The following is a 115,343-nucleotide window of genomic DNA, read 5'->3' as shown; positions in this document are numbered from 1 at the left end:
CATCCCTCCCCCATGCGTTATCAAGCATATAAGTGGTTCTTCGTTTATCCCACTTCCATCGAAAGGAAACCGTCATGCCTGAATTCGCCAATCCCTTTGCCGGCAATGCCTGCAACCGCCTGTTGACCAAGCAGGAACTGATCCGCTCCATCCGTTACATGGTCGCCGCCGAATACGAAGCGGTGCAGCTTTACATGCAATTGGCCGAGTCGACGGACGACAAGCTGGCCATCGAGGTCCTTAAAGATATCGCCGATGAGGAGCGGATACATGCCGGGGAGTTTTTACGTTTGCTTAAACATCTGGCTCCGGATGAAGAAGAGCTTTATGAGGAAGGATCGGAAGAGGTTGAGGAGATAATGGAGAAGATGGGACTCAAGTGATCTTGCCATCCTTGCGCCCGGCTCGGCGCTGCGCACCGCCGAGGGCTTCAAAACCCGAAATGATATCGAACAGCTCTTCGGTGATCACTGTCTGCCGCAGCGTGTGGTAACGGGATTGCAGGTCGGCCTGGAGTTCATCGATGTTTTTTTCGGCACGTTGCATGGCCGCCAGCCGGGCGGCATTTTCCGCTGCGAGGGAGGTTGCAAAACCGCGAAACAGAGTAACGAAAAGGTATTCGCTGATGAGGGCGGGAAAAGTCTGCTCCCAGCCTGCGGCGATCATCGGCAGACAGCGCCCGGGCCACTTTTGCCCTGCCATGTGCCGAAACCAGTGTTCATCGGGGGGGAGCAGCAACACGCACTGTTGCTCGTAGCCGGTTCCGGCCGAGGGCCGATTGTGAAACAGCAGCAAGCGGCACTGGCCTTGGCTGCGGCGCTTCTCGAAGCGGATCAGCACTTCCTGCACGGTGGCGGTGATGCCCTGCACCGAAGTGGGCAGGGCGAAGAATTCTCCGATCTTGCCGAAACGCTCTTCCACCCCGCCAGCGACCTTTTCACCCGCCACCCAGCACTCCGGTGAACCCTTGATTTCGGCGTCGCGCTGCAGCCAGCCGGCTGCAAATTCCAGCATGGCTTCGTTGAACCGGCCGGCCATGCCCTGGTCGGATCCGAGAATCAGGGCCACCGTGTCTCCGCTCGATGCGCTGCGTCCGGCCAGGGGGTGATCCCGCAGTACGGCGCGCAGTCCCAACTCCACAGCTTCATAATAACTGTCGAGAGCGCGTACGGCATCCTCGTATTGGCGGATGCTTACCGCCGCCAGGGCCTTCATGGTACGTACCACCATGTGCAGATCCGCTGCACTTTTTATTTTACGTTGCATCTCCTGCAGCGCCGGCATGACCTTCCTCCCCGAGCTTGATAAACGGTCGCGTAACGCGCTTGGCGACCGTATGCATGACATCCAGATCCTCCTGCGACAGGGTCTTGCCCTGTAGAATCTTATCGACGATTTCAGGTATTTCGCTCACCGCGGCACAGATCGCCTGTTCCGCTGCGGGCAGGGCCTCTTCATCCACGGTATCGAACACGCCGCTGTTCAGGCTATGCAGCACCAGCACCTGTTGAGGTGCGGTGCGCGGACTGGATTGCGTCTGTTTGAGAATGGCCCGAACCCTGCGGCCGCGGTGCAGAACCTGGCGGGTCTCTTCATCGAGACGCGTACCGAAGCGCGCAAAAGCCTCGAGTTCTTCGAACTGGGCATAGGTCAGGCGCAGATCCCCTGCCACGGCCCGATACGCCGCCAACTGGGTCTTGCCGCCGACACGGGAAACGGATTTTCCGACATCGACCGATGGCAGCAATCCCTTCTGAAAAAGCTCCGGAGACAGATAGATCTGTCCGTCGGTAATCGATATCAGGTTGGTCGGGATGTAGGCCGAGAGATTCTGGGCCTCGGTTTCGATGATGGGCAGAGCGGTCAGGCTGCCGCCGCCACGCGGTTCGTTGAGATGCGTGGCCCGCTCCAGCAGCCGCGAGTGGACATAGAAGATGTCGCCGGGGAAAGCCTCGCGCCCCGGCGGACGGCGCAACAGCAGGGAGATCTCGCGATAGGCCCGGGCATGGCGCGTCAGGTCGTCGTACACGATCAGGACATCGCGGCCATGTTCCATAAAATGCTCAGCCATGCTGGTCGCGGCATACGGGGCAATGTACTGCAGGCCCGGCGGTGCATCGCCTTCGGCGACCACCACAATGGTATAATCGAGGGCCCCGCAATTGCGCAACTCGGTGACGACCCCGGCCACACTGGCCGCGCGCTGTCCGATGGCGCAATAGATGCACACCACATCCTGATCCCGCTGGTTGATAATGGCATCGATCGCAATGGCGGTCTTGCCGGTCTGCCGGTCGCCCAAGATAAGTTCGCGCTGTCCGCGGCCGATGGGAATCAGGGCATCGATGACCTTGATGCCGGTCATCAACGGTTGGGTAACCGGCAGGCGGTCCATGATGGGCGGTGCGGGGCGTTCCACCGGAAGCTGCCTCTGGAAGGCCACGGGTTTGCCGCCGTCCAGACAGCGCCCGACCGGATTCACCACCCGTCCGATCAGCCCGTCACCGACCGGTACATCCAGGACCCGACCGGTACGTCGCACCTCGTCTCCGGCCTGCAGGTGCGTATAATCGCCAAACAGCACAACCCCCACCTGGTCTTCATCGGCATCCAGCGCCAGGCCGAGCAGGCCGCCGGGAAACGCCAGCAATTCCTCGCAGCGCACCCCGGGCAGTCCGCCAACTCGCGCGATCCCCTTGCCGATATACTCCACCCATCCCACATGCTGCACCGCCAACACAGGCGAGAAATTTTCCAGTGCCGAATCGAGGGTATCGAAAGCCTCTTTGAGTACCTGTGTTGCGGATGGAAGTGTGTCTTTCATGGGCTTCCCTCGGAAACGGTTGCGGCCTGAGCATCGTAGAGTGTGGCGACATCCCGTTCCAATTGTTCAAAGTAACTGTCAACGCCCCAGGACAGTTTCAACCCGCCAACCGTTAATTCGATGCCGAGGGGCATGTCGGCCCGGTCCTGGTACTGCATGTCGATTTCCTCACCCAATGCCTGCCGCACCCCTTGGGTCAGGCGGTCACGCAGCTCCGGCGGTAGGGTAAAAGGACTGCGCACCAAGACGCCGCGCTCAGAGGCTGCAAGGGCGACCTGTTGCTGCTCATTGCGGTCGAGCTGCGCCAAACGCTCGTTGAAACGCTCCACCATCAGCTGTTCCAGTTCGATATTGGCCAGATCGCCGAGGGATTTACGGGCGATATTCAGCATCTCGCTGCCCACCCGTTTTTTAAGCTCGGTGAAAAAAGAGGACCGTTCGTCCCGGATGGACGCCGCCCAGGCACTCTGTATTTCGGCCGCTTCCTGTCTGGCCGCGGCGAGCAACTTGTGGCGTTGGTCTTCGATTTCCTCTTCCACCTGGCGCAACTTGACCCCCCGCGCCTCCTCCAACTCCTGCAACAGGCTGCGGTAGTTCTCTTCGAGCTGCTGTGCTTCGAGCCTCTTGTTTTCGGCCTCGGCAAAGCAACTGGCCAGGCGCTCTTCGCGACGATCCATGGCGCGCAGAACAGGGCCGTATAAAAACCGCTTGAGCAAAGCCACCAGAATCAGGAAATTGATCGCTTGAGCAGATACGGTGAACCAATCGATGAGCACGGGTCAGCCCCCTTCTCCCGCTCTGACCAGGAAAAAACGCCAGAACGGATTGGCGAAAATCAGAATCATGGAGACCACGAAACAGTAAATCGCCGTGGATTCGACCATGGCCAGCCCGACAAACAAGGTGCGGGTAATGGTGTTGGCTTCATCCGGTTGCTGTGCCAGAGCCGCCAACGCCTGAGCCAGGGCGCGCCCTTCACCGAGGGCCGGGCCGATGGCGCCGATGCCTATACAGAGCCCCGCCGACAAGATCGATGCGACGGCGACCCATGCCAGATAATCCATATAAAAAGCTCCTTTCTTGACGTGCAAGCTATTCAGGTTCAGGGAAATTTTCACCATTAACCTTGGGTATTGGAACTTGGGCCCTGGACTTCGGCCTTCGCTTCTCGCTGTTGCTCCATCTGTGCTGCCGCGGCAATATAGACCGCCGCCAGCACCGCAAAGATGTAAGCCTGGATAACTCCGGTGATGAGGCCGAGAAGCTGCATCAACACCGGAAAGAAAAGGGGCGCAATGGACAACAGAATACCGGCGATCATGCTGCCGCTCATGACATTGCCGAACAGACGCACCGCCAGGGCCAGAGTGCGGGAAACTTCGCCCATGACGTTAAACGGCAGCATAAACACCGATGGTTTGATGTACATCCGCAGGTAGCCGCTCAACCCGCGTCGTTGTATGCCCCACAGCGGCACAGACAGGAACACGCAGACGGCCAGTGCGGTGGTGGTTGACAGCGATCCGGTGGGTGCCACGTAACCGGGAATCACCGACAGGATGTTGGAGAACAGCACGAACAGAAACAGGCTGCCGAGAAACGGCAGGAATTCACGGGGCGGCGCCAGACCCATATCGTGAATCTGTTCTTCCATGCCGGAAACCAGTACCTCGAGAAGATTCTGCCAACGGGACAGGCTGCCCCCGTCGGAAAGCTTGCGGGTTACCGACCAGGCGCCCAGAACCAACAGCAGCATGTTGAGCCAGGTGATGGCGATGGTGGCATTGATTTTGAAATCATGCCATTGCCAATAGATGAAGATGTCGGGTGTGATTTCCATAGCTACGCTCCCCGCCCATATCGCGATCGAAGCCAACCCAGTCGCGCGATGAGAAATCCGCCCATGGCTGTCAGCATGACCAGCGCTCCCCAATCGGACAGGAGATAGAAAACACCCAGCACCACCAGCAGTCGAATCAGGAAGCTGGCTGTCAGCAACAGTCGTGGCGAAGCGCAGCGCTTCAGGGATTTCACCGTCAGGTAGAGTCCGCCGAAATATCCCGCCCCCAACAACAGCCCCGTGAGCAGCGCCAGGGCCATGCGACCGAGTTCAGTCGGTATCATGTAAATCCTCCTTCGGCGGTTCGTGGCGCTGCGTCTCGATCTCCTTGCGCTCGCGGCTGATCCAGAACCAGGCATTGACGCAACCGAGACCGACGCCAATGACCAACAGCATCAGCGTCCAGGAATAGGGGCCGGCATGCCGGGCGTCTATCCATACGCCAAGGGCGGTAAGCGCCACGGCCGGGATGGCGACCGACCAGCCGACCAGGCCGAACATGCCGAGGCCGAACCAGGCGTTGCGGTCACGTTGTCCAATGGCCCGCAGTTTGCGCTCCTGCTTGGCGGCCAGCAAACGGCGCAGATCCTCGCGCGATTGTTGTCCGGAGCGTCGGGGTTTGTCTTTATCTTCGGTCATGATAGCTCCATAAAGCGCCGTAAAAAGTCGGATTCCAGACGCGCCACGGCACTGCGAACCACCCGTTCCTGCTCATCCAGGGCCTTGAAGCGCAGCTGTACGACTTCGAGCAAATCCTCCAGCTCCCCGGCTGCAACGGCATTGCGCACCGACACCGACACCAGCGTCTCGCGTTTCACCAGCAAACCACGATCGAGGGCGATGTAGTGCCCTTGGCCCTCTGCCGTTTCGTAATAGAACAGGCCCGGCACCACCGCCGATACCAGATCGACGTGCCGTGGCCGCAGGCAGAACGAACCGTTCAAACCTTCGGCCACCACTTTGGTTACGGGGCAATCGAGGATCCGCTCCGCCGGCGTCTGGACCCTTAGCCTCATGGCGGCTCCTCTCCATGTCCAGCCGTTTCCTCCTCGCGCAACCGCTGGCGTGCTTCTTCAAGGCCGCCGATCATGTAGAGGATTTTTTCCGGGGCTTCGGAAAATTCGTCGTTGAGAATAGCCTCACAGCCATTTAGCGCCGCATCGAGGGCCACCGTGCGACCCTGCATGCCGGTAAACTGTTGGGTGGTGTGAAAAGGCTGGGTCAAAAAACGCTCCAGGCGTCTTGCCCGGAAGACAATGCGCCGATCTTCCCGCGACAGTTCCTCCAGCCCGAGCATGGCGATAATGTCCTTAAGCTCTTCGTAGGTTGCCAGGGTGCGGCGGATCTCCTGCGCCAGACGGTAATGGCGTTCGCCGACAATGCGGGGATTGAGTATGTTGGAGGTTGACGCCAGGGGATCGATGGCCGGATAGAGCCCCTCGCTGGCGCGCCGGCGCGACAGCACGATGGAAGCCGACAGGTGCGAGAAGGTGTGTACCGCTGCCGGGTCGGTAAAATCATCGGCCGGTACATACACGGCTTGAATCGAGGTGATCGCGGCGTGCCGGGTACTTGAAATCCGCTCCTGCAATTCGGCCAGCTCGGTGCCCATTGTCGGTTGATAGCCGAGTCGTGACGGCATCAGACCCAACAGGCCGGAGATTTCCATGCCGGCCTGGATAAAGCGAAAGATATTGTCGATCAACAACAGTACATCGCGACCCTGGTCGTCACGGAAATATTCCGCCATGGTCAAGGCGGTCAGGCCCACCCGGAACCGCGCTCCGGGCGGTTCGTTCATCTGGCCGAACACCATCACCGTATTGTCGAGTACCCCGGCCTCCCGCATCTCACGGAATAATTCCTCTCCTTCGCGGCAGCGTTCGCCGATGCCGCAAAACAGGGACACCCCTTCGTGCTGTCCGACCATGTTGTGGATCAGTTCGGTAATCAGCACGGTCTTGCCGACCCCGGCGCCACCGAAAAGACCGGCTTTGCCGCCCCGTTCCAGCGGTGCCAGCACATCGATGGCCTTGATGCCGGTGATGAACATTTCGGTTTTGGACGACCGTTCCGTCAGGCCGGCCGGCTTGGTCAGAACCGAGCGCCAACGACACCCGTCGGGCGGCTCACGCCTGTCGATGGGCTGACCGAAGACATTGAACACCCGCCCCAGGATTGCCTGCCCGACCGGTGCCTGCAGGGGCGCCCCACTGTCCTTGATGGTATCTCCGCAAGCCAGCCCCTGGGTCGGTGTCAAGGCATTGCCGCGCACATGGCCGCCGTCGAGATGCAGCATGACCTCCACCACGATCTCGTCCTGTGCTCCGGCCAGCAGCAGGGAGTGCAGCGCCGGCATCTCCCCATCAAAGCGGGCGTCGACAATGCCGCCGCGCACTGCCACCACGGTTCCTGAACGATCAGCCTGTCGTTTCATAAACGGTTTCCCCGGTAGATTGAAACATAAGAGAATTCTACCAGACTTTTGCCGGTCGTCTCGCTCTCTTCGTCAAACCGATCATCGGTGGTTTTAAATGGGTGGCAAACCAACGGGTAAATGCTAGAATTATCTCATTCAAAATCCGGAACACTCTGACTTTTGAGGTGTTGCATGAAACGTCTGTTGATTTGTTGTGCAGTTTTATGGGGCTTTGCCATGCCTGCGCCCCTTTGGGCCGAATCGACCCCGGTCGACGTGGCGGCTGAAGATCCGGCACTGTTGCCCGGAGTCGCGGAGGTTTATCCGCGTCTGACAAAACTGACGGAAGACCGTGCCGCGCTTGAAACCCGCCTCGGTCAACTGACCGGCCTGGCGTCCTCCAATCAGGCGCTTGCCGAGCTGAGACTCTGGCAGGACAATTGGTCGAAGCGTCAGGCGGCGCTGGGGTATCCTCAGGAATGGCCTCTGGATCAGTTGCTTCAGGCGCGGACCACCCTGCTGGCGCACAAGGATAAAACGGCGCAGCTGCTCGATGAAATTTTCAAACGCCTGACCGAAATTGAGGGTCTGCGGAAAACCTGGCAGGACGAGGAAAGTTTCTGGCGCCAATGGCAGGCGGCATTGCCGACGGACAGCCCCCTGGCGCCACCCGAAGTTTTTAAACAGGCCCGGCAAATGATCGAGCAAGCTCTTGACCTGCTGGATCGTAGCGATCCCCAATTGGTTGCCTTGCAACAGGAAGTCAGCAGCCTGCAGAGTCCTCTCTCGGAACAGATCGGGCAGATCGAACAAATCCTCGCTTCGCGCAAAGGGCAATTGCTGGCAAGAAATCAACCGTCCTTTTTCAATGCCGAGTTTTACCGGCAGCTCGATCCCGGCCTGTTTGCATCCGTTGGTGCCACTTTTACCCGAATGAATTTATTCAACAGCTTGTTCTGGAGCAACCACGCTGGCCTAGTCGTGTTGCATGTTTTACTGATTTTTATCCTGGCCGGGCTGATACGTTCGCGGGGCAAGCGCTGCGAAGAAAAATCCGTGCGTCATTTTTCTTTGTGTCATCCTTTGTCTACCGGTGTGTTTATTTCGACCGTCGTGCTGGGCCCCCTCTACAGGCATGCCCCTTCCGGGATAGTGGTGCTGCTTACCGCTGTGGGTGTGCTGTCGGCGTTACCACTGATCGTGGGGCTTTTTTCTCAACCGCTGCAGCGCCGGGTTATACGGTTGCTGGCTTATGTCTACATCCTGTCCCTGGCGGTACAATCGCTGGCCTTGCCCGCACCTTTTTATTCTCTGTATCTGGCTGGATTAGGCTTGGCCGGCCTGGTTTTGCTGCGCTGGGCCATGGTGCATTCGCTGCGTACTGAACCCTACCCGCAGCGTTTCTTCAGGCGCCTGTTGATGGCGGGCATGGCCCTGTTCGGCGGCATTTTCATCGCCCAGGCAGGAGGGTATGGGAACCTGGCCGAACATCTTCTGCACGCCGGTCTCAAAACCGTTTTCGTCGGTTTGCTCACAGCCCTGGTTTTGCATCTGCTGCACACCGGAATGCTGACACTGGCGAAACTCGATGTCTTTCACAGGCAGCGGTTTTTCCTGCGGCATGGTCAGGAGTTGCAAAAACGCATCTGGCATCTGGTGCCGATCGTTGTCATCACCTATGCCGCCCTTTACCTGATGGTGGTATGGCGCCTGTTCGACAGTGTGGGCGAAGCCTGGCATGCGATCGTATCGGCCGGAGTCGCCTTCGGCGACAAAACCGTTTCCGTGCAGATGCTGCTGATTGGTCTGGCGGCCCTGTATCTCACTTTTCTGGTATCCTGGTTGTTGCGCAGCTTGCTGGAAGAAGAGGTGTTTCCGCGTCGGCAGATGGATCGCGGTGTACGGGATTCCATCAACAAACTGCTGCACTATGCGATTCTGGCTTTCGGTGTCCTGATGGCGCTGAGCCTGGCCGGCATCGAGCTGAAAAACTTCGCGGTACTGGCCGGCGCCCTCGGTATCGGTATCGGTTTCGGACTTCAGAATATCGTCAATAACTTTGTCAGCGGTCTGATACTGCTGTTCGAACGCCCGATAAAAATTGGCGACATGATTGTTCTGGACAACGAATGGGGCACGGTCCGCAAAATCGGCTTGCGTTCCACCACCGTCGAAACCTTCGATCAATCCGAAGTCATCGTGCCGAACTCCAACCTTGTCTCCGAAAAGGTTACCAACTGGACTCTTTCCAGTGAACAGAGCCGCATCGTGGTACCGGTCGGCGTGGCCTACGGCAGCAATTTGGAAAAGGTTTTACGCATCCTCCACGAAGCGGCCAAGGCACATCCCAAAGTGCTGGATACACCGCCGGCATCCGCCATCTTTACCGCCTTTGGAGACAGTTCCCTCGATTTCGAGCTGCGCGTATGGGCCACATCTGTTTCTGAACGCCTGATTATCAAAAATGATCTGCTGTTATACATTGACCGCCGCTTTCGCGAAGAAGACGTTGAAATTCCCTTCCCGCAGCGCGATCTTCATCTGCGTTCGGTGGACGATCATATCCTTGGGAAATGGGATCCGTCCGCCATCGGCAAGCCCCCGGTGCAATAACTTGAGCCGCTAGGGCAAACATGTTATTTTGAAAACAATTAACTTCCGGAAGGGGTTGCCCGGCCCAGGTTGAACCCCGGATGCCTTTCAGATTAAAGAGGATGATCTGCCTCACGCCCGGAACCTCGAAGGACCGGGAAATCCGACAGGGGCCTGGGCAAATGAAACAGTCTCCCCGAGAGCGTATCTTTATGAGGAGGCTGAACTGCTCGATCCGCACGCGCCAACATGCTCATTGTCTTCAGGGCGGGGCCTTTGCATGGAGCCACACCATGAGACAGACTGCGGCTTTCCCAAGGGTGAAAGTCATGGCTGGCCGAAGAAAAGAACCGCTTCCATGTGACAACTGCTAAATCAGGAGGAAACCCGTATGGACAACAGCACGCGCGCCATGATCCTCGGTACCGGCCGCTCTATTCCCGAGAAAATCCTGACCAATGCCGACCTGGAAAAGATGGTCGATACCAACGACGCATGGATTGTTGAACGCTCCGGCATCCGTACCCGACATATTGTCGAACCGGGGACGCCCCTTTCGTCTCTGGCCGCCGCTGCCGGTAAGCAAGCCATTGAAGATGCCGGTCTGGCCGTCACCGATATCGACCTGATCATTCTCGCCACGGTCACCGGCGATATGAAGTTCCCTGCCACGGCCTGTTTCGTGCAGACTCTGCTCGGCGCGGAGAATGCAGCAGCCTTTGATATCAGCGCCGCATGCTCCGGGTTTCTTTACGGCATGCAACTGGCGGATAGCCTGATCCGTACCGGAACCCATCGAAACATCCTGCTCATCGGCGGCGAGGTTCTTACTTCCATGGTCAACTGGGAAGATCGCAATACCTGCGTACTGTTCGGCGACGGCGCGGGAGCCGTGGTGCTGGGGCCTTCGCAGCAGGATCGCGGCATTCTCACCACCCAGATCGGTGCCGACGGCAATCACAGCAAGCTGCTCTACAATCCGGGCTGCGGTTCCATCAACCCGCCCACTCCCGAAAATGCGCGCGACAAGCTGCATACCCTGCGCATGGAAGGGCGCGAAGTCTTTCGGCATGCGGTGGTGTGCATGAGCCGCTCCATGAAAAAATCGCTTAAAGCTGCGGGGGTGGCTATTGAGGATCTGGACCTGGTCATTTCCCATCAGGCCAACCTGCGCATCATTGAAGCTCTGGCCAAACGCCTGAAACTGACCGAAGGGCAGGGCTATGTAAATGTCGATCGCTACGGCAATACCTCCGCCGCTTCCATTCCCATCGCTTTGGACGAAGCGCGCCGCAACGGACGTATCGGTGAGGGCGACATGGTCGGGCTTGTCACCTTCGGCGCCGGTTTCACCTGGGGATCCAGCATCGTTCGGCTGTAAGTTTTTTGCTCAACCCGGCCTTGCGGCATGGGTCTTTTTCGATCATACAAAAAAACCGGGAGCGTAAAACGCTCCCGGTTTTTTATAGGACATCAGGCGACTGTCAGAACGGCAAAGCCTTGCCCGCCAGCAGCATAAAAGCCGGATAATAGAGACCGATCGCAGCCCAGATGATCAGGGACCAGGCCAGCAGTTTGGCGGAGAATTTGCCGTAAGCGTTGAGCCAGACCTCAAGGGTGAGAATCGTGTAGCCGGCGCAGGCAAAGGCAAAGTAGCCGCTGCCTTTGACCGTGTAGAACATGATCATGTAGATAAAGGATATGATGGCAACGGTCAGGCTGACGTTACCGACGGAAGCCATGCTTTCCAAACCGGCAAGCAGGGCAAAGGCGACAACGCAGTACAGCAAGCCGTGAGCAAACAGCAGGCCCGCGGTAAAAGCATCGCCCTGGATACAAAGTACAAAAGCGCTGACAACAACACAGGCCCCTACAAATGCCGTAATGGCGCCGGTTCCTTTGGCTTCACCGTAGCCGAGAAACAACAGGGCCACCGGTACCCACATCAGTGAAATAGCAATCAGAATGGCAAGGGTCATCGTGTACTCCTCCTTTGAAGTGTAAAAATCCTCTTTTAGCCAGCTCGGGTCTTGCGAAAATGTCTGCAGCCGACAGTTGCCCGGTAGCGTGTCGCGCCACACCCTGCGAAACGCCCGATTGCGAAACCGCACAAGTCTTCAAGATCGCTTCTTCCGTTACCGTCTTCCCGATGCAGCGGGAACAGCCGTCGGCAAACGAAATAGATGCTCCTGCCCTGAGCGCAGCGAAACATGTGGATGCGGCCTCGTTCGGCGGCAGACGCCATGACAATGATTTTTTTCTCTGAATCAGGCAAAAAGGCCGATACAACACCTTTTTTAAATTATGCATAGCGTAAGGTGCCAGGATTGTTCGTCAATCTCCTTCCATAGATGGTCTTGCAAAGAAGTAGGGCATGGTCAATCTTGAAAAATAAACCAACGTTTTAATTTAACGCAAAATTGATGCCATAAATGAGTGGCCGCGGGAGGTCGGACAAGGTGCGAAAATGCGTTTCTTGCGGTTTGTTCCGCGGTTTTTTTCTTTTAGGGTTCCGAGCCATAGTGTGGCTCGCGGCGCTATCTTGGCACATAGTGTCACTTAGTGTGTCGCAAAAAAAGGGGGGGCGATGCTAGGCGGCAAGGAGTGATGTTGTCTTTTTGCTTGCAGCCCGATACATAATAGCACAGTGTTCCGTTTTGTCTCGTCAGGGCCGGTTATGCTACGATTTTTCTTTCCAGTATCCGCTGGCGTGCATGCCGACGGTACGTCAGGCAAGCATGGCTAAAACAGTTCGGTGCTGCCATCCGCTAAAAACCCGGTTCAATTGTTTGTTACGTGCTGTCGGTGTTCTATGCGGGCGTTCGTTTTTGCATGGGCACTACGGTGCAGAGCCTGAATCGGAGCAGCGGTGCAAAGGCTTAACGCCATAGACCCGCCAAGTCTTGCCGACAGACACGGGTCTGAGGTTCGCCACTTGGTTTTGCCGTGTTTCTCAGGATCGAAACGTTTCGTTGAAGAGGGGGACTTCGCTTTACAATGCGGTTCGAAGCATTGCTATTTCGCATTGGCCTTGATACGAGGCTATGTTATAGTTGCTGTACTTGAGATGCCCCCGAGAGAGGATGGTTTTCCACATGAAAAAATGCCTTTGGATGCTGTTGCCGGCTGCGGTTATTTGTGGTTGCGCCATGATGGGCGCATGGAAAGCTATTCCCCCTCCGGGAGGTTGCGATCAATGCCACAGCGTTAAAATCAGCGCCAACTGGGCAGTCCGAGGCACCGCCGTTACCCTGGCCGACGAATCCGGCCGCGAACCCTGGCTGAAAGAGACTTCGGTACTGCCTCCCGATATAGCTCCCATTCAACAGCAAAAAGTCGAGGGAGAACCCTGCTTCCGTTGCCACAAAGGCCCCAGTCGGGCCCATGCGGAACGTCTGGGCCGTTACCATCACTGACCCGCGCCTTTGGGGACCCTGGCTACTCAAGTCAGGGTTCTTTCGTTTCAAAAGTATCCCAGTCAGTTACCGGCCAGGGAGGGACGCGCCATGTTCCGCCATACCAAAATCATTGCCACTATCGGCCCGGCCTGCGACTCGCGCGAAGGCATCGAGCGGTTACTGTTGGCGGGCGCCAATCTTTTTCGCTTGAATTTTTCCCATGGCGACCAGCAGCACAAAGCCGGGATCGTCGAGTCCATTCGCGAATTGGCCAGGCAGCATCGGGTTCCGGTGGCGATTCTCGGTGACCTGCAGGGGCCTAAAATTCGCGTTGGATGCCTCACAAACGGTGCCGTGCAACTGGACACCGGCGGCACCGTAACGTTGACATCCGAAGCGATCGAAGGCGATGCGACGCGCATCCCCGTGAGTTATGCCAAGCTGGCCGAAGACGTCGCCGTGGGTGATCGAATCCTGCTCGACGACGGACTGTTGGAACTCGAGGTCCTGACCAGGGAAGCACAGGCCGTGCATTGCCGCGTTGTGACAGGCGGTACCCTCAAAGACCGCAAGGGCGTCAATCTGCCCGGCGCGGCCCTGTCGGTGCCTTCATTGACCGAAAAAGACCTGGAAGATGCCGGCTTTGCCGTGCGTCAGGGGTTGGATTATCTGGCGCTGTCGTTTGTGCGGCGGGCCGACGACGTAAGGCAACTTAAAGCCTTGCTGCAGAAGCACAACAGCAACATCCCGGTCATTGCCAAAATTGAAAAGCCCCAGGCCGTGGAGAATTTCGACGCCATCCTGGAGGAGTCCGACGCCATCATGGTGGCGCGGGGGGATCTGGGCGTGGAAATCAGCCCGGAAAGGGTGCCGCTGATCCAGAAAAACATTATCCGACGTTGTCATGAGGCCGGCAAACCGGTGATAACCGCCACCCAGATGCTGGAAAGCATGATTCACAACCCGCGTCCCACACGGGCTGAAACCTCCGATGTCGCCAACGCCATTCTCGACGGCACCGATGCCGTTATGCTGTCGGGAGAAACCGCGGCCGGCAGGTTTCCGGTGGAAGCGGTTGAACTGATGGATCGGGTGGCACGCAGCGTGGAAGGCGACGCCTTGCTCAAGCGGCAACTGTTTTACAGTTTTCCCGCCCATCAGCAAGGGCCGCGAAAACTATCCGATGCCATCGGCGAAGCCGCCTGCCGGACGGCTGTGCATATTGGCGCGACCGCCATCCTGGCGTTTACCCAGACCGGTTCGACGGCGGCACTGGTGTCGCGTTTTCGGCCGGAAATCCCCATTTATGCCGTGACGCCCTCGCGTGAAGTAAGGCGCCGGCTGGCTCTTTTTTCCGGAGTGCAGTCGATTCAGGTCGACTTTGCCGGCGATACGGAGGCGCAGATCCATTCCGTGGAGGAGGCAGTGCTGGCTGCAGGGGTTCTGCAAAAAGGGGATATCGTTGTCATTACCATGGGCAGTCCGGTGGCTGCCTACGGCACCACCAACCTGATGAAAGTGCACCGTCTGGGCACCGGCAGGTTTTACGAGATCAATTGATCGCCGCACAGCGGCGATCCTGAACAGTTCTGTTAATGAATAAGGGATACATCCATGAGTAAAAAAGCAGTCGTTCTTTACAGCGGTGGCCTCGATTCGACCACCTGTCTGGCCGAAGCCCGGGCCGCCGGTTTTACGCCTTATGCCCTGAGCTTCCATTACGGTCAACGCCATACGGTGGAACTGGAAAAGGCGCGGCTCTACGCGCCGCAGGTCGGGGCTGCCGATCACATGGTTATCGATTTCGATCTGCGCCGCATCGGCGGCAGCGCCCTGACCTCCGATGAGGAAGTACCCAAGGGTCGTGAAATCGACGATGCCATCCCGGTGACCTATGTGCCTGCCCGCAATACCATCTTTCTGTCCTTTGCCCTGGGCTGGGCGGAGGTGCTGGGCTCCTTCGACATTTTCATCGGCGTCAATGCCCTCGACTATTCCGGCTACCCGGACTGTCGTCCGGAGTTCATCAGCGCCTTCGAACAATTGGCCAATCTCGCTACCAAGGCCGGCGTCGAGGGGCAGGGACAATACCGGGTGCATGCGCCGCTTTTGCATCTGACCAAGGCGCAGATCATCAAACGCGGCCTGGAGTTGGGCGTCGATTACTCCCTGACCCATTCGTGTTACGATCCCACTCCGGAAGGGCTGGCCTGCGGCCTTTGCGATTCGTGCCAGTTGCGTCTCAAAGGTTTTGCCGAAGCCGGTATCTCCGATCCCGCCGCTTACGCCAGGGAGGTGCAGCGATGAACCGCATGCGCGATATGCAGATGGAGCGAGATACCCGAAACATCGCCATCGACAAAGTCGGGGTCAAGGATATCCGCTATCCCATCGTGGTCATGGATAAAAACAAGGACCAGCAGCACACCGTGGCCCGCATCAACATGTATGTCGATCTGCCCCATCACTTCAAGGGCACCCACATGAGCCGCTTCGTCGAGATCCTCAACCAGTATCGCGGCGAAATCACCATGCGCAACATGGGCGAACTGCTGCAGGAAATGAAAAACCGCCTGGATGCGTCCTGTGCCCATCTGAAAATGGATTTTCCCTATTTCATCGAAAAACAGGCGCCGGTCTCCAAGGCGCGCAGCCTTATGGAGTATCGCTGCCGCTTGCGTGGCACCCTCGACAAGCAAAAGGATTTCGTGTTGGGAGTGGAAGTGCCGCTGACCGCCCTGTGCCCCTGCTCGCGAGAAATCAGCGAGCGCGGCGCCCACAATCAGCGCAGCGCGGTGAAGGTGGAAGTGCGCATGAGTAAATTCATCTGGATCGAGGATCTCATCAGCTGGATCGAAGAATGCGGCAGTGCGCCGGTTTACGCATTGCTCAAACGGGAGGATGAAAAGGCCGTAACCGAACAGGCTTACGACAATCCCATGTTTGTCGAAGACATCGTGCGGGCCGTTACCCTCAAACTCAAATCGGCTCCCGAAATCACCTGGTTTCGGGTCGAATGCGAAAATTTCGAGTCGATCCACAACCATTCGGCCTATGCCATGGTCGAGTTTCCGCCACGGACCGAAGACGCAGAGCCAGCCCCTGCGCCATGACCAACGCATCGGTCCTGGGGATTTTTGCCAAACAACCGCAGCCCGGCCGGGTCAAAACCCGGCTGTGCCCGCCGTTGACCTTGGACCAGGCCGCTGAACTGTACCGTTGCTGTCTGAAGGAAACCGTTCATCTGGCAACCCGGGGCGACTGGAGCACGGTGCTGTTTTTTCAGGGGCAACGCCGCTTTTTCAAGGATACGTTCGCCGATGTGCCGCTGGCGGAACAGATCGGTGCCGATCTTGGCGAACGGCTGGCACAGGCGTTCGCTTCCCGCTTTGCCGGCGGCGCGCAGCAGGTTGTGATCATCGGTTCCGACAGCCCCGATCTGCCTGTTTCGCTCATCCGGCAGGCTTTTGCGGGATTGACGCATCACGATGCGGTTCTGGCGCCGGCAGACGACGGCGGCTATGTCCTTGTCGGCTTGCGGCGACCGGTGCCGGGGCTGTTTGAGCGAATTCCCTGGAGCACCGGAGAAGTCCTGGCGGCTACCCGCAAGCGCATGGTCGAGTTGCAGCTGTCCTGCCTTGAGCTTTCCGGGTGGTACGACGTGGATGATGTCGTCAGCCTGCGACAACTCGTGCGGCGCTCTCCCCAAAGTGTCACGGCCCGTCTGGCGGCTCAACTGCTAGGCGATCCGCATCGCTAGCAGCCCGTACCGGGTTCCTGGCCGGGCACGATTTCGGCATCCAGAGCTACCACCTTGTAATCCGCCCCTGCGAGGGCAGCCAGAATTTCCCGCACATGTTCCGAACCGCGCGTTTCCAGCTCCAAGTTGACCTCGGCCCGGCCCAGGGGAATGCCGAGGCGATGGCGGTCGTGACTGACATGGTAGATATTCGCACGGCATTCGCCCAACAACAATGCCAGCCGTCCCAATGCACCTGGGGCATCGTTGAGTTCAATCCGGATCTTGAGATAGCGACCGGCCGCCACCAGGCCGCGATCGACCACCTGGGCGATGGTCTGTACATCGATGTTGCCCCCGGACAACAGACAGACCGTGCGGCCGCGCGCCAGCGGCCGGGCCGCGTGCAGCAAGGCGGCCAGTCCCACGGCACCGGCACCCTCCACCACCAGTCGGGTTTTTTCCATCAGCGCCACAATGGCCTGGGCGATCTGTTCTTCGTTGACCGTCACAAGTTCATCGACCAATGCCTCGATAACCGGAAAGGTCTGCTCGCCGATGCGCTTGAGCGCAATACCGTCGGCCAGGGAGTGGGCTCCGGACAGACCGACAATGTGGCCCTGGCGGCGTGATAACAAGGCGGCTGGCGCTGCTGCGGCCTCCACCCCGATGACCCGCACGGTGGGCCGCAGCGCTTTAATGGCGGTCGCCACCTCCGAAATCAGACCGCCGCCGCCGACGGGTGCCAATAGGGTGTCGACATCGGGCAGGTCTTCGATAATCTCCAGACCGATGGTCCCTTGTCCCGCCATGATCAGAGGATGGTCAAAAGGCGGTACATAAAGCAGGTCGTGGGTGTGTTGCAGACGTAGCGCTTCCTCCTGGGCATCGTCGAATACCGTGCCGTGCAATACCACCTCGGCACCGTATCCACGCGTGGCCTGCATCTTGGCCAACGGGGTGTTTTCCGGCATTACCACCGTGGCGGCCACTCCGAGTCGGGCCGCGGAAAGAGCCACCCCTTGTGCATGGTTGCCGGCCGAAGCGGTGACCACCCCTGCGGCAAGACGCTGCGCCGGTTGGCGGGCCATGAAATGAAAGGCGCCACGCACCTTGAACGACCCGGATCTTTGCAGGTTTTCACACTTGAAATAGAGCGGCAAGCCGATCTGTTCGGAAAAAAAGTGGGAGTGGATCAGTTCCGTGCGACGAAACTGTCCTTGCAGCGCATCCGCCGCGGCCCTTATCTGCGTCAGTGAAAGCATGGCATCCTCCTTGCTTGAAAAATCGGAGGGTTGATGAGGATGTGTCGCCGATCTGGTGGCTTCAACACGCATTTTCATGAACGGTTCGAGTTAAGCATACCTTCCCTGAAGGATGCTACAAGTCCGCGGATATGCACACCGGGCATTGCGGTGATGCCAGTTGACTTGGTTGAGAGGTTCAGGAATAATCTACGCGTTTGCGGCGTGGTCTGTGCCGCAACATCATTCAGATTTCTTCCCCACGCATGGAGGTAACGTCTTGGAGCTGATTTCCGATGCCGGACTGGTGGTCAAACTGGTTCTGTTGATACTGATCGGTTTTTCTCTGCTTTCCTGGGCTATCATTTTTTTGAAGTTCCGGGTTATCTATCGCGCCATCAGTGATTCGCAGCGGTTTCAACAATTTTTCTGGAACAAACGGCACATCGATGCCATTGCCCAGAAACTGAGAGATTTCCCCCACGCGCCGACCGCATCCCTGTTCCGGGACGGCTATCAGGAAATGAAACGCAATCAGCGGGATAACGGCACGGATGAACCGACCTTGTTCAGTGCCGACATGGGCCAGGCGGACAACGTCGCCCGTGCCCTGCGACGCGCCACCAATCAGGAAACGCAGCGTCTGGAGCGCTATCTGCCGTTTCTTGCCACGACCGGCTCGACGGCACCCTTTATCGGTCTGTTCGGTACCGTATGGGGGATCATGGACTCGTTTCATGGCATCGGCAAAACCGGCAGCGCTTCGCTGGCGGTTGTCGCTCCGGGGATATCCGAAGCCCTGGTCGCCACTGCCATCGGTCTGGTGGCCGCCATCCCCGCCGTGGTTGCCTACAACCACTTTGTCAGTAAGGTTAATGTGCTGACCGGCGATATGGACAGTTTCAGCCAGGAGTTCCTCAACATCGTCGATCGCATGCTGCGAAGGAGCTGACATGGAAGTAGGCCAGCGCAACGGATCCTCCCGCTCCACCTTGTCGCAAATCAACGTCACGCCGTTGGTCGACGTCATGCTGGTGCTGCTGATCATCTTTATGGTCACCGCGCCGATGCTCGAACAGGGCGTGGAGGTCAACCTGCCGGAAGTGGCCGATGCCCCCGGGCTGGCGGCCGGCAAAGAACCTCTGGTGGTCACCGTCGAGAAAAACGGCGCCATTTCCATCGGCAAAACCCGTATTCCGGAGGCCTCGAAACTCATGCCGGTGCTTCGGCAGGTCATGGAAACACGCAAGGAAAAGGAAGTGTTTCTGCAGGCCGACCGCGATGTGCCTTATGGCAGGGTCGTGGAAGTTATGGCCGCCATCAAGGGAGCCGGCATCGAAAAACTGGGAATGGTTTCGCAACCGCCGGAACCGCCCAAACACCGTTGATCGTTTATCTTCATCCCCCACGCCGCAAAGGCCCATACGACCGTGACGACACCACCTGTTCCTCCGCGCAATGAACCGAGTCTGTTTTGGCTGCTGGCCCTCTCTCTGGCCCTGCATGCGGTGGTGTTCGTGTTGTTTTCCGGGGTGTTTTTTGCCTCCCGGCGCATCGAGCCGCGGCCGGTATATTACGTGGACCTGAGCAAAATGCCGGTCCTCAACCCCCAGGCCGGACGCCCGGACGGCGGCCCGGCTCCCAAGGTTAAAAAGACCTCCAGACCCAAGGCAACCAAGCCCAAACCTGCGGCGGCAGCCCCTAAAGCGAAGGCCAAACCCGCGCCACCTAAAAAAACCGCTGTCGCGAGCAAACCGGCCCCCACCAAGCCGGTTGCTTCAAAAACAAGCACCCCATCGGCGAAGGCCCGCACCAGTCCAGCGCCCAAGGCCACTGCGCCGTCGCACAATTATCAGAGTGTTCGGCAGAAACTCGCCGCCATGCGCGAAAAGCAGCAGCGAGAGCAGGAGCTGGCCGCTCTCAAAAACAAGATTGCCGCGCTTTCGGGAGATAACGCCGGCACCTCGGGCGGTACCGGTTCCGGCGCTCCCCTGGGCATGCCGGACGGCAGCGGCGATGAAATCGGTGTCGATCTGCAGACCTGGATGCAGGCCTATTTAAAGCAAAACTGGACTCTGTCCAAATACCAGGTCACCCGCCGCGACTTGACCGCCACCGTTCACCTGGCCTTCAACGCCGAGGGCAGCCTGACCAGTTACCGAATCGTCAAACCCTCCGGCGATGCGACCTTTGACGATTCGGTCAAAAAAGCCGTACTCAAAGCCAGGGCCCTGCCTCGCAAACCCGGCAGGACGCTGCAACTCGATGTCGTCTTCAACCTCAAAGACCTTATGGATTAAAACTATGCGCCGTTTCGTGACCCTGCTTATCGCCCTGCTCTGCCTGTCGGCGACTGCCGTCCAGGCCCAGGTTGAAATTCGCGCTCCTGGCCAACAGACCATTGCCGTGGCCAACACCCAACTTGTCCCCCTGTCCGGAACGCCGCTACCCGCCATAGCCGCGGAGTTGCACGATGTCATGGCTGCCGACCTGGAGCTGTCCGGCCTGTTTCGCCAGCTCGACCCGGCGGCGTTTCTGGATGATGCGCGGCGTCCCGGTCTGACCAGTTCTCGGGTCGATTTCAATCAGTGGGCCCTTCTGGGTGCCGAAATTCTTATCAAGGGCGGTTACCAACTGCAAGGGGAACGGCTGCTGGTCGATTTTCGTCTGTACGATGTCGTTCACAGGCGGTTGTTGACCGGTCGCCGCTATGCGGGACTTCGACGCGATGTGCGTACCATGGCGCATAAATTCGCTGATCAGGTGTTGAAGAGCGTCACCGGCCGGGAAGGTCCGTTCAGTTCCCGTATCGCTTATATCGACAACCGCACCGGGCACAAGGAGCTGTATCTGATGGATACCGACGGCGCCAATGCCCTGCGCCTTACCGATCACCGCTCCATTGTTCTCAATCCCGATTTTTCGCCCAACGGACGCGAGGTCATTTACACCTCGTACCGGCGCGGCAATCCCGATCTCTACCGGAAACAGTTGAGCACCGGGCAGGAAGCCCGCCTGGCTTTTAAAAAAGGCCTGAATATAGCAGCGCGCTTTCGGCCTGACGGTCGGGAAATTGCGCTCACCCAGTCGGCCACCGGCAATCCCGAACTGATGCTGCTCGGCACCGACGGCAGTCGCCGCCGCCGTCTTACCAGTCATTGGGGTATCGATGTCGATCCGAGCTGGAGCCCGGCCGGCGACCGGCTGGCTTTTGTCTCCGACCGGCAGGGCAATCCGCATATTTTCGTCATGGACCTGCTCGGCGGCCAGACCGCGCGACTTACCGCTAACGGTAAATACAACGCCACTCCGGCCTGGAGTCCCGACGGCAAGCGTATTGCCTTTACCCGCCTGGAAAAGGGCGTGTTTGATATCTATACCGTTCGACCCGACGGTACGGACGAACGCCGCCTGACTTTCGGTCCCGGCAATAAAGAGCACCCCCGCTGGAGCCCGGACAGCCGCTTCCTGGTCTATTCTTCCGATCAGGACGGCCGTAAGGGCATTTACATCATGCGGGCCGATGGCACCGGCATACGCCGCATCTCGGCCGGTGGCGGACAGTGCCAACACCCGGCATGGTCCGGTCAGCGGTGAGACGTTTATTCCCCCTGTTTTTTTGATAAACACTCACGTATAATGAGCGTTGCTTCAGTTTACCCGCTCAGTTTGAATTACACGCTTTTTGTATTTTCGGGATGGCCCCGAAGTTGTTGTTTGTCTTCAACCCCATTTTATCTATCAGGTAAAGGAGTAAAACCATGAAACGCGGAGGTATTCGGATTTCCATGCAGGTGCTGTTGATGATGATTCTTACGGCCATGCTGGCGGTAGGCTGTGCCAAAAAACCGGCCCCTGTACCTGTCACCACCGATGATCAGGCGGCAGCGCAACAGGCTGTCCAAGGTGTTGAAGAGATGGGCGCGGGAGAGACGGGCATTGGCGAAAGCATGATTGGCGAAGAGAGCATGGACGACAGCATGTCGATGCCGCAAACGGTTGCTTCTCTGGAACGCATCTACTTCAATTTTGACCGTTATGACCTGAGCCCCGAGGCGCAGGCCATTCTTATCAACAATGCGGAATATCTCAAAGCCAACCCCGATCAGAAGGTCCGCATCGAAGGTTACTGCGATGAGCGCGGTTCGGATGAATATAACCTGGCTCTTGGGGAGCGTCGCGCCCTGGCTGCCCAGAAGTATCTTGAATCCCTCGGTGTTGCCGGCGATCGCCTGAGTGTGATCTCCTATGGTGAGGAAATGCCTCTCGATCCGGCACAGAACGAAGATGCCTACGCCATGAACCGGCGTGCGGAATTCAAATCCATGCCCTGATTACAGGTTGGGTATTTTCGCGAAACCGATGTATCCAAGGCGGATCGGCTCTACCGATCCGCCGCCCTCAACACAATGAGGACCGATTGTCATGAAAAGCTTAAGAATCCTGATGTTGTGCGCCGCCACGCTGGCCTTGCTTGCCGGCTGTATCCCTTCTCAGCAGGAACTGGCCATGAGCCGCGACCTTGAAGAGATGAAACGCCGGCTGGCCGCCACCGAAAGGGAACTCGCGACCCAACAGACCGACCGGCTCGGCCAGACACGCCAGCGCCTGGATGATCTGACGCAACAACAGGCCAAAACGCAGGCGGATCTGGATAACCTGCGCCTGGAACTGCAAAGCATCCATGGCCGTTTCGCCGATCTTGACCAACAGCGTAATGAGCTTCAGGAGGAACTGGCCCTGGTTCGTGACGATCTGGGGCTGCGCATCAGCGCCCTTGAAGAAAATCCGTCTTCCGCTACCGGCAACACGGCCCCGGTGGTTCAACTGCCGAAGGCCGGCGCCGCCCAGCCCGAGACCGTTTATCTGCAAGCCGTCGATGCGATCCGCAAACAGAAGCACTATGCCGAGGGTCGCAAGCAGTTGGAAGAATTTCTGCAGAAAAACCCCGGCCACTCGCTGGCACCGAACGCCGCTTACTGGATCGGCGAATCCTATGCAGGGGAAAAAGAATACGAGAAGGCCATCCTGCAGTTTGAAGACGTCATTCAGAAATACGGCGATCATCCCAAGGCGGCAGCCGCCTATCTCAAGCAGGGGTTGACCTTCGATCAACTCGGAGACCGCCAAAGTGCCCGCGCCATTCTTGAAAAACTGGTCAAGAGTTTCCCCCTGTCCGGGGAAGCCGGTATTGCCAAAGAACGTCTCAAAGCCTGGGGCAAATAATAAAGACCCAAAAAAAGGGGCGGCCTGAAAAGGTCGCCCCTTTTTTAATCTCCCCCCCTGAATGGTCAGGCCATGGTTTCATACCAGCCGGAGTGTTGCGGCAGGAAAACATTGTCGATAATATGGATCACCCCGTTACTGCATTGGATATCCGCTTTAACGATGTGCGCGTTGTCGATCATGATATCGTTTTCGTCCAGATAGATGGAAAGGCTTTTGCCCAGTTCCGTGACCATGGAGTCAAGGTTTGTGACGTCCATTTCCTTTTCAGTATATTTCTCCGCGACCAGGTGGTAGTTGAGGATATCCGCCAGTTTGCCGGCATCGGCCAGCACCTGATCGATGTTGAGGCGCGCAAAAGCCTCATCGTTAGGTGCGAAGAAGGTATAACTACCGGGTTGCCCCAATCTCTCAACGACCCCTGTGACAATCCCCAAAGCCTTGTTCAAGGTCTTCAGTGATGGATCTGCAGCGATGGCTTCCATGATCGTCGGCATGGCAAACTCCTTTTCTCGGCCCCTGATGGAAAGAACCGTGCATGGTATTGACATTAGCGGCCCGTTTTCATCTCGGATCGTATCGGGTTGGAGCCGCAAAGTTTGAACCTTACCTGGCCATTGTAACTGATTTACCCCCCTTGACAACCTGCGCCTTGACCTCGTATGCGGCGGCAAAGCCTTTTCTCCTTAAGCTCATGCCGTCGTATGCTCCCGAAAAGTTGCGTTTAAACCCATCCTCTGGAATAAAGCTCTCAAGCAGAAGGCTTTCTTGACATTGGCAGCCGTTTGTACTAGTTTCCGTATACGAATGGAACGACATTCATTCGTAACACTATCTTGAAGTGCGCTCCAGGTTACATCGACCTGATAGCGAAAAAAGGGAATGCCGTGCAAATCGGCAACGGACCCGCCGCTGTAACCGACGACGAACGTCACTGAAAACCAATGCAGCATCGCGCTGTGTGAAGGTGTGACAAGTAGGTTTGAGTCGGAAGTCAGAAGACCTGCTTCAAGATTTTATATAGGGACCGGTTTCGGGGCTGAACCGTTTCCAGGGCGCAGTGCGTCCAATTTTCTTTGGGATAAAACGGGATCCCGGAGAACCTGTATCAGGTTCTCCGGGATTTTTTTATGTCGGGTGCCGGCCCCTGCCCGATGCTATTTGTTGAATTGTCGAAAGGAGGGATTCATGCTCGGCAATTATTTTTCACGAGGGGCAGTCCTGTTATGTCTGGGGGCCTGTTTATTGCCGGCTCCGTTGCGAGCCGAGGCGCACCGCACCCTGGATGCGGTGGTGGTTACGGGTACCCGGTTTCCTGTCACGGAAAGCGCGAGCCACCGTCTGGTCACGGTGGTTACAGCCGAGGATATGCAGGCGCGCGGTGCGCAAAATCTTTACGAGGGGCTGAGCAAAGCGGGTGGCCTGGCATTCAAAACCCAGGGTCCCCTGGGCCTCAGCAACGGCGGCATGACCAGCGACCTGAGCATTCGCGGCCTGCCGGGGGGGGAGCTGGTCCTGGTTAACGGCATGCCCATTCAGGGTGCCGGAGGCGCGTCCTACGATCTCGATACCATTCCCATCGAGCAGATCGACCGGGTTGAGATTCTTAAAGGAGCCGCCTCGACCCTTTACGGTGCCGATGCCATGACCGGGGTCATCAACATCATCACCAAACAGCCGGAAGAGGTCGCTCTGACCAGCATGCGCGCGGAGCTCGGCGAATACGGTTATCGGAATTACAGCGTCGGAATCAGTCGCGCCAATCTGACCGCCGGTATGACTTACCAGCATCTCAACGATCTGCACAAAATCTATCAGAAGACTTACCTGAACCCCACCTCCAGAAGCACCCCTGCGCACTACGACGTCGGCAATACGGACCGTTACGGGTTTAACCTGAGCTTCAGTCCGCTGCAGGACCTGACCTTTGATCTGCTTGCCAGCTATTATCGCAGCGGTTGGCAAAAAGTTTACGACGCGGGCGGCAAAAGCGGCATTGCGGGAAAACTAGAGAACCAGTTCACCCAGCAAAAATACAAACTCTTCACCGATGTGCGCTACGAGAAAGACCGCTATCGCCTGAAGGGATTCTTTTCCCTGGGGACCACCAATGTCGACTACGATGTCTACGGTGGTAAAAAGGTCACGGATGGCTCCAAAGACTCCTGGAACAAGGAGTACAACGCCGGACTGTCGGGCGACTATCGCTTCGAACTGCCGGAAGACATCGCCCTGACGACGGGTGCGGAATATATCTATCGGGCAGCCAATTACCGCTACAAGTACAAGGAACATCACCGCCACGATGCCGCGGCCTTTGTCGAGGCGGAGAAAACCTTTTTTGAGCGTTTGACACTGACGCTGGGCATGCGCGAACAATTCATTCTCCCCGAAAAGGAAGGGGAGGAATATAACCGCTGGCTGCCGGCTGCCGGACTGAGTTTCCAATTGACCGAAACGACCCGGTTGTTCGCCAATTTCAGCACGGCGTTCCGGGCACCGACCTTCAATCAGATGTTCAACGACTCGTCCCGGCTGGTCGGCAATCCGGATCTGCGTCCCGAAAAAGGCAAAACCTACGAGGCCGGGGTCAAGTTCACCGGCAGAGGCCTGAAAGTTCGCCTGGCCGGGTTCTATATGGATTACGAGGATAAAATCGACACCGGCTATATCGACGGAGTCGATGACAAGACCTACTTTAACGCAGGCGATTACGAAAGTATCGGTGTGGAATGGCAAGCTGACTGGCGGCCGTTTGTCGGCAGTAGGGGACCATGGCATACCCTGGCCCTGCGCTGTTCGGGATATTGGGCCGACCCGTCCGCCGAGGATCCGGACGGTCAGGAGTATCGGCCGGGGCCGAAGTTCCAATCCAGCCTGGGAGCTTCCTGGCAATGGCACAAGTTCGATGTGGAATTGAGCGGAACCATTCTTGCGGGGCGGGAGGACTATCTGGATGATGCCTATACCATGGATATCAGTGCCGGGTACCGTTTGCCCGTGGGCCGGGTTTACGTGACCGTCACCAATCTGCTGGATGAAGAAGTGGTGAGTGCCGGCAATCAGGATCCGGAAAGCAGCTACCAGTACGAATACTACGAAATGCCGCGTTTGGCGCTTATCGGGTACGAAGTTACCTTCTAACCGAGGCTTTACAAAAAACAGGCCGCTGCCCTTGACGGGTAGCGGCCTGTTTTTTTCGCCTTCCCATGAGCCGTCCGGTGCGGTTCATCGAAACAGCTCGGGACGGCGGTCGTCCAGAAAAAACGTTCGCCCTTGTGCACGCGTGCGGTTCACTCCATCGAGATCGAGATCCCAAAACAGTAACCCTTCACCCGGTTCGGTGCGTTGGGCAAGCAAGGTGCCGGTGCGATAGTCCCACACCCCCAGACCGCCACTGCAATCGCTGCTTTTGAGTTTTTGAACATGATTGCAGGCGGCAACATACATGGTGTTGTCATAGGCGCGGGCTCCCATATAGCGCTGCCACAATTGCATGCGATCGGGACCGGCATGGGGAGCAGCATGGGGTGCCAGCAGCAGTTGCGCTCCCTGCACCGCATAAGCAGTGGCCAGCTCGGGAAAATGCAGATCGTAACACAGCCCTATGGCGAATGTTATCGGCATTCCCGCGCGGCTTCTGGTCGTAAAGACGGGCAATGCATCACCGGCGCAAAATACCTCGCGTTCGCGACGGCCAAGGTGGGTTTTGCGATAACGTTCTATCGAACCGTCGGCTGAAGCGACCAACTGGGTGATGTAACACGCTGACCCGGATTTTTCGATCAGACCGGCCGACACCACCATGCGATGCTTTCGGGCCAATGCCGCCAGGTGGCAAGAAGCCCGTCCCGGCACCACTTCGGCAAGCTCGCCAATCCCGCTGCGGGTGTAGCCGCAAATGGCCAATTCCGGAAAGCAGACCATCTCGGCGCCTTGCCGCGCCGCCTGTTCGGTCCAGCGGGCGATCCCTTCCAGATTACGGGTGCAATCGCCGATCTCCGATACCGACTGCACCAGTGCCAGACGAAAAGCCCCCAGATCCGATAAACCGTTTTCTGTCATATGTTCTCCTCTGCTGGACAGGGTATCCGATTATATCCGGCACAGAGATAGATACAACAGGCTTATCGGGGCGCGACGACAATGATGGTGTTTGTTGGTGGACCGATGGGGGCTGGCCGGAGGGTTCTCCTTAAGTTAATTTGCATCCGGAAACTCAGGATGCACACTGCGTAGTTTTCATAAGGGAAACGAGTGATTTTTCCCAAGGTCAAGAAAATCGAGCACTTGCGCGGAGGCGTAGTTTTTACGCCGCACAAGCAAGTGGGAAGATTGACGCAGAGATTGGGGAAAAGGACCGTTTTCGGATGAAAACAAAGTTAATTTGCCCTTCCGAGTCGCTGCAATGGGTGGGTTGGCTGAGGTTTTTTCTTTTTTAGCGAATTTTTTTCTTCCATCGACGGCAGGTGCAGTGCAAAATGGTTCGCTGCAACCTGATCCTGTCCTTTTATGAATTTTGGGCGAGGGAAAATCCTCTTTCCCGGAGACATGTACCCGGCCTGTCATTCGCTGATTTAACTGGCTGCCAACAGTTAATCACTTGAAACGGGACCGTCCCCGAAATTCCTTCGGCCATTCAACCGGCTGCCAACGGTTGATACGCTAAAGTTTCCCGCACGCAAGCTTCCTAATGTACTAATTCCAATAGTTTTCGACCTAAACATTAACCGCTTTAAAAGTTAATCGCAAGTGGCTTGCAAGTCACTGTTTATAGGAGTTTTTTTTTGATGAAATCCCTTCGCAATCGTATTTTGTTCCCTGTGATCGGTTTTATTATACTCGGCATGGCCCTATCCGCGGTCCTCTCCACCCGAACCACATCCCATATTGTCCAGAACATCATCACCGACCAGCTGGAAACCCTCACCCGGAATCTGTCCGCGCAAATATCGGCCTGGATCCAGGACCTGCGCGGTGATCTCAAAACACAGTGCCGACAGGAAATATTCACCAAAATACTGTCGCAGGAAACACCCCGTGCGGAAGAGCTCGAAAAAGCCAATAAACTCATGCAGGAGTTTATGAAGACCTACGATATTTACGATTCCATTACACTTATCGACAGAACCGGAAAGGTTGTGGCCCATCCCAATCCGGAGGTGATCGGGCTTGACCTGTCGACCCGTTCCTATTTCAAGTTGGGGATGCAGGGCCAAAACAACATCAGCAATGTCATCAAAAGTAAAGTCACCGGACGGCCGATTTTCACCATAGCGGAGCCCATGAAGCTGCATGGAGAGGTGATCGGTGTTCTGACGTCATGCATCGAGCTTAGCAAGTTTACGGAACAGTTCATTGTGCCGATCAAAATCGGCAGCGACGGTTACGCCTTCATGACCGACAAGACGGGCATGATCTGCAGCCATCCGGATACGGATGTCATCCTGCAAACCAACATCAGTGCTTTTGACTGGGGTAAGCAGTTGATGAGCCGGAAAAATGGCATCGAGACCTACACCTTTGAGGGGATTGAAAAAATCGTCAGTTTCCGTACCGAGCCGACCACCGGTTGGTTCGTTGCCGCCGGAGCGGATACCGAGGATATTTTCAGCGTGATCGACAGTCTGATCATGCGCAATGGCATCATCGGCATTATCGTTGTGCTGGTGCTGGCCGTTATGGTCATTTTGATTGTCAGGCCGATTACCAATATCCTCGGCAAGGGTGTCGCATTCGCCCAGGATATCAAGAACGGTGATCTCTCCGGTCGCTTGCACTTTAGCCGCCGAGACGAGCTGGGACTGCTCGCCGAGGCCCTTGACACCATGGCCGACAGCCTCCAGCAAAGAGCCGCATTGGCCGAAGCGATTGCTGACGGCGACCTGACCCGGGATGTGGTCTTGACCTCGGAACATGATGTGCTCGGCCGGGCCTTGCGCAACATGACCGATCGCCTCAATGACATCCTTAGGCAAATCGACAGCGCCAGCGAGCAAATCGATTCCGGTTCCGGCCAAGTCGCAGATTCCGCCCAGGCGCTGTCTCAGGGAGCTACCCAGCAGGCGGCTGCCATCGAGGAAATCGGTGCCAGCCTGGGCGAACTGTCCGGCCGCACCCATGAGAATGCGGAGAATGCGCAGACAGCCAACAGCCTGGCCAATACGGCGAGAAGAGCAGCGCATGGCGGCAGTGAACAAATGCAGCAGATGGTTGCCGCGATGCAGGAAATCAGCGAATCGGGCCAAAATATCAGCAAGATTATCAAAACCATCGACGAAATCGCCTTTCAGACCAATCTGTTGGCACTGAATGCAGCAGTCGAAGCGGCGCGAGCCGGACAACATGGCAAGGGCTTTGCCGTAGTCGCCGAGGAAGTCCGTAACCTGGCCGCGCGTAGCGCCGATGCCGCCAGGGAAACGGCCGAGTTGATCGAAGGCAGTGTCAAAAAAGGAGAAAACGGCACCGATATTGCCAACCGTACCGCCGCAGCTCTGGAAGAGATTGTGGTCGGTATCGGCAAAACCGCCGATTTGGTGGGAGAAATTGCCGCATCCTCCAAAGAACAGTCGGACGGTCTCGCCCAGGTCAACGACGGCATCAATCAAATTGACGCCGTCACTCAGAGCAATACCGCCGGCGCCGAAGAAAGCGCAGCGGCAGCCGAGGAGTTATCCAGTCAATCGGCCTACATGCGTCAGTTGTTAAGTCAGTTTCGTTTGCGTGGTCATGCTGCAAAACCCCCAGCACCCGGTTATGCTCAACAGCCGTCAATCTCTGCTCCCAAGGCGGCCCAAACGCTGAAAGCCGAAACGGCGGGACAAAACAGCTCGATACCGCAAATCGCTCTCGATGATGCGGACTTCGGCAAATACTGAAGTTAACCGGATCACACACTTGTAAAACAGACGGAGGCTGCCCTGTTTGAGGCAGCCTTCGTCCGTTTTAACAGGGAAAATCTCCCCCTTATCGTATCTCGGGAACATCAAATCAGGCGGTTGTTTCCAAAATCGGCACGCCCGCAAATTATGGAGCCAACCGAACACAGTGCCGCAGCCGCACGCAACCGAAGCATGAAAGGTGCGGACAGCCGGACGTATTCGATGCCGGGATGTTCCGTACCCGGGAGCTTGAGAAAACACCATCCGGGATTAAACTGAAAGAAGGTAACACCGTGCAAGGGGACAGGCTCCGCTTATCCGGAGGATAAGGGCCGGGGCGTTGTCACGAAACGAACCGATAGACGCAGAGAGCGGGGTAAGGGGCCGTTTCCGGGAGAAACTAACCGGCTTAGGGAGGGTTAGTGGCCATGAACGATGACGAACGTATCCGAAAATTGATCGAAGGCGCACTTGCCAACGATATCCGTATCAAACTGCCCGAAAGCCATTTACGCATCAGCTACCATGATGGCACGGCAACGCTTGCCGGAACCATCGATACCATCGCGGGCAAACGCCTGGCCAAACGCCTGGCCGAACAGGTGCCGGGGGTGCGGCAGGCATACGACCTGTTGGATGTCGCCATTGCCCACAGGATGGGGCACAAGGAAATCACACAACACATCCGCCATGCGTTTATCCAGGAGCGCAACATCGATGAGGAACATATCGATATCGAGACCGATATCGATGGGCACGTGACCTTGCGGGGGCGGGTTCATTCCATGGTGCAGCACCGACTTTGCGAAGTTATGAGTTGGTGGGTGCCGGGGGTCAGGAACGTGCTCAACATGATAACGATCGTACCGCCGGAAGAGGACAATGACGAGGAGCTCAAGGATAACCTCCTGGTCATCCTCGAAAAAGATCCGTTGGTCGATCCCAAGCATTTTCAGGTTCAGGTAAGCGATGGCATGGTGACATTGCGCGGCCGGGCCAATTCCGATATCGAAAAAGCGGCGGCAGAAAACGACTGCTGGTTCACCCCCGGTGTCGTTGACGTCAATAATCTTCTTGCTGTCGGCTAACCTCCGGCGGATCGGGCATTGTGCCTGGCTGTTGGCAAGGCTTGTCTCTTTTAGAGATATGCTGAGCTAAAAACGGAAATACAAAAGGCTGCCTTTTCGGGCAGCCTTTTGTTTTACACATTGCGAGACGCGGCTCAGGGCTGGGCCATGGTTCGTTGCCACTTATCGGTAAAGTTGTCTTTGATCCAGTGGCCGTCAAGCCATTCGCGGGGGTTGACCTGGAGGCCGGACAGGACGATGCCGAAATGCAGATGGTCGCCGCCGGCCATGCCGGTGGCACCTGTGCGGCCGATGATCTGCCCTTTGCTGAGCTGATCACCGACGGCCACGTCGATGCTGCTCAGGTGGGAGTAAAGGCTCTGCAGGCCGAGGCCGTGATCGATGATGATGCACTGGCCGTAGATGCCGAAATCCTCTGCCATGATAACCGTGCCGCTGTTGCTGGCCGGTACCGGAGATGCCGCCAGAGAAGCCAGGTCCAGGCCCAGGTGGGTCTGATGGTCGACTTTTTTGCCGTTGAACATGTAATCGCGCTTATCGTTGAAGTCCGCGCGGGGAGCCGCATTGGGCAGCCGCAAAAAGGCGCCCTGCCACAGGGGGCGATCGGCGGTTTTCGCGGCCAGGTCATTCAGCTTGGCAACGTTTTTGGCCCGCAGTTCGTTGTTGACCCGCAGAAAGAGTTGCAAGGGGTCGGTCACCGTCGGGAAATAATGCTGAAAATCGGGCATTTTGTTGTCCAGAAACCGCTGGCTGATATTGATCCTGTCGCTTCGCCCCGGGCGGGGAATGGAGTGATAGTAAAAACCGCCTGTGCGCTGGTTGCCCGCCTGGTCCTCCACGATCACGCGCGGTGAAAAGGCACTGCGCCGGATATTGTGCGGCCAGGCGAACAGGCAGGCGTAGACGCCGTTATCCTGCCGGTAAGCCGGGAAAAAACGATCCGCCACCTGGACCCCGGCATATTTGACATCTTCGTTGACCCGGAACATGGTCAGACCGACTCCCCCTTCGTAAACGTTGTGGGCGGTGGTCAAAACCGAAATCACCGGCGGTTTGGTATCGTATTCAAAAGTAAAATTCTGCTCCCCTTTATTCGCCAGGGTGGCGTAATCGCTGGTCTTGACGGTGAGTTGCAGCGTGTCGTTTTTGAGAGACAGTTTTTCCAGGGCCAAGGGAATCTCTGCCTGCTTTATGCCGCGCTGGAAGGTTTTGTTGAGCAACTCGGTGACTTTGCCCTCCTGGGAAACACTGACGACAACGGATTTCAGGCCGGTGTCGGAATCCTGCAGGTGCAGCACCGGCGGTTTCCGGGTCGATACGGCACCGCTGGCGGGAGACAGGGTGATCTGCGGGGGTGCGTTATCGCGCAGGAAAAGATAGCCGATGGCGGCGCCGACAATGAGCAGTAAAACGATCATGATGGCATGGTTTTTCACTGTGAATATACCTCGCAAAGTGTTTCTTGAAGTCAAAAGAATCGAAGAGGCGCGCCGGCCTCTTCATGTGTGGGGAGCCCGGGAGGTGCCGGTCAGCGTGCCGCGGTGCGATACCAGAGTGCCGCCGTCAATCCCCATACCGCGTAAACCAGCAGTACCAACAGCGGAGTCAGCGCACCGTACCCGAATCCGAACAACCCCCGGCCCGCCATGGGCATCTGGTGTAACAGCATGAAGGCCGACGGAGCAAGACTCCATAGCAGGCCTCGGGTGGCCGGGCGACCGGGCAGCAGGGGCAAGGTGAACAACAGCCCCCACAGCCCGCCGATCACCAGGCGGGGATAAAGCCATGCAAGGGACAGGCCGGGATGAAGACCGATGCCCATCCAGGCAATGACGCCGTCACGTCCCAGCTCCCAGAACAGCAGACTGGAGAGCAGGCCACCGATCGCTCCACCGGTAAAAGCGGCACTCAGATTGCGTAACATAGATCCTCCTCAGGACAGCCCTTTTCACGCAAAGGCTTTTACTCCCAGCGCCCGCGGCGCTTGTGCAGAGAAATAACTTCCACATGTCCGCTTTCGTTGATCAGCGACGTCGACAGCCAACTGACGGTGCTGATGATCAGGGACCCGAGCACCGCCCACCAGAACCCGCGAACCTGCAGGCCGCCGATAACGCCAGATGCCATCATCAGCATCAGGGCATTGATGACAAAAGTGAACAGCCCAAGGGTAAGAATATTCAGCGGCAGGGTGACCAGCAGCAGAATGGGGCGAAACAGCGCATTGAGAATGCCGAGGGCTGCGGCGGCGAAAAAGGCGGAAAAGGGTCCGCCCACGGTGATGCCCGGCAGCAGGTAAGCGGCAAGCAGAATGGCAAGGGTCAGCACACACCAGCGGATCAGCAGGCCTCGCATCGGTACCTCCGGCGAAGATGGTGTTCACAAGTAAGCCCTGGACGGCGGAGGCCGCGGGCAGACGACACCACCAAGGATAGCGTAAATTACCTCCGGATAAAAGGGGGTAGGATCAGCTGCGCCGCGGATGATTTAACAGCAGGCGCAGTACCATCCGGAGAATTGCGGCAGAAAGACGTTGTCGATGACATGGATAATGCCGTTGCTGCAGCGGATGTCGGTTCGGGTCAGGGCCGCATTGTCGATACGCAATTCCCCGGCCTCCAAATGGGCGGTCAGGTGTTTGCCGTTGCGGGTATAGATGTTCTCCTCGGCTTCAAGGCCCTCGAAGGGATGCTCGCCATCGACCAGGTGGTAGGTGAGGATATCGGTCAGTTTCGATCGGTCGAGCTGTATTTCCTCAAGGTTGATGCGCGTGAAGGCCTGGTTGTCGGGTGCGAACAGGGTGATTTTTTCAGCGTTGGCCAAAACCTCCAGCAGGCTGACTTTGTTCAGGGCATGCAGCAGCGTTTCGAAAGCCGGATCTTCTCTGAGGGTGGTCAGGATGCTTTTCATGACGGTCTCCTGATGGGGGAAGGGGGTAAATATAACCTCGATAGACTTAATTGTATCATGCCGGGTCTCAGGGTGCAGCCGATGTGCAACCTGCGTCGGCCGGCCAAGGTGTGGGGAGTTGGAGGACTTTTTAGAGGCGGTCAGCATGAGAGAGGTTGCGCAAAACGGGGGGTCAAAAGTCCAACATGGCCTTTATATCGGCAAAAGCGTTGTTTGCCAATTGATCTTTTTCTTCCTCGGTGGTTGCTGTCGGTGCGTCGCTGGCGGCTGAATGCAGAACCTCGTCGGGAATCTCTTCGAGAAAACAGCTGGGTGAACGGAGTTGCATGACGCCGAATTTTTTCCTGCGGGCGGCTCCAAGCAGTGTCAGTTTTTTCTGCGCTCGGGTGATGCCGACATAGCAGAGACGGCGTTCCTCTTCGATATTGGAGTTTGCGCCCTTCGATTTTTTGTGCGGCAATAGCTCATCCTCCATGCCGACCAGAAACACGCAGGGAAATTCGAGCCCCTTGCTGGAGTGCAGACTCATCAGCACGACGGCGTCGCGCTGCAGTTTGGCATCTTTGTCCTGACGCGGCGGTTCGTCCCGGTCGAGCAGCGATACCTTGTCGAGGAACCCTTCCAGGGTCGGCTGCACTTCGCGCTGTTCGTAAGAAGCCATGGCGTTGATGACCTCGGCGACGTTGGCCATGCGTCGCCGCGCCTTGTCCGGATCCTGGGCGGTGCGCAACAAATCGTCTTCAAACCGCAGTTCCTGGAGTAATTCGCGGCCCGTATCGCTGAGCTGGCCGACACGGAACCGGCGCCGGAAGTTCTGCATCAGGTCCACGAAGGTTGCGATGGATTCCATAACCTTGTCGCCCAGCCCTTCGACCTCTGCGGGGTTTTTCAGAACCTGCCACAGCGGAATATCATGCTCGGCGGAAAAACGGATCAGGCGGTCGGCACTGGTGTCGCCGATACCGCGCTTGGGCGTGTTGAGGATGCGCAGCAGATTGACTTCGTCACGGGGGTTGAGCAGCACCCGGAAATAGGCCAGCACATCCTTGACCTCCTTGCGATCGAAAAATTGCTGGCCGCCGATGAGTACATAGGGCACGTCCTGGTAGCGCAGCTGTTCTTCAAAAGCGCGCGATTGAACGTTGGTACGGAACAGAATGGCAAAGTCGCGGTAACTCAGTCGGGCCTTGAATCGTTCGGCCATGATGCGTTCCACGACGACCCTGGCTTCGTCCTCGTCATCCTCGCACAGCAGATAGTCGATTTTGTCGCCCGGTCCGTCGGCGGTCCATAAGGCCTTGATCTTGCGCTTGAGATTGTTACGGATCACCGCGTTGGCTGCGGTCAGGATATTGCCGGTGGAACGGTAGTTCTGTTCCAGGCGAATCACCATAGTGCCGGGAAAATCTTTTTCGAAATCGAGGATATTGCCCAGATCGGCGCCTCGCCAGCCGTAGATGGACTGGTCGTCGTCCCCGACCACGCAGAGGTTACGGTGTCCTTCAGCTAACAGCCGCAGGAGTCGGTACTGGGCGGCATTGGTGTCCTGGTATTCGTCGACCATCAGGTAGCGGAAGCGCTGGCGGTATTTTTCCAGGACCGCCGGTTTGTCCTGCAGAAGACGTACCGTCAGCATGATCAGGTCATCGAAATCGACGGCGTTGAAGGCTTTTAAAGCACGTTGGTAACGGGGATAGATGGTGGCGACCACCGGCCCGTATTCATCGCCGTGAGTTGGGGCAAAGCGGTCGGGCGGGATCAGACGGTTCTTGGCGTCGGAGATAAGCCATAGCACCCGGTCGGCGTCGAACTTGCGCAGCCCGGTATTGACCTCCTGCAACAGGTCGCGAATCAGACGCAGTTGGTCGGCGCCGCCATAAATGGAAAAGTTTTTTTTATAGCCGAGCTGTTCGATATCCTCTTTGAGAATGCGAACGCACAGGGCATGGAAGGTGCTGATAACCATGCCTTTGGCCTGTTTGCGGCCGACGATGCCTTCCACCCGTTCACGCATTTCCCGGGCCGCTTTATTGGTGAAGGTGACGGCGAGAATGGCTTGCGAAGGTACGCCCCGGTCCTGCAGCAGAAAGGCAATGCGGCTGGTGATGACGCGGGTTTTGCCCGAGCCGGCACCGGCCAGCAACAGCAACGGGCCTTCCGTATGCCGTACCGCAGCACGTTGTTGTTCATTCAGAGCAGATAGATCCATAGGGCCTGGCCGATGCGGGGTGTTGTGTCTGGAAGTAAGGGTGGCGCGTAACGCAGGAGTCTGTTGGACTATACTGGCCGACGCGAAAGTTTGGATGTTTGAGAACAGATTTTAGCTCATTTGAAGGTTCATAGTTGTAACTATGGGCCGAAAAGGAGCTGAAATATGGGCCAAACAGCCGAATTTGCAGCCGGAGCATGGATAGTTCTACAGCCTCCTAGCGAAACAGCGCGGAACATAGCACAGCTTGCGGTGCGCGGCAAGAGCCGCTTGAGCGGCAACCTCGCTCCTTTGACGGTCAGGGAGCAAAGGGTCGTCAAGGAGTGGGGCGGTGTGTGCGTTTACACAGTTGGGCATTGTGGTTAGGCGCATGTTTTCCGGCACTTAAGCGCCTTGCTTTTCATGAGGATTTTCGCTATGGTGCGCGACAAGCTTGAGACAGCTGTCTTTCCCTTCACATATCGGTGTCCATATGTTTAAAACAGTCGTTGTCCTTTTCAGCCTGCTTTGGGCTTCCCTGCTGTTGGTATCCTGGAGTGGTGGCGAACAGGTCAAACCACCGACTCAGGCCGTCGTCGCGACCCAGGTGGATTTCTAGCTGCTGTCGATTTCTCAAGGTGGGTCGTTTCCGGACGCGGCCTCTCCTCTTGCTGTTTTTTCGCGATCTTTCCTTTTTCGCCTTCTCTACCCTTTTATTTCGCCCCCGCCCGAAATCCCTGACAGGTGCCGCGTCGATACAATTCATTGTCGATGGCGTTGAGCACTTCCCATTTTTTCAGAGACCACAACGGTGCCAGTAACTTATCCCGCGGTCCATCCCCCGTCAGACGGTGGATCAGGGCCGATGCCGGCAGGCGTTCGATGACATCGGCCACCAGCGACACGTATTCGTCCTGCTCCAGTATGTTGATGTCACCTTGCTGGTACAATTCCCCCAGGCGGGTGCCGCGCAGAACATGCAGCAGGTGCAGCTTGATGCCGTCAACCTGCAGCCGGGCCATCTCCTCAGCCGTGGCCAGCATGTCCTCGCGGGTTTCTCCCGGCAATCCCAGAATAACGTGCACACAGACCCTCAGCCCCCTGGCTTTGGCAGCGGTATAGGCCTCCAGGAAACAGGCGTAATCGTGGCCGCGACGGAGAAAATCCAGACTGCGGTCGTGGCTGCTCTGCAGACCCAGTTCCAGCCAGAAATAGGTGCGGCGGTGATATTCCTCCAGCAAATCCAGAACGGCCGGCGGGCAACAATCCGGACGGGTGCCGACGGTCAGGCCCACCACGCCGGATACGCCCAAGGCTTCATCGTACAGGCTGCGCAGGCGTTCAGGGGGAGCGAACGTGTTGGAGAAGGGCTGGAAGTAGGCCAGAAAGTGCTTGGCCTTGTATTTGCGGACCATGATCTCCTTGCCCCGCTCAAGCTGCTCGGCGACAGCAAGTCCGCGGTGAATGCCAAACGAGCCGGAGCCGTCCGGATCGCAGAACAGGCAGCCGGGCTGGTCACGGGTGGCACCACGGTTGGGACAGGAAAATCCCGCATCGATGGATATTTTGTGGACGCGTCCGCCGAAGCGTTGTTTCAGGTGTTGGGAAAAAACAAGATACGGTTTCTTTTGCATGTAGCGACTATGCCATCAGACGGCATAGAGGGCAAGCAGTTTAAGCTTGTTGTCCGGATCAACGGGCTGCAATTGAAATAGCCCATTGTCCTGATATACTCCTCTCGGTCTTAATGTTAAGCACGACGCGTTCGGAGATGCCTGCGGACGACGTCGGTTTTTGTTCAGAGAGTCGCCAAGGGAGGTCTATGTGACGCGTTTATTGGTGGTTGATGACGAACAGGACATCCGCTACCTGTTCCAATGCGAACTGGAGGAGGAAGGTTACCATGTCGATGCGGCCGGCTCGGCAGCTGAGGCAGAGCGTTTTTTGCGAGAGAACCGTTACGATCTGGTGGTTCTCGACATTCAGATCGGCGGCGACAACGGTTTGGCGATGTTGCAGGATATTATCGGCAGGCAGAAGGATCTGCCGGTCATTTTATGTACGGCCTTCAGTTGCTACAAAGAGGATTTTTCCTCCTGGCTGGCTGATGGTTATGTGGTGAAAAGTTCGGATCTGTCCGAGCTTAAAAGTGAAATTCAGCGGGTTTTGACCAAAAAAGGGAAATTACCCAGCAGCGGGAGGCCAAACTGATGAAAGCCGTAATCATGGCAGGTGGGTTCGGAACCCGCATGCAACCTTTGACAATCAATTTACCCAAACCGATGGTACCGCTGGTCAACCAGCCCATCATGAGCCATATCATCGACCTTTTGAAAGCGCATGGTATTTCGGATGTGATCATGCTGTTGTTCCACCAACCCGAGATCATCAAGAACTACTTCGGCGACGGTAGCGAATTGGGGGTTCGCATTACCTATGTCACCCCGCTGGAGGATTTCGGTACCGCCGGTGCCGTCAAGGCGGCGGCTCCCTACCTGGATGAACGGTTTCTGGTTATCAGTGGCGATCTGCTGACCGATTTCGACCTGGGCGCGGTACTGTCCTTTCATGAGGAAAAGCAGGCTCTGGCCACCATTACCCTGACCTCCGTCGAGGATCCCCTGCAGTTCGGCGTGGTGATCACCGATCAGCAGGGCGCGATTACCAAATTTCTGGAGAAACCGGGCTGGGGCGAGGTCTTTTCGGACACCATCAATACCGGCATCTATGTACTCGAACCCGAAGTACTGGAGATGATTCCCGAGGAAACCAACCGCGACTGGTCCAAGGATATCTTCCCGCGTATGCTGGAGGAAGGTCGGCCCCTGTACGGCTGTCTTCAGCAGGGCTATTGGGCCGATATCGGCAATACCGATGCCTACCTGGAAACCTGTCGGGACCTGTGGCACGGCAAGGTTGCAGCTTCCTTGCCCGAGCCGACGTTGTCCGACGGTTCGCGCCAGATTTATCTGGGAACCGATACCCTGGTGGCCGAAGCCGACCTGTCTCTGCTCGAAGGAATGGTGGTCATCGGCGACAACAGCCAGGTACTGGGGCGTGCCCAGCTCAAGAACTGCATTGTCGGACGCAACTGCGTCATCGAAGACGAAGTGGAACTGGAAGATACCATTTTGTGGGACAACGTTTATGTCAAACGGGGCTGTCGGCTGTTTGGCACGGTGGCGGGGCATCGTACCCGCCTGGGCCGCGGGGTGGTCGCGGAGGAAAACACCGTCATCGGCGATGAGACCAATGTCGGGGATGAGGTGTATCTGCGCAAGGACGTTAAAATATGGCCGCGCAAATCCATCGAAAGTGGTTCCATTGTAAGCACCAATCTCATCTGGGGGGACAAGTGGCGCAAAAGTCTGTTCGAGGGCGCTTCGGTCAGGGGGTTGAGCAACGTGGAGCTGTCCCCGGAATTCTGCGCCAAGCTTGGTGCGGCCTACGGTTCGGTGTTGCCGCGCGACAGTTATGTGATCACCAGTCGCGACGGGCAACGCTCATCGCGCATGCTTAAGCGCGCTTTCCTCGGCGGATTGCTGTCCACCGGGGTCAATGTGCGGGATATCAAGCAGATGCCCCTGCCGGTGATGAGCTACAAACTCGGTACGTTTGGCGAAGTCGGCGGGGTGCATTTCCACCAATTCCGCGACGATCCGGCCGCCACCGAGATTCAGTTCTATGATGCCGAGGGTTTCGAAATTTCTTCCGGAACCGCCAAGTCCATTGAACGCATATTTTTCAAGGAAAACTTCCGCCGCGTGCATTACGCCGAACCCGGGGAAATCCGCGAATTGCCGCAATTGAATGCCTTCTACCGGGAAGGGTTTCAGCGCGCTCTGGATGCCCAATTGTTGCGATCCTTCGCACCCAAGGTTGTCATCGACCTCAATCACTCGCCCGCCGGCGAATTGCTGCCCGGATTACTCAGCGATCTGGGTTGCGAGGTTGTCGCCCTCAATTCCCATGTTGAGGCAGGGCGCAGTGCCGTGACGCCGGAGCAGACCAGCCGAGCTATGGAGCAGTTGGCCCGCATTACCGGCACCCTGGAGGCAACGGCAGGTTTCTGGCTCGATCCCTCCGGAGAGCAATTGCGCATCATCGACGAGAGCGGTGTTCTGCTTTCGGAGACCGAAGCTCTGGGGGTGGTGGTGTCTCTGGTAAGCCGGTGCGAAAGTACCGGAAACCTGGTGTTGCCGGTTTCGGCGCCGATGGCCATGGAGCGCATTGCCCAGGACGGGGGACTCACTACCCGGGCGGTCAAGAACGATGCCCGCGCTCTGCTCGAAGCGGTTGCGGAACGCGGCGGGCTTCTGACCGCCACCATGGATGGGCGTTTTGCCCTGCCGGTTTTTCAGGGGCATTTCGACGGTATGTTCGCCGCTGCGAAAATTCTTGAGATGCTTGGGCGTACCGGCATGTCTCTGGGAGCTATGCGTCGGACCCTGCCTGCCAGGGCTTATCGCCATACCCAGGTCCCCTGCAGCCGGCAACTCAAGGGCGGCCTGATGCGCAAGATGAGTGAACATTCGGTTAATCTCGATGCCTCTTTCATAGATGGGGTGAAGGTTCGTTTTGACGATGACTGGGTACTGGTGTTGCCCGACCAGTACCGTCCGGTGATGCATATCGTGGCCGATTCCCCCGATGCCCAGCGTGCGGAAAGTCTGCTGGTTTCCTACCAGGGCAAAGTCGAGACCTGGAAAAAAGAACTGACGAATTCCCAAGCGAGGTAGAAGCTCCTGTCCATCAAGTCCAAGCCACCCTTGAATGTTGCCCTGATCTGGCATATGCATCAGCCCGACTATCGGGATCCCCTGCAGGATGAGGTTCTGTTGCCGTGGGCCTTTCTGCATGCGGTCAAAGATTACGGGGATATGCTGCAAACCGCTGTTGATCTGGGGATTCGCGTTACCTTCAATCTGGTACCCACCCTGGTGGAACAATTGCAGGGGTACGCCCGCGGTGCATTACACGACCGCTGGCTCGATCTTGCCAGTCGCGATCCGCAAGGTTTTGGCGATGGCGAACGGGCTTTTCTGGTGGAGGCGTTTTTCTCCGTAAATGCCGAGCGGCATATCCAGCCTTACAGCCGCTATCGTGAACTTCTGGCGTTGCGCGACCAGGGTGGGGTACTGGCCTGGCAGAACTTTTCCGTTCAGGATCTGCGGGATCTGCAGGTATGGTTTCTGCTGGCATGGGCAGGGCATTACCTGCGCCAGGAGCCGGGGGTGGTGACGGAGTTGCTCGCCAAGGGGCGACTTTTTGAGGAGCGTGACAAACAGCGTCTGATGCAACGCTATCAGCAGGTTGTGGCGGGGGTTCTGGACCGTTTCCGGCATGCCGAGGCCGAGGCCGGCATCGAATTGTCGGTGACTCCCTACGCGCATCCCATCTTGCCCCTGTTGTGCGATACCAGCGAGGCGCTGCGTGCCTGCAGCGAAGCTGTGCTGCCGGCGACCCCCTTTCGTTTTCCCGAGGATGCCCGGCGCCAGGTGTGCTTGGGGCTACGCTGTGCCACGGATTGTTTCGGCTCCAGGTCGCGCGGTGTCTGGCCGGCCGAGGGGGGATTGAGCGAAGCCGCCGTGCGCATTCTGGCTGAAGAAGGCGCACTCTGGGCAGCCAGCGACGAGACTTTGCTGGACAGATCCCTGCCCGATGGTTTGAAGGATCGCCGCCAGCTCTATCGCCCTTATCATCTGGAAGGATTGCCGTTGTTGTTCCGGGACCGGGAGCTGTCGGATCGCATCGGTTTTGTTTATGCCACCTGGCCAGCCAGCGATGCGGCGGCTGATCTGCTTGGTCGCCTGCGGGCTTTGGCCGAGTTGGTACCGGGGGGATTGGTGACATTGATTCTGGACGGGGAGAATTGCTGGGAGCGCTACGAGGATAACGGCTATCCGTTTTTGCGAGCCTTTTACCAGGGGCTGAGTGACGATCCCGGGTTGCGGGCGGTCACCGTCGGCGAGGCCCTGGCGACGCAGCATGCAGAGCCGTTGAAACGTCTGGCTCCGGGATCCTGGATTAACGGCGACTTCGACATCTGGATCGGGCATCCGGAGGAAAATCGGGCCTGGGAGTGGCTGGGGGAAGCGCGCCGTTCCCTGCAGGAAGTTGACGACGATTTGCAGGCTGCGGCTCTGCCGCATCTTTTGCGTGCAGAGGGCAGCGATTGGTTCTGGTGGTTCGGCGAACATCATCGGACCGACCAGGCGAGCTCTTTCGATCAGCTTTTTCGGCATCATCTGCAGGCTTTGTACCGGGCGGCAAAGAGGCCCGTGCCGGGATACCTGAGCTATCCGCTGCGTGCTCCGCAACGCCGCAGTCGGGTATGGCAGCCGTCCGGTGCGGTGCATCCGGTAATCGACGGGCGGGTGACGGATTATTTCGAGTGGCAGGGGGCGGGCAGTGTGGAGTTAGCTTCCGGCGGCGCTATGCACGATGCCAGTTTCGGTTTGCTCGGATTTTATTACGGTTACGATCAAAAATACTTTTATCTGCGGTTCGATTTTCGCCGTCCGCTGGCGGATTTGACGGGGCCGGCCGGGGAACTGCTGGTGCAGATTCAGGTGCCAACCAAAGCGCGATGGGAGGCGCGGTTGTTTGTAAATGGCGACCGCACCGTATTGCGCTGTGTGGATGGCAGCGGCGGAGGATACGGACCCGGAGGCGCTCGCACCATCGCCGAGATGGGTTTGCCTCTGGATCTGCTGCAACTGGCACCGGGGAGTGCATTGATTCTATCGTGGCAGCTGTTGGCATCCGGAAGAGAGCTTGCACGTTGGCCCGCCGATGGCCCATTGTCCTTGACCTATGTCGGCCTCGATCCGGAGAACCGGACGTGGCCGCTTTGATCCCGTAGCACAACAGGTGCGGGATGTTGCAGAAAAGGAGTCATCCCTTTGTCCGAATTACGTTGGGACCCTTTTATCGATAGCTGGGTGGCAATCGTCAAAGAACGGGGGCGTCGGCCCGTCGATTTTATCACCGGACGCAAACGCATCGAAACGACGGTTTGCCCGTTTTGTTACGGGCACGAAAACAAGACCCCGGCGGAGGTTTACGCCCTGCGGCCGGACGGCAGTCCTGCCGATCAGCCCGGTTGGCGGGTTCGGGTCATCCCGAATAAATTCCCCATCTTACGTATCGAGGGACAGATCGAGTCCCGCGGGGAGGGCCTCTACGACGTCAAAAACGGCATCGGTGCCCACGAGGTGATTATCGAAACCCCGGACCACGATCGGCATCCCGCCGATCTGCGGGCAACGGAACTGGCCGATGTGTTTCACGCGTTTCGCTCGCGGCTGATCGACCTGCGGCGCGACAAACGGTTTCGGCACATCGTTATTTACAAGAATCACGGGGTGGAGGCCGGCGCCACCATTCCCCATACCCATTCACTGTTATTGGCCCTGCCGATCATCCCGCCCCACCTGTGCACGGCGCTACGGGCCAGCCGTGAGCATTTCCGGCGCAAAGAGCGCTGTCTGATGTGCGATTTGCTCGCCGGGGAGTTGGCCGATGGCCGGCGTCTGGTCCGGGTCGATACGGATTTCGCGGTTTTTACGCCTTTTGCTTCCCGGTATCCCTTCAGTCTGCGCATCGTACCGCGCCACCATCAACACGATTTTTCCATGTTGACCGATCAAATGATGGTGGCCCTGGGTGAAACGGTGCGCGATGTGCTGGGTCGGTTACGTAGTGTGCTCCGGGATCCGCCGTTTAACCTGGTGCTGCACAATGCACCGTCCACCCTGCCTCAACCGGGAAAACCCGACTTCTGGAGTTCCCTGTCCTGCGATTATCATTGGTATTTTGAGATCATCCCCAAGATCATGGAGCCGGCCGGTTTCGAGTGGGGAACCGGGTTTTTCATCAACCCGACCTCGCCGGAGGAGGCGGCCCGGTATCTGCGGGAAGCAGCGGTTTAAAAACGGTAAAGGAAGGCTCGAAGACACCATCTCAAGCTGCTTGGCCCAGGTTCCGAATGCCGGGGGACAACCCCGGCGGACATTTCGTTTCATGCGTGTTATCCAGAAAGGTCGTTACTTCATATCGCTATGACTCCTTCCATCGATCCCCTGTCGTCACCTTTATCCGGCGCCGAGCCGTATTTTTCACTGTCGTTACAGCTGAGTGCTGTGGCGCGACAACAACTGGCCCTGCCACCATCGGCCGTTCCGGCTTCGCGGCTTTATCGGTTGCGCGAAGTAGCGGCCCGCATGTGGCAGCTTCACCCCGAGCCCGCATGCAGTGCCGGCTGTCTGGAAATGCTGGCGGTGCTCAGCGGCGTGTTGCGATGGCTCGCGCACCGGCATCTTCGGGAACGCCACTGTGCCATCGGCAGGGACGGGGTGTCGGTGGCCCGGCAGGCGGTATCTCTGCCCGGGCTACGGCGCAGCCAGGAAGCGTTTGTCGAGCTTTTCCCTCCGGATGCGCTTCAAGGCGACCTGGCGTCCCATGCCTTTCTTTATGGGCCACGTGGTGACAGCGGACGGCTCCAGACGTTGCTGGAACTTCTGGTTTTGTCGGTACAGAATGCCAATCCGGCGGCAGCTGTCTTCCGATGGCTGTTCGATGATGCCGAGTTATCGCAACGGATTCCCTATCGCGCCACCCTGCAGGCCCTGGATACGTCTCTTCGCCAGACCAAGGTTGCCGGCGTTCTCGATCAGCCGCTTCTGGAATTGCTGCGAGCGCCCATCGAGGCGGCGCCGGACAGCCTGGAGGGGCAGCTGGCTTTTGTGCGTCAGCAGTGGCAAGGCTTGCTGCCGGACGATCTGCTGCTGGCCATCGATGCCGGACTCGGGGTGAGGGCCGAGGAGGTCCGGATGCGTGGCGGTGGCCCCGGGCCGCAGGTCGCGCCCGATTATACCGTGGGCCCGGTCGTGGATGAAGAACGCTTTTCCCTGGACAGCGACTGGATGTCCGACCTGGTGCTGCTGGCCAAATCGGTGCATGTCTGGTTCGATCAGCTGTCCCGTCAGTACGGTCGCCCCGTGCATCGCCTGGGGGACATACCCGATGAGGAGCTGGACCTTCTGGCCCGTCGTGGTTTTAGCGGGTTGTGGCTTATCGGCATCTGGGAGCGATCCCCGGCTTCCCGGCAGGTCAAACGCTTGCGCGGCAACCCCGAGGCCGAGGCTTCGGCCTATGCTCTGTACGATTACCGGATCGCCGATGAATTCGGCGGGCAGGCGGATCTTGATGAGCTTGACCGGCGTTGCCGGCAGCGGGGCATTCGTCTGGCCTGTGACGTGGTGCCCAATCATACCGGCATCGATTCGCGCTGGATACAGGAGCATCCCGACTGGTTCGTGCAGGCGTCGTATCCGCCCTATCCGGGCTATCGTTTTACCGGCACTGACCTGTCGACGGACGCTGGCATGAGTCTTTATCTGGAAGATGGTTACTGGGATCACAGCGATGCGGCGGTGGTCTTCAAGCATGTCAACCACCACACCGGCGAAGTGCGCTATATCTACCATGGCAACGACGGTACCCATTTGCCCTGGAACGATACGGCCCAGCTCAACTTCCTGTTGCCGCAGGTGCGTGAAGCCATGATTCGTACCATTGTCGAGGTGGCCCGCAACTTTCGTGTCATTCGCTTCGATGCCGCCATGACCCTGGCCAAAAAGCACTTCCAGAGGCTTTGGTTTCCTTTGCCCGGTGGCGGGGCGGGGGTGCCGTCGCGGTCGGAGTACAGCATGAGCCGCGAGGAATTCGAGCGGCTGTTTCCGGTCGAATTCTGGCGCGAGGTGGTGGACAGGGTGGCGGTCGAGGCTCCCGATACGCTGTTGCTGGCCGAAGCCTTCTGGCTGATGGAGAGTTTCTTTGTCCGAACCCTCGGCATGCACCGGGTCTACAACAGTGCCTTCATGCATATGATGAAGCAGGAAGACAATGCAAAATATCGCCAGTTGCTCAAAAAGACTCTGGCTTTTAATCCTGAAATTCTCAAACGTTTCGTCAATTTCATGAATAATCCCGACGAAGCTACCGCCGTCGAACAGTTCGGCAAGGGAGACAAGTATTTCGGGGTGGCCGTGTTGCTGGTGACTCTGCCTGGCCTGCCCATGTTCGGGCACGGCCAGGTGGAGGGCTTCCGGGAAAAATACGGCATGGAGTTTCGTCGAGCTTACCTGCGGGAAGAGGTGGACGGCGGTTTTGTCGCCTATCACGAAAAGCTGATCTTCCCGCTGTTGCATCGGCGTGCGCTGTTCAGTGGTTCCGAGCATTTCAACCTCTACGATTTTTTCACCCAAGGTCAGGTGAACGAGGATGTGCTGGCCTACAGCAATCGTCGGGGCGATCAGCGTGCCCTGGTGGTTTATCATAACCGGTCGCTGGACACCGGCGGTTGGGTTCGGAGCGCCTGCCCCCGTGTCGATGCTGCCGGCCATGCCAGGGAGCTAACCCTGGTCGAAGCTCTGGCGTTGCAAACCGGGAAAAAACTCTACTACCGTTTTCGTGATCATTGCACGGGGTTATCTTACCTGCGGTCAGCAGATGAGCTGGATGTGCAGGGCCTGTTCGTTACATTGGGGCCTTACCAGTCCCATGTTTTTCTCGATTTTGTCGCGATCAACGACACCGATGGCAGCTGGCGGCAGTTGTGGCAACATCTCGGCGGCCGTCCGGTGCTTGACCTGGATCGGGAATACCGGAAATTACGCTATGCTTCTTTGTTGCAAGCCCTGACGTCGCTGCTGAGGGACGGCGGGGATTTTCCCCGCCTGGATGATAACTCCCGGCAGCGCGTTGTGCAGGACTATGCCGATTTCCTCGAGGCTTTGCAAAGCGCCCTCGGCTTTTCCGGCGACCGCGATCCTCTGGTGGCTCGCCTTGAAGGGGAACTGCGCCGGGCAGCCGTATTGGCGCATGAACACGTGCTCTGCAGCTGTGAAGTGTTGTGGCCCTGGCTGGTTCTGCATGCTCTCGGGGCCCTGGATCCGAACCCGGATACTCCCGACGGTGTGTTGGAATGGCTGGATCGCTACCTGCTGGTTGATGCCGTGAGTTCCCAATGGTCCGAAAATCTGGCGGAGGAAAATCTGGCGCTGCTGAAGCTGCTGTTGCGTCATCAGAGTTGTAACCTTCAGGATGAAACGCTTGGGTTGGGAAGTTTGCTCGATGACCCTGCGGTGCGGGCGTTTTTGCTCGTGCATCGTTATCAGGGACAGCAGTGGTTCAACCGCGAGCGTTTCGAAAGGCTGGTGCACGCCATGCTGCTAACCGCCGGCCTTGATCTATCGTCCTCCGAGATCTCTGATTTCACGCAATATCGCCAAAGGATAACCACAGTGTTGGCCCTGGCCGAGGACTCGGGCTACCAACTGGAAAAATTTCGCCAGCTCGTATAGACTGGCGTGGTTTATGCGCATGCCGGAAGAATCCAGCATCCAAGGAGTTCTGTTATGAATATTCTATTGGCCGCTTCCGAGGTGGCACCTTTTGCCAAAACCGGCGGCCTGGCCGATGTGGCCGGGGCCCTGCCGCAGGAACTGCATCGGCTGGGACATGACGTACGTATCATCATGCCTTTGTATCGCAGCGTGCGGAAGCAGCATCTCTCTCTTCAGCATCTGGGGGAGTTGCCGGCAGTGAAGATGGGCGATGCAATTCGAACCGGGCGTTTGTGGCAGGGGAGCCTGCAGGATGTGCCGGTCTATTTCCTGGAGCAGGATGACTATTTCGATCGGGACGGGTTGTACGGTACCTCTCAGAACGATTACCCCGACAATGCCGAGCGTTTCGGGTTTTTTGGCCGCGGCCTGCTGGCGGCACTTCCGCAAATCGGTTTCAAACCCGAGATCCTGCATCTCAACGACTGGCAGACCGGCCTGGTGCCGGCCTTATTGCGTACGGAATGGGCCGAAGACCCCTTTTATGCGGGCACCGCGACCATGACGACGATTCACAATCTCGGCTATCAGGGGCTGTTTCCGGCAGAGACTGTTGCGACCCTGGGACTCGACCCCGCCCTGTACACCATGGAAGGGCTGGAATACTACGACCAGGTATCGTTTCTGAAAAGCGGGCTGGTTTATGCCGACATGATTACCACCGTCTCCGAAACCTACTGTGCGGAAATTCAGACCCCGCAGATGGGGCACGGTTTCGACGGAATTCTGCATGCGCGTGCGGCCCGACTGTTCGGGGTGCTCAATGGGATCGACGACAAGCTGTGGAATCCGCAATGCGACCCTGCTCTGACCGCTCCGTACAGTGTCGATGACTTAGAAGGAAAGGCGGCCAACAAACGCCAGCTGCAAAAACAGCTGGGTCTGAGCTGCGATGCCGATGTACCGCTGTTGACCATGGTCACCCGCCTGGCCAGTCAGAAAGGCCTCGATCTGGTGGAGCAGGCCTGGGAGCAGCTGCTGCAACGGGGAGTACAATTGGTGATTCTGGGCTCGGGCGATCAGGATTTCATGGACCGCTTTGCGCAGCTGGGGGCTCAGCATCCGACGCAAACGGCGGTACGTCTCGGTTTCGACGATCGCCTGGCGCGCCTGATATATGCCGGCAGCGATATGTTCCTGATGCCCAGCCATTACGAACCGTGCGGGCTGGGGCAGCTCATTGCCCTGCGTTACGGCAGCGTGCCGGTGGTGCGTAAAACCGGTGGGCTGGCCGATACGGTATTCGATCCGCAGGACCAGGCAACGCAAGCCAATGGCTTTACTTTCCGGGAGATATCCCCCTCGGCCATGCTGGCGGCCCTCGATCGGGCACTGGCCCTGTATCGGCAACCCGAGGGCTGGAAGCAGCTGGTGCGTCGCGGCATGCAGGGAGATTTTTCCTGGCGGCAATCGGCGTTGCGCTACGTCGAACTTTATCGAAAAGCCGTGGAGTTGCACCATGCTTGATGCTCAGAAACCCCTCGTAGGAAACGGTACCCCCGAAGAGACCTCTTCCATCGACGGACAGACCGAACTTTTCCCGGAATTTGAGGAGTTACGCCAGCAGATTTCCAGGCGCATCCGGGATAACCAGCGTTTTCTGGAGCGGGTATTCGATGAGGATTTTGCCGAGGATGAAGCGGGTGACGAGAGCGAAGAAGAGCAAGAGTCTTTTGAGGAACTGTAGAGCTGTTTATTCCTGCCTGAGCTTTTCCAGATAGGCTTCCCATTCTACCGGCAGCAGATGCTGCTTCTGGCTGTTACATTCTTTGCAGGCCGCTACGCAGTTGCCCTTGGTGCTGCGTCCGCCCCGCACCAGGGGCACGATATGATCCAGGGTCAAAGCCCGAGCTCCAACCTGTTTGCCGCAATAATGGCAGATCCCCGTGGCGATACGGTTTTTCCACCACTGGCTGCGTCTCAGGTCGCGGGCTTTTTGCCGTTCCCGGCGGATGTGTTCTTCCGAGGCTTCCAACCAGTCCATGTGTACCTTGTTTGAAATGGAAAGGTGATTAGTTATTAGTGACTGGTGATTAGAGGTTTCCCCCCCTCCAATCACTAATGACTAATCACCGGTTACTAATCACCGCTTTTAAAGAATCATAAACCCGAGTTGACGGCCGGTAGCGCCGTTGTCGCGACGGTGGGAAAAGAACAGCTCGCGGTGACAGCAGGTGCATTCCTCCACCATGCTGATTTGCGAACTCTGGATGCCGACGTCCTCGAGCTGCAGCAGACAGCTGCGCTGCAGGTCGAGCTGCCATTTGCCCAGCGCTGTTTCACTGGCGATTTGCGGCCAGTGGCCACTGCCCTGCCGGAAGGCGTCCCGCACGGTGCGATCCACCTCGTAATGGTGCGCGGCGATGCCGGGTCCGACGGCGGCCGACAGATTCTCGGGACGGCATCCGAAGTTGCTCTGCATGGCTTCCACGGTTTTGCCCAGCAGGCAGTTTGCAGCGCCGCGCCAGCCGAGGTGGATGGCCGCGCCGACTTGCAGCGTCGGGTCGTGCAGCAGCACCGGGAAACAGTCCGCCACCAGCACGCCGAACATGAAGCCGGGTTGATTGGTGACAATGGCATCGCTTGCCACTGTCAGAAAATGGGAAAGATCGTGGTTGGGCTGATCGACAATCAGGATGTCGTTGCCATGCACCTGCTTGACCGTCAATAGCTGATGCGGGTGCAAATCAAAGGCACGGGTCAGATTGGAGCGGTTACCTTCCACGTTGTGAGGCGCATCCTCGGTGTTGTAGCCCAGATTGAGCGAATTGTAGGGCGGACGGCTGATACCCCCGTTGCGCGTGGTAAAGCCGGCTTCAACCGGTTTTTCGATTGCCCAGTCGGGCTGCATATAGCTGATCTTGCCTTTACGAACCAGTTTCATAAACGGTGGTCTCTCCTGTCAAACGCATCGCCAGCAGGTGGATGCGGATCATTCCGAAGTGTTTAATTACCACGAAGGGGGCCATGGGGGAAGCCCTTACTTGCCGATTGTCATAGGTATTTGTTTTTAATACCTTTTCCAGTGGCGTTGGTGTCCTTCGCGATGAAACAAATTTGATTCTTTTCCGTGTAAAATCGGGACGGTGCCATCACACGAAAGGGGGCTGCCCGTATTTTTCCGTCAGATAATCGATAACGGAGCGCAGATCCTCCGGCAGCGGACTGCTGAATTCCAGATATTTCCCTGTTTCAGGATGCTGGAAACCGAGCAGCCGGGCATGCAGGGCCTGGCGGCCCAGGGCCTTTGCCCGTTTGAGCAATTGCGGATCGTTGATGGTTTTAAGCCGACCGCTGCCTCCGTAGACCGGATCGCCCAGCAAGGGATGTTGCTGCTCGGAGAAATGGACCCGGATCTGGTGTGTGCGCCCTGTTTCGAGGGCCAGCTCGACCAAAGTCAGGCGGTCGTCGTCGAAACGGCGCAGAACCCGCCAGTGGGTTACGGCGTGCCGGCCGGTGCGGCAGGTCGTGCTCATCTTTTTGCGGTGCGTGGGATGCCTGCCGATGGGCCGATCAATGGATCCCCTGTCGCCGGTAAGCACACCGTGTATCAGGGCGATGTAGCGCCGGGTGATAGAGTGGGCCTTGAATTGCGCCGCGAGACTCTGGTGGGCGCTGTCGGTTTTGGTCGCCACCATGACACCGGAAGTATCTTTGTCGAGTCGGTGCACAATGCCGGGGCGCAACTCGCCGCCGATGCCGGAAAGGTCCTGGCAATGATGCAGCAGAGCATTGACCAGCGTTCCCTGGTAGTGTCCGGGGGCCGGATGTACGACCATGCCAGGTGGTTTGTCGATGACAATCAGGTGACGGTCTTCATAGAGGATGACCAGTGGAATGTCTTCGGAAACGGCTTCGGCGGGGCTCGGGTCCGGTACGTCCACGGTCAGGGTTTCGCCGCCTTTAAGCTTGCTGCCGGGCTTGGCCGCGGCACCATCGAGCAGCACCCGGCCGTCGTCGATAAGCTTCTTCAGTTGAGAGCGGCTCAACTCCGGCAGTTGCTCGACCAGAAACCGGTCCAGACGCTCCGGCGACCGTTCCCGGCCAAAGCATAAGGTGAATAGCTGCCCCATTTACCAGATCGAACTTTTGATCCGTCCGGCCTGTTTGACCATGACGTCGACCACCGCCTTGTCGAACAGGTGCTCTCGATGAGGTATGTCTTCGGAAATTCGTGCCAGAAAGTGCTCCCGCCCCTCCTGCAGCTCATCGTTAAGCAGATCGAAAAGAGAGTCTTTTTCGATGCCCTCTTGAACCTTGTTCTGATTGTACAGGGCGATATCCGAAACAATGGCGCGTGCCAGCCGGAAGGCGAGTTTGGGGTTGTCGACGATCCTTGCCATGGGTTCCTCCCAGATACTTAAGGGGGGCACGCGCGTTGTGTCGCCTGTTATGTGGTCAGGTCGACAACAGTCATGCCACCAATGGAGTTTTTATGGTAAATCGGAATCGGCGTTAAATGCCGATGCGGGAAAAGCCAGGTACAACATAGCTTCTCCGCGCTTGATCAGCAGCCGTACGATTTTTGTTGTTTGGGCTTCCTTGAGCGCCCGGTCGAAAGAAAGCAGGTCGGTTAATTTGACGTTATTCAGGCTCAGGATAATATCACCGGGACGGATGCCGGCTTCGGCTCCGATGCTTCCGGAAGCAACGTCCCTGACCGCGATGCCGCGGTTTTGCTCCGTGTTGACCAGTGTCAGCCCGAGGCTCTGACGTTCTCCCGAGGAGGCGCCGGCGACTTGGCCGCGTGGCTTGATGGTGACCTGAATGGTCGATTCCCGGCCTTCGCGCAATATTTTCAGGTCCACGGTTTTGCCGGCCGGGGTGTTGGCAATCAATTGTTGCAGGTCGCTGGCATTGCGAATGGTGCGCCCTTGAAGTTCCAGCAGGATGTCGCCGCGCCGAATGCCGGCCTGCTGGGCAGGCGAATCCGGCAGAACCTGGTTGACCAGGGCGCCGGTTGCACGGTCAAGGCCGAAAGAGTCGGCCAGCTCCGCCGACAGATCCTGAATGCTGACTCCCAGCCAGCCGCGCACCACCTGCCCGGTGGTCATCAACTGGTCGCTGATGGCACGCGCCATGTTGATGGGGATGGCGAAGCCGATGCCCTGGCCGCTGGCGACGATGGCGGTGTTGATGCCGACCACCTCGCCGTAGATGTTGAGCAGCGGGCCGCCCGAATTGCCGGGGTTGATGGAGGCATCGGTTTGGATGAAGTCTTCATAATCTTCGATGCCGACATTGGTGCGTCCGGTGGCCGACACCACCCCCACGGTCAGGGTTCGGTCGAGGCCGAAGGGATTCCCGATGGCCAGAGCCCACTGGCCGACCTGCAATTTGTCGGAATCGCCGAGTACCGCCGCCGGTAGTTTTTCCGTGGACTCGATTTTGAGTACCGCGACATCGGTGCGCGGGTCGGACCCGACGAGTCGGCCTTCGTAGACGCGGTCATCCGATAACTTGACCTTGATTTCCTCGGCACCTTTGATGACATGTTCGTTGGTCAGGATATATCCGTCGGAACTGATAATGACGCCGGAACCGAGACTGCGGGATTTTTGCTGAGGCAGGCGCCTGCCTCTGAACATTTCGTTGAAAAAATCCTCGAATAGCGGACCCAGCCTGGGGGTGCGGCTCACCCGCGCGGCCTGAATATTGACCACCGAGGGCGTGACTTTTTCAGATACATCGATAAAGGCCGCCTGCGTGGCAAGCAGTTCCGGGGCCGGTTCGGGTACCGGTGGCGCCTGCGCTGCCGGTGGTGTGTCCGGCGCAGTCGGCTTGTTCGAATCCGTTTTGCAGGCGGGCAGAGTTGCCACCACCAGTCCACTTATGAGCAGTGTCACAAGGGTACGTCGAAAACGCATCATTTTCCGTTCCTTTACAGATAGATAAATCATCGGCAGCGTAGCGGAAAAACCCGAAACTGTCAATCGTTGCGGCGTGCGGGGAGCTGCCTGATGAATTGCAGCAGGTCGTCATGGTTTCCTACCCAGGTCGCCTGCCCGACACGGCGGTCGTGATCGATGAGGCAGGTATCGACCAGAAAAGTGGCGATATGCGCGCGGCGCGCGGGCAGGTCGTACTGGGTGTCGTTACCGATCATGACGACGTTTTCGGGATTGAGGGACAGCCGGGAGAGGATATCGAGGAAAAATTGCGGATGCGGTTTGCAGTAGTGGCTGTTTTCGTAACTGCTGATAAGGTCATAGGGAAACCCGTCCAGACCGGCACCGCGCAATCTGGCGTTGATGGCTGCCCGTGGAAACACCGGGTTGGTGGCCAATGCGACTTTTAGATTGCGCTCGAAGCAGCTTTGCAGGATGGCGTGTGATTGCGGAAAGGGTTTAACCAGGTGTGACAGCTGGGCCAACCCGTTTTCGTAGAACTTTTGCAGGCGTAGACGCAGTTGCTTTTTGCCGATGCCGAGTTGACGGGCTATCATGGAGAGGAAGAACAGTTCATTGGTCTGTTCACCGTCGCGGTCGGAGAACAGGGCGTAGGCTGAACTGATAAGGACTTCGGCAAACACCGTGCGGTCTGCAATATCCTCGAAACAACGCGCCAGGTTTTCAACGTAACCGTTGATGTAATCCTCCATCTGGATATCCAGTAGGGTACCGTCCAGATCGAACAGGATGCCGTGTATGTTTTCGGAAAGACTAAATTGCATGATGACCGTGTCGGGTAAAGGTTGCCAGATATACGATTAAAGCGCTGGCCGGGATACCGGTTTTTCGGGAACGAAGTGTTCCTCGACAGAGGTCTTTTCAAGCTTGTGTTCGCCTCTGTTCTAGTAGCATACCATGTCGGACGAAACATGCTTGGGCGGACCAAAGAGCCGCCAGCTGTCACCATAAAATGGCTTGACTTGTGTTTGTGTGCAAGGTAAAAAATCTAAGAAAAACAGTGAGGTAAACAAAATCAATGACTGATATACGTGAAGAAGTCAAGGGCTTGCAGATCGGTTTCAAGATACGTCGCTTGCGTCAGGAGCGGCGCATGACGCTGCAAAATCTTTCCGAAGCAACCGGTCTTTCCAAGCCCCTGCTGTCGCAAGTCGAAAACGAACAGGTTATTCCGCCCCTGGCGACCCTGTTGCGCATCGCCAAGGCACTCAAGGTCGGCCTGCATACCTTTTTTCAGGAGGAAGGCAGCATCGAAAAATGCATTCTGGTGCGCGCTGGCGAAGGGGGGCAGCAGGATGTCCACAGCAGTCGCAGCCGGCGGAGTTCTCCCTATGAATACCAGTCGCTGGGCTACGGGAAAAAGCAACGCAGCCTGGAACCGTTTCTTATCCAGTTCGAAGTCCAGCCCTGGCGGGACGATCTGCTGGTCAGTCACGAGGGCGAGGAGTTTCTTTATATTCTCCAGGGGCAGGTGGAGTTTCATTACGGCGACGAGATCATGACCGTCGGTCCAGGGGATTCGTTGTATTACGATTCCAACGAACCCCATGGGTACGTAGCCGTCGGCGATGTCCCTGCACGTGCGGTGGCGGTTATCTACTCTCAGGATTAGGGGGCAAAGCGAACCCGATTGCGGGTTCCGCCTTGACAGGCAGGTCGTATTGTTTATGTTAGGATAGTGTGCATCCGGAAACTCAGGATGCACACTGCGTAGTTTTCATAAGGGAAACGAGTGATTTTTCCCAAGGTCAAGAAAATCGAGCACTTGCGCGGAGGCGTAGTTTTTACGCCGCATCATGGAGCAGGATGCGCAATGGACAGCCTCCGGCTGCCCGTAGGGCGAGGGCCAGGGATGGCCCAAGTCACAAGCAAGTGGGAAGATTGACGCAGAGATTGGGGAAAAGGACCGTTTCCGGATGAAAACTAGGATAGATAATCGAAGTCAAACCGCGAAAGCGCCCGGATCGCAAAAAGGTTGGGCCAGGCACGCAGCATGGCGATTTCGATACGGACGAAATCAAAGCCCAGCACATCAAGATCTGGACAGGAGGTATCGGCATGAAGCGAATAGGATTGATTCTAGCGGGTTGCGGTGTGTACGACGGCAGCGAAATCCATGAGGCGGTGCTGGCTCTGCTGGCTATCGAACGTGCCGGTGCCGAAGTTGTCTGCATGGCTCCCGATATGAAACAGATGCATGTTATCAATCACTTCACGGGTAAAACCGAAAGTGATCAGGAGCGCGGTGTGCTGGCCGAATCGGCACGCATCGCTCGCGGCAAAGTGGTCGATCTGGCGACCGTCAGTCCTCAGGATATCGATGCCCTGGTGATTCCTGGTGGTTATGGCGCGGCGAAGAATCTTTGTGATTTTGCCGAGAAAGGCGCCGCCTGCACGGTTCTGCCGGAGGTCGAACAGTTGGTTCGCACCATGATCGACAAGGGCAAGCCGGTGGCGGCTATCTGTATCGCCCCGGCGTTGCTGGCCAAAGCCTTGCAGGGTTATACGCCGCGCCTGACCATCGGCAACGATCCGGAAACCGCTGCAGCCCTTAAGGCCATGGGTGCGGAGCACGTCGATTGCCCGGCCACCGATATCGTGGTGGACGAAAAGAACCGGCTTGTGACCACCCCGGCCTATATGCTGGCCGGAAATATTGCCGAGGCCGCGACAGGTATCGAAAAAGCGATAAAGCAGTTGCTGACCATGGTCTGAAAGGACGGCGGCACATAAGATCAAGACAACGGGGGCGGACATGATGCATGTCCGCCCCCGTTGTATGTTGTAGCGTCTTGTTCATCGGTTATGCTTGTAAAGTGGTTGCTATCTGCGAAGGTTTTTTACTCATGTTTCGAGGAGTGTATCCCATGAACGCAGTCGGTTTTTCCGGTTTCCCAAGCCATATCGACGAACGCGATGCCTGTGCCATTATCGGGTTTTTTAAAAAACACGGCCAGCCGACTCATGGCAATCTGCAGCGAACCATCGAGGCTCTCATCAAGATGGGCCACCGTGCCGGCGAGGTCGGTGGCGAAGGCGATGGCTGCGGCGTATTGACCGATATCCCCCGCCTGCTGTGGCGGGAAACCCTGGCCCGGGCCGACTATGTACAGGAATTGGCCGAAGCGCCGGAATTTGCCGTTGCTCACCTGTTGCTGCCGCGCTCACTGGCCAAGGCGGACATGGAGGACCTGCAAAACAGGATTCTTGCCTTGTTCAGGGCGCATGGTTGTCGCGTTTTGCTGCATCGTCCGTTGCCGGTGCGTAGCGAGATCCTGTCCGCCAGTGCCCGTGCCAGCGAACCGCTGGTCTGGCAGCTGGCGTTGACCGTACCCGAGCCCGAAGCCGGTTCCGTGTTGCTGTATGAACTGCACGTGGCCCTGGAAGCCGAACTGCCGATCCAGGTGGCGTCCCTTTCCCAGCGGACCACGGCTTACAAGGTTCATGGCGCGCCGGAGATGCTGGCACGTTACTATCCGGATCTGAAGCGGCGCGATTTTCTGTCGGCGGCGACGATCGGTCACAGCCGTTTTTCGACCAATACCCTGCCCACGGTGTTGCGCGCGCAGCCCTTCAGTCTGCTCGGACATAACGGCGAAATCAACACCATCGAGCGGCTGCGGGAAGAAGCCCGGTTGCTCGGTATCGTTCTGCCGGCCGGCGGCAGCGATTCCCAGGATCTCAATCGGTTGCTGGAAGGCCTCATGCAGGGTAGCGGGTTGAGCCTCTTCGAGGCCATGGAAATGGTTTTCCCTCCTATTTTCAGTGAAATGCAGCAGCTTCCGGATGTTCAGCGTCAATTGTTCGGTTTTTTCCGGCGGTTTTTCCCGACCAGCGCCCAGGGGCCGGCGGCGGTTATCGCCCGGTCGGGCGATCAGGTCGTGTGCAGTGTCGACGCCATGGGGCTGCGGCCGCTGTGGTTCGGTGAAACCGAGCGGGAATATTTTGCCTCCTCCGAAGTCGGGGTCGTTCCTCAGGAGGAAATCCTTGCCGACCCCAAACCGTTGGCACCGGGGGAGAAGGTCGGCATGAATATCCCCTTGGGCAAGGCAGTCGAGGTGCTGAACCACCAGCAACTCCGTAATGAAGTGCAGCGCAACTTTCAACGTCGCACGTCGCTGCCCTCCCAGGCGCGTATGGTGACATCCGCCCGTAATTTGCCGGATCGTCGGCCTGCGGCGGCATCGGTTTTTGCGCGTAGCCGTAATTTGCTGCGCGATAATCTGCTGTCGGCCTGTGCCTGGAAAACCAGCGATTTGCGCAGTCTCAAGGAAATGGCCAGTGCCGGGCGTGATCCGATTGCCTCGCTCGGTTATGACGGTCCGTTGGCGGCTCTGGCGAATACGCGCCAGAACCTGGCCGATTATCTCAAGGAGCAGGTAGCGGTGGTGACCAATCCGGCCATCGACCGCGAACGCGAGGCGGAACATTTTTCCACCCGGGTTTTTCTGGGGGGCTGCCCGACCCTGCGCGGCCGTCGGCGCAAGGCCGTGGAAATGATGCTGCCGCTGCTGCTGGGAGGGCGTCGACTCGGGCCGGTCAATCACGACGATGCCATTGCGGCGGACCACGGCACCACCACTCTGGAACGCCTGCTGGGGCATTTCAGCGGCGGGCGACACCGTTTCCGCCGCTTATCCTGCGCCCTGCGCCGTCAGGAGACCGTGCCGGAAGCCCTTGCGCGGCTGGGCGGGGAGGCGTCCGTCGCTGTTGCCCAGGGCTCCGTCCTGCTGCTGATCGACGACAGTCAGAGTTTCAGCCCCGGATATGGCTTTCTCGACCCGCTGTTGCTGCTGGCCTGGCTGCAGAGCCACCTTATCGATCAGTTGGACGAACATGGGGAGTGCCTGCGTCGAAGTTGTTCACTGGTTCTGCGCTCGGGAGCCTTGCGTAATCTGCACGATCTCATCTGTGCCCTGGGTATGGGAGCCGACGCCGTTTGTCCCTATCTCATGTGGGAGTTGGCAGACGACTATCAGGACGGTGTGGGGCGATTGCTCGATGTTCTGGGCAAGGGGCTGGAAAAGGTCATGTCGACCATGGGCATTCACGAGATCGGCGGTTACGGGCGGCATTTTGCGGGGATTGGCCTGGCACCGGAACTGGCCGATATTCTGGGCCTTGCCAATTTCTGCGGCTCCGCCCAGGGGGGGCTGACCCTGGCCCGGCTCGGTAGCGACGGCTGGGAACGCAGCAGCGTGGCGCGCAGTCGTCGCCGGCAGCCGGTGGCGGAATTGTTCCGGCTGTATCCGCGTATCTGGAAGACCGTCGCTGCCGTCGCCAAGATGGAGGAGAATTACGACGAGTTGTCGCGCCTGATCCGGCGCTACATGGAGGAACACCCCCTGGCGATCCGGCACCTGCTCGATTTTTCCATTCCCAGCGAACTGACCGTCGACCCCCGCGATGTCGATGCCTCGGTCGGCGGCCACGATCTGCCCATCATCATTTCAGCCATGAGTTTCGGTTCGCAGGGAGAGACGGCCTTTCGCATTTATGCCGAGGCTGCCAAACGGTTGAATATCGTCTGCATGAACGGTGAGGGGGGCGAGATTCCCGACATGCTCGGCAAGTACCGTGGCAACCGTGGACAGCAACTGGCCTCCGGGCGTTTCGGTGTGCATATGGATCTGCTCAATTCGGCCGATATCCTTGAGATCAAGGTCGGGCAGGGGGCCAAGCCGGGCGAGGGCGGGCATCTGCCGGGGTTCAAGGTCACCGGAAAAATCGCCGAGGCGCGCAATGCCGCACCGGGGGTGACGCTTATCTCGCCCTCCAATAACCACGATATCTATTCCATCGAGGATCTGGCCCAGATCATCGAGGAATTGCGCACGGCAAATCCCCGTGCCCGTATCTCCATCAAGGTGCCGGCGGTGGCCGGTATCGGCACCATTGCCATGGGTATCGCCAAGGCCGGGGCCGACATCATCACCATCAGCGGTTACGACGGCGGTACCGGGGCGGCCCGCCAGCATGCCATCAAGTTCGTCGGTATGCCCGCCGAAATCGGAGTGCGCGAGGCGCATCGCGCGCTGGCCGAGTCGGGGCTGCGTCATAAGGTCGAAATCTGGGCCGACGGCGGCATGCACAGCGGTCGCGACGTGGTGAAAATGATTCTGCTGGGGGCCAACCGTGTCGGTTTCGGTACCTTGCCCATGGTGGTTATCGGGTGTACTGCCTGTCGCAGCTGTCATCTCGGTACCTGTCATGTCGGTATCGCCACCCAGATTGAAACGGTCGAGGAAGCGCAGGCCAAGGGGCTTAAACGCTTTGTGCCGCGGGTGCTGGAAAACGGCATCATTTACGAGACCACTTTTTTCCGGGCATTGGGGGAAGAAATCCGTAACCTGACTGCCCGCCTGGGCTTCCGTCGTACGCAGGATATGGTCGGTAAGGCAGACCTGCTGGTGCAGCAGCGCGGTCATGAGCATCTCGATTTAAGCGACCTGCTGGCACCTGTGCCGCTGGCCGATATGCCGCGTTCAGCGGCCGATGTACGCATTATTCGCAAACCCCTCAATTATCTTACCTCACTGATCTCCAGCCTGGTGACCGAAGCCCTTGACGGACCGGAGAGTCGTATCCGCTACGAGGATCAAAGCGCCTCCAGCAGCGACCGGGCCATCGGCACGTATCTGGCCGGCGCCATGGCGCGCGACCGGGCCGAAGGACGGCCGGGAGCGGACAAGCAGGTGTTGCTGCATTTCCGGCGCAATGCTATCCCCGGCAATGGTCTGGCGGCGTTCAATATCTCGCGTATTAACTTACGTATCGAGGGCAGTGCGCAGGATGGTGTCGGAAAAGGTGCCCGTGGCGGCAAGATCGTGGTCCTCAAGGGAGAAAACCGCCAGGGACAGAGGGTTGGCGGTGCCGTGGGGAAGGGGCTTGCTTACGGTGCCCAGGGCGGGTTGTTCCTGATCCAGGGGGACGCGGACAGTCGCGCTTGCGTACGCCTGTCCGGCGCTGAGGTGGTTATTGGCGGCCGCCTGCGACAGCCTCTCGACGATGAAGCAGGCAACCTCGCCGGGAGGGCCAATATCAAGGGCTTTGCTTTCGAATACATGACCGCCGGTCATGTGGTGGTGCTGGGAGATCCCGGTCCCTGGTTGTGTTCCGGCATGACTGGCGGCAGCGTGTATTGTCTTTTGGACGAACCGATGGGAATGACCCACGCAGCACTGAAACGACGACTGGCCCGGGCGGCACAGGTTGATCTTTATGACCTGGACGATACCGATGTCGAGGCGGTGGAGCGTCTGCTGGGAGCCTATCATCGCGAGTTGCTTTATTCTCATCAGGCACAGGAGGCCGCGTGGGTGGAGCAGCTCAAGGATAAATGCCGCACCCGGTTCGTGCGCATTGCCCCGGTAGGAGCCGTGGATGCGCCGCCGGTTATGACGGAATAAGGGTGAAGCGGTGACTAGTGACTGGTGACTGGTGACTGGTGACTGGTGACTGGTGACTGGTGCTGGTGCTGGTGCTGGGCATGTTTTGGTTTTAACCAATCACTAATCACTTGTCACCAATCACGGCTTTTACGCTGTTGCAGTAACGGATGAAGGAGAAACCCATGCCCGTACGCGAGAATATCCACGATCAGATTATCCTCGGTTCCGGACCGGCTGGTTACACGGCCGCCATCTACACGGCGCGCAGCAACTGCTGCCCGCTGTTGATCTCCGGCCTGGAGCCCGGTGGCCAGCTGACCGGCACCACTCTGGTAGAAAACTTCCCCGGTTTTCCCGACGGGGTTGACGGACCGGAGTTGATGGAATCGATGCGCAGGCAGGCTGAGAAATTCGGGACCGTGTTCGTCTCCGGCGAAGTTTCGCGTGTCGAGCTTTCCGAACATCCGTATAAAATATGGGTGGGGGACGATCTCTACCGATGCCGCTCCCTTATCGTCTGCACCGGAGCTTCGCCGCGCATGCTCGGTCTGCCCAACGAAAAGGAGTTGTACGGGCGCGGTGTGTCGGTCTGCGCCACCTGCGACGGGTTCTTTTACCGGGGCAAGGAGGTTGTGGTGGTCGGCGGCGGCGATACCGCCATGGAAGATGCTTTGTTCCTGGCCCGTTTTGCCGCCAAGGTTACCGTCGTACACCGACGCAACGCTTTGCGGGCCAGCGCCGCTTTGCAGCAGCGGGCCCAGGCGAATGCCAAGATCCACTTCGTCTGGGATACCGTGGTGACGGCGATCCTGGGGGATAAACAACAAGGAGTGCGTGGGGTGCGTCTGCAGCATCTGCCTACGGCCAAGGAGGAGGATTGCCCATGTGACGGCATATTCGTCGCCATCGGCCATGTGCCCAATACGACCTTATTCAAGGGGCAACTCGATCTGGACGACTGGGGTTATATCCTGACCCGTAATGGTACGGAGACCAACCTGCCCGGCGTGTTTGCTGCCGGTGATGTGCAGGATCCTTTTTTCCGCCAGGCCATCAGTGCTGCCGGGACCGGTTGCATGGCCGCCATGCAGTCGCAGCGCTTTCTTGAGTGCCTCGAAGACGCCGATTGCAAGAAGTGTCAGGCCTTGCAGAAACGCCATCCGGTTGCCGCGCAAGAGGATTAGATCTGTACATTTGTGCGCCGGCGATTTAATCTCACATCTGGATAAGCCAGGAGGCTGTCGGACTGTTTTTTAATTCAGGTACAGGGAGGGTAATCATGGATATCACCAAAACCATCGCTCAATTGAAACAGGAGCCCGGCTTCGCTGAAAATGTCGGCATGTTGCTGGCGCACAACGGCGTGGTGCGGGGCTGGTCGCGCGGCGACGGCAAACCCGTATCGGCCGTAACCGTCAAAGTCGATCATGACAAGATCGAAGCCCTGCGGCAGGAATACGAACAGAAGCCGGGCATCTTCCGGGTCCTTATCGAGGCTTGCGAGGGTACCCTCAAACCCGGCGACGACCTGTTGTTCATCATCGTGGCCGGTGCCTTGCGCGAGGATGTCAAGCCGGTGCTGGCGGAAGTTCTTGACCGGGTCAAGGATGAAGCCGTGACCAAGTCGGAAGCCAAGCTTGCGTAGAATATTGAGTGCTGAATTGGTTCATATGATTTTGCCGGTTTGCTGCTAAATCCCCTTGTGACGCCGCCGGAACGAAGCGGGCGGCGGGCGAGACAGGTGGACGACTGAGCGTAGCGAATCTCGTCCACCCGCCCGTCGGTTGCGTAGTGGAGGGAACCCGCCGTAGGCGGGCCAGAAGCGGGGCACCTTTCTCTGCTTACTCTCTTTTGGTGTAAAAAGAGAGTAAGGCGCCGGGTGGGGGCGCAACCCCGCGGTGTTGCAGTTAAAGTTAATGCGTCGAAAAATCGGTATTGCGTGCAGAACAAAATCACCGAAATCAAACAACGGTTATGCAACTAGATCTTTTCAGGGGCGGCATCCCGTCGCCCCTATTCAAGCAACGACTCCTCCGGTTCCTCCACCCGTTCCACCACCCGTTTTAAAAAATTCACCGCATCGCGCCCGTCGATCAACCGGTGGTCGTAGCTCAACGCCAGGTACATCATGGGCCGGGCGACGATCTGATCGTCGCGCACCACCGGGCGCTGCTGAATGCTGTGCATGCCGAGAATGGCGCTTTGCGGCGGGTTTAAAAGAGGGGTGCTGAGCAGCGAGCCGTACACCCCGCCATTGCTGATGGAGAAGGTGCCGCCTTGCAGGTCGGCCAGCGCCAGGCGGTGTTTGCGCGCTTTTTCGGCCAGTTCGGCAATCTGTTTCTCGATGTCGGCAAAGTTCAGGCGGTCGGCATTCAGCAACACCGGCGCGACCAGTCCCTGGTCCGTGGCGACGGCGATGCCGATATCGTAGAAATGCTGATAAACGATGGCCTCTTCTTCCAGACGGGCGTTAATAACGGGAAATTCGCGCAGCGCTTCCACGCAGGCTTTGACGAAGAAAGACATCAGTCCGAGTTTGATGCCGTTCCGTTCCATAAAACGCTCGCCATACTGGCTGCGCAGCTCCATGATCCGTGACAGGTCGGCTTCGTTGATGGTCGTAGCCATGGCGGTCTGCTGGCGTGCCGCCAGCAGTCTTCTGGCAACGGTCTGCCGCAGGGGAGAAAGAGGCTCGCGGTGGCTGAGGCGCTCTTCGTCTCCGGAGTCATGGTCGCCCAGGTCTTCCTCCATGTTTGGAAAAGGAGCCCCGGGTTGCGGGATGGCAGGTTCGATAGGCTCCGGTGATGCTTCGGTCTCGGTCTCGGTCTGTGGGACGGCACTCTGCTTCTGCGGTCTGGGAGGTTTTGGTTCCGGTTCAGCGGTTTCCTGCCCGGCAGCGGGGTATTCGGCCGGTTGCGTGTCGGAAGGCGGTGGCTCCGACGGTTCCAGGGGCTCGGTGGTTTGCGCCTGACCGGCTTCTTCGGTCAGGACGGCGATGACCGTTCCGATCGGTACGGTTTCGCCCTCCTCGGTGCGCAGAGTGACAACGCCATCCGTTTCTGCAAACAGTTCCAGGGTGATTTTGTCCGTTTCCAACTCGCACAGAAGATCGTCCTTCTGCACCTGTGCGCCATCCTGGCAGTGCCATTTGGCCAGTTTGGCTTCGATGATCGATTCGCCGATTTCGGGGATGCGGATATCCATGGAGTCTTCCTCGCGTAGGTATTCAGACAGTCGGTTCGGATGACGTTGCGATTTCCAGAGCTGTTTCGACGATGCGTTGTTGTTCCACCTTGAACTGCCGGTAGGAGCCGCCGGCAGGTGCCGCAGCTTCCGGTCGGCCGCAGAATTCCGGCCAGCGTCCCAGAATCTCGGCCAGCCTGGGGGCAATAAACGACCATGCGCCCATGTTGCGCGGCTCCTCCTGAACCCACAGCTGGCGTCGCGCTCCGGCATGGGGTCGCATTGCTTCTTTCAGCAGATCCTCGCGCAGCGGATAGAGTTGCTCGATGCGAATGATGGCAACGTCTTGCCGTTGCTGTGTTTCGCGCTGTGCCTGCAGTTCATGGTAGATCTTGCCGCTGCATAATAACAGCGTATCGGTCTTGCCTGATGGCTGCGTATCGGGCAGGATTTCGCAGAAATGCCCGTTGCTCAATTCATCCAGTGTGCTGCGACAGCAGGGATGGCGTAGCAGGCTTTTGGGGGTGAAGATGATCAGCGGCTTGCGGAAGGGGAGCTTGAGCTGGCGCCGCAGCAGATGGAAATACTGAGCCGGCGTGGTCGGTTGCGCAATCAGCAGATTGTTCTCGGCGCAGCTTTGCAGAAAACGTTCGATTCGGGCGCTGGAATGTTCCGGACCTTGGCCCTCGTATCCGTGCGGCAGCAGCATGACCAGGCCGCTGACCCGGTTCCACTTGCGCTGGCCGCTGCTGATGAATTGGTCGGTGATGACTTGAGCTCCGTTGACGAAATCGCCGAATTGGGCTTCCCAGAGGGTCAGTCCGTTGGGCCGTTCCAGGGAATAGCCGTATTCGAAGCCGAGGATGGCAGCTTCCGACAGGGTGCTGTCATAGGCGCAGAAATCAGCCGGAGTGTCACACAGGGTGGCCATGGGCATAAAGCTTTCACCGGAGTGGCTATCCATCTGCACCAGATGCCGTTGGCTGAAGGTGCCGCGGCGGCAGTCCTGTCCCGACATGCGAACGCTGTGTCCTTCTCCGAGAAGACTGGCAAAGGCGAGGGCTTCAGCCGTGGCCCAGTCCAGTTGTCCGCCATCCTCCAATACCGATGCCTTGCGTTTGTCGAGAAGGTTGCGGATGCGAGGATCGGGGGTGAAATGGTCGGGCAGGCGGGCCAGTTTTTCAGCCAGGCCCTGCAACTTTGCTGCCGCTACCGCGGTGGCGGGGGTGAGGGCGGAATAGTTCCGTTCGATATTTCCCCACTTGCCTTGAAAGCCGAGGTCGACGGGTTGGTGGCGGCGCTGTAGGGCCGCATCCAGATCTTCCTGTATTTGTTCGGCCTGCTGCCGCATCCGCTCCTTGTCCAGCCCCTCTTCCAGTAATTGATTTTGATAGATTTCATGGACCGGAGGGCGTTGTTTGATGGCCTGATACATGAGGGGTTGGGTAAAATAAGGTTCATCCCCCTCGTTATGGCCATGTCGCCGGTAGCAGATAATCTCCAGCAGCACGTCCCGGCCGAAGCGTTGACGATACTCGAGGGCCAGTTCCACGGCATGGATGGCGGCTTCCGGGTTTTCGCCGTGCACGTGGAAGATGGGAATCGTAAGCATTTTGGCCACATCGGTGGCGTATGGCGTCGAGCGGGCATCCTCCGGCACCGTGGTAAAGCCGATCTGGTTGTTGAGCACGATGTGCAGGGTGCCGCCGGTGCCGAAGCCTTCGAGTTGGGACAGATTGAGGGTTTCGGGCACGATGCCTTGGCCGGAAAAGGCCGCATCGCCATGGATCAGAATCGGCAGCACATGCTTGGCGCCGTCGCGGCCGAAGACATCCTGCCTGGCGCGGGCTTTGCCCTCCACCACCGGGTTGACGGCTTCGAGGTGACTGGGATTGGAGGCCATGGTCAGGTGCACGATCCGGTCGTCCGGCAGTGTCAAGTCGGCGGAAAACCCTTTGTGGTACTTGACATCCCCTTCGCCGACAAAATGGAACTCGGCATTGTCGGAGAATTCGGCAAAGATGTTTTCCAGCGGTTTGGCAAAAATGTTGGCCAGCACGTTAAGTCGCCCGCGGTGCGGCATGCCGAGCACGATATCGCGTGCTCCCAGGGAGGCCGCCCGGCGTATGGCGCGTTCCAATACCGGAATCAGCACCTCGCCTCCCTCGAGGGAAAAGCGTTTCTGGCCGGGGAACTGGCGGTGCAGAAAGCGTTCAAACAGGGCTGCCTGCTGTAACTTCTGCAGGATGGCGTAGCGATCCTCCATGGACGGCCGGAGGTGATTGTGCTCGCTTTCCAGCCGTTTCTGCAGCCACAGACGTTCGGACGGTTCCACGATGTGCATGAATTCCACGCCGGTGGCATGGCAGTAGGTGTCCTTGAGCGTGGAGAGGATTTCCCGCAGGGATGCCGTGTCCTTGCGGTCGAGCCCTTTGGCGTGAAAGCTGCGATCCAGATCCTCGTGGTCGAGGCCGAAGGCCGCCGGGGTCAGCAGGGGATGGTCGGTTTGGCAGGGCGATAACGGATCGGTACAGGCCAGCAGGTGTCCCAGTTCGCGGTATCGATTGATGAGGGCGTCGACGGCGGACTGCTTGAAAGTGACTTCCGGTGTCAGGCAGGCCAGGGGGGGGATGGGTACCGATTGGCGGCCGGTATCGAAGCCGTCGAAAAACGCCTGCCAATCCAAAGGCAGTTGCTCGGGATTTTGCTGCCACTGGCGATACAGTGTTTCGATCCATGCCGGGCTGAGGTTGGCGAGAAACGACATCCTATCCCTCCATTCATCACGCCAATCCACCCGGCCGCGGCGCGGGCAGGGGGAGCATGATGCCGATAGCCCCGTAATTATAACAACTTGACCGTATTGAGCAACGATTTCTTAAACCGGGTAAATCGGCGGCCCTCACGATGAGAGCCGCCGCTGGCTGGACTTAGTGCTTTTTATGGGGTTCTTCGCCGGCCATGGCGTTAACGGCCTTAGCCGGAGAAGCTTCGACCTTGGCGAGGATTTTGTCGGTCTGGGCTTCGTCGAGCCAGGCCACTTTACCGGTGCCGACATCGTAGATGGCGCCGACGACCTTGACTTTGCCGCTCTTGACCAGTTCACGGCTGGCGGGGCTTCTCATGAACAGATCTTCAATGCCCTGCCAGACATTTTCCACAATGGCGTAGGGGATAACTTTGTCGCCATGCGCTTCAGGGTGCTCGGCAATGGCTTTTTCAACCGCCGGCTGGATATTGTCGACCAAAGGCGGAATGTTGCGTTCCAGGGCATGGCCGGTGCCGTGCACGGCATGAGTGACAGCGGTGACGGCGCCGCACTGGGTGTGGCCGAGGACCACCAGCACCGGGGTGTTGACATGGGCCAGACCGTATTCGATGGAACCGGCCTCGTCGGTGTCGACCACGTTGCCGGCGACACGGATGACGAAAATGTCCATGATGCCGGCATCGAAGATAGCTTCGACCGGTACGCGCGAATCGGAGCAGGTGATAACCGTAGCATAGGCGTGATCCCCCTGGTTTTCGCTACCGGCCTGGATCAGGCGCTTGGTATCGCTGTGGGGGTGGATCGATTTGCCGGCAACGAAACGGGCATTGCCCTCCTTGAGCATGACCAGGGTGGCATCGGGGCTCGGCTTGGCGGCTTTGCCGGAGGCCAGGGTCGGAGACAGCATGAGCGCGGTGGCTACCAGGGCCAGGCTGCCCAGACGGACGGTGGAGCGGATGGTGCGGTACATATGCAATTCCTCCTGTGAAAAAAGTGGCTGTTCGGTCGCCTAATCTAGCACCAAAGGTCACTTATGAAAATGGGCAAATGATAGGTATACGCTACATTGCCGATGTCAAAGGTAATTATCCAAATCAGTCCGTATCTGTTATAATGTCGGTGATGTATTTTTCAGTCGGAAACCTCGGGGGTGTCGTGATTTCAAACGCATCAGTTACCCATACCGCACGAGGGCGTATGAACCCTTCAGATTGTTCGTCAGAAAAAAAATCCTGCGATCGGACGCAAAATTCAGGGAGCGGCGAGGAGCCTGAATCGCCTTTTTTCGCCATGAATGAATTGTTGTCTCTGTTAGGTCATGAATTGCGCACCCCATTGGCCGGAACCATGGGGATGCTGGAGCTGGTTTTGGCAGGCGACCTGGCGGCTGACCAGCGCAGTGCTCTGGAGTTGGCCAACGCTTCAGCCCGAAGCATGTTGCGCCTGATTGAAGATCTGCATGATCTGGCCCGTATGGAAGCGGGGCGGCTGCAGCCTGAAAACAGTGCATTTGAGGTGCGGCCGTGGGCCCGGGAGATGCTGCACGAATTGACCAGGGTCGGTAGCGCCGAAATTACCCTCGATGTTGATTCCCGGGTGCCCGAGATCATGATGGGCGACGGTAATCGCATCGCCCATTTGAGCATGAGTCTGATCGATATTTTTCTTAAGCATAGCCGGAACCGTTGCGTTGCTCTGCATCTGGATCTGGAAACGCGAGAAGGTCAAAGCATGCTGTTGGTGACCATCGGGACGCCGGGCCGGCTTTTGGAAGACCGGGAACGGGTCGACTTACTGAAGTCCTGCGGTACCATGGCCCACATTCCGATGCGCGCCTTCCGCCAGGTGGGGCTGGCTTCGGCGCTTGCCTGCAATCTGGCCGCCGCCCTCGGCGGGGCTTTGTGGCCAAAGCCGGGTTCGCAAGAGCAAAATATTCAGGTGTTGGCGGTGCCTGTGGGGCTGCCCACCGGTTATGAAAAGGTCGAAAGCGAGCCGCATGTAGCTGAGGACATGCCGGATATGCAGCGTGACCTGTCCACCGTGCGTATTCTGCTGGTGGAAGACGACGATGCCATTCGCAGGCTGGTGGAATTGCTCTTACAGCAGCGCGGTTGGCAGGTGACAGCCGTTTCGGACGGTCTGCAGGCCCTGGAATCTTTTCAGGCCAACCGGTTTGACCTGGTGTTGATGGATATCCGCATGCCGCGTCTCGACGGTCTTGAGACGACGCGGCGCATACGTCGTCGAGAACAGACCCTCCGCATGTCGTCACTGCCCATTGTCGGTATGACCGCCCATGCTGCCGTTCAGGACCGCAGCATGTGCCTGGAGGCGGGGATGGACGACTATCTGAGTAAACCCATCGCCTCCGACCGCCTCTACAGTATTATTGAGAGAAGCCTGGCCAACCGAAAAGTCGCTCCTTGACTTGCATGACTTAAGGCTGGAGGCAGGTTGACGTATCGCGGTTTTGTACCGGTGCAGTCACCGCGTTATGGTCAATTGTCGCCATTTCCGGGGGCTTTAAAGCCGCTCGGAAAAAAATTGCTGCGCGGTTTTTTCATGCTTGACATTTTTTTCTTAGCCATGTATAAACACAACTCACTTCGGCATGGTTGTTTTTGAAGCCCTGACGAAGGAACGATCCCTGGTAGCTCAGTTGGTAGAGCAGGTGGCTGTTAACCACCCTGTCGCTGGTTCGAGTCCGGCCCGGGGAGCCAACAATTCAAGAGGGTTGCGGAAACGGTTCCGCAACCCTCTTTTTTTATCTTTATCCGTGCCGCTATCCCGCGCAGTTCTCCCAACCGGTCTTATCTTTCCCGCATGTTTTGTCTTCCTCGAAGTTCAGCAGCATTTCGTCGTTTGTAAGAATCTCTGTAATATCTTCGGCCGCCAACGGTCGGCTGACCAGAAATCCCTGGATTTCGTCGCATCCGGCTTCACGCAGAAAGTCGAGCTGAGCCTGGTTTTCAACCCCTTCGGCAATGACCTTGAGGTTGAGGCCATGGGCCATCTCGATAATATGTCGGGCTATGTTGGCCTCGTTATTGCCGAAAGGCAGGTTTTGGACGAAGGCCCGGTCGATTTTGAGATGGTCGGCTGGCAGGTCTTTTAGATAGCTCAGGGAGGAAAATCCTGTGCCGAAGTCGTCAATGGAGATGGTTATGCCGACAGCGCGGAGTCGGCGCAGGGTTTCAAACGCTTCGTTCATGTTGTGCATAATGACGGTTTCGGTGATTTCCAGATTGAGATAGTGCGGGGGCAGGTCGCATTCTTTGAGGACCTGCATCACCAATTCGGCAAAGTCGCTCTTCTGCAGTTGGTGGGCCGAAACGTTGATCCCCAGTCGCATGGGAGCAAATCCGGCGTCGAGCCAGGTCTTGAGCTGATAACACCCGGCCTGCAGCACCCATTCCCCCATGGGCACAATGAGGCCGGTTTCCTCGGCCAGGGGCACGAAGACCGATGGGGCGATCATGTTGCCCACCGGATGTTCCCATCGCACCAGCCCCTCAAGGCCGGTGATACGGCCGCTCTGCAGGCCGACCTGCGGTTGATAATGGACCCTTAGTTCCTGGCGTTCGAACATGCGGCGCAAGCTGCTCTCCATGGCCATTCTCTCCAGGGCCCGGGCGTTCATGGAGGAACTGTAAAACTGGAAGTTGTTTCTGCCCAGATCCTTGGCCCGGTACAAAGCGGTGTCGGCATTTTTGACCAGGGTGATGGCTTCGCGGCCATCTTTGGGGTAACTGGCAATGCCGATACTGCACGTCATAAAGACTTCATGGTCGTTGATATCGTAGGGCCACGCCAGGCTTTTGAGGATTTTGTGGGCGATCAGTTCGATTTCTTCCTCATGGCTCGGTCCCGACAGCAGGACGTTGAATTCGTCACCGCCAAAACGACTGACCGTGTCGGTTTCACGCAGGCAGGTGGTCAGTCGCTGGGCGACTTCCTTGAGGGCCGCATCTCCGGCGGAGTGGCCCAGCGAGTCATTGATGGTCTTGAACCGATCGAGATCGAGGAACATCAAGGCGAAGGATTCATGATGGCGGTGAGCGTGGGCGATGGCCTGCTCGATGCGATCCATGAACAGCAGCCGATTGGCCAGTCCGGTCAAGGGGTCGTGAAAGGCCAGATGCTCGATGGTTTTTTCCGCTTCCTTGCGTTCGGTGATATCAAGCAGGCTGCCGATCAGGGCCGGCTGGCCTTCGCTTATGCCGCGACCGATGAGGATTTCGACGTCGATAGGCTGTCCCGTTTTGCGCAGCCCGACGAACTCGTAACGCAAATGGTTGGCGTTGACTCCTCCGAGGATTTTGAGATTGTTGGCGTCGACGAACAATTGGTCGTCCGGGTGCACCAGTTGCGGCTGGGGGGCACTGTCGACAATCTCTTCGGGCGTATAGCCGAAGATCTCGGCAAAGCGCGGATTGACATAAGTGTAACGGTGATGCTGGTAGACGAAGATACCGACCAGGCTGTTTTCGATGAGCAACTGGTAGCGGCTTTCGGCCGCATCGATATTGTCGATTAATTCCTGAACCCGAAGTCGTTGGTGTTTTTCTTTTGCCAGCTGTCGAGCGGTCTTTTCCAGCTGCCGGCTGGAGGTAAACGATTCCCAGCGATGCTTGGCCAGCAGGTTGTCCAGGGTGTCGGTGTTGTGCCGGCGCTGTTTTTCCAGTTCGGTATAGCTGGTGGCAAGCGCCTGGGCCGCCTGCTGGCAATATCGGGACAGGTCGCTAACTTCTGTGATGGGGGCGGAAGGCCATGCCGGGGCGACGCCATTACGCAGTCTTTCGGGTAGGTCGCGGGTGGTTTCCGATAGTTTTTTTATCGGTTTTATAATCCTTTTGTGTACCCGCCAGGCCATGGCCACGGCGATCAGGCAGGGGAGCAGCATGAGAGACATGCTGCCCAGCAGCATGCGATGCAGATGGTGCCGGAGCAGCGCCCCGGGCAGGGTGATCACCATGCGCAGAGGTGTTTGCCGACGTTCCGTCGGCTCGCCGACTCGTTGCGGCCATAGTCTGGAAACACGACTGGCTTCGGGATCCCAGGCAAGCAACAGGTCAAACGCTGATGCCGGATCGAACAGTGTCGCGGTGAGCGGATCGGAAACATGCCATGCCGGGCTGGTGCTGACCGCAACCCGGTTCGATCCGTCGACGAGCAGGGCGGCCGGTCGCTCTTTGCGGTCAGTTGTCAGGATTCCTATGTAGCTTTGCGGATCGATGCTGGCCAGTACGAAGCCGATCGCCCGGTTGTCTTTTGCGAGGGGCTGTCCCAGGCACAGCATCGGGACAGCCCCTGCTGACGGGCCGGATAGTGCAAATACCGTCGGTTTTTTTTCAAGGGCCAGTGTTTGTATCTTGTCGACGGCCAAAGACCGCAGCGGGTCAGGAGATCTCGGGCGGTATGCCGCGGCGGTACTGCTGAGCAACAGCTTTCCTTTGGTGTCCCAGATAAGAACCCGCTGCACAGACTTCTCCTGCTGAAGCAATCGGTTGAGTCTGGTTTCCAGACTCTCGTTTTGGGCGCTGGCCCTGGTTAGCCCAGCTAACTTGGAGGCCAGATTTGCATGAAAGACATTCAGGCGTTTTTGCATAGCCCGGCACCGGGTGGTCACCTCGTGTTCGAGCCCGGGGCGCATAAAATCCTGGGGGCCTTGAATATTCATGGCCAGAATCACTACCCCTGGCAACAGAAACGCAGCGGCGACGGCATTGATTTCCGTTTCGAGGTAACAGAAGGTCGAATGGGAATGGATGTTTTTACGCCGCAGAAAATGTAGTAGCATAGAAGCAATCGCTGCGTTGCCGAGGCCATTGAAGGTTGTCCAGCCGATGGCCTGGATCATTGCAAAGGTCGGGTATTGTAACTGAAGACCATACTGCAGATATTGAATGGGCCATGCCAGCAATCCCCAGAACAAGAGGGATGCGGTGAATAGATTTTTCACCCCGTGGCGCAGGAAGGCGCCGATGAAAACCGCTTCTATAACCCACAGCCATTCCTGGGGTGCCATATTGCCAAAAGACAGGGCAAACAGAGGCGTCAGCAGCGCTGCCAGGGTTCCCCAGCCCGTGCCGTACAGGCGCACGATCATCAGCACGGGGATGCCGGCAAGCAGCAACTGTCCATGCGGGCATCCGGGCAGCGGAAAGAGATTCCCTATCAGTGCGGCGATATAAAGAATGCCAAGCATAGAATGTCTATATCCTCTGGGGTTTTATCCGGATGGATGGCGAGTCGTAAACCGGACTGACGGTGGTCTCGAGAGCCTCCTGCGTATGGCGCGACTCCGGGCCAGCGTGTCATGCGCTGACGGGAAAAATTCGACGAATAGGTATAAACTATAACAAGAGGTTTTCATATCGGGGCCGGACGGCTTTTTTTTTTTCGATGAAACCTTAGCTGGTAACGATCTGAAAAATACCGGGGAATGTACGAAAAAGCTTGGACGGTATGCGGTTTGGGTGTAATATGACCAGTAAAGTCATAATTGTTCGGGTGGATAAGACCTCTGGGTAAGGAAGGAGGCTTTTATGCGTATCGATATCCTGTGTAAACCGGATTGCGGCGGGCGTTGTTACACGACGTTGTCCAACGTGCGCCAGGCTCTTGATCAGATGCGCCTCGATGCCGAAGTGCACCTTTATCAGGATCCACGCAAGCTGATCGACAACCGGGTGTATGTCACTCCTGCGCTTATTTTGGATGATGTGGTGAGGATTTCCGGGCGGGTGCCCGAGGTGGTGGAAATCAAGGCCCTGGTTGCCGAACGGGCCCGGTTTATTCGACGGCTTCGCGATGCCGTGTGAGCTTTTCTCGGTAGGGTTGCCCTGTCAGTTTTTGGCTTTGGCCCGTAGTTTGGGTTTGCCGTTTTCGATGACGACTCGAAACTCTACCTGGCGCTTGCCGAAACGTTCCTGAATCTGCTGTTTCTGGCGTTCCAGAAAGGCGTTGAACTGGTTGCGGTCGGGAGCGGGAGTGGACAGGTTACATTCTTTATGAGCCATCATCAGGTTGGCGTACAGATCTTCGTTTGTTTTGTCACTGTGCGATGTATGCGGAGTCTTTGACCTGCCTGTGTCGAGGTGACGATGGTATTTTCCTTCGTCCATAAGACGCTGGATGCGGTTCCAGCGGGTTGCGTAGGTATGATAGCGGCCGGAGATTGTTTCAAAGCGGAAGCGATGATCGGTTTTGATGATCCGCCGGGTAGAGAGTCTCCTGATTTTCTTTTCCAGTGCAACCCGCTGCTGGAGCGGTTCCCGTTTTTCTTCCCCGGAAAAATACCGCTCGTAAAGCACTTCGAGGGTGCGCATTTCAGCGGCGATATCATCGAGTTTTTGCTGGAAGATTTTCCCTTCGTCCATATGACCTCCATTGCAGAGTGTTAATTCTACTTGTAAACTTCCTCCAAAGCAAAGATTTTTCGTAGAGACGGCGGGCCGCTGTTCTTGACTCAGGCATTTCTTTACCGGATAATAACGCGGATTTTTTCTTGGGAGGTAAATCAATGAAGCATGATGAGCTTGCCGCTGTGATTTTGGCCGCGGGAAAAGGCACGCGTATGAAATCGGAGCAGCCGAAGGTTTTGCATCCGATTGCAGGGAAACCGATGGTAACTTTTCCCGTTGCCGGCGCTCTTAAACATGGTTGCCAGCCGACGGTGCTGGTGGTCGGGCATGGTGCCGAGGCCGTTCAGGCGGAACTGGCCGAAGATCCGGTGAGTTTTGCCCTTCAGTCCGAACAGTTGGGTACCGGTCACGCTCTGTTGTGTGCCCGCCAGGCATTGCAGGAGTTTTCCGGAACCCTGTTGTTGCTCTGCGGGGATGTGCCGCTGCTGCGTGACGAAACCCTGGAACGACTCATTGCCGAACATGAAAAGACGCGCGCGGCGGTGACCGTATTGACCGCCGAACTGTCCCAGCCTTTCGGCTACGGCCGGATATTGCGCGAGGGCGACGAGGTGCTCGGCATCGTTGAAGAAAAAGACGCTTCCAGCGAGCAAAAAACGATACGGGAAATCAATACCGGCATCTATGCTTTCGAGGCACCTTTTGTCTTCGAGGCCTTGAGCGGTGTCGGCTGTGATAATGCCCAGCGCGAATATTACCTGACCGATGTACTGGCCGCGGCACGGGCCGCCGGCCGGCGGGTCGGTGCCGTGGTGTTGGAAGACGCCGACGAAGCCATGGGTATCAACGATCGGGTGCAACTGGCCCAGGCCTCGGCGCTCATGCGGCGGCGCATCAACGAAAATCTGATGCGCGCCGGTGTCAGTTTTATCGATCCCGAGCAGACCTATATCGAACCGCAGGTCGAGATCGGCCCCGACTCGGTCATCTATCCCGGTGTCTGCCTGGGCGGCGATACGCGTATCGGCAGCGGTTGTCTCATCGAAGCGCAGGTCACCATCCGTGATTGCCAGTTGGCGGATAACGTACATGTCAAGCCGGGCTCTGTTTTGGAAGGCTCCCGGGTTGGCAGCGATACCGCCATTGGACCTATGGCGCATCTGCGACCGGGCACGGTATTGGCCGGTCATAATAAAATCGGCAATTTTGTCGAAACCAAAAAAGCCCACATCGGTCTTGGCTCCAAAGCCAGTCATCTGACCTATATCGGCGATGCCGAATTGGGGGCCAATGTCAATATCGGGTGCGGGACCATTACCTGCAATTACGATGGGGTCAACAAGCACAAGACCGTTATCGAGGATGATGTGTTTGTCGGCAGCGACACCCAGTTCGTTGCGCCGGTGCATATCGGTCGCAACAGTCTGATCGGGGCTGGGTCGACCATCACCAAGGATGTGCCGCCCAATGCCCTGGCCTTGTCGCGTAGTCAGCAGAGAGTCGTTGCGGACTGGCGTCTGCGTCATGATCCCAAGTGCAAGAACAAAGACTGATGCAAAAATGAGTCGGCATCTGACCGGCTCTTTTTGTTTTGAAAAAAGATAAAGGACTCTGCCATGTGTGGAATTGTTGGATATATCGGGCCTCAAGAAGCCATGCCTATCATTATCGACGGTTTGCGCCGTCTGGAATATCGCGGCTATGACTCAGCTGGCATCGCGGTGCTCAATAACGGCCAGATCACCATCCGGCGTGCCAAAGGCAAGCTTTGCGAACTTGAGAACGTTCTGAAGCAACAGCCGCTGACTGGCGGTCGCGGTATCGGTCATACCCGCTGGGCGACCCATGGCCGTCCTTCGGAAACCAATGCTCATCCCCATTATGCCGGGAATATTGCGGTGGTGCATAACGGTATCATCGAAAACTATCTTGAACTCAAAGCCCGTCTTATCAGTCAGGGACACGAGTTCACTTCCGAAACCGATACGGAGATCATCGCCCATCTTGTCGACCAGCACCTGCGTCAGTGCGGGGATTTTGAAACCGCGGTGCGCCATGCCCTGGCCGAGGTACGCGGTGCCTATGCGGTGGCAATTCTGTGCGAGTGCGAACCGGAAAAGCTGATCGCCGCGCGTCTCGGCTCACCGCTGGTGGTCGGGCAGGGGCAGGGCGAGTTCTTTGTTGCCTCGGATATTCCCGCCATGCTGTCCCATACGCGGGAGATGATCTTCCTCGATGAAGGCGAAATCGTTGTTTTTGCCGATGGCGCCATGCGTTTTACCGATCTTCAGGGCGCACCCGTGGAGAAGACCGCCAAAACCATCACCTGGAATCCCCTGATGGCCGAGAAGGGTGGCTACAAGCACTTTATGCTCAAGGAAATTTACGAGCAGCCGCGTGCCATCGCCGACACCCTGGCCGGCCGGGTATTTTCCGAACGCGGCGAGGTGTTCCTCGAAGGCCTGAATCTCGATGCCGAGCAGTTGCGCGGGTTCGACAAACTGAATATCGTCGCCTGCGGCACCTCCTGGCATGCCGCTCTGAGCGGCAAGTTTCTTATTGAGAAACTTGCGCGCCTGTCCGTCGAGGTCGACATTGCCAGCGAGTTTCGCTACCGCGATCCGCTGGTCGATGAACGCACCCTGACGGTACTTATCAGCCAGAGTGGCGAAACCGCCGATACCCTGGCTGCCCTGCGCGAAGCCAAGGGCAAAGGCGGCGCCACGGTGGCGATCTGCAACGTGGTCGAATCATCCATAGCGCGCGAAAGCGACGGGGTTATCTATACCCATGCCGGCCCGGAGATCGGGGTTGCCTCGACCAAAGCTTTCACCACTCAGTTGGTGGCCCTCTATCTGCTGGCTCTGCATCTCGGGCGGGTGCGCGGCATGGTCGATGCTGTGCGTTGTCGCGAACTCATCGAACCGCTGCTCAGTCTGCCGCGCAAGATGGAACAGGCCCTCGAAGCCGACGAGCTGATTCAGCAGGTGGCCAAAGAATTCATGCACGCCAGAGATTTCCTCTACCTGGGCCGAGGTATTCAGTATCCCATCGCTCTGGAGGGGGCCCTTAAACTTAAGGAAATCTCCTATGTCCACGCCGAAGGCTACCCCGCCGGGGAGATGAAACACGGCCCCATCGCGCTTATCGACGAAAATGTGCCGGTGGTTTTTCTGTGCCCGCATAACGATACCTTCGAAAAAGTCGTCTCCAATATGGAAGAGGTACGGGCTCGTTCCGGCCGTGTCGTCGCTGTCGCCACCGAGGGGTATGCCGACCCCCTTGGCAAAGTCGATGCCCTGATTACCGTGCCGGAAACCGCCGACGAAGTGGCGCCGATTCTGACATCCATTCCCATGCAGTTGCTGGCTTACCACATCGCCGTGCTCAAGGGCACCGACGTCGATCAGCCGCGCAACCTGGCCAAGAGTGTGACGGTGGAATAAAGTATATGTTCGCTCTTCCTGAATTGTCGGAGGATAAAAAAGTTTGATAATTTATAAAAAAGTTTGATAAATCACAAAATAGTTTGATAAAAAAACACCTCCTGCTATGCTTAGCGCATCAGGAGGTGTTTTATGTCAGACGCCAACAAGCCAGTAGACCCTGTGGATAGGAAACGGCTCATAACGCGGGGTCATGGATCGGGTAAGGAATACGAGCCATTTATTCAGGTACAAGAATTGAGCAGTACCGGAGAAAGCATTCGGGTTCCGAGCGCAACAGTTGGTCGAGTCCATCATCTTCTGTCAGGGATCGAACTTAGCGCTTTTCTTGTATTCGATTGGTGTACCCGTTGCATTGATATCCGAGAACAATATCCCCTTCCCATTGATGATTCCTTGGACATTTGTCGTCAGTTAGGCATCCGGCATCCCCAGGTGAAAGGAAATCTGAAGGTTGTCACAACAGACCTTTTGATCGATTTTGATGACGAATCCCAGCTGGCGTTGGCTGTGAAACCAGCATCCCAACTGAGTCATGAGCGTACTGTCGATAAACTTCAGATTGAGAAAACCTTCTGGGAAGACAAGGGCGTTGAGTGGCGTCTGTTTACCGAGCGAGAAGTCTCCGATGCACATCGGGAAAATCTCAACTGGCTCAGGCCTTACTTAGATATTGCGACGCCAAGGGCACATCAACTGTCAGAATCAGATATTGAAGATTTTTTTATTCGGATAAGGGAGCATCCATGTACCAATGTATCGCGCTTATCCGGGAGACTGGATGATCTGTACCAGCTCGAGCCGGGTTTTCATCTGAGTGTGCTGCGCTATGCTGTCGCCCATCACTATATCCATGTCTCGCTCGATAAACCCTTTCACGACTGGTATTGCAAAGACCTCCAGATGATTGAATCGAGATTCTCAAGAGAGGTGGGCAGTGCTTCTTAATCAGGTTTTTCAGAGCCCCGATACGGATCGCCGGTACCGGGTTGTCCTGGAGATGATAGATATACTCATGCTGGTGGATGTTGATGATGAGAAGGCTTGGCCTTTTCCCATGACGGAAGCTGAGTTCCAATATTCAAACCTGAAACCAATTGACGACCCTTACCCGCTTCCGAGTGTTGAGGAAGGCAGTGTTGCAGAAGCCCGGCGTGACGAGGCTTTTAGCACCATAGCACCGTTGTTGGCTGACTATGGGCGGCTTTTTGAAAAAAAAGAACGTAACCAACTGATCAGTGAGTTACTCACGCAAATAGATAAGCCACGCCTCTACGTGACAAGGCAATTGCGCCGTTATTGGCAGCGAGGAATGGCTCCGAATGCGCTTGCTCCCGACTATCATCGTTGTGGTGGCAAAGGTCTCCCTCGTCGAAAAATCAAAAAAAAACCAGGTCGCAAACGCAGACTGACCCGTGGTTCTGGTGTGATCATTACGAACGAGATTGCGGACCTCTTCAAGTTGGCGGTAGAGGGTTTCTTTCTGGTGAATGATAAAGTCCGCCTCTCCGCAGCTAAGGACAAAGCGGTAGGCCTTTTTAAGGCACGTTTTCCAAACGCCGATGAAACCAGCATTCCGACGATGGCACAATTCCGCTACTTCTATCAGACCAACTACAGCAATGGGGATGTGTTCAGAGAGCGGACGCCGTCAAGGACCTACGACAAGGATATGCGTCCTCTGGTCAGTACCTCCGGATATATGAATTTTGGCCCCGGTGACCGTTACGAGATCGACGCAACTATTGCCGATCTCTATCTGGTGGCCAACAATGATCCTGAAGCCATTATTGGCCGACCGGTTGTGTATTTTGTTAAAGATGTTTTCAGTCGTATGGTTGTAGGTCTTTATGTCGGTCTGGAAAATCCATCTTGGGTAGCAGCGATGATAGCACTCGCCAATGCCTTTACAGACAAGGTCGATTTCTGCCGGGATTATGGGATCGCTATCGATGCATCACAATGGCCCAGTGTCGGCATCCCGGCTGGGATCATGGCGGATAGAGGTGAACTTCTCTATCGCCAGGCCGATGTGCTGGTTAACCGCTTCGGAATCAAGCTTAGCAATGCCAGAGCCTATCGTGGAGATGATAAAGCAATCTGCGAGAGGGCATTTAACACGGTTCAAGCACAATTTCGCCCTTATGTGGGCGGCATCGTGGAGCCAGTCAACGGCAAGAAAAGGATTGGGCGTCGTTATGAACTGGATGCCGAACTGAGTCTGGACGCATTCACCGAACTTATTATCAAACTGGTTATTAACCACAATACAAGGCATGTGATTGATGGCTACGATTTTGCGCCTGATATGCCAGAGGAACTGCCGGCAGTTCCCCTTGAATTGTGGAACTGGGGAATCCGAAATCGCACAGGAAAGCTCAAACCCTGCGATGAAGATCTGGTGAGAATCAACCTGCTTCCCTGTGAATACGGCACCGTGTCCGAGGTTGGTATCGGTTTCAAAGGGTTAAAGTATACTTGTCAGGAAGCTTTGAAAGCCGGTTGGTTCGACCGTATCCGTCAAAATCGCCCCTCCAAGGTTGAAATTGCCTTCGATCCACGACGAATCAATAAAGTCTATCTGAGGCCTGATAACAACTTCGAAACCTACTGGGTATGCGAATTGTCAGACCGTAGTCGTCGCTTCCGGGATATGAGTTTTGTTGAGGCCGCCGGTTTGCTAAAGGCGATGCGAAAAACCGAGGGCAAAGCCAAGCAGTCCGAGGCTTTTGGCGCTCCGGATCTGCAGGAAGAAATAGAGCAACTTGTTTCTCGGGAACGAGCGAAGAAGAAAGGTAGGATGGAGGCCCCTGCCTCTGAGCGTCTGCGAGGGATACGTGAAAATCGCCGTCTCGAAAAAGAATCAGAACGCGATCGGGCCAGAGTTAAAACAAAACGTGCGTCAGAAAAACCAAAAAAATCGACAGAGGTTGTTGAACTCAGACCTGTAGGCGGGAAAAGATCTACTAATCTGGATTATCCGGACTTGGATGCTTTCCTGGAGGATGCTGATGATTAAGCTCCCCGTTGCGCAGTACATAGAAGCAGAGATTAAGGAGTACAGCGGACACCCACTGATAAATGCGTTGCCTCCGATCAACTCCCCACAGGATACCGCCAGGATGCTGAACCGTTACCCAGTGGTCGCAGAGGCGGAAAAAAATCTTCCGGGACATATCCGTCGCCATGCAATGATGCGCATATTGGATCAATTTCTCTATCCGACCAAATCTCATCTGCAGCTGGAGCAGATGATTTCAGGCATGCTCAGGCGGGGTTATCTCAGTCGTAATATTGCTGATCGGTGCTATCAGCGGAATCTGGATGTAGCAAGTGGAACTGACTTTCAGGTTGTAGCCCGCAATGCCGGCAATGAAGCATTGGTAAGTTCAGTTATTGGCTGCTCGGGTACCGGCAAGTCTACAGCGGTAGAAGCTATTTTGAAGGGATACTGGCAAGCGATTTACCATCCTGAGTATCAGCATACCCAACTAGTTTGGCTGAAAGTTGAATGCCCGCATGATGGCTCAGTGAGAAACTTGTGCACCAACTTCTTTCGTGCTGTCGATGATGCGTTGGGTACCGATTACCAACAGCTCTATGTCAAAGCCAGATCCTCGGCAGAATCCATGCTGGGTGACATCGCAAGGGTGGCTGCTCTTCATTCGGTTGGCTTACTCGTAATCGATGAAATACAGCATTTGGAAAAGTCACGCTCCGGTGGCTCAGGCAAGATGCTTAACTTCTTCGTGACACTTGCTAATGTTATCAAGGTGCCGGTGCTTTTTATCGGTACTCCTAAGGCGCTGGAGCTATTTTTGCCCACGATGCGCTCCGCCCGGCGTGCAGTTCAGTTTGGCAGCTTGAACTGGAGCCGTTTTGTGCGGGCCGAAAGTGGTGATGGACCAGACGGTGAGTGGGAGCGGTTCATCAAGCGCATGTGGAAGCTGCAATGGTTCAAATCCCCGACGCCGCTGACATGCCCAATGAGTGATCTGTTCTGGGAATATACCCAGGGGATTGCCCATATAGCGGTGGCACTTTTCTATCTTTGTCAGGCGCGCGCAGTCATGGCCGGCAGAGAAGTGATTGACCGTTCTCTGGTGACCAAAGTGTATAATGAGGAGCTTTCGATCATTCACCCGATGATCAATGCCCTGCGAAGCGGTCGCAAGGAGAAAATCCTTCAGTATGCGGACCTCGATTTGCCCACCGAATCCATCAGGATGCTGGGATCGCATGCCCCCGATATTCCGATGCCAGAGGCCACTGAAAAGAAAGTGCCCGAGACTAAACTCGCCAGGTTGATTGATCTGCTTGAGCAGATGGGACTTGGGCAGGATATCGCGCCAGTTGTTGCAGAACAGGCGATTGAAGAGAAGCCGGATGAAGACCTGTTTGGGCTGGTGTCTCATGTAAGAAATTTGCAAGAAAAAACGGAGCCACGGACCGAACCCGCAAAGCCTGTCCGACAGAAAGCTGCGCCCTTGAAGCCCGTTTATCTGGATAATGACCTCCGTTTGATGCGAGATGATGATCCTCAGGTGAGTTATCAGAATTTCAAACGCAGTGGAGTCATAATTGATCTGACGGCATACTTGTAAATTCTTAGCAGGAAGGGGAAATTCCCGCCCATAACCCTTTATCTCGAACTACCCGCCTTCTTATAAAGCTCTAAAGAAACATAAGATCTTTTACAGGAGACAGACAAGGGAGGCATGTGGTGAACGGTATGCTACCGTGATCGAGGCAATAAGTGGAGTTTCTGGTTCCTTTATGCAGGCTGAAATTGGTCTGAAAGATTTGAAAATCATGTGGGCATGAAAAATATCAAACAGCTTAGGGACGCTATGTGGCTTCCCTTTATTGTATATTCAGGGGCGAGACAGGCTAACCAGATAAGCTAAAATACCGACAATCAGAATAGCAAAAAGAGTAATAACCAGCACCGCTCCGACAATGGGACCGATGAAGCCGAAAATTGCAGAAGCACTTTTTTCATCGAGGGTCAGCCAGGCCGATAGCCCACCGCAGATCGACATTGACAGCAACGTAGGCCATGCTGGTTTTTTGAGGGACAAGTTCATATCTACAACCTGGGGGAAAAGGTTAGCGTCGCAAAAAAGGCCGGATGATAAACGCTGCCAGAAGAGACAGGGTTTTGATTCCCAGTCCGGCAAAACCGAAAAGGGCCAGGAGCCAAAGTATCTTACGGGCGAGTGGCTGAGCCCCGGACATTAACCAAGCGAACCCGAATAGGCTCGCAATGACCACTATGGCCCATATGGGTGATATCTTCGGATTGCAGGGTGTCGATGTTTCCATGGCCTTCCTTTCTACAAACCCTTGTTCACAATGTTTAATAAATCTTAACACACGACCAAGCAAGGTAAAAGCAAAGCCCTCTTTTCAGCCAAGCTGTGGAGGGGGGGATAATATAGCTGAGCCAAGTTGATGCCCGTAGGTTGTCGGAGGCGAAGTCGTGGATCCCGTCATTAAATACTACACCGAACTTGCCCGATTGAAGGACATTCCGGAGTACAACCGTGTGCGTGCGGAGAAGCGATTCCTGTTGATCAAGGAGTATGAAGAGCGATATCTCCCCGAAGAAGCCAAAAGGCTTGGAGATAGCTTCCGCCTGAAAAAGGCGACGATAAAATTCTGTAAAGAGTACGGAGTAAGCCTGCGCACCTTTTACCATTGGCTCCACGATTATGGAAATCATGGTATCGATGGATTGATTCCCAAGTATGGGAGTCGGCGCAAGCAACCTGCCTCATCATCAAATCCTCAAAAAAGAACGAGAATATCAACCAGGTCGCCTTCCGGTCGAAAGTCCGTTAAGGTGGTTTTGGAAATCGACGTGAGAAACCCTTTGTCCTGCCTCAAGCAGGTGAATGCTATTGTTCAACTCAATCCGGCATTTAACCCTGATGTTAGCAAAGCTTTTGAGAGGTTTCTGGACGAAAACTTGAAGAATCTGGAAAAGGACTCTATCTTGTCCTTGCCAAGACCAATATCGCATGACGAACAACAAAAGCTGGAAAAATACCTGGCAAGCACCCACCGCAACCATCAAGCAAGAGCTCTGGCGTTGCTTATGGCTAAAGAAAACAGGTCGATGCATGAAGTCACTGTCGCAACCCATAGAACAAGGAGGACGGTTTACAGATGGCTCCAACTCTTTGGAGAACAGGGGCTGGATTTTATCGAAACAACTCAGGGCGGAGGAAAGCGAGAGGAGATAAACGAGAAGAGAAAAGCTTTGGTGCTGGAAATCCTGCATGCTCCCCCATCCAATTACGGTATCAACCGAACGTCCTGGACGCATGGAGCACTTATCCAAGCATTCGAAAATACCCACAAGGAGTCCTTACCGAAAGGCGCTCTGCAGCGCATCATAAAAGAGTCGGGGTACACCTGGCGGCACGCGAGAAAGGTTCTCACGAGCCCTGATCCAGATTATCGACAAAAAGTTGCGGTGCTATTGCACGTCCTTCATAATCTGAAGGGGGATGAAGCATTCTTTTTCATCGATGAAGCTGGCCCTTGGAAAGTCAAAAAATATGGTGGAAAAACACTGGCCCTGCCAGGTGAAACGCCAACGGTTCCGGAAGTGCAAAAAATCAAAGGTTCAGTGAGCTTCATCGCTGCATTGGAAGCTGTTTCAAACCAAGCTACTTGGCAGTTTATTGAAAGAAAGAGCGCGGCTGCTGTTATTTCTCTATTAAAACAACTCCGCACGCAGTACCAACCTTTTAGCAGGTTGTATCTTACGTGGGATGCCATGTCGTCTCACAGCTCGGATACAGTAAAGTTCTGGATTGAAAAATCCAACGAAATATCTAAAGAGCGCGGCAGCTACCCTTTGTTGGAGGTGGTTCCACTGCCCTCGAATGCCCAATTCCTCAACGTTGTAGAGAGTGTAATCAGCGGTCTCAAGAGAGCCGTAATCCACAACAGCGATTATCCTTCGAAAAAGAAAATGCAGGCGGCTATTTCACTGCATTTCAAAGAGCGCAACGATTTTTTCAAAGAGCACCCTCGGAGGGCAGGGAATAAGATTTGGGACAAAGAGAGGTTCGATGTTGAGAGTCTACCAGGAGGGCTTTTTAGAAAGATGTAAAGCTACTTTTATAGCTGCTTGAAATCGGATAAAATATCTCAAAACATGTGCGGCAAAATCTCAAATTACTTGCGCCGTTATACTAAGCGGCATTGTGTAAAGGGCATCTTATTCAGTGTCTAACGTGGCAGATTCTGCTGAAACAGCCGAGCAAAATTTGAAGTGATGGGGCTATTCTTTCGGGGCCCTTTTTTCTTTTGATAATCTCTTAGAATCTATATATTCTCTTTGGGATGAGTTCTTCGGTGAAGGTCGCAAGGCATTTCCTCACGGTCTTTTATTCTTTTTAGTTTGTCAGGAAAATCATTGATGAAATCATTGTCAATACAGTCACAAAATATCGATATATCATCCCTCTCCGGGCATCTCTGGCAGGCGGCCAATATCCTGCGCGGTCCTGTCGACGCGGCCGACTTCAAGACTTACATCTTCCCGCTGCTGTTCTTCAAGCGGCTCTCCGACGTCTATGACGAAGAGTATGCCGCTGCCCTGGAAGAGTCCGACGGCGACGTGGAATTTGCCCAGTTCCCCGAAAATCACCGGTTCCAGGTTCCGGAGAACTGCCATTGGAAGGATGCCCGAGCCAAGAGCGCCAATATCGGCCATGCGCTCCAGAAGGCCATGCGCTGTATCGAGCAGGCCAATCCGGACACCCTGCACGGCATCTTCGGCGATGCCCAGTGGACGAACAAGGAGCGCCTTTCGGACGCGCTGCTCAAGGACCTGCTCGAACATTTTTCGTCGCTCAACCTGGGCAATGAGCATTGCAAGGCGGACATTCTCGGACAGGCCTATGAATACCTGATCAAGAAATTTGCCGACCTGACCAACAAGAAGGCCGGTGAATTCTATACCCCGCGTTCCGTGGTCGCGCTGATGGTTCGCATCCTTGCGCCCAAGGCGGGGGAAACCATCTATGACCCGGCCTGCGGGACCGGCGGCATGCTCCTCGAGGCCCTGCACCATGTCAAAGAGCATGGCGGTGACGAGCACCTCATGCTGGGCAAGCTCTACGGCCAGGAAAAGAACCTGACCACATCCTCTATCGCCAGGATGAACCTCTTTCTCCACGGCGCGGAAGATTTCCATATCGAACGCGGCGACACGCTGCGCTTACCCGCTTTTTATTCAGGCGACAGTCTCGCTACCTTTGACTGCGTCATCGCCAATCCTCCGTTCTCCCTTAAAAAATGGGGGGACGACGCCTGGACCAACGATCCCTACGGCCGCAACTTTGCCGGGCTGCCGCCAGCCAAATCCGGCGACTTCGCCTGGGTTCAACACATGGTCAAATCCATGGCCCGCAAGACCGGCCGCATGGCTGTGGTGCTTCCCCATGGTGTGCTGTTCCGCATGTCCAAGGAAGGAAAAATCCGGCACAAGCTGCTGGAAATGGATATCCTCGAAGCGGTGATCGGCCTCGGGAAGAATATCTTCTACGGCACCGGACTCGCGCCCTGCGTGCTGGTCTTCCGGGACAGCAAGCCCAAGGATCACCGCCAGAAGGTGCTGTTCATCGACGCCTCGAAGGAGTTCAAGACCGGGCGCGCCCAGAATGAGCTTCTGCCGGAACACGTGGACAACATCCATCGCTGGTACGAGGACTATCAGGATGTGGAAGGGATCTGCCGGGTGGTCACGCTCGACGAAATCCGCGAGAACGATTTCAACCTGACCATCCCCCGTTACGTGGAGCCGGTGATTGAAGAAGAATCGATAACCATCGATCGGGCCATCGCCAATCTCAAAGAAGCGCTGCAGGCGGCGTGTGCGGCCGAGGATCGGCTGAAGGCGCTGCTCGAAAAAGAAGGATTGATGGCATGAACAACACATCAACCCGAGTCGAACGTGCGCAGAAACCACGGAAATGTCCCGAATGCGGGCAGGCCCCTTTGGCCAGCATCCTCTATGGCATGCCCGCGTTCGATGAGGAGTTAGAACGAAAAATGAATGAAGGCAGGATCACGCTTGGCGGCTGCTGTATCAGCGACGACGATCCAGCGTGGGAATGCACCCACTGCGGGCTCAAGATTTTCCGGAGGCAGGTGCAATGATTTCCCAATCCCAACTTGAATCCTACCTCTGGGGCGCGGCCACCTTGCTGCGTGGTTACATCGATGCCGGGGACTACAAGCAGTTCATCTTCCCGCTGCTGTTCTACAAGCGCCTGTGCGACGTGTACGACGAAGAACTGGCCGATGCGCTGGAGGAGTCCGGCGGCGATCAGGAATACGCCGCACTCCCTGAGCAGCATCGCTTCCAGATCCCGGAAGACGCCCACTGGAAGGCCACCCGCACCAAGGTCAAGAACGTGGGCAAGGTCATTCAGGATGCCCTGCGGGCGATTGAGACGGCCAACCCCGATACCCTGTACGGGGTCTTCGGTGATGCCCAGTGGACCAATAAGGACCGCCTGCCGGACCGCATGCTGCGCGAGCTGATCGAGCATTTCAGCTCGCAGACGCTTTCGCTCTCCAACTGCCCCGAGGATGAGCTGGGCGTGGGCTATGAGTTTCTGATCAAGAAGTTCGCTGACGATTCCGGCCACACCGCTGCGGAGTTCTATACCAACCGCACCGTGGTTCACCTGATGACCGAGATGCTTGAACCCAGGCCGGGCGAGTCTATCTATGACCCCACCTGCGGTTCGGCGGGCATGCTGCTCTCCGCCGTCGCCCACCTCAAACGGCAGAACAAGGAATGGCGGAACCTGCGGCTATTCGGTCAGGAGCGTAATCTGCTCACCTCGGCCATCGGCCGGATGAACCTGTTCCTGCATGGCATCGAGGACTTTCGCATCGTCCGGGGCGATACCCTGGCCAATCCCGCCTTTGTCGAAGGCGACCGGCTTAAGCAGTTCGACGTGGTGTTGGCCAATCCGCCGTATTCCATCAAGCAGTGGGACCGTGATGCCTGGTCCGCCGATTCGTGGGGCCGGAACCTCTACGGCACTCCGCCCCAGGGCCGCGCCGACTATGCCTTCTGGCAGCACATCATCAAGAGCATGAAGGCCAAGAGTGGTCGCTGCGCCATCCTGTTTCCGCATGGTGTTCTCTTCCGCAACGAAGAGCTGGCCATGCGTGAGAAACTGGTCGCCCACGATGTTGTGGAGTGCGTGCTGGGCCTCGGTCCCAACCTCTTTTACAACTCGCCCATGGAAGCCTGCGTCGTTATCTGCCGGATGAACAAGCCCAAGGAGCGCAGGAATAAGGTGCTCTTCATCAACGCGGTGAACGAGGTGACCCGCGAGCGGGCGCAGAGCTTTCTGACCGACGACCACATCCAGCACATTGTCGCCGCCTACCAGACCTTTGGCGACGAGGACGGCTTTGCCCGGGTGGTCGGCGATGATGAGATCCGGGAGAAAGGCAGCAATCTCAGCATCCCGCTTTACGTTCGAGCGGACAACAGCAATGCTCAGGAGAGGAGCGAAACCTTTGGCTTGCAACAGGCTATTGCCGATTGGCAGAAGAGTTCAAAAGCATTGCGGAAATCTATGGACTACCTATTTGGAATTCTGGAAGGAGTTTCGTCAAAAACCGATGCACCAATCAGGACAATAACCAAAAAAACAATTCATAAGGAAAGGGTCGTTCAACCCGCTTTTAAACGAGCGGTTTTGGCAGCGGAGGTTACCTCCAAGCTGCACATGGAGCCCACCTTTGGCTCCGTGAAGCACGAAAAAATCGTTTTCCTCTGTGAAAAAATGCTCGGTTTGAGTGAAGCCCTAGAGCATCACCACCTGCGCCAGGCTGCCGGCCCTTATGATCCCAAGGCCAGACGGTCAACAGACAGAACCTTTACGAAAAACAAGTGGTTTATTATAAAGAAAAATGGAAAACGGATCGAATACCTGAAAGGGGAAAAGTTCGGTAGTCATGAAGGATATTTCGAACGGTATTTTCCCAGGGAAAGTAAATATATCCACGACATAGTGGAGTTACTGAGAGCCGCCACCACGGAACAGTGTGAAATTGTGGCAACCCTCTTCAGCGCCTGGCATGATTTTCTGGATCAGGGAACAGCGCCTTCCGATGACCAGATTGTCCAGGAAGTTCTGAACAACTGGCATGAAAGCAAGAAGCGTATTCCTGCTAAGCGGTGGCACAGGGGGCTTGTATGGATGCGGGAAAAACGATTGACACCTACGGACGCCTTTGGGCAAGGAGCCGTGTGATGAATAAACGCTCCTTGAAGCCAGGCTGGGAGATGGTGAAGTTTGGCGAGGTGGTGAAGAACTCCAATCTTGTGGAGCGTGATCCCGAGGCCAATGCCATTGAAAGAATCGTCGGGCTCGAACACATCGACCCCGAAAATCTGCACATCCGGCGCTGGAACTCTGTTGCGGATGGCACATCGTTTACCCGCAAATTTGTGCCGGGACAGACTCTTTTCGGTAAACGCCGGGCCTATCAACGCAAGGTTGCCTTTGCCGAGTTTGAAGGCATTTGCTCCGGGGACATCCTGACGTTCGAGCCAAAAAACGCAAAGATTCTGCTGGCGGAACTCCTGCCCTTTATCTGCCAGAGCGATGCGTTTTTCGATTATGCGCTTGATACCTCGGTCGGTTCGCTGTCACCGAGAACCAGTTGGAGGGCGCTTAAAGACTTTGAATTCCCGTTGCCGCCCCTTGATGAACAGAAGCGCATTGCCGAGATCCTGTGGGCAGCAGATGAGGCGGTGGAAAAATATGCATCGCTTACCAGCGATCTGAATGCCTACGTGGAAACTCTGATTGAAAACAATATTACATCAACGAACGTCACCAGTGTGCTGGGAGATTATTGCCCATCCGATGGAATAAAAATCGGGCCATTTGGAAGCCTTCTTCACGCTGAAGATTATCAATCTGAGGGGGTTCCTGTGGTAATGCCTGCTGATATCGAGAAGGGTGTCATTCAGGAAGAAAAAGTTGCAAGAATAAGTGAGGAGAAGGCTCTCGAACTACAAAATTACCGCTTGTCCGAAAACGACATTCTATTCCCTCGTAGAGGAGATCTTACAAAACGCGCTCTTGTTTTAGCCCATCAAGAAAATTGGCTTTGCGGAACCGGCACAATAAGAGTTCGATTAAAAGAAGGAATAAATCCACGTGCCGTTTTTTGGGCAGTTACGAGTTCATCTACAAATCGCTGGTTAGATCGATTTTCCGTCGGAACAACGATGCCCAATCTCAACGCCACAACGATCAAGAAAATCCCGTTTCACCTTCCCGAAGGGTCTAAAGCGGGAGAATTCCTTGGATTGCTTGAGCGGACAAAAAGTTTGCATGCAAATGCTGTAGTGCATCACCAAAAACTTGTAGCACTCAAAAAGCATCTCATAGGAAATTTAGTCGTGGAGGGAGCCGCCCATGTTTAACGAAGAAAACACTGTCGAACAGATGGCTCTCGACATGCTCTGTGGCGGCGTGATTTCGAACATGGTTGCCGAAGAGCTCGCCAGTTACGGCGGCGAGATCAAAGGCTGGCGTTTCGTGGCCGCCGAGGAGCTGCCGCGCCAGCACTCCGACGTGCTGGTGGAGTCGATGGTGCGCGACGCCCTCATCCGCCTGAACCCGGAAATCAAGGCCCAGCCCGACCGTGCCGACGAGGTGCTCTATCGTCTGCGGACCATCCCGCTGTCGGTGCAGAGCGAAGGCCTGGTGCGGGCCAACGAGCTGTTTGCCGAATGGCTGCGGGGCGAGAAATCCATGCCTTTCGGTGAACGCGGCGAACATACGCCGGTGCGCTTGATCGACTTCGAGAATCTCAGCAACAACGATTACGTGGTTACCAACCAGTGGGTCTATCCGGTCAAAGAAGGCGGTCGCCGTTTCGACATTGTCATGCTGGTCAACGGTATCCCGCTGGTGGTCGGCGAGGCCAAAACGCCGGTGCGCCCGGCGGTGACCTGGGTGGACGGAGCCAGCGACATCCACAACGGCTACGAACAGAGCGTGCCGCAGATGTTTGTGCCCAACGTCCTCTCTTTTGCCACCGAGGGCAAGAGCTATCGGTACGGCTCGGTGCGCATGCCCATCGATATCTGGGGGCCGTGGCACGAAGGCGAGAACAAGGCCGAGGGGACGCTTGCAGACGTGCAGCGCTCCATCCGCTCCATGCTGTGCCCCCATGTGGTGCTAGACATTCTGCAGAACTTCACTCTGTTCGCCACCGACAAGAAGCACCGGCGCATCAAGATCATCTGCCGCTATCAGCAGTACGAAGGCGCTAACCTGATGGTGGCCCGCGTGGTCAAGGGCTATCCCAAGAAGGGCCTGATCTGGCATTTCCAAGGCTCAGGCAAATCGCTGCTGATGGTGTTCGCGGCGCAGAAGCTGCGGATGCATCGTAAGCTCGGCAACCCCACGGTAATGATCGTGGTGGACCGCATCGACCTGGATACCCAGATCACCGCCACCTTCAATGCCGCCGATATCCCGAACATGATCGGAGCCGCCACCCGGCAGGAGCTGCAAAGCCTACTGGCGGCCGATACCCGCAAGATCATCATCACTACCATTCATAAATTCGGCGAGGCGGACGGCCGCCTGAATGAGCGCTCGAACATCATCGTGATGGTGGACGAGGCGCACCGTACACAGGAAGGCGATCTGGGGCGCAAGATGCGCGACGCGCTGCCCAACGCCTTTCTCTTTGGTCTGACCGGCACGCCGATCAACAAGCGGGACCGCAACACCTTTTGGGCCTTCGGCGCGGATGAGGATGAACAGGGCTATATGAGCCGCTACTCGTTCCAGGACTCGATCCGGGACAAGGCCACGCTGCCGCTGCACTTCGAGGCGGTGGACGTGAAGCTGCACATCAACAAGGACGCCATCGACGAAGCCTACTCTCAGATGACCGATGAGCTGAGCGAGTTGGATCGTGATGACCTGGCCAAGCGGGCCGCCAAGATGGCGGTGCTGATTAAGGCCCCGGCGCGGGTGAACGCCATCTGCCAGCACATTGTTAAGCACTTCCAGGAGAAGGTGGAGCCGAACGGCTTCAAAGCCCAAGTGGTGACCTTTGACCGGGAGTGCTGTGTTCTCTACAAGAAGGCTATGGATGAGCTGGTCGGCCCAGAGGCCAGCGCCATCGTCATGCACACCCAGGGTGGCAAGTCCGATGAGTACGCGGAATGGAAACTGACCAAAGACGAGGAGGAAAAGCTTCTCGACCGTTTCCGCGATCCGAACGATCCGCTTAAGTTCCTGATCGTCACTTCCAAGCTACTGACCGGCTTCGATGCGCCCATTCTGCAGGTGATGTACCTCGACAAGCCGATGAAGGATCACAACCTGCTGCAGGCCATCTGCCGCACCAACCGTGTCTACCCCGGCAAGACCCACGGCCTGATCGTGGATTACCTGGGCATCTTCGATGATGTGGCCACGGCCCTCGATTTCGATGAAAAGGCGGTGCAGAAGGTCATCACCAATCTGGATGACCTCAAGAAAGAGCTGCCCGGCGTTGTGGCGAAGAGCCTTTCGTTCTTCCCTGGCGTGGACCGCACCGTCGGTGGCTACGAAGGGCTGATCGCGGCGCAGGATTGTCTGCCGGATAACGAGACCCGGGACAAGTTCGCGGCCGAATACTCGGTGCTCTCCTGTTTGTGGGAGGCGCTGTCTCCCGATCCCTGTCTCGGCCCTTATGAAAAGGACTATAAATGGCTGACCCAGGTGTATGAGTCGGTGAAGCCGCCGAGCGGCAACGGCAAGCTGCTCTGGCACGCCCTGGGGGCCAAGACCATCGAGCTGGTGCATAAAAACGTACATCTGGAGACAGTGCGCGACGATCTGGACACCCTGGTGATGGACGCCGAGGTACTCGAAGGGCTGCTTGATGCCAAGGACCCGGACAAGAAATCCAAGGAAATCGAGATTAAGCTCATCGCCCGCCTGCGCAAGCACAAGGACAATCCAAAGTTTGTCGCCCTGGGTGAACGTCTCGAAAAGCTCAAAGAGCGGCACGAACAGGGCCTGCTCCACAGCCTCGACTTCCTAAAGGAACTGCTGACCCTGGCCAAGGAGGTTGTCCAGGCCGAGAAGCAGGTGGACCCGGTCGATGAACAGGCCAAAGCCAAGGCGGCCTTGACCGAGCTGTTCGCCGAGGTGAAGAGCGGTAAGACGCCAGTGGTTGTCGAGCGGGTCGTCAACGACATCGACGAGATTGTGCGGATGGTTCGGTTCCCCGGCTGGCAAAACACCCATGCTGGGGAGCGCGAGGTCCAGAAGGCCCTGCGCAAAGTGATTTATGTGAAATACCAGGTCAAGGACCAGGATCTGTTCGACAAGGCGTACAGTTATGTTAAACAATATTATTGATTGTGATTATTTTTGTCTCTCAGCGATCACAATGAACAAGGCAAAAGCCAGAGGAAAGAAACATTTGTCTACTTGGAATGGAAAGTAATTCGCTGCAATCAGGTATATCTTGTAGTCATAGGAGGCCGGGAGTGTGATGGGATATGATTGTGCAGTTTCCGGTAGCTCATCCGGATGAGTTGCTTGGCAGTATAATCTCCAGGTTCGTTCAACGGCAAGGGATTAGAAACGATAAAGTTGCTCTGAAGCTGTTGTTTGACTCTCGCCAGGTGGTTCCTTCCGCCTTGTTTCAGGGGCATATTGATCAGTTGTTGGCTCAGGTGGGCCATGTCTGGCGCATTGAGGCTCACAAACTTATTGAATCCCATACCATCCTGCCCCTGTTCCGCCCTTTTATACCACATGCAAGATATGGACAGCTGCTTAGGGACTTGAGAAGAGCTGGCACCAATCCCAGCATGCTCAGGTCAGGTATCAATAGCTCCAGCCAGATATGGCCAAGCCGTTTTAAGATTTGCCCGATTTGCTGGCAATCCCAGCAAAGGGAGTTTGGTTATGCCTTCTGGCAGAGGCTGTTTCAGTGTCCCGGTGTAGAGTGTTGCCCGATACATCACTGCCTACTGATTGGTGCCGGTTTGGAGATGCAGTCTCCGCATCGACATCATTTTGTCGGCACCCAAGAGATTGAGGCACAGGGTTTCATAGATAGTGGAGCTGCTGATGCAAAAGAGATAAAACTTGCGACTCTGGTACAAGAACTCCTCGGCCCAGTTCCTGAAGTTCCCGATATGGGGCAATGGAGTTCGTACTATCAAAAAGTTGCGTCAGATACAGGAAATTTGAAGAGAAATAGGGCGAATCATGTCGCAATTTCCGGGATTGTGACTACCTATTGGGGTGGAGAGTGGCTTAAGATTAATGGTCTATGCTTGGAGTCTGCGGACAACTGGCTCGTCAGAATATTCCGTAGGCATAGAAAGCCTTTTACATATTTGCAGCACATGGTTTGTTGGTTGGCCCTCAACCCTGACACTAGAAGTGTCAAGGATGTGCTAGAGGATGTGAGTAAGTGCCCTCAATATCCTACAGAGAAAAAGCAATACTTTTCGCCGAAGGCAAAGCAGAACCGCTGCAAGTATCGTGAGAGTTGGAGAAGTCTGGTGAAAAGGAATTCTTCGCTGAAAAATATCAGATCAGACAGGGAAGGAGAGCGGCTTTATTCTTGGTTATATCGATACGATCACGATTGGTTGCAGAGACATAAACCACAACGGCTGGAACGTAACCGCAGGCCTAGGGTTAACTGGCACGCCCGTGATCTCAAAATATTGCGGCAGTTGCTGGCGGTAGAAAAAAAGAATGGGTTAAACCTCAGCGGCCCAAGAAGGTCAAAAGCCTGGTACTGTCGGCAGGTAGAGAATCGTTGCCTACTTGAAAAGAAATTGGATCTTTTGCCATTGTGCGCGGCATTCTTTGTCAGGCATGCAGAGTCTGTAGAAAAATATCAAGCTCGCCGGTTGTTTGCCATACTGTCTGAGTTGATTCAGAGGCAAGAGCAAGGGATAGCGGTTCATGAAATCCAACGGATGGCAGGACTCAGTAAAGAAAGTTATCGAGAAGCTGCAAGGCGCATTCTCCAGCAGAATATCCCAGCCTGGCAGAAGTCTCAGTCGTTTTCCGAAGGACGCTGAACTTGAAAAAATTGGATGTATAAAACACCGCAAACTCGATCTGTTTAGGCTCAGACCTTACATCGATTTATATTTTTCTGGCCATCCTGTCAGCAGTGTGCCGATAGAAGTTGCTCCGATGTTGGTCATCGGCAGCTGTTATCTTAACAAGGAACGTATTCCGTCCCGTGAGTCTGAGCAATATAGTTTTAGCGTAGCGGACTGGTCTGATTGCTATCATGATCAATACGGTGGCAGCTGGTTCTTTTTGACTGATTTTGAAGGTAGAAAGATTAGGGTCCGGCAGTTTGAGCTTGCTAGGGCCATGTTTTTGCAGAACGCACATCTTGCCAGAACAGCATTTCGTTCGAATGGGCTTTCTGGTTTGGCAAATATAGAGTCTGGTGGTGACCGAACTTTGATCCGTTTTAATCGCTTATCTGATTATCCGGCATCAAATCTGCGTTCACGGTCTTCCAGGTTTCACTTGGCATGGATGTTTCTCGATCAGCAGGCCAGGAAAAGCTTTGGATCTATATTCGAGAATTGGGTGAAAAGGGATGGTTCGGCATGGTCGTTTGAATTCAAACCGCCTGATTTGCAAGGGTGGACTATATCAGCATTTGGTGCGTTTGAAGAAAACTACAAAGAACATTTTTTTGAAATAGAGGAGGTGGTATCCCTCCACAACCCTATTTTCGATTATTCAAACAAAATAGAGATTTACCATCCGCGTTTTCGAGAGCCTTTGCCGCTCGTGCCGCCGGGAGGGAAAAATCCTGTGATAGATCCGGTTGATTCTGATCCGGATCTCAATCTTCAGGGTTTGCCGCTATTAGGGAGGAGGCTCGACAGTATAACAGACCAACGATTTTCATTCACATTTGGCAACGAATTGAACATTGCGCTGAATGTTGATAAGCGGAGGCCTCAAGTTCCTCCAACCGTTAATCAGGATAGTGACCCAAGAAAAGAGGAGGCCGGAGTGGGTCATGCTGAAGAGAGCGGCACCACTCAAGAATTGGATTACGGGATCAATCGTACTGATGAAGGCGATGAACAGGTTGCAGATCTGATTCCGGCTGAATCGACAGCAAGGTTTAAGCTGTTTAAGCAGGTTATTGAGGAGCTTGTGGAAAGGGAGCATTACCGTGCTGGTGAGATAAGATGTTATGAACTCCCTTGGCCCAACACCAAAAGGCTGACTGCCTTGCGGACGGAAACAGGAAAGCCGGCGCTTTTCCATCTTGCAACACTGTATTACAGTGAATTGCCGCTGGTTGTAATTGAGGTTGATACAGAAAGCCTTAAAAAGAACCATGCCTTGAGTACGCTGGTTGCCAGCTTCGGTGGAGATGTAGTCAAGGGGATTAGAAATGTGATGCAAGCGTGCTCCGATGATGGGGTCAGGTGGAACAAGAGGGTTATCAAAGATCATTGTAATGTTTTCGTTTTATGTAAACATCCACACAGAATTACACATGGAAATGAGGATGCTCAGGTGCGAACGCCTGATGAGTACCACCAGGCATGGGTCGGCATTTTGGAAAAGCGAGTTGAGCAAGTTTTCATAATATTTAAAGAGCGGACAGACCAATCCTCTGAATTGCAGTAGTTTAGGTTAAATCGGCAGGCACCCAAAACTATTGAAATAGAAAGCTTCGATCATGAAACAATCCAAGAGGGTAACAGAGAGCGATCATTCTCTTTTCAGGACAAACGAAAAACGTTTGGAAACCATGGAGCAGCCCCGCAAACGTTCCCCTTTGTAGATAAGTCAAAACCGGAGTTCAACAGTCGCCTTTTTAAAGATCCAGAGCCGATACCCCGAGCAATGGGGGTATTCTTACTTTTGAACGGATCGAACCTCGATCACTGACATCTCGGTTGGGCAGCGGTAGCTATCGATGCACCCTCACTGGGACACAGGAAGTTATGCTCCCAAATAGCGAAAAGATAGGCGAAGAACTGCTCAAGATGAAAGCGTCGGGCACCTTGCCAAGCAGGGAAGAGATGCTGGAGCAATTCCAGGTGGGTGGTCACCTCCCGATGCTTTTGGACTATTTTCACAAAGTGGCGGAGCTATTCGAGCATATGTCCGTCCAGTCCAAAAGATGGAATCATCTCGAAAAACACCCTTTTGAATGCGTCATATTCTCTCATTTGGTGCGATTTAAGCGTTACACAATTGGCCTTACAAGACTTTCATTTTTTCACGGCCAGGGCATGGTTCATTGCATCGACTGCTATTACCCCATACTCAAATCGATTTTCGAACTTTGCGTTGAGAACAGGCTGGTTGCGGCCTATGTTCATGACTTCGGCCGAACCCTGGAGAGCAAAGAGCAAGTCGCCAGAAGGATTCTGACCTATGCCGACTATTCAAAAAAAAAGCACAATCAAAAGTTTCCGTATTTGCCCAACTTTTATGACACTCCTGATAACCTTAAACCGCAATCTATCCGAGACTTTGAACAGAAAACAACGTCCGAAATCAATAGAGATATAGGGAAGGTTGCCAAACAACTAAACGGCCGACGTGGCAAGGGCAAGCCTCAGCACTGGTATCCGACTGAGGACGCAAGGCAACAGAAAATCGGCGAAGAACGATATTTCGGATCAATGCAGTGGCGCTGTCGGGACGTTCTGGGGGGCTATGTGGGAGAGGTTAAGGAAAGGGAGTTTTGGCGCACCGCTTACGATACCATATACGATCTGCTGAACCGCTATTCCCATCCCGTCCTGGGATATGACGACAACCTTAGACCCGAGCCAGATCGACTTTTCGACCTCTACCATGTTATGGGAGGCTTTATTTCAATTCTCGACCAGTTCATTATTCCAGGGCTGATTCGCGATCTAGAAATCCACATCGAAGAGTCTCCTGAGATGCTCCAAATATTCAATAAAATGGAAGTCTTAAAGAAGGAAGTTTGTTTGGACCTGAGTGTTCTGAGTCTTGCGTTGAACCTCAGAACCGATTAATATCACTTTTCAGCCCGAAGCTCCTTCATTGTCAGTGCTGTTTAGACAGCCCACTCATTCTGACAAGAAAGGAGTGGGCTCATGCAACAACAACAGGCACAAAGCAAAAAGGACGCAGCAATTCCAGCGGTGAACTATCACCTTTGGGGGAGCTGCAATATGCGGTGCAGGTTCTGCTTCGCACGTTTCAAAACTGAAAGACAAGAAAGCAAGGAGGTGGGCTGGCAAAAGAGTCTGGCCGTCATTGCGGAGGCATCTCGCGCGGGTATCGCAAAAATTACCTTTGCGGGTGGCGAACCGTTGCTGTGCCCTTGGCTGGCCGATGTCCTTAAGCACAGCAAGGCCTTTGGAATGACTACCATGGTCGTCACCAACGGCTCTCTTGTAACGGACCGGTGGCTCGGCGAGAATGCCCGGTACATCGACTGGCTCGCGCTGAGTATCGATAGCCCCGTCACTGCCACGAACTTTGCCTCCGGACGAGCTGTTGGCGGCATAAGACCGCTAGGCGCGACCGAATATCGCTCTCTCGCAGCGAAGATCAGGCGTCACAACATCCGGCTTAAGGTCAACGTGACAGTCAGTCGCTTCAATGTAGAAGAGGACCCCTCGTCGCTGCTTTTGGAGATCCTTCCAGAGCGGCTGAAAGTCTTCCAGGTTCTGCCGATATTCGGTCAAAACGACCATTGTTTTGCCGACTTGGGGATCAGTATCAAAAAGTTTTCTGCGTTTGTCCGTAGACTCGACCCGCTGCGGAATTTCTGCCAAGTGGTTGTAGAAGACAATGAAGCGATGACCGGTTCGTACCTTATGATCGACCCACAGGGCCGCTTTTTTAGTAACACTGGTGGCCGATACCGTTTCAGCCTCCCCGTCTGGCAGGTCGGCTGGGCCACAGCTTTGTCTGAGATCGAAACCTCTGTGGCCCGGTTCCGTTCGCGGGGTGGGTTTTACAGCTGGTAGCTTGTTGCCACGTGGTGAAGCAGGTATCCAAGTTGCTAAGTCAGAAAATATTATCTCTTCCCCAAATCACCATTTAATTGGACGCGAAAGGCCCGCCAGAAGAATTGGCGGGCTTTTCCTATTTGCTAAGTGATTGCGAGAAATAAGATATTTGTTCGCATTTATATTTATAAGAAGGTTGGGGACGACTGGCCGGACAATTTGCGTCTTGACGTGTGTTTGGGGTTGGGATAGATTGGCGAAATCTTATGATCCTTGAATGCCCATTAATATACACATGCTAAGGAGGGCAGTATGCCAATATCAATAGCTGAGTTAGCGGCAGCTTCTGGGAGGGCCTACAAAACATCATTAATAAAATCTGCTAACGAAGCGTTAGCTAAAAGCAAACAGACTGCATTCCTTTGTCATAGCCACACAGATGTGAAATTAGCTGAGGGACTACAGGTATTGTTAGCCGAAAACGGTTGGGATTTGTATATTGATTGGAAAGACCATGAAATGCCAGATCAACCGAATAAAGAAACAGCTATAAAGATAAAACAAAAAATTTCGGACATGGATTGGTTCTTGTTTTTAGCAACACCGAACTCAACTAAATCTAAATGGTGCCCATGGGAGATTGGATTTGCAGATAGTAAAAAACCTCATGATAGAATACTGGTTATCCCAACTACTGACTCAGGAAGATGGTACGGCAATGAATATTTACAATTATATCGTAATATAGAAAAGGCTAAAGGCGGGGGGTTGGCAGCATTTCCTGCAGCTCAAAAATCAGGTGGTATGTTGTTGAAGAGTTTAAGATGACAAGCCGGACAATAATGAATTTGTTGCGGAGGGCTAGGTGAGAAGAACCTTTTTTTCGTTCCATTATGAACCTGATGTTTGGCGGGCTTGGAATGTTCGAAACTGCTGGGTCATTAAACCTGAAGAGCAAAGTGACCGCGGGTTCTTTGATAGCAGCGTATTTGAAGCTAGCAAAAAAGAAAGTGATGATTCGCTCAAGACTTTTCTTCGGGAGGGATTAAAAAATACCTCTGTAACTTGCGTCCTAGCTGGTACTGATACGTGGAGTCGTCGCTGGGTCAGATATGAGATTGCCCGCAGTGTAATCAAAGGGAATGGTCTGCTGACAGTTTATATAGATGGCGTAAAGAACAAGGATGGAGCAACAGTCACTAAAGGCGCTGATCCTCTCGCTCAGATGGGTGTGTACCGAACAAAAAATGGAATTTATCTTGCTGAGTGGAAAGGAGGCAAATGGGTCAAGTACGATGACTATACACTTTCCATTCCAGAGGGGGAGCTATGGTTCCCTGCTCCAAAAAACACAACGGTAGTACAATTTTCCACTCACTGTATGAGTTACGACTTTGTTGCACAGAATGGACGTCAGAATATAGATGGTTGGATCGAAACAGCTGCTGCACTCGCTGGCAGGTAAATTGTCTACAGAGAGAATGCGAAACGGCTGATGCTCTTCGGTGCCGAAACTTACGATCGCTTTGTGCGCGAGGGCATGAGGTGGAGCTAGGAATCCGGCCCGCAACTCAGCGCTGGTAAACAAGTTAAGAACCCTTTTGATTAGCGGACAGTGAAGCGGAGCGGGCGCGATGTCCCATTTCCCTGGGTATGTCAAATTTACAAATTGGATCCGTGGCGATGACTACAACAACATACCGAACTGGATTGAAGCAGCTGCAAAGACTGCTCGACCTTAATACACCATGAGCCTCTACGAGCTAGCTATACTTGGCGCTGCCACGCCTGACGATCGAGCAACGCTCACTGCTACTATTGCAGAAATGGTGGGAGAGTTTGGACTTGCTCTTAATGATGAGGTGATTGTTCACGACGGAACTTCTATCTTTGGTCGCGACAAGCACACTGCTTTTGCTGCCGTATATTTTGGCGGCACCGAACAAACAGATTTGGAAGCGGCGCGGGAACTTGTCCTGTCAAGTGCCCCGGTGATCCCCTCCGTTGGCCTAAACGCGGATTTCAACTCGACCATTCCAGATTTCCTTCAGCCTGCCAACGGGTTTGTTCGCGGAACGGGAGATCCCGCGATGTCCGAACTGGCCGCAGCGATGCTCGAATGCGTGGGGTTGCTCCGCCAGCAGCGCAGAGTCTTTGTCAGCTATCGGCGGGTGGAGTCGCGGGCAGCAGCAGTGCAACTCCACGATCTTCTTACAGCACGCGGCTTCGATGTGTTTCTAGACACACACGACATTCGTCCCGGTGACCCATTCCAGGACGTGCTTTGGCATCGCCTCGTTGACTCTGATGTCATGGTTATGCTTGACACTCCCAGTTACTTCGACAGCCGATGGACGCGTCAGGAGATAGGTCGAGCCCGAGCAAAGGAAATCCAAGTCCTTCGCGTCATTTGGCCTGAACACAAGCCTAATAAACTCACCGACCTCGCCGAAACCATCTACCTGGAGACGGAGGACCTCGAAGGTTCAGATGGTCCGATCAGGGAAACCATGGCAGAGACAATTGTGCTGCGAGTCGAGAGGTTGAGGAGCCTCAGCATTGCTGCACGCTACATGTCAATTACAGGCAAGCTGAGAGCCGATGTCCAGAAAATTGGTGCGAGCGTTGAGGCGATCGGAGCGCACCGCGCCATAGCGGTGCGCCTTCTCGATGATCGGCGGATATGGGCCTATCCCATCGTCGGCATACCAACAGCCGAGGTTTTTAACGACGTTGCCAACAAGGCTCGACGTGCTGATCAGAGAGAAATTCCCGTCGTTGTATACGATCATCTCGGGATCCGCGATACATGGGTCGCTCACCTTAATTGGCTGGACGAGCATATCCGCGCCGTTCGCGCCATCAAGGTTTCTGAAGCGGGCTGGACGCTTGCGGCGTGGGAAGGATGAGTATGGCCGAGGCAATCTTCCTTTCGGCTGGTGTTCCAGATCCGAAACGAGGCCCTGAGTACGCAGCGACTGCCGATGTAGTAGCGATTACTGCGGCCGTATCGGCACTCGTCCACGTTACGCTAGGCCGGCGCCAGCTCGTTTGGGGTGGTCACCCGGCCATCTCGCCGATGATCTGGGTTGTGGCTCAGGAAATGGGCATAGAATATGGTCGATGGGTCCGGCTTTACCAGTCACGGTTTTTCCAGGACGAGTTCCCCGAGGACAATGACCGGTTCCAAAACGTTATTTACACCCCTAATGTTCCAGAAGACCGGGAGAAAAGTCTTCTCCTGATGCGCGAGCAGATGTTCTCCGAAAACCAATTCAAGGCGGGTGTGTTTATCGGCGGAATGGCTGGCATTGTGGACGAATTTGAGTTATTCAGCCGGCTACAGCCGAATGCGGCGGTTGTGCCAGTTGTCTCGGCTGGTGGTGCAGCACTTCAGGTAGCCGAGCGGATCGGCGTGATTGCACCCGATTTGCGAGATGACCTCGACTACGTGGCGCTGTTCCACCGGTACCTCGGGATTTCCGTTCGCGAAGAGCGATTCCAAAGTCCCGAGGATCAACCAGCCGATGTCGTGCAACGCTACTGGAATCCTCCGACCGTGAGAACGTGATATCGGGAATTATCAGCATTGTCGGGAAACTCTTCATGTTTCCAATAAACCACAACCTCCAGAATATCCCGAATGGCCCAATCTGCTACCCATAATTTGGGTCATATTGTATTTTATCCATAATTGGGCTCAGATCATCTAGACAGTTATCAGACATTCAGAAGGGAACCGGGAGGGGTTAGTTCCTGACAATAACAGTTTGTCTGAAAGAAAGTAGCTTACGGATGATCAGACAGTTATCAAAAAATATCAAACTTTTTTATCAAGGCTCCATGCAGAAATTTAAGAAAATGGGCTAAAAAATATCAAACTTTAGGTTGTTGAAGCACTGTTAACCCAGGTATTTTTGTGGATTTTTTATCAAACCTTTTTATCCTCCGACATGAATGAGTTTTGAAGACAAAGTTGAGAAATCAAAAATAGAGATGGAAAATGGAAAACAGCCCGTGGAGGTTTGCTCTGCGGGCTGTTTTTTTTGGGAAAAGGCAACGCGTTGGCCGATAAGGATCAGAATGGAGCGGAGGGGCTAGCCTTATCTGCTCTTTTTACGTATAACATCACTCCGCTTTGTTTCGGAAAGTGCTGCAAATCGCGTCCGATAGGCCTCTATCAATTTTTACGGTTCACGGCCGAGGGTATATTCTGCAAGAGATTTAAAGTCGTTGCGCTACCCCGACCGTAATGCTCCCCATACAGGTTCACGATGATGCCCCAAACATTTACCCTGCAGGAAGAACAACGTCTTTCGGAGGTCTGTAATGCCGTCGACAGTTTTCAAGCCGACCGCAAGAAGCAACTGACCGATCACGACCGCAAGATAAGGGATCTTGAGGTTGAACGCCTGGAATCGGTCGATCCGCGGGAAAAGGATCGTCTGACGGCCGAAATCCGCCGGTTGTCACAGTATGACCCTGCAAAGTATCTGGTTCCCTTTGAGCAGGGCCAGTCTCCCTATCTTGCCGGGGTGGTCATTCATGATGAAGATCCGCGCATTGGCCAAAAGCACCTGCTATTCGGCAAGCAAAGTCTCATGGCCGGATCGCAGGTTATCGTTGTCGATTGGCGCAAGGCCGAGATATCCAAGCTCTATTACGATTGGGAAGAGGGGGAGGAGTACGAGGACGATATCGGCGGAAGAGAACGCTTCGGAATGATCGAAAAGAAGATTTCCTACGGCATTCGAAGGCGCGAATTACTGACCATCCAGACCGGCGCAGGCACTCTGAAGAAGACCGATGAGGGCTGGGTGGAGCAGGGCAGGCAAAACGCCAGTGCCGTCCGGAAAGAGTCTGTGGGTGACCACCGGATGGTGGATATCGTTTCCCTGATCTCCCGGGAGCAGTTCGGCCTGATTACAAAACAGCACGGTGGCTGTCTGTATTTAACCGGTGGCGCCGGGTGCGGCAAAACGACGGTAGCGCTGCACAGACTGTCGTTTCTGTTATTCAACCAGCCGGAGCTGTTTCGGCCGCAACGCTGCCTGGTGGTCATGTTTAACCGATCCTTGTGTGATTACATCCGTCAGACCTCGACCGATCTGCTGACCAACCGATTGCCGGTGGATACCTTTCATTCCTGGTCGGCAAAGGCCTTGCGTTCCTTCGGCGTGGCCGCCAAGTTTTCGGCCTGCCAGGGGCAAGGGTTGGGATCGCTGAAAAAGCAGGCCGGGATGTATCATGCTTTGGTCGAATATGTGCGTGTTACGAAGGCCCAGGATGACCCTTTTGCCGACCTGGAAGCGTTTTATAACCGGACCGACCTGCTGGCCAGACACCTTTCAGATCGGCGGCAGATAGAGCGCCTGGCGCACAGCGGTGCGAAACTTTCCGGGGCGCAGACTCAGGAACTCTCGTTTGACGATAGCGGGATCCTGCTGCATCTTCTCCAGCTTCGGTGCCAAGTGGAGGATGTTTATCAGGAAGCTTACGGATGGTATGACCATATTCTGATCGACGAGGCGCAGGATCTTTCGCTGATCGAATTAAAAGCCCTCACTCTGGCCACCACTAAACACAGAAGTCTGACGGTGTGTGCGGATGAAAAACAAAAGATTCTCGATTTTGTGGACTCCAAAGGCATTTCCGCCTTTCAAATGGATCTGAAAAATCAGGGTTTATCGTCAGGCGAGCTCTGCGTAAGTTATCGTTCGACGGCCCAAATCATGGCCTTGGCCTCACGTGTGTCGGGCCGTCCGGTCACCGAAGTGGTCAACGAAGGCCCCGATCCTCGTTTTCACAAGTGGGATACGCAAGAAGAGTCGTTAGCACACCTTAAACGTTCGTTGAGGGTTTTGCTTGAGAGGGAACCCAAGAGCCTGACAGCCATTATCTGTCGCTATAAAGGCGAGGCACAGTCTGTCTACGCTGCCATGAAGGGTATTTCCGGAGTGCGGCTGCAGACCGGTTCGCTGTCCTTCGAGCCCGGTGTTCTTATCACCAACGCCCATCAGGTAAAAGGATTGGAATTTGGCGGTGTGATTCTATGGAATCCTACAAGGAAGGCATATCCGGATACGGAGATTGGCAAAAACTTGCTGTATGTCGTCATCACCCGCGCCAGCAACCGGTTGGCGATTTATCACCATGAACCCCTTACCGGATTACTGTGCAACAGGTCTGTGGAAGATGTTGGAATATGTCGGAAGGCGGTAGGGGATTGCGGGAACAAGGATCCGGATTGACGGTTTGCGCAGTTGCGAGGTAGCGTTGACTGAAATGCTTTGCCATTTCAGTTTTTCAGATTCCGATCCAAAAAGTCTGAAATTACTCTTGACGATAGTTGTTGCAACAAGTACTTTGAACAAATGACAAGTCAAAATTATTCCATATTGGAAGACTCTCTGGGCTATCTGATATCCTTCGTTGGCCAGCGTTACAAGAATGAGGCCTGGCGGCGCCTGAGGTCGTTTGGCATTACCCTGGAACAATGGCTTGTGCTCAATTGCCTTGCGGTGGATGAGGGGATCTGTCAGAGGGCGCTGGCGCAACGGATAGACAAAGAGCAACCCAATACGACCCGTATTCTGGACAATATGGAACGGAAGGAGTTGATCCGCCGGACTCCCGACCCCGCCGACAGAAGAGCTTTTCTGGTGTTTTTAACCGAGAAGGGCAAAGGCTTTCTGGAAGAGTTGGTGCCTGTGTCACGGCAACTCAGGGACGAGTCCATCCGGGGATTTTCCGAATCGGAAATAAAAACGGTCAAAGAATTACTGCGGAAATTCCTGGCCAATTTGGACTGATTTTTTTTCAGCCTATACTTGTTGCAACAACCATTGTTAGGACAACCGTATGTTCAGGGCACCATCTTCACGCATGAAGCTTCACATGATCCTGCATTCTCTAACGACCGGGATCTACCAGCTGCCAACGAGGGCGCTCCGGGGTGTTTCTCTTTTCCGCCGTTCTTGTGCGCATCCTGTAAAAAAGGCACTTTTCGCGCTGGCGGCAGTGACCCTGTTCCTTCCTGGCTGCGCGAGGTTGCCCGGCGGAATCGAACCTCAAGCGCAGCTGCTCGACCCGAATACCCTGGATGCCGGCAGCGCTGTCCGGAATGAGGCCGAGACAGGTTCGCCATGGCCAACGGCAACCTGGTGGAAAGCTTATGGTGACCCTCAACTCGATCTGCTGGTAGAACAGGCAACCACCGACAACCCGTCCCTGCGCCTCGCACAAGCCCGGATTGCCAGGGCCCGGTCGTTGGCCGGCGGTGCAAAATCCGTTCTTTGGCCGCGGATAAATTCCAGTGTCGTTCTCAGCCGTGAAAAGTATCTCGGCCAGACCTACTGGGATAACGATGCCCTGTTCGATTTTGTCTACAACCTCGATTTGTGGGGAAAAAACCGCAGTGCCCTTGAAGCGGCCCTGGGCAAGGTGAAGGTTGCCGAGGCCGAGGCGCGTCTCGTAAAACTCAACCTTGAAACCGCCGTTGTGCGTACCTACATCGCTTTATCCCTGCAGTATACGGCGCGGGACATTGCCCGTACTACTTTGCAACAGCGCCGGGATATCCTTGCCATTACACAAGCGCGAGAAGTTGCCGGCCTGGCCACGGAATTTGAACGAAGCCAGGCCGAAACGCCGGTGCCGGCGGCACGAGCCGAACTGGAAAGCATAACGGAAGCCATTTTGCTGCTACATAATCAGTTGAGCACTCTGACCGGAAGAGGACCGGGCTACGGCGAGGCGATTGTGCGTCCGTCTCCGATACTGGATGTGCCGATTCAACTGCCTTCGACGCTGCCTGCCGATCTTTTGGGCCGGCGACCCGATGTGGCAGCCCAGCGTTGGAGGGTCGAGTCGGCCGGCAAGAGTATCAAGACGGCGAAAGCCGCGTTTTATCCGAATATCAATCTCACGGCCTATATCGGATGGTCGGCTCTGGGATTCGCTCAATTCATGTCCGCCGGGACGCTGGCGCACGGGTTCGGTCCCGCGATCACCCTGCCTATTTTTGAGGGGGGGCGCCTGCGCAGTGAACTGGGAGTCGCAACCGCCGATTACGATGAAGCCGTGGAGTCTTACAACGCGACCCTGCTTGAGGCATTGCAGTCGGTATCCGATGCCCTCGTTACGCTTCGTTCCCTGGACAAACAACGTTCCGAGGCGGATAAAGCAAATGCCCTGGCCAAGCGGGCCTATGACATCGCCATGCGCGGCTACCGTGCCGGCCTCACCAATTACCTGGATGTCCTCAATGCCCAGAATCAGACTCTTGTCGAGGCTCTGCGCAAAGCGAAGGTCGAAGCTCGCAGGCTTGACGCCCACGCCCTGCTGATGCAGGCCCTCGGTGGCGGAGCGGACTCCAACAGCTCACACGCCGGTTTCGCAACCGGGGCAGCAGACCCAGGTACGCAGACCTCCGACACGATCGTACTGGCGAAGCGACCATGAAAAGCACCATTCGCAGACCGAGGCGATTTGACCTGCTGGCGGCGGTGAAAGGGGTGGCTGCCCAAACGGGTAAGGAGGCCGCCATTTGGTTGTTTGCTCTAAAACAGACCTTGGCCGTACTGCTGGCCATGTGGGTATCCCTGCGTTTCGAACTGGGGCAACCGTCAACGGCGATGGTTACCGTTTATGTCCTCATGCATCCGCAATCCGGCATGGTCCTCACCAAAAGCGCTTATCGTATCTTGGGGACCCTCTTCGGCGCAGCGGCCTGTCTGGTTCTCTTTGCCCTGTTTCCGCAGCAAAGGGTCCTTTTTTTGCTGGGCTTGTCGCTGTGGGTAGGGTTCTGTACCGCAGGTGCCGCCCTTAACCGCAATTTTCGCTGTTACGGTTTCACCCTGGCAGGTTACACCGCAGCCATGGTCGGGCTAAGCCTTGTCAATCATCCGATGTCCTTTTTCGCTTATGCAAGCAATCGCATTTCCGAGGTCGCGGTCGGGATTCTCTGTGCCGGCTTGGTCGGCGACCTGATTTTTCCGCAACATCTTGGCAGCACCATTGTGCGCAGCGTACAAAGCCGCTATACGGAATTTTGCGGCTTTGTGCAGGCTCTGTTCACAGGAAAGATGAGCCCCCGGGATGTTGAGGGCACGCATCTGCGCTTCATCCATAGCGTGCTTACCCTCGAATCCCTGCGCGGCGCCTCCCTCCTGGAAACAACGCAAACACCCCGGGGGGATGCCCGCCTGCGCCGGATGAACAGGGATTTCATGGCGGCATCGACCACCCTCCATTCGATTGACCAGCTTATGAAACGATTGCAGAAGGCCGAATCTCCAGCCGCTCCGGGACTGGTTTTGCTGGCTGAATCGTTGGCCGAGGCCCTGCTCAATGATGGTGAGCCTGCCCGTACCGAAGCGGAGGCACACCGATCCTCACGGCGTATTGCCGCCTACAATGCGACCCTGGATGAGAGGGTGGCGGCTCTGCACCATGATCTCGGCACTCCTCCGGATAGCCCAACGACTCTTGATTTTGTTACCGGCGTCGAACTGATCCGGCGTCTGGCACAGGAGATTCAAGACTACACCGGAGCCTATGCCGCCGGGCCGGAGGAACACAGCCCCCTGGGGAGTGAAGACCTGCATTTCGCTTCCCGTACCGATCCCGCGGTAGCAATCCTGAACGGTATTCGCGCCATGCTCACATTGTTTCTGATCTCGATGTTCTGGATCGGCACGTCCTGGCAGTACGGGAATGTCGCCGTGATGAGCGTAGCTATCGGGTGCTCCCTGTTCGCCCCGGCCCCCGACCCCACCAAAGCATTGACAGGAGGTCTTATCGGCCACGCATTGGGTTTCCCGGCGGCATTTATCTGTAAATTCTTGATTTTGCCACATCTGAGCGGATTCGGCATGCTGTGCGCCGTCCTGGTTCCGTTTCTGCTTGTCGGATCATGGCTGGCCATGTCACCGAAAACCGCCAATTACAGCCTCGCCTACAGTGTCATGGTATGTTTCATGATCGCACCGAGCAACAGCATGCAGTACGATCCCATGTATATGCTCAATTTCGGCAATGCGCTGATGCTCGGTTTGGCTGCTGCCGCGGTTATGTTCGCAATTTTTATACCTCCGACCGGCTCTTGGTTCAAACACCGCATTCCCAAAATGCTGCGACGGCAGGTATTGAAGGTCTGTTCCGCTCCGTTGTCCGGGCTTGAACATCGTTTCGAGAGCGGCACCCGCGACCTGTTGCAGAAAATCGCCGCCGGACAAAGTGCTCAAAACTCTCCGGATCAAAACGCCCTCGATTGGATGTTCCTGGCCTTGGAGACAGGTCGCGCCGTGATTCACCTGCGCCAGGCAGCGCAAAACATGTCACAGCAACTACGCCTCAAAGAAGTTGATGAAAGCATCGCTTTAATCCAACAACTGTTCCGGCGACCGACCGGCGGCAACCATGCCGCAGCCATTACCGGCGTTGAGAATGCCATCGATGCTATCCGCTCACAGCAGAATCGCGAAACTGCCGGGCATCTTCTGGATGGCGACCTGCACCAGATGACGACCTCCCTCCATTTTATTCGTATAGCCCTGCTTGATGATGAAACCGCTCTGGCAGCCAGCACCAACGGCCCCGCCCCGCGCCACCGAGGAGAGATTTCGTATGCCGCGTGAATTCGCTTTGTTAGACGCTTTGGTCCCAACGCTTTTTGTCGTGTTTATTCTGTGCATTGCCCTGCAGGCTGTTCTGAATGGGTTATTGAACCGCCTCGGTGTTTATCGCCATGTATGGCATCCACCCCTGTTTCAGGTAAGCCTTTTCGTCTGCATGTTCGCAGTCTGTGGCCTGTTTATTCTGAACTGATTTCCAGACGATCACCAACCGCTGCGCTTTGTTCCCCTGGAAGTTTCTTTGAACATCTGGCGGATAACTGTTTTTCATCTGTTCCTATAGAGGTTGTTCCATGCAAACACATAAACTGAAAACCATATCGAGTATCGCCGTTACGCTGATCATCTTCTCAGCCGCCATACTTACCAGCATTGCCTTGTGGCAACGCTACATGAATTCACCCTGGACCCGGGATGGTCGCGTGCGGGCCGATATCATCAAGGTTGCGGCCGATGTCTCCGGCATCGTTGCCAGCATGGCGGTGCATGATAATCAGCTTGTGCATAAAGGGGACCTGCTCTTCACCATCGATCAGGAACGCTACCGTCTGGCGCTGGCCCAGACCAGGGCGCGCCTGGCGGCCAGTAAAGCGACCATGGTCATGCGCAGCCGGGAGTTCGAGCGGCGCGCACAGCTGGGGGGAAAGGTGATCTCCAATGAAAATCGGGAGAACTCACGGGCCCAGGCTGATGCCGCTGAGGCACTTTATGAAGAAGCGCAGGCGGCGTGCGCTGTGGCGGAGCTTAACCTTCAGCGTACCGAGGTGCGCGCGCCCGTAGACGGCTACATTACAAACCTTGCCATCCATCCCGGCGATTATGTCACCGCGGGCACGCCGAAACTGGCGGTGGTCGATAAAAACTCGTTCTGGATTTACGGGTACTTCGAAGAAAATAAACTGCGCCTGCTGCAGCGGGAGGATCCGGTGGAAATCAGACTTATGAGTTCCGAGACACCTCTTCATGGGCATATCGAAAGTCTCGCACGCGGTATCACCGACAGGGATAATCCCACCGGCAGCGAACTTTTGGCCAATGTCAATCCCGTCTTCAACTGGGTGCGACTGGCGCAACGGGTGCCGGTACGGGTGCGGATCGACGAGGTTCCCGAGGAGGTGCCGCTTGCGGCCGGAATGACCTGCACGGTTATTGTCAAACCGACTCTGGGGTCAAAACGCATACAAAAATTATAATATTTTTGACAATGATCCCTAAGACATGCTAAAGGCTCCGAGTACCGTTTCGCCAAAAACAACAAACGGAAGGTCGGTGCGCATGACCATAGAAAAAATACAAGAGGCGGACAAACCGCAGGTAATGGCGTTGCTGAAACAGGTGAACATGCATTATGTGCCATCCGCGGAAATGCCTGAAATCAGCTGGGAAAATTATTTTGTGGTGCGGATGAAGGGGCGGGTCGTCGGGTTTTGCGGATACAAAATTCTTTCCGATACCGAGGCCAAAACCGAGCTGATGGCGGTGGACAGGGATTGCCGCGGATTGGGGCTGGGTTTGAAGCTGCAAACCTTTCGGATGAAGGAGATGGCCTGTCGTGGGATCAAGATCCTGACCACCAATTGCGATTTGCCGAAAAGCATTGCGTGGTATAAAAAACATTTCGGATATGAGGAAGTCGGGCGGCTGAAAAAAGTGCACGAATACAGTGCGCCGGATATCGACTGCTGGACGACCTTGCGAGTCGACTTGGAAAAGTGGGCCAGACAATCGCGGGAGGTTGCGGCGGATGAATGACTTGTCCGGGTTGGAGATTCCCTATCCTGCGACGCCTTATCCCAAGCTGATTATCAATGCGGCGATTACCGGCATGATTCCCGGTCGCAAAGACTCCCCGTATGTGCCGCTTTCTCCGGAAGAAATCGTTGATGATGCGGTTCGTTGCCTTCGGGCCGGAGCGTCCATCGTGCATCTGCATGCCCGCGATGAAAACGGCGAACCGACCTACCGGAAAGACTTGTATGAGCGTATGATTCTCGGCATACGGGAGCATTGTCCGGCTGCGATTCTTTGCGTTTCCACCAGCGGTCGACGGCATAATACCTTTGAATGCCGCTCTGAAGTGCTTGAACTGACGGGAAAAGCCAAGCCCGATATGGCAAGTCTGACCCTGGGGTCGTTGAACTTTCCGGAACAGGCGTCTGTGAATACGCCGGAGATGATCGAATCGCTGGCGATTAAAATGCGAAACTCCGGTATCGTTCCGGAAGTGGAAGTTTTTGATCCGGGAATGGTTCACGCGGTAAAAGTTTTGTTACGGCGAGGCGTTTTAACATCCCCTCTCTATATGAATATTCTGCTCGGGTCGCTCTATTCGACGCCCGCTACCTTGTTCGATTTGAGCTGCATGGTCAAGAATCTGCCCCGTGCGGTTCATTGGGCGGCCGCTGGTATCGGACGTTTTCAGCTCAAGATGAACACCGCATCCATCCTCTCCGGGGGACACATCCGGGTTGGGTTGGAGGACAATCTGTACTACGATCATGCCCGGCAACAGCTGGCGACCAACGAACAGTTGATTCGGCGAATCGTACATCTGAGTTCCGAGCTTGGTCGGGAGGTCGCCGAACCGTCCGAGGCGCGGGCCATGCTTGGTTTGCCCGACAAATAAAGATCGGATGACCTGCTGCTGCAGGTATTGAGGGAGGGACATTGGAACGGATTATTGTCAGCAAACTCGCTTATGCGAACCACCGCGAAGGGGTTTCGCGTGTTTCCGCAGAGGTCGACGGGGTGCCTCTCTGGTTCGAATCCTCGCATACGGAGCTGCGATTGTCGCCCGAAGGGTTCGGCAGCATCCTGCTTGTGCCGGCGATGAGTCTCGGACGCGATCTGGTTTTCGAGGATCCGCTATGTCCTGAATGGCTTGCGAATGCGCGGAAGTTGGTGAATCTTTTTTCGGATTTGCTGGGCTGGCAGCCGGTTAACATCGAATCGATGGATCCGGACAGCTCCTCCGGCAGGGTGCCGGGCCGCAAAAGGGCCCTGTGTTTTTCCGGCGGCGTGGATTCCTTTTACTCCCTGCTTACCTATCCCCAGCCGATCGATATGCTGGTGCTCGTACACGGGTACGATATCCATCTGGACGATGAAGAAGGGGCTCGGATCGCCTTTGAACATGTGCAACGGGTCGCCGCGGGGAAAAAGATGGATGCCGCAATGATCCGGACCAATGCCCGCAAGCACCCGATTGCAGGAAGAAAATACAGGAAAGCCTATGGCGGCGCATTGGCGGCGATCGGTCACCTTCTGGATCAGGTCAGCGACCTGGTCGTATCATCGGGCCTTCCCCAGTGGGAAACAGGCACCTATGGAAGCCAATGCCATATCGATCCCCTCTGGTCTTCCCCGGTAATGAAAATCGATCATTACGGCGGCCATGTCACAAAGAACGAAAAAATCCGGGTTATCGCAGGAAATCCTCTGGCGCACCGTCATCTCCGCATATGTCAGCAAAACTTCTATGGATCCTTTGAACTGACCGGAAAAGCTTTGAACTGCGGGTGTTGTCCCAAATGCATCCGCACCCTTCTGGTACTTCAGCTGGAAGGACATCTGGACGAATTTGAAAATTTCGCCAATAAAGAGAACCTTGATTTTTATCTCTACCGCGTCATGAGAGTCGCCCCCCTTTTCATCAAGGTGTATAAGGAGATTCTCCGCCGCGGCGTCGATCGGAAGACCGGGGTGGCGATCCATGCCCTGATCCGCCGCAGCGAAGTGTTGAATCGCATGGAATGGGCGGGAAGGCAAGGGCGGAAAACCGTTTTTCAGATCCTTCGCCTGTACGATGCCGTGGAGCGAAGGATCTGTTTGCGGATCAACCGATAATCGCTGCCGGATAGGAGCGGATCATTGAGGGCGGGTGAAGCCGCTCTTTTACCTGCATCAAATAAAGATTTCCGGCATTTTAGGCTCAGCGCAATTCTTGTTTAAAATCGCACGTTTTTCTTCGATCCACGGATGAGTAAAGGATCGTGCCTTGTTGTCGCACGCTCTGGTACAGGCGCAGCACATGATACAGTTTTCGGCGTCGGTCGTAACCGAATCGGCCACGGTGATGGCGCCCGAAGGGCAAACCGCCGCACATTTTCCGCAGAGAATGCATTGTCCGACATCTGTCTGTGGCGCCTTGCCCCCAAATTTCGGCCGATCCTTGTAAGGCACATGCCCGTCCATATCCGGAGTGTCCGGGTTGCCGCTCCGCAGTTTTCCAGCCACCTGTCGGCCGAATTGCACCGCTTTTTTGAGGTCTTCGGCATCGGGCCGGCCGGCCGCTATCGGTTGGCTCGGGGTGGAGAAGGAATGTTCGCCGATAAAGGCCCCGGCAGCGATGATGTCGAAACCCTTGGCGACGGACAGATCGCGCAGCTCGACGAGTGCATCGTCGAACTCGCGGTTGCCGTAAAGAGCAACCAGAACGGCAGGTATCCGTGTTGCCCTGATCGCCTGCAGGCGCTGCAGGCAGAGTTCCGGCAGGCGACCGGCATACACCGGGATGCCGATAACCGCCACACCTTCGGTTAACACGGTGTCGAATGTTGCGCCCGGCAGGGTCAGATCGTAATGGATAACCTTGCTTGCGCCAACGCCTTGCGCAATGGCTTCGGCTGCTTTTCGGGTCGTCCCGGTGGGCGAAAAATAGATAAGATGGGCGGTTTGCATTGCTGGTACCTCCTGTTTTGTCGTTACAACTCTGCGGCGGCCTTGTCAGGGGCTTGCATAAGCACCAGGCTATCGCGTTCCACCTGGGAAAGGGCCGCCATATAGTCGCATTTGATGCGCAGTAAAAAGAAGATCCTCTTATCCGCCAGCGGCAGCAATGTCTCGAAATTGCCCTGACCTTTCGAAAGGATCACATCGGCCGCGGCATAGATGTCCTGAAATTCGTCGGTGGTTTCAGCGAGGATTGTTCCGGGATAGATACTGCCGCTGGATATGGTTGTGACAAGACGGTCGAGCCCGACCGTTTTGGCATCCGCAAGGGTGGCGTCGTTGATGATCGGTTTGTCGCGAAGCGCCGCCACGATTTCAAGGTCGGGATACTCCCGTTGCAGCTGTTTTATGAACAACATGTCGAAGACGATTTCGCCGCTGTTGTCGCAGAGATAGAGAAGCGTCGAAGCCGTTTTTAACGATGTTTTGAATGCCGCGAGGTCGTAACGGGTAAAGGGAACGTTTTCAAGGGAGCGGAGTTCTTTTTCCAAATTTAAAGAAGCGTGGTCTTTGGCACCGAAGTCTATGATGTTACCCGCCGCGGCAATCTGCAGTCCCGTTTCCAGAGGGGAAATGCTGTTCTCCATCTTTTTCTGAAGGCTTTCGACATAATCCAGAGATAGAAGATTCGACGTTTGTTTGATCTCCGCATAGATGTCAAAAGACGAAGGTGCGCCTTTAGCTTTGATGATCGCATCCGCCACACGGCGCACGACATGCTGAACCAGGATGGCCGAGTTTTCGGATTCTTTTAGACCTGCTTCGGCAACCTCAACGATTCCCTTGGCCTGTTCTTCGTTTAACCCGGCAAAACGCGCAGCCGACAAGGCATGATTAACCACACAGGGGAAACACTCCGGCGCGATGCCGCAAGAATATTTATTTTGATTTTCAGTTTCATTCATTTTTTCTTCACATCTCCATTGCTATGGGTGCCGATCCCGAATAAACGGCTCAAAAGCCCGTCCCTGCACCGGCCAATCGGCCGAGAGGTTCTTCCAGGATCTAAAACTTCCCTTGACAGCGGTATTCTATATTAAATCGCGTAAACAAAAAAGCCTGTAGTGATTTGCGGGTTTTGAATACTCTGTGTCGGGTCATTAATGGGAACCGGA

At 55.9% G+C, this 115,343-nt stretch carries 94 protein-coding genes, 1 tRNA gene and 1 riboswitch; of the genes, 62 read left to right on the top strand and 33 right to left on the bottom strand.

Annotated elements, in window-relative coordinates:
* Positions 1-74 precede the first annotated feature (74 nt).
* Positions 75-383 (top strand): ferritin family protein, encoded by a 309-nt coding sequence (locus PCAR_RS16195; RefSeq protein WP_011342786.1) that lies wholly within the window; start codon positions 75-77, stop codon positions 381-383.
* Here PCAR_RS16195 and PCAR_RS16190 read toward each other — a convergent pair.
* Genes PCAR_RS16190 through atpD form a run of 9 tightly spaced genes read right to left on the bottom strand, consistent with a single transcriptional unit; the run spans position 376 to position 7,101 of the window.
* Complete coding sequence (locus PCAR_RS16190) at positions 376-1,284, bottom strand: F0F1 ATP synthase subunit gamma (RefSeq protein ID WP_011342785.1); 909 nt, start codon at positions 1,282-1,284, stop codon at positions 376-378. The genes PCAR_RS16195 and PCAR_RS16190 overlap by 8 nt on opposite strands.
* Positions 1,256-2,824, bottom strand: coding sequence for an alternate F1F0 ATPase, F1 subunit alpha (locus tag PCAR_RS16185; protein WP_011342784.1), 1,569 nt, complete (start codon positions 2,822-2,824; stop codon positions 1,256-1,258). Before PCAR_RS16185 ends, PCAR_RS16190 begins: the two co-directional genes overlap by 29 nt.
* Entirely contained in the window at positions 2,821-3,600 is a 780-nt protein-coding gene (locus PCAR_RS16180; protein ID WP_011342783.1) for an ATP synthase subunit b 2, read from the bottom strand. Before PCAR_RS16180 ends, PCAR_RS16185 begins: the two co-directional genes overlap by 4 nt.
* Positions 3,601-3,603: 3 nt before the next feature.
* Positions 3,604-3,888, bottom strand: a complete 285-nt coding sequence (locus PCAR_RS16175; protein WP_011342782.1) for a F0F1 ATP synthase subunit C — start codon at positions 3,886-3,888, stop codon at positions 3,604-3,606.
* 56 nt (positions 3,889-3,944) lie between these two features.
* Entirely contained in the window at positions 3,945-4,664 is a 720-nt protein-coding gene (locus PCAR_RS16170; RefSeq protein WP_011342781.1) for a F0F1 ATP synthase subunit A, read from the bottom strand.
* A gap of 2 nt (positions 4,665-4,666) precedes the next feature.
* Positions 4,667-4,948 carry an ATP synthase subunit I gene (locus PCAR_RS16165; RefSeq protein ID WP_011342780.1) on the bottom strand — a complete coding sequence of 94 codons (282 nt, stop codon included), beginning with the start codon at positions 4,946-4,948 and terminating at the stop codon, positions 4,667-4,669.
* Positions 4,935-5,303, bottom strand: coding sequence for an AtpZ/AtpI family protein (locus PCAR_RS16160; RefSeq protein WP_011342779.1), 369 nt, complete (start codon positions 5,301-5,303; stop codon positions 4,935-4,937). Before PCAR_RS16160 ends, PCAR_RS16165 begins: the two co-directional genes overlap by 14 nt.
* The gene (locus PCAR_RS16155; protein ID WP_011342778.1) at positions 5,300-5,680 is read right to left on the bottom strand and encodes a F0F1 ATP synthase subunit epsilon; all 381 of its coding nucleotides are present in this window, start codon (positions 5,678-5,680) and stop codon (positions 5,300-5,302) included. The genes PCAR_RS16160 and PCAR_RS16155 overlap by 4 nt, the downstream gene beginning before the upstream one ends.
* Positions 5,677-7,101, bottom strand: coding sequence for a F0F1 ATP synthase subunit beta (gene atpD / locus PCAR_RS16150; RefSeq protein WP_011342777.1), 1,425 nt, complete (start codon positions 7,099-7,101; stop codon positions 5,677-5,679). Before atpD ends, PCAR_RS16155 begins: the two co-directional genes overlap by 4 nt.
* 174 nt (positions 7,102-7,275) lie before the next feature.
* On the opposite strand from atpD, the gene PCAR_RS18515 reads away from it, so the two are divergent.
* Positions 7,276-9,696: a mechanosensitive ion channel domain-containing protein gene (locus tag PCAR_RS18515; RefSeq protein WP_011342776.1), complete on the top strand. Its 2,421-nt coding sequence runs from the start codon at positions 7,276-7,278 to the stop codon at positions 9,694-9,696.
* A 370-nt stretch (positions 9,697-10,066) separates the two neighbouring features.
* Complete coding sequence (locus PCAR_RS16140; protein ID WP_011342775.1) at positions 10,067-11,056, top strand: beta-ketoacyl-ACP synthase III; 990 nt, start codon at positions 10,067-10,069, stop codon at positions 11,054-11,056.
* A 103-nt stretch (positions 11,057-11,159) separates the two neighbouring features.
* Here the strand turns inward: PCAR_RS16140 and PCAR_RS16135 are convergent, their stop codons facing one another.
* Positions 11,160-11,654, bottom strand: a complete 495-nt coding sequence (locus PCAR_RS16135; RefSeq protein ID WP_011342774.1) for an AmiS/UreI family transporter — start codon at positions 11,652-11,654, stop codon at positions 11,160-11,162.
* 59 nt (positions 11,655-11,713) lie between these two features.
* Between PCAR_RS16135 and PCAR_RS18705 the strand changes: the two genes are divergently transcribed.
* From PCAR_RS18705 to PCAR_RS16110, 6 genes are all read left to right on the top strand, one after another.
* A complete protein-coding gene (locus PCAR_RS18705) occupies positions 11,714-11,941 on the top strand; it encodes a hypothetical protein (protein ID WP_148204371.1) in 228 nt (75 codons plus the stop codon).
* A gap of 829 nt (positions 11,942-12,770) precedes the next feature.
* Entirely contained in the window at positions 12,771-13,091 is a 321-nt protein-coding gene (locus PCAR_RS16130; protein ID WP_011342771.1) for a hypothetical protein, read from the top strand.
* A 90-nt stretch (positions 13,092-13,181) separates the two neighbouring features.
* On the top strand, positions 13,182-14,633 hold the full coding sequence (gene pyk, locus PCAR_RS16125; RefSeq protein ID WP_011342770.1) for a pyruvate kinase: 1,452 nt from the start codon (positions 13,182-13,184) through the stop codon (positions 14,631-14,633).
* Positions 14,634-14,687: 54 nt separating this feature from the next.
* Positions 14,688-15,380, top strand: a complete 693-nt coding sequence (gene queC, locus PCAR_RS16120) for a 7-cyano-7-deazaguanine synthase QueC (protein WP_011342769.1) — start codon at positions 14,688-14,690, stop codon at positions 15,378-15,380.
* Positions 15,377-16,186: a GTP cyclohydrolase FolE2 gene (gene folE2 / locus PCAR_RS16115; protein ID WP_011342768.1), complete on the top strand. Its 810-nt coding sequence runs from the start codon at positions 15,377-15,379 to the stop codon at positions 16,184-16,186. The genes queC and folE2 overlap by 4 nt, the downstream gene beginning before the upstream one ends.
* Entirely contained in the window at positions 16,183-16,833 is a 651-nt protein-coding gene (locus PCAR_RS16110; protein WP_011342767.1) for a TIGR04282 family arsenosugar biosynthesis glycosyltransferase, read from the top strand. Before folE2 ends, PCAR_RS16110 begins: the two co-directional genes overlap by 4 nt.
* On the opposite strand, the gene ilvA is transcribed toward PCAR_RS16110, so the two are convergent.
* Positions 16,830-18,077 (bottom strand): threonine ammonia-lyase, encoded by a 1,248-nt coding sequence (gene ilvA / locus PCAR_RS16105; RefSeq protein ID WP_011342766.1) that lies wholly within the window; start codon positions 18,075-18,077, stop codon positions 16,830-16,832. The genes PCAR_RS16110 and ilvA overlap by 4 nt on opposite strands.
* Positions 18,078-18,336: 259 nt before the next feature.
* Here ilvA and tolQ point away from each other — a divergent pair, with 259 nt between their 5' ends.
* The 6 genes from tolQ (at position 18,337) to ybgF (ending at position 23,282) form a co-directional block, all read left to right on the top strand.
* The gene (tolQ, locus tag PCAR_RS16100) at positions 18,337-19,008 is read left to right on the top strand and encodes a protein TolQ (RefSeq protein ID WP_011342765.1); all 672 of its coding nucleotides are present in this window, start codon (positions 18,337-18,339) and stop codon (positions 19,006-19,008) included.
* A 1-nt stretch (position 19,009) separates the two neighbouring features.
* Positions 19,010-19,444: a protein TolR gene (tolR, locus tag PCAR_RS16095; RefSeq protein WP_011342764.1), complete on the top strand. Its 435-nt coding sequence runs from the start codon at positions 19,010-19,012 to the stop codon at positions 19,442-19,444.
* A 42-nt stretch (positions 19,445-19,486) separates the two neighbouring features.
* Positions 19,487-20,356 (top strand): TonB family protein, encoded by an 870-nt coding sequence (locus PCAR_RS16090; RefSeq protein ID WP_011342763.1) that lies wholly within the window; start codon positions 19,487-19,489, stop codon positions 20,354-20,356.
* Positions 20,357-20,360: 4 nt separating this feature from the next.
* Positions 20,361-21,653 (top strand): Tol-Pal system beta propeller repeat protein TolB, encoded by a 1,293-nt coding sequence (gene tolB / locus PCAR_RS16085; RefSeq protein WP_011342762.1) that lies wholly within the window; start codon positions 20,361-20,363, stop codon positions 21,651-21,653.
* Between the two features lie 164 nt (positions 21,654-21,817).
* Positions 21,818-22,390 (top strand): peptidoglycan-associated lipoprotein Pal, encoded by a 573-nt coding sequence (gene pal, locus PCAR_RS16080; protein WP_011342761.1) that lies wholly within the window; start codon positions 21,818-21,820, stop codon positions 22,388-22,390.
* Positions 22,391-22,481: 91 nt separating this feature from the next.
* Positions 22,482-23,282, top strand: coding sequence for a tol-pal system protein YbgF (ybgF, locus tag PCAR_RS18165; protein ID WP_011342760.1), 801 nt, complete (start codon positions 22,482-22,484; stop codon positions 23,280-23,282).
* 65 nt (positions 23,283-23,347) lie between these two features.
* Here ybgF and PCAR_RS16070 read toward each other — a convergent pair whose 3' ends face one another.
* Positions 23,348-23,779 (bottom strand): fasciclin domain-containing protein, encoded by a 432-nt coding sequence (locus PCAR_RS16070; protein ID WP_011342759.1) that lies wholly within the window; start codon positions 23,777-23,779, stop codon positions 23,348-23,350.
* Between the two features lie 330 nt (positions 23,780-24,109).
* Positions 24,110-24,307: riboswitch (cobalamin riboswitch) on the top strand.
* 163 nt (positions 24,308-24,470) lie between these two features.
* Here PCAR_RS16070 and PCAR_RS16060 point away from each other — a divergent pair.
* Complete coding sequence (locus PCAR_RS16060; RefSeq protein ID WP_011342758.1) at positions 24,471-26,426, top strand: TonB-dependent receptor plug domain-containing protein; 1,956 nt, start codon at positions 24,471-24,473, stop codon at positions 26,424-26,426.
* Positions 26,427-26,510: 84 nt separating this feature from the next.
* On the opposite strand, the gene PCAR_RS16055 is transcribed toward PCAR_RS16060, so the two are convergent.
* Positions 26,511-27,347, bottom strand: a complete 837-nt coding sequence (locus tag PCAR_RS16055; protein ID WP_011342757.1) for a nitrilase family protein — start codon at positions 27,345-27,347, stop codon at positions 26,511-26,513.
* 725 nt (positions 27,348-28,072) lie between these two features.
* On the opposite strand from PCAR_RS16055, the gene PCAR_RS16050 reads away from it, so the two are divergent.
* Complete coding sequence (locus tag PCAR_RS16050; RefSeq protein WP_011342755.1) at positions 28,073-30,160, top strand: methyl-accepting chemotaxis protein; 2,088 nt, start codon at positions 28,073-28,075, stop codon at positions 30,158-30,160.
* Positions 30,161-30,591: 431 nt separating this feature from the next.
* Positions 30,592-31,251, top strand: a complete 660-nt coding sequence (locus PCAR_RS18160) for a BON domain-containing protein (RefSeq protein ID WP_011342754.1) — start codon at positions 30,592-30,594, stop codon at positions 31,249-31,251.
* A 134-nt stretch (positions 31,252-31,385) separates the two neighbouring features.
* Here PCAR_RS18160 and PCAR_RS16035 read toward each other — a convergent pair whose 3' ends face one another.
* The 5 genes from PCAR_RS16035 to PCAR_RS16015 form a co-directional block, all read right to left on the bottom strand.
* Positions 31,386-32,687 carry a M23 family metallopeptidase gene (locus PCAR_RS16035; RefSeq protein ID WP_011342753.1) on the bottom strand — a complete coding sequence of 434 codons (1,302 nt, stop codon included), beginning with the start codon at positions 32,685-32,687 and terminating at the stop codon, positions 31,386-31,388.
* Positions 32,688-32,779: 92 nt separating this feature from the next.
* Complete coding sequence (locus tag PCAR_RS16030) at positions 32,780-33,175, bottom strand: hypothetical protein (protein WP_011342752.1); 396 nt, start codon at positions 33,173-33,175, stop codon at positions 32,780-32,782.
* A 38-nt stretch (positions 33,176-33,213) separates the two neighbouring features.
* Complete coding sequence (locus PCAR_RS16025) at positions 33,214-33,606, bottom strand: phage holin family protein (RefSeq protein ID WP_011342751.1); 393 nt, start codon at positions 33,604-33,606, stop codon at positions 33,214-33,216.
* Positions 33,607-33,738: 132 nt separating this feature from the next.
* Complete coding sequence (locus PCAR_RS16020) at positions 33,739-34,161, bottom strand: fasciclin domain-containing protein (protein ID WP_011342750.1); 423 nt, start codon at positions 34,159-34,161, stop codon at positions 33,739-33,741.
* Positions 34,162-34,333: 172 nt separating this feature from the next.
* Positions 34,334-36,370: an ATP-dependent helicase gene (locus PCAR_RS16015; RefSeq protein WP_011342749.1), complete on the bottom strand. Its 2,037-nt coding sequence runs from the start codon at positions 36,368-36,370 to the stop codon at positions 34,334-34,336.
* Positions 36,371-36,842: 472 nt separating this feature from the next.
* Between PCAR_RS16015 and PCAR_RS19160 the strand changes: the two genes are divergently transcribed.
* The gene (locus tag PCAR_RS19160) at positions 36,843-36,968 is read left to right on the top strand and encodes a hypothetical protein (protein ID WP_281047801.1); all 126 of its coding nucleotides are present in this window, start codon (positions 36,843-36,845) and stop codon (positions 36,966-36,968) included.
* Positions 36,969-37,062: 94 nt separating this feature from the next.
* On the opposite strand, the gene PCAR_RS16005 is transcribed toward PCAR_RS19160, so the two are convergent.
* On the bottom strand, positions 37,063-37,983 hold the full coding sequence (locus PCAR_RS16005; RefSeq protein WP_011342748.1) for a TIGR01212 family radical SAM protein: 921 nt from the start codon (positions 37,981-37,983) through the stop codon (positions 37,063-37,065).
* Positions 37,984-38,173: 190 nt separating this feature from the next.
* Between PCAR_RS16005 and PCAR_RS16000 the strand changes: the two genes are divergently transcribed.
* The 7 genes from PCAR_RS16000 to PCAR_RS15970 all read left to right on the top strand — a co-directional run bounded on the left by PCAR_RS16000 (position 38,174) and on the right by PCAR_RS15970 (position 49,447).
* Positions 38,174-38,560, top strand: a complete 387-nt coding sequence (locus PCAR_RS16000; RefSeq protein WP_011342747.1) for a response regulator — start codon at positions 38,174-38,176, stop codon at positions 38,558-38,560.
* On the top strand, positions 38,560-41,088 hold the full coding sequence (locus PCAR_RS15995) for a mannose-1-phosphate guanyltransferase (protein WP_011342746.1): 2,529 nt from the start codon (positions 38,560-38,562) through the stop codon (positions 41,086-41,088). The genes PCAR_RS16000 and PCAR_RS15995 overlap by 1 nt, the downstream gene beginning before the upstream one ends.
* Before the next feature lie 30 nt (positions 41,089-41,118).
* Positions 41,119-43,206, top strand: coding sequence for a glycoside hydrolase family 57 protein (locus tag PCAR_RS15990; RefSeq protein ID WP_011342745.1), 2,088 nt, complete (start codon positions 41,119-41,121; stop codon positions 43,204-43,206).
* Positions 43,207-43,254: 48 nt separating this feature from the next.
* Complete coding sequence (locus tag PCAR_RS15985) at positions 43,255-44,283, top strand: galactose-1-phosphate uridylyltransferase (RefSeq protein ID WP_011342744.1); 1,029 nt, start codon at positions 43,255-43,257, stop codon at positions 44,281-44,283.
* Between the two features lie 129 nt (positions 44,284-44,412).
* Positions 44,413-47,718, top strand: coding sequence for an alpha-amylase family glycosyl hydrolase (locus PCAR_RS15980; protein WP_011342743.1), 3,306 nt, complete (start codon positions 44,413-44,415; stop codon positions 47,716-47,718).
* A gap of 54 nt (positions 47,719-47,772) precedes the next feature.
* Entirely contained in the window at positions 47,773-49,227 is a 1,455-nt protein-coding gene (gene glgA, locus PCAR_RS15975; protein ID WP_011342742.1) for a glycogen synthase GlgA, read from the top strand.
* Entirely contained in the window at positions 49,220-49,447 is a 228-nt protein-coding gene (locus PCAR_RS15970) for a hypothetical protein (RefSeq protein ID WP_011342741.1), read from the top strand. Before glgA ends, PCAR_RS15970 begins: the two co-directional genes overlap by 8 nt.
* A 6-nt stretch (positions 49,448-49,453) precedes the next feature.
* On the opposite strand, the gene PCAR_RS15965 is transcribed toward PCAR_RS15970, so the two are convergent.
* The 6 genes from PCAR_RS15965 to PCAR_RS15940 form a co-directional block, all read right to left on the bottom strand.
* Complete coding sequence (locus tag PCAR_RS15965; RefSeq protein WP_011342740.1) at positions 49,454-49,744, bottom strand: HNH endonuclease; 291 nt, start codon at positions 49,742-49,744, stop codon at positions 49,454-49,456.
* Positions 49,745-49,852: 108 nt separating this feature from the next.
* Entirely contained in the window at positions 49,853-50,644 is a 792-nt protein-coding gene (gene pgeF / locus PCAR_RS15960; RefSeq protein ID WP_011342739.1) for a peptidoglycan editing factor PgeF, read from the bottom strand.
* A gap of 208 nt (positions 50,645-50,852) precedes the next feature.
* Positions 50,853-51,833 (bottom strand): RluA family pseudouridine synthase, encoded by a 981-nt coding sequence (locus tag PCAR_RS15955; protein ID WP_011342738.1) that lies wholly within the window; start codon positions 51,831-51,833, stop codon positions 50,853-50,855.
* Positions 51,834-52,103: a hypothetical protein gene (locus PCAR_RS15950; protein ID WP_011342737.1), complete on the bottom strand. Its 270-nt coding sequence runs from the start codon at positions 52,101-52,103 to the stop codon at positions 51,834-51,836.
* Positions 52,104-52,193: 90 nt separating this feature from the next.
* A complete protein-coding gene (locus tag PCAR_RS15945) occupies positions 52,194-53,630 on the bottom strand; it encodes a DegQ family serine endoprotease (protein WP_011342736.1) in 1,437 nt (478 codons plus the stop codon).
* Between the two features lie 59 nt (positions 53,631-53,689).
* On the bottom strand, positions 53,690-54,433 hold the full coding sequence (locus PCAR_RS15940; RefSeq protein WP_011342735.1) for an HAD family hydrolase: 744 nt from the start codon (positions 54,431-54,433) through the stop codon (positions 53,690-53,692).
* 254 nt (positions 54,434-54,687) lie between these two features.
* Here PCAR_RS15940 and PCAR_RS15935 point away from each other — a divergent pair, with 254 nt between their 5' ends.
* From PCAR_RS15935 to PCAR_RS15915, 5 genes are all read left to right on the top strand, one after another.
* Positions 54,688-55,281, top strand: a complete 594-nt coding sequence (locus PCAR_RS15935) for a helix-turn-helix domain-containing protein (protein ID WP_011342734.1) — start codon at positions 54,688-54,690, stop codon at positions 55,279-55,281.
* A 446-nt stretch (positions 55,282-55,727) separates the two neighbouring features.
* Positions 55,728-56,384: an isoprenoid biosynthesis glyoxalase ElbB gene (gene elbB, locus PCAR_RS15930; protein WP_011342733.1), complete on the top strand. Its 657-nt coding sequence runs from the start codon at positions 55,728-55,730 to the stop codon at positions 56,382-56,384.
* A 152-nt stretch (positions 56,385-56,536) separates the two neighbouring features.
* Positions 56,537-61,078: a glutamate synthase-related protein gene (locus tag PCAR_RS15925; protein ID WP_011342732.1), complete on the top strand. Its 4,542-nt coding sequence runs from the start codon at positions 56,537-56,539 to the stop codon at positions 61,076-61,078.
* A 164-nt stretch (positions 61,079-61,242) separates the two neighbouring features.
* Positions 61,243-62,244, top strand: a complete 1,002-nt coding sequence (gene trxB, locus PCAR_RS15920; RefSeq protein WP_011342731.1) for a thioredoxin-disulfide reductase — start codon at positions 61,243-61,245, stop codon at positions 62,242-62,244.
* Between the two features lie 95 nt (positions 62,245-62,339).
* Positions 62,340-62,705: a molybdenum cofactor biosynthesis protein MoaE gene (locus tag PCAR_RS15915; protein ID WP_011342730.1), complete on the top strand. Its 366-nt coding sequence runs from the start codon at positions 62,340-62,342 to the stop codon at positions 62,703-62,705.
* A 368-nt stretch (positions 62,706-63,073) separates the two neighbouring features.
* On the opposite strand, the gene odhB is transcribed toward PCAR_RS15915, so the two are convergent.
* The 3 genes from odhB to PCAR_RS15900 all read right to left on the bottom strand — a co-directional run bounded on the left by odhB (position 63,074) and on the right by PCAR_RS15900 (position 67,983).
* Entirely contained in the window at positions 63,074-64,264 is a 1,191-nt protein-coding gene (odhB, locus tag PCAR_RS15910; protein WP_011342729.1) for a 2-oxoglutarate dehydrogenase complex dihydrolipoyllysine-residue succinyltransferase, read from the bottom strand.
* Between the two features lie 22 nt (positions 64,265-64,286).
* Positions 64,287-67,010, bottom strand: a complete 2,724-nt coding sequence (locus PCAR_RS15905) for a 2-oxoglutarate dehydrogenase E1 component (RefSeq protein WP_011342728.1) — start codon at positions 67,008-67,010, stop codon at positions 64,287-64,289.
* A 163-nt stretch (positions 67,011-67,173) separates the two neighbouring features.
* On the bottom strand, positions 67,174-67,983 hold the full coding sequence (locus tag PCAR_RS15900) for a carbonic anhydrase (RefSeq protein WP_011342727.1): 810 nt from the start codon (positions 67,981-67,983) through the stop codon (positions 67,174-67,176).
* A gap of 227 nt (positions 67,984-68,210) precedes the next feature.
* On the opposite strand from PCAR_RS15900, the gene PCAR_RS15895 reads away from it, so the two are divergent.
* Together PCAR_RS15895 and PCAR_RS15890 are read left to right on the top strand one after the other, a co-directional pair.
* Positions 68,211-69,440, top strand: coding sequence for a response regulator (locus PCAR_RS15895; protein WP_011342726.1), 1,230 nt, complete (start codon positions 68,211-68,213; stop codon positions 69,438-69,440).
* Between the two features lie 217 nt (positions 69,441-69,657).
* Positions 69,658-69,733 (top strand) — tRNA-Asn (locus PCAR_RS15890).
* A gap of 62 nt (positions 69,734-69,795) precedes the next feature.
* On the opposite strand, the gene PCAR_RS18155 is transcribed toward PCAR_RS15890, so the two are convergent.
* Complete coding sequence (locus PCAR_RS18155; RefSeq protein ID WP_011342725.1) at positions 69,796-73,221, bottom strand: bifunctional diguanylate cyclase/phosphodiesterase; 3,426 nt, start codon at positions 73,219-73,221, stop codon at positions 69,796-69,798.
* Positions 73,222-73,561: 340 nt separating this feature from the next.
* Between PCAR_RS18155 and PCAR_RS15880 the strand changes: the two genes are divergently transcribed.
* Positions 73,562-73,837, top strand: a complete 276-nt coding sequence (locus PCAR_RS15880; RefSeq protein WP_011342724.1) for a thioredoxin family protein — start codon at positions 73,562-73,564, stop codon at positions 73,835-73,837.
* Positions 73,838-73,861: 24 nt separating this feature from the next.
* On the opposite strand, the gene PCAR_RS18150 is transcribed toward PCAR_RS15880, so the two are convergent.
* A complete protein-coding gene (locus PCAR_RS18150) occupies positions 73,862-74,395 on the bottom strand; it encodes an MXAN_5187 C-terminal domain-containing protein (protein WP_011342723.1) in 534 nt (177 codons plus the stop codon).
* A 143-nt stretch (positions 74,396-74,538) separates the two neighbouring features.
* Between PCAR_RS18150 and glmU the strand changes: the two genes are divergently transcribed.
* The 5 genes from glmU to PCAR_RS15850 all read left to right on the top strand — a co-directional run bounded on the left by glmU (position 74,539) and on the right by PCAR_RS15850 (position 82,430).
* On the top strand, positions 74,539-75,933 hold the full coding sequence (glmU, locus tag PCAR_RS15870; protein ID WP_011342722.1) for a bifunctional UDP-N-acetylglucosamine diphosphorylase/glucosamine-1-phosphate N-acetyltransferase GlmU: 1,395 nt from the start codon (positions 74,539-74,541) through the stop codon (positions 75,931-75,933).
* Positions 75,934-75,996: 63 nt separating this feature from the next.
* Positions 75,997-77,826, top strand: coding sequence for a glutamine--fructose-6-phosphate transaminase (isomerizing) (gene glmS, locus PCAR_RS15865; protein WP_011342721.1), 1,830 nt, complete (start codon positions 75,997-75,999; stop codon positions 77,824-77,826).
* 132 nt (positions 77,827-77,958) lie between these two features.
* A complete protein-coding gene (locus tag PCAR_RS15860) occupies positions 77,959-78,774 on the top strand; it encodes a heteromeric transposase endonuclease subunit TnsA (RefSeq protein ID WP_011342720.1) in 816 nt (271 codons plus the stop codon).
* Between the two features lie 52 nt (positions 78,775-78,826).
* Positions 78,827-80,845 (top strand): Mu transposase C-terminal domain-containing protein, encoded by a 2,019-nt coding sequence (locus PCAR_RS15855; RefSeq protein WP_011342719.1) that lies wholly within the window; start codon positions 78,827-78,829, stop codon positions 80,843-80,845.
* Entirely contained in the window at positions 80,838-82,430 is a 1,593-nt protein-coding gene (locus PCAR_RS15850) for an ATP-binding protein (protein ID WP_011342718.1), read from the top strand. The genes PCAR_RS15855 and PCAR_RS15850 overlap by 8 nt, the downstream gene beginning before the upstream one ends.
* Before the next feature lie 270 nt (positions 82,431-82,700).
* Here PCAR_RS15850 and PCAR_RS15845 read toward each other — a convergent pair whose 3' ends face one another.
* Complete coding sequence (locus PCAR_RS15845; RefSeq protein WP_011342717.1) at positions 82,701-82,913, bottom strand: hypothetical protein; 213 nt, start codon at positions 82,911-82,913, stop codon at positions 82,701-82,703.
* Positions 82,914-83,308: 395 nt separating this feature from the next.
* Between PCAR_RS15845 and PCAR_RS18145 the strand changes: the two genes are divergently transcribed.
* The 23 genes from PCAR_RS18145 (at position 83,309) to PCAR_RS15725 (ending at position 113,343) form a co-directional block, all read left to right on the top strand.
* On the top strand, positions 83,309-84,952 hold the full coding sequence (locus tag PCAR_RS18145; protein WP_011342715.1) for an IS630 family transposase: 1,644 nt from the start codon (positions 83,309-83,311) through the stop codon (positions 84,950-84,952).
* 309 nt (positions 84,953-85,261) lie between these two features.
* Complete coding sequence (locus PCAR_RS15830) at positions 85,262-86,776, top strand: type I restriction-modification system subunit M (protein ID WP_011342714.1); 1,515 nt, start codon at positions 85,262-85,264, stop codon at positions 86,774-86,776.
* Positions 86,773-87,006, top strand: a complete 234-nt coding sequence (locus PCAR_RS15825) for a hypothetical protein (RefSeq protein WP_011342713.1) — start codon at positions 86,773-86,775, stop codon at positions 87,004-87,006. Before PCAR_RS15830 ends, PCAR_RS15825 begins: the two co-directional genes overlap by 4 nt.
* A complete protein-coding gene (locus PCAR_RS15820) occupies positions 87,003-89,129 on the top strand; it encodes a type I restriction-modification system subunit M (RefSeq protein ID WP_011342712.1) in 2,127 nt (708 codons plus the stop codon). The genes PCAR_RS15825 and PCAR_RS15820 overlap by 4 nt, the downstream gene beginning before the upstream one ends.
* Positions 89,129-90,313 (top strand): restriction endonuclease subunit S, encoded by a 1,185-nt coding sequence (locus tag PCAR_RS18140; RefSeq protein WP_011342711.1) that lies wholly within the window; start codon positions 89,129-89,131, stop codon positions 90,311-90,313. The genes PCAR_RS15820 and PCAR_RS18140 overlap by 1 nt, the downstream gene beginning before the upstream one ends.
* Complete coding sequence (locus tag PCAR_RS15810) at positions 90,306-93,260, top strand: type I restriction endonuclease subunit R (protein WP_011342710.1); 2,955 nt, start codon at positions 90,306-90,308, stop codon at positions 93,258-93,260. The genes PCAR_RS18140 and PCAR_RS15810 overlap by 8 nt, the downstream gene beginning before the upstream one ends.
* A gap of 143 nt (positions 93,261-93,403) precedes the next feature.
* A complete protein-coding gene (locus PCAR_RS15805; protein WP_011342709.1) occupies positions 93,404-94,951 on the top strand; it encodes a TnsD family Tn7-like transposition protein in 1,548 nt (515 codons plus the stop codon).
* Positions 94,833-96,545, top strand: coding sequence for a Tn7-like element transposition protein TnsE (locus PCAR_RS15800; RefSeq protein ID WP_148204369.1), 1,713 nt, complete (start codon positions 94,833-94,835; stop codon positions 96,543-96,545). The genes PCAR_RS15805 and PCAR_RS15800 overlap by 119 nt, the downstream gene beginning before the upstream one ends.
* A gap of 320 nt (positions 96,546-96,865) precedes the next feature.
* Positions 96,866-97,915: a hypothetical protein gene (locus PCAR_RS15795; protein ID WP_011342707.1), complete on the top strand. Its 1,050-nt coding sequence runs from the start codon at positions 96,866-96,868 to the stop codon at positions 97,913-97,915.
* An 81-nt stretch (positions 97,916-97,996) separates the two neighbouring features.
* Positions 97,997-98,878, top strand: a complete 882-nt coding sequence (locus PCAR_RS15790; RefSeq protein WP_011342706.1) for a viperin family antiviral radical SAM protein — start codon at positions 97,997-97,999, stop codon at positions 98,876-98,878.
* Between the two features lie 294 nt (positions 98,879-99,172).
* Positions 99,173-99,688, top strand: a complete 516-nt coding sequence (locus tag PCAR_RS15785) for a toll/interleukin-1 receptor domain-containing protein (RefSeq protein WP_011342705.1) — start codon at positions 99,173-99,175, stop codon at positions 99,686-99,688.
* Between the two features lie 37 nt (positions 99,689-99,725).
* Positions 99,726-100,325 (top strand): TIR domain-containing protein, encoded by a 600-nt coding sequence (locus tag PCAR_RS15780; protein ID WP_011342704.1) that lies wholly within the window; start codon positions 99,726-99,728, stop codon positions 100,323-100,325.
* A 283-nt stretch (positions 100,326-100,608) separates the two neighbouring features.
* Positions 100,609-101,769: a toll/interleukin-1 receptor domain-containing protein gene (locus PCAR_RS15775; protein WP_011342703.1), complete on the top strand. Its 1,161-nt coding sequence runs from the start codon at positions 100,609-100,611 to the stop codon at positions 101,767-101,769.
* Positions 101,770-101,771: 2 nt separating this feature from the next.
* Entirely contained in the window at positions 101,772-102,431 is a 660-nt protein-coding gene (locus PCAR_RS15770) for a hypothetical protein (RefSeq protein WP_011342702.1), read from the top strand.
* Positions 102,432-103,134: 703 nt separating this feature from the next.
* Positions 103,135-105,111, top strand: coding sequence for a UvrD-helicase domain-containing protein (locus PCAR_RS15765; RefSeq protein ID WP_011342700.1), 1,977 nt, complete (start codon positions 103,135-103,137; stop codon positions 105,109-105,111).
* A gap of 123 nt (positions 105,112-105,234) precedes the next feature.
* Positions 105,235-105,672, top strand: coding sequence for a MarR family winged helix-turn-helix transcriptional regulator (locus PCAR_RS15760; RefSeq protein ID WP_011342699.1), 438 nt, complete (start codon positions 105,235-105,237; stop codon positions 105,670-105,672).
* Positions 105,673-105,757: 85 nt separating this feature from the next.
* Positions 105,758-107,323 (top strand): efflux transporter outer membrane subunit, encoded by a 1,566-nt coding sequence (locus tag PCAR_RS15755; RefSeq protein WP_052643460.1) that lies wholly within the window; start codon positions 105,758-105,760, stop codon positions 107,321-107,323.
* Positions 107,320-109,500, top strand: coding sequence for an FUSC family protein (locus PCAR_RS15750; protein WP_011342697.1), 2,181 nt, complete (start codon positions 107,320-107,322; stop codon positions 109,498-109,500). The genes PCAR_RS15755 and PCAR_RS15750 overlap by 4 nt, the downstream gene beginning before the upstream one ends.
* Complete coding sequence (locus tag PCAR_RS19300) at positions 109,424-109,690, top strand: DUF1656 domain-containing protein (protein WP_425358615.1); 267 nt, start codon at positions 109,424-109,426, stop codon at positions 109,688-109,690. Before PCAR_RS15750 ends, PCAR_RS19300 begins: the two co-directional genes overlap by 77 nt.
* Before the next feature lie 100 nt (positions 109,691-109,790).
* Positions 109,791-110,690, top strand: coding sequence for an efflux RND transporter periplasmic adaptor subunit (locus tag PCAR_RS15740; protein ID WP_011342695.1), 900 nt, complete (start codon positions 109,791-109,793; stop codon positions 110,688-110,690).
* A gap of 82 nt (positions 110,691-110,772) precedes the next feature.
* Positions 110,773-111,249: a GNAT family N-acetyltransferase gene (locus PCAR_RS15735; RefSeq protein WP_011342694.1), complete on the top strand. Its 477-nt coding sequence runs from the start codon at positions 110,773-110,775 to the stop codon at positions 111,247-111,249.
* A complete protein-coding gene (locus tag PCAR_RS15730) occupies positions 111,242-112,123 on the top strand; it encodes a 3-keto-5-aminohexanoate cleavage protein (RefSeq protein WP_011342693.1) in 882 nt (293 codons plus the stop codon). Before PCAR_RS15735 ends, PCAR_RS15730 begins: the two co-directional genes overlap by 8 nt.
* A gap of 41 nt (positions 112,124-112,164) precedes the next feature.
* Positions 112,165-113,343: a hypothetical protein gene (locus tag PCAR_RS15725; RefSeq protein WP_011342692.1), complete on the top strand. Its 1,179-nt coding sequence runs from the start codon at positions 112,165-112,167 to the stop codon at positions 113,341-113,343.
* 57 nt (positions 113,344-113,400) lie between these two features.
* Here the strand turns inward: PCAR_RS15725 and PCAR_RS15720 are convergent, their stop codons facing one another.
* Both PCAR_RS15720 and PCAR_RS15715 read right to left on the bottom strand, forming a co-directional pair.
* Positions 113,401-114,177, bottom strand: a complete 777-nt coding sequence (locus PCAR_RS15720; protein WP_011342691.1) for a 4Fe-4S binding protein — start codon at positions 114,175-114,177, stop codon at positions 113,401-113,403.
* A 23-nt stretch (positions 114,178-114,200) separates the two neighbouring features.
* Positions 114,201-115,133, bottom strand: a complete 933-nt coding sequence (locus PCAR_RS15715) for a damage-control phosphatase ARMT1 family protein (protein ID WP_011342690.1) — start codon at positions 115,131-115,133, stop codon at positions 114,201-114,203.
* Between the last annotated feature and the right edge of the window lie 210 nt (positions 115,134-115,343).

The organism is Syntrophotalea carbinolica DSM 2380, assembly GCF_000012885.1.
GTDB classification, from domain to species: domain Bacteria; phylum Desulfobacterota; class Desulfuromonadia; order Desulfuromonadales; family Syntrophotaleaceae; genus Syntrophotalea; species Syntrophotalea carbinolica.
Note: the sequence above shows the minus strand (reverse complement) of the source record. Positions and strands in the feature narration are given on the sequence as shown.

Coding starts and splice junctions, on each gene's coding strand:
- PCAR_RS16195 (WP_011342786.1), top strand. CDS start 75: ATGCCTGAATTCGCCAATCCCTTTGCCGGCAATGCCTGCAACCGCCTG.
- PCAR_RS16190 (WP_011342785.1), bottom strand. CDS start 1,284: ATGCCGGCGCTGCAGGAGATGCAACGTAAAATAAAAAGTGCAGCGGAT.
- PCAR_RS16185 (WP_011342784.1), bottom strand. CDS start 2,824: ATGAAAGACACACTTCCATCCGCAACACAGGTACTCAAAGAGGCTTTC.
- PCAR_RS16175 (WP_011342782.1), bottom strand. CDS start 3,888: ATGGATTATCTGGCATGGGTCGCCGTCGCATCGATCTTGTCGGCGGGG.
- PCAR_RS16170 (WP_011342781.1), bottom strand. CDS start 4,664: ATGGAAATCACACCCGACATCTTCATCTATTGGCAATGGCATGATTTC.
- PCAR_RS16165 (WP_011342780.1), bottom strand. CDS start 4,948: ATGATACCGACTGAACTCGGTCGCATGGCCCTGGCGCTGCTCACGGGG.
- PCAR_RS16160 (WP_011342779.1), bottom strand. CDS start 5,303: ATGACCGAAGATAAAGACAAACCCCGACGCTCCGGACAACAATCGCGC.
- PCAR_RS16155 (WP_011342778.1), bottom strand. CDS start 5,680: ATGAGGCTAAGGGTCCAGACGCCGGCGGAGCGGATCCTCGATTGCCCC.
- atpD (WP_011342777.1), bottom strand. CDS start 7,101: ATGAAACGACAGGCTGATCGTTCAGGAACCGTGGTGGCAGTGCGCGGC.
- PCAR_RS18515 (WP_011342776.1), top strand. CDS start 7,276: ATGAAACGTCTGTTGATTTGTTGTGCAGTTTTATGGGGCTTTGCCATG.
- PCAR_RS16140 (WP_011342775.1), top strand. CDS start 10,067: ATGGACAACAGCACGCGCGCCATGATCCTCGGTACCGGCCGCTCTATT.
- PCAR_RS16135 (WP_011342774.1), bottom strand. CDS start 11,654: ATGACCCTTGCCATTCTGATTGCTATTTCACTGATGTGGGTACCGGTG.
- PCAR_RS18705 (WP_148204371.1), top strand. CDS start 11,714: ATGTCTGCAGCCGACAGTTGCCCGGTAGCGTGTCGCGCCACACCCTGC.
- PCAR_RS16130 (WP_011342771.1), top strand. CDS start 12,771: ATGAAAAAATGCCTTTGGATGCTGTTGCCGGCTGCGGTTATTTGTGGT.
- pyk (WP_011342770.1), top strand. CDS start 13,182: ATGTTCCGCCATACCAAAATCATTGCCACTATCGGCCCGGCCTGCGAC.
- queC (WP_011342769.1), top strand. CDS start 14,688: ATGAGTAAAAAAGCAGTCGTTCTTTACAGCGGTGGCCTCGATTCGACC.
- folE2 (WP_011342768.1), top strand. CDS start 15,377: ATGAACCGCATGCGCGATATGCAGATGGAGCGAGATACCCGAAACATC.
- PCAR_RS16110 (WP_011342767.1), top strand. CDS start 16,183: ATGACCAACGCATCGGTCCTGGGGATTTTTGCCAAACAACCGCAGCCC.
- ilvA (WP_011342766.1), bottom strand. CDS start 18,077: ATGCTTTCACTGACGCAGATAAGGGCCGCGGCGGATGCGCTGCAAGGA.
- tolR (WP_011342764.1), top strand. CDS start 19,010: ATGGAAGTAGGCCAGCGCAACGGATCCTCCCGCTCCACCTTGTCGCAA.
- tolB (WP_011342762.1), top strand. CDS start 20,361: ATGCGCCGTTTCGTGACCCTGCTTATCGCCCTGCTCTGCCTGTCGGCG.
- pal (WP_011342761.1), top strand. CDS start 21,818: ATGAAACGCGGAGGTATTCGGATTTCCATGCAGGTGCTGTTGATGATG.
- ybgF (WP_011342760.1), top strand. CDS start 22,482: ATGAAAAGCTTAAGAATCCTGATGTTGTGCGCCGCCACGCTGGCCTTG.
- PCAR_RS16070 (WP_011342759.1), bottom strand. CDS start 23,779: ATGCCGACGATCATGGAAGCCATCGCTGCAGATCCATCACTGAAGACC.
- PCAR_RS16060 (WP_011342758.1), top strand. CDS start 24,471: ATGCTCGGCAATTATTTTTCACGAGGGGCAGTCCTGTTATGTCTGGGG.
- PCAR_RS16055 (WP_011342757.1), bottom strand. CDS start 27,347: ATGACAGAAAACGGTTTATCGGATCTGGGGGCTTTTCGTCTGGCACTG.
- PCAR_RS16050 (WP_011342755.1), top strand. CDS start 28,073: ATGAAATCCCTTCGCAATCGTATTTTGTTCCCTGTGATCGGTTTTATT.
- PCAR_RS18160 (WP_011342754.1), top strand. CDS start 30,592: ATGAACGATGACGAACGTATCCGAAAATTGATCGAAGGCGCACTTGCC.
- PCAR_RS16030 (WP_011342752.1), bottom strand. CDS start 33,175: ATGTTACGCAATCTGAGTGCCGCTTTTACCGGTGGAGCGATCGGTGGC.
- PCAR_RS16025 (WP_011342751.1), bottom strand. CDS start 33,606: ATGCGAGGCCTGCTGATCCGCTGGTGTGTGCTGACCCTTGCCATTCTG.
- PCAR_RS16020 (WP_011342750.1), bottom strand. CDS start 34,161: ATGAAAAGCATCCTGACCACCCTCAGAGAAGATCCGGCTTTCGAAACG.
- PCAR_RS16015 (WP_011342749.1), bottom strand. CDS start 36,370: ATGGATCTATCTGCTCTGAATGAACAACAACGTGCTGCGGTACGGCAT.
- PCAR_RS19160 (WP_281047801.1), top strand. CDS start 36,843: ATGTTTAAAACAGTCGTTGTCCTTTTCAGCCTGCTTTGGGCTTCCCTG.
- PCAR_RS16005 (WP_011342748.1), bottom strand. CDS start 37,983: ATGCAAAAGAAACCGTATCTTGTTTTTTCCCAACACCTGAAACAACGC.
- PCAR_RS15995 (WP_011342746.1), top strand. CDS start 38,560: ATGAAAGCCGTAATCATGGCAGGTGGGTTCGGAACCCGCATGCAACCT.
- PCAR_RS15980 (WP_011342743.1), top strand. CDS start 44,413: ATGACTCCTTCCATCGATCCCCTGTCGTCACCTTTATCCGGCGCCGAG.
- glgA (WP_011342742.1), top strand. CDS start 47,773: ATGAATATTCTATTGGCCGCTTCCGAGGTGGCACCTTTTGCCAAAACC.
- PCAR_RS15970 (WP_011342741.1), top strand. CDS start 49,220: ATGCTTGATGCTCAGAAACCCCTCGTAGGAAACGGTACCCCCGAAGAG.
- PCAR_RS15965 (WP_011342740.1), bottom strand. CDS start 49,744: ATGGACTGGTTGGAAGCCTCGGAAGAACACATCCGCCGGGAACGGCAA.
- pgeF (WP_011342739.1), bottom strand. CDS start 50,644: ATGAAACTGGTTCGTAAAGGCAAGATCAGCTATATGCAGCCCGACTGG.
- PCAR_RS15955 (WP_011342738.1), bottom strand. CDS start 51,833: ATGGGGCAGCTATTCACCTTATGCTTTGGCCGGGAACGGTCGCCGGAG.
- PCAR_RS15950 (WP_011342737.1), bottom strand. CDS start 52,103: ATGGCAAGGATCGTCGACAACCCCAAACTCGCCTTCCGGCTGGCACGC.
- PCAR_RS15945 (WP_011342736.1), bottom strand. CDS start 53,630: ATGATGCGTTTTCGACGTACCCTTGTGACACTGCTCATAAGTGGACTG.
- PCAR_RS15940 (WP_011342735.1), bottom strand. CDS start 54,433: ATGCAATTTAGTCTTTCCGAAAACATACACGGCATCCTGTTCGATCTG.
- PCAR_RS15935 (WP_011342734.1), top strand. CDS start 54,688: ATGACTGATATACGTGAAGAAGTCAAGGGCTTGCAGATCGGTTTCAAG.
- elbB (WP_011342733.1), top strand. CDS start 55,728: ATGAAGCGAATAGGATTGATTCTAGCGGGTTGCGGTGTGTACGACGGC.
- PCAR_RS15925 (WP_011342732.1), top strand. CDS start 56,537: ATGAACGCAGTCGGTTTTTCCGGTTTCCCAAGCCATATCGACGAACGC.
- trxB (WP_011342731.1), top strand. CDS start 61,243: ATGCCCGTACGCGAGAATATCCACGATCAGATTATCCTCGGTTCCGGA.
- PCAR_RS15915 (WP_011342730.1), top strand. CDS start 62,340: ATGGATATCACCAAAACCATCGCTCAATTGAAACAGGAGCCCGGCTTC.
- odhB (WP_011342729.1), bottom strand. CDS start 64,264: ATGGATATCCGCATCCCCGAAATCGGCGAATCGATCATCGAAGCCAAA.
- PCAR_RS15905 (WP_011342728.1), bottom strand. CDS start 67,010: ATGTCGTTTCTCGCCAACCTCAGCCCGGCATGGATCGAAACACTGTAT.
- PCAR_RS15900 (WP_011342727.1), bottom strand. CDS start 67,983: ATGTACCGCACCATCCGCTCCACCGTCCGTCTGGGCAGCCTGGCCCTG.
- PCAR_RS15895 (WP_011342726.1), top strand. CDS start 68,211: ATGAACCCTTCAGATTGTTCGTCAGAAAAAAAATCCTGCGATCGGACG.
- PCAR_RS18155 (WP_011342725.1), bottom strand. CDS start 73,221: ATGCTTGGCATTCTTTATATCGCCGCACTGATAGGGAATCTCTTTCCG.
- PCAR_RS15880 (WP_011342724.1), top strand. CDS start 73,562: ATGCGTATCGATATCCTGTGTAAACCGGATTGCGGCGGGCGTTGTTAC.
- PCAR_RS18150 (WP_011342723.1), bottom strand. CDS start 74,395: ATGGACGAAGGGAAAATCTTCCAGCAAAAACTCGATGATATCGCCGCT.
- glmU (WP_011342722.1), top strand. CDS start 74,539: ATGAAGCATGATGAGCTTGCCGCTGTGATTTTGGCCGCGGGAAAAGGC.
- glmS (WP_011342721.1), top strand. CDS start 75,997: ATGTGTGGAATTGTTGGATATATCGGGCCTCAAGAAGCCATGCCTATC.
- PCAR_RS15860 (WP_011342720.1), top strand. CDS start 77,959: ATGTCAGACGCCAACAAGCCAGTAGACCCTGTGGATAGGAAACGGCTC.
- PCAR_RS15855 (WP_011342719.1), top strand. CDS start 78,827: ATGATAGATATACTCATGCTGGTGGATGTTGATGATGAGAAGGCTTGG.
- PCAR_RS15850 (WP_011342718.1), top strand. CDS start 80,838: ATGATTAAGCTCCCCGTTGCGCAGTACATAGAAGCAGAGATTAAGGAG.
- PCAR_RS15845 (WP_011342717.1), bottom strand. CDS start 82,913: ATGAACTTGTCCCTCAAAAAACCAGCATGGCCTACGTTGCTGTCAATG.
- PCAR_RS15830 (WP_011342714.1), top strand. CDS start 85,262: ATGAAATCATTGTCAATACAGTCACAAAATATCGATATATCATCCCTC.
- PCAR_RS15825 (WP_011342713.1), top strand. CDS start 86,773: ATGAACAACACATCAACCCGAGTCGAACGTGCGCAGAAACCACGGAAA.
- PCAR_RS15820 (WP_011342712.1), top strand. CDS start 87,003: ATGATTTCCCAATCCCAACTTGAATCCTACCTCTGGGGCGCGGCCACC.
- PCAR_RS18140 (WP_011342711.1), top strand. CDS start 89,129: ATGAATAAACGCTCCTTGAAGCCAGGCTGGGAGATGGTGAAGTTTGGC.
- PCAR_RS15810 (WP_011342710.1), top strand. CDS start 90,306: ATGTTTAACGAAGAAAACACTGTCGAACAGATGGCTCTCGACATGCTC.
- PCAR_RS15805 (WP_011342709.1), top strand. CDS start 93,404: ATGATTGTGCAGTTTCCGGTAGCTCATCCGGATGAGTTGCTTGGCAGT.
- PCAR_RS15800 (WP_148204369.1), top strand. CDS start 94,833: ATGAAATCCAACGGATGGCAGGACTCAGTAAAGAAAGTTATCGAGAAG.
- PCAR_RS15795 (WP_011342707.1), top strand. CDS start 96,866: ATGCTCCCAAATAGCGAAAAGATAGGCGAAGAACTGCTCAAGATGAAA.
- PCAR_RS15790 (WP_011342706.1), top strand. CDS start 97,997: ATGCAACAACAACAGGCACAAAGCAAAAAGGACGCAGCAATTCCAGCG.
- PCAR_RS15785 (WP_011342705.1), top strand. CDS start 99,173: ATGCCAATATCAATAGCTGAGTTAGCGGCAGCTTCTGGGAGGGCCTAC.
- PCAR_RS15775 (WP_011342703.1), top strand. CDS start 100,609: ATGAGCCTCTACGAGCTAGCTATACTTGGCGCTGCCACGCCTGACGAT.
- PCAR_RS15770 (WP_011342702.1), top strand. CDS start 101,772: ATGGCCGAGGCAATCTTCCTTTCGGCTGGTGTTCCAGATCCGAAACGA.
- PCAR_RS15765 (WP_011342700.1), top strand. CDS start 103,135: ATGATGCCCCAAACATTTACCCTGCAGGAAGAACAACGTCTTTCGGAG.
- PCAR_RS15760 (WP_011342699.1), top strand. CDS start 105,235: ATGACAAGTCAAAATTATTCCATATTGGAAGACTCTCTGGGCTATCTG.
- PCAR_RS15755 (WP_052643460.1), top strand. CDS start 105,758: ATGATCCTGCATTCTCTAACGACCGGGATCTACCAGCTGCCAACGAGG.
- PCAR_RS15750 (WP_011342697.1), top strand. CDS start 107,320: ATGAAAAGCACCATTCGCAGACCGAGGCGATTTGACCTGCTGGCGGCG.
- PCAR_RS19300 (WP_425358615.1), top strand. CDS start 109,424: ATGATGAAACCGCTCTGGCAGCCAGCACCAACGGCCCCGCCCCGCGCC.
- PCAR_RS15740 (WP_011342695.1), top strand. CDS start 109,791: ATGCAAACACATAAACTGAAAACCATATCGAGTATCGCCGTTACGCTG.
- PCAR_RS15735 (WP_011342694.1), top strand. CDS start 110,773: ATGACCATAGAAAAAATACAAGAGGCGGACAAACCGCAGGTAATGGCG.
- PCAR_RS15730 (WP_011342693.1), top strand. CDS start 111,242: ATGAATGACTTGTCCGGGTTGGAGATTCCCTATCCTGCGACGCCTTAT.
- PCAR_RS15720 (WP_011342691.1), bottom strand. CDS start 114,177: ATGCAAACCGCCCATCTTATCTATTTTTCGCCCACCGGGACGACCCGA.
- PCAR_RS15715 (WP_011342690.1), bottom strand. CDS start 115,133: ATGAATGAAACTGAAAATCAAAATAAATATTCTTGCGGCATCGCGCCG.